The 113,684-nt window shown below is 60.4% G+C and carries 107 protein-coding genes and 4 tRNA genes (2 of these 111 running past the window's edge); 63 read left to right on the top strand and 48 right to left on the bottom strand.

Annotation, left to right across the window (positions count from 1 at the left end):
- The 4 genes from GOW72_RS13545 to fabI form a co-directional block, all read right to left on the bottom strand.
- Positions 1-376, bottom strand: the beginning of a protein-coding gene (locus tag GOW72_RS13545; protein WP_170367176.1) for a peptidyl-prolyl cis-trans isomerase. Its footprint begins 1,466 nt before the window's first position; 376 of the gene's 1,842 nt are visible here — the first part of the coding sequence; the start codon lies at positions 374-376; its stop codon lies off the left edge, out of view.
- 81 nt (positions 377-457) lie between these two features.
- Positions 458-1,633 carry an aminotransferase gene (locus GOW72_RS13540; RefSeq protein ID WP_170367175.1) on the bottom strand — a complete coding sequence of 392 codons (1,176 nt, stop codon included), beginning with the start codon at positions 1,631-1,633 and terminating at the stop codon, positions 458-460.
- Between the two features lie 40 nt (positions 1,634-1,673).
- Positions 1,674-2,183: a xanthine phosphoribosyltransferase gene (gene gpt, locus GOW72_RS13535; protein WP_149774418.1), complete on the bottom strand. Its 510-nt coding sequence runs from the start codon at positions 2,181-2,183 to the stop codon at positions 1,674-1,676.
- Between the two features lie 4 nt (positions 2,184-2,187).
- On the bottom strand, positions 2,188-2,994 hold the full coding sequence (gene fabI / locus GOW72_RS13530) for an enoyl-ACP reductase FabI (RefSeq protein ID WP_170367174.1): 807 nt from the start codon (positions 2,992-2,994) through the stop codon (positions 2,188-2,190).
- Between the two features lie 135 nt (positions 2,995-3,129).
- On the opposite strand from fabI, the gene pdxH reads away from it, so the two are divergent.
- The 4 genes from pdxH to GOW72_RS13510 all read left to right on the top strand — a co-directional run bounded on the left by pdxH (position 3,130) and on the right by GOW72_RS13510 (position 4,978).
- Positions 3,130-3,735: a pyridoxamine 5'-phosphate oxidase gene (gene pdxH, locus GOW72_RS13525; RefSeq protein ID WP_170367173.1), complete on the top strand. Its 606-nt coding sequence runs from the start codon at positions 3,130-3,132 to the stop codon at positions 3,733-3,735.
- Between the two features lie 121 nt (positions 3,736-3,856).
- Positions 3,857-4,384: a cold shock domain-containing protein gene (locus GOW72_RS13520; RefSeq protein WP_170367172.1), complete on the top strand. Its 528-nt coding sequence runs from the start codon at positions 3,857-3,859 to the stop codon at positions 4,382-4,384.
- A gap of 12 nt (positions 4,385-4,396) precedes the next feature.
- On the top strand, positions 4,397-4,858 hold the full coding sequence (locus GOW72_RS13515) for a DUF192 domain-containing protein (protein WP_170367171.1): 462 nt from the start codon (positions 4,397-4,399) through the stop codon (positions 4,856-4,858).
- A 43-nt stretch (positions 4,859-4,901) separates the two neighbouring features.
- Positions 4,902-4,978 (top strand) — tRNA-Pro (locus GOW72_RS13510).
- Between the two features lie 6 nt (positions 4,979-4,984).
- Here the strand turns inward: GOW72_RS13510 and GOW72_RS13505 are convergent.
- Entirely contained in the window at positions 4,985-5,425 is a 441-nt protein-coding gene (locus tag GOW72_RS13505) for a hypothetical protein (RefSeq protein WP_093962170.1), read from the bottom strand.
- Between the two features lie 522 nt (positions 5,426-5,947).
- Here GOW72_RS13505 and GOW72_RS13500 point away from each other — a divergent pair.
- Positions 5,948-9,577, top strand: coding sequence for a vitamin B12-dependent ribonucleotide reductase (locus GOW72_RS13500; RefSeq protein ID WP_170367169.1), 3,630 nt, complete (start codon positions 5,948-5,950; stop codon positions 9,575-9,577).
- 536 nt (positions 9,578-10,113) lie between these two features.
- Positions 10,114-10,359 carry an EF-hand domain-containing protein gene (locus GOW72_RS13495; RefSeq protein WP_093962168.1) on the top strand — a complete coding sequence of 82 codons (246 nt, stop codon included), beginning with the start codon at positions 10,114-10,116 and terminating at the stop codon, positions 10,357-10,359.
- Between the two features lie 51 nt (positions 10,360-10,410).
- Here the strand turns inward: GOW72_RS13495 and GOW72_RS13490 are convergent, their stop codons facing one another.
- Complete coding sequence (locus GOW72_RS13490; protein ID WP_170367168.1) at positions 10,411-11,955, bottom strand: trimethylamine methyltransferase family protein; 1,545 nt, start codon at positions 11,953-11,955, stop codon at positions 10,411-10,413.
- Between the two features lie 415 nt (positions 11,956-12,370).
- Between GOW72_RS13490 and GOW72_RS13485 the strand changes: the two genes are divergently transcribed.
- Positions 12,371-12,889 (top strand): outer membrane protein, encoded by a 519-nt coding sequence (locus GOW72_RS13485; protein ID WP_170367167.1) that lies wholly within the window; start codon positions 12,371-12,373, stop codon positions 12,887-12,889.
- 16 nt (positions 12,890-12,905) lie between these two features.
- Here the strand turns inward: GOW72_RS13485 and GOW72_RS13480 are convergent, their stop codons facing one another.
- Positions 12,906-14,093 carry a pyridoxal phosphate-dependent aminotransferase gene (locus GOW72_RS13480; protein ID WP_170367166.1) on the bottom strand — a complete coding sequence of 396 codons (1,188 nt, stop codon included), beginning with the start codon at positions 14,091-14,093 and terminating at the stop codon, positions 12,906-12,908.
- Between the two features lie 265 nt (positions 14,094-14,358).
- Here GOW72_RS13480 and cysS point away from each other — a divergent pair, with 265 nt between their 5' ends.
- Genes cysS through GOW72_RS13465 form a run of 3 tightly spaced genes read left to right on the top strand, consistent with a single transcriptional unit; the run spans position 14,359 to position 18,169 of the window.
- Positions 14,359-15,759, top strand: coding sequence for a cysteine--tRNA ligase (cysS, locus tag GOW72_RS13475; protein WP_170367165.1), 1,401 nt, complete (start codon positions 14,359-14,361; stop codon positions 15,757-15,759).
- Positions 15,756-17,390, top strand: coding sequence for a citramalate synthase (cimA, locus tag GOW72_RS13470; protein ID WP_170367164.1), 1,635 nt, complete (start codon positions 15,756-15,758; stop codon positions 17,388-17,390). Before cysS ends, cimA begins: the two co-directional genes overlap by 4 nt.
- 2 nt (positions 17,391-17,392) lie before the next feature.
- Positions 17,393-18,169: a squalene/phytoene synthase family protein gene (locus tag GOW72_RS13465; RefSeq protein WP_170367208.1), complete on the top strand. Its 777-nt coding sequence runs from the start codon at positions 17,393-17,395 to the stop codon at positions 18,167-18,169.
- Here GOW72_RS13465 and GOW72_RS13460 read toward each other — a convergent pair whose 3' ends face one another.
- Positions 18,170-19,396 (bottom strand): MFS transporter, encoded by a 1,227-nt coding sequence (locus tag GOW72_RS13460; RefSeq protein ID WP_170367163.1) that lies wholly within the window; start codon positions 19,394-19,396, stop codon positions 18,170-18,172. It abuts the gene before it with no gap.
- 97 nt (positions 19,397-19,493) lie between these two features.
- On the opposite strand from GOW72_RS13460, the gene GOW72_RS13455 reads away from it, so the two are divergent.
- Positions 19,494-20,126 (top strand): DNA-3-methyladenine glycosylase family protein, encoded by a 633-nt coding sequence (locus GOW72_RS13455; protein WP_170359113.1) that lies wholly within the window; start codon positions 19,494-19,496, stop codon positions 20,124-20,126.
- The gene (locus tag GOW72_RS13450; protein WP_170367162.1) at positions 20,123-20,788 is read left to right on the top strand and encodes an alpha/beta hydrolase; all 666 of its coding nucleotides are present in this window, start codon (positions 20,123-20,125) and stop codon (positions 20,786-20,788) included. Before GOW72_RS13455 ends, GOW72_RS13450 begins: the two co-directional genes overlap by 4 nt.
- 10 nt (positions 20,789-20,798) lie before the next feature.
- Here GOW72_RS13450 and GOW72_RS13445 read toward each other — a convergent pair whose 3' ends face one another.
- On the bottom strand, positions 20,799-21,224 hold the full coding sequence (locus GOW72_RS13445) for a VOC family protein (protein WP_170363403.1): 426 nt from the start codon (positions 21,222-21,224) through the stop codon (positions 20,799-20,801).
- 31 nt (positions 21,225-21,255) lie between these two features.
- Positions 21,256-21,861: a pseudouridine synthase gene (locus tag GOW72_RS13440; protein WP_170367161.1), complete on the bottom strand. Its 606-nt coding sequence runs from the start codon at positions 21,859-21,861 to the stop codon at positions 21,256-21,258.
- Positions 21,862-22,074: 213 nt separating this feature from the next.
- Between GOW72_RS13440 and GOW72_RS13435 the strand changes: the two genes are divergently transcribed.
- Positions 22,075-22,662 carry an HNH endonuclease gene (locus GOW72_RS13435; RefSeq protein WP_093962158.1) on the top strand — a complete coding sequence of 196 codons (588 nt, stop codon included), beginning with the start codon at positions 22,075-22,077 and terminating at the stop codon, positions 22,660-22,662.
- A 2-nt stretch (positions 22,663-22,664) separates the two neighbouring features.
- Here the strand turns inward: GOW72_RS13435 and GOW72_RS13430 are convergent, their stop codons facing one another.
- Positions 22,665-23,129 (bottom strand): disulfide bond formation protein B, encoded by a 465-nt coding sequence (locus GOW72_RS13430; RefSeq protein WP_170359121.1) that lies wholly within the window; start codon positions 23,127-23,129, stop codon positions 22,665-22,667.
- Complete coding sequence (locus tag GOW72_RS13425; protein WP_093962156.1) at positions 23,126-23,704, bottom strand: YqaA family protein; 579 nt, start codon at positions 23,702-23,704, stop codon at positions 23,126-23,128. Before GOW72_RS13425 ends, GOW72_RS13430 begins: the two co-directional genes overlap by 4 nt.
- A gap of 143 nt (positions 23,705-23,847) precedes the next feature.
- Here GOW72_RS13425 and GOW72_RS13420 point away from each other — a divergent pair.
- The 5 genes from GOW72_RS13420 to GOW72_RS13400 all read left to right on the top strand — a co-directional run bounded on the left by GOW72_RS13420 (position 23,848) and on the right by GOW72_RS13400 (position 28,401).
- A tRNA-Leu gene (locus GOW72_RS13420) sits at positions 23,848-23,933 on the top strand.
- 574 nt (positions 23,934-24,507) lie between these two features.
- Positions 24,508-25,926 (top strand): UbiA family prenyltransferase, encoded by a 1,419-nt coding sequence (locus GOW72_RS13415; protein WP_170367160.1) that lies wholly within the window; start codon positions 24,508-24,510, stop codon positions 25,924-25,926.
- The gene (locus GOW72_RS13410) at positions 25,923-26,345 is read left to right on the top strand and encodes a GtrA family protein (protein ID WP_170338477.1); all 423 of its coding nucleotides are present in this window, start codon (positions 25,923-25,925) and stop codon (positions 26,343-26,345) included. The genes GOW72_RS13415 and GOW72_RS13410 overlap by 4 nt, the downstream gene beginning before the upstream one ends.
- On the top strand, positions 26,342-27,667 hold the full coding sequence (locus GOW72_RS13405) for an FAD-binding oxidoreductase (RefSeq protein ID WP_170367159.1): 1,326 nt from the start codon (positions 26,342-26,344) through the stop codon (positions 27,665-27,667). The genes GOW72_RS13410 and GOW72_RS13405 overlap by 4 nt, the downstream gene beginning before the upstream one ends.
- 2 nt (positions 27,668-27,669) lie before the next feature.
- Entirely contained in the window at positions 27,670-28,401 is a 732-nt protein-coding gene (locus GOW72_RS13400; RefSeq protein WP_244952411.1) for an SDR family oxidoreductase, read from the top strand.
- A gap of 23 nt (positions 28,402-28,424) precedes the next feature.
- On the opposite strand, the gene GOW72_RS13395 is transcribed toward GOW72_RS13400, so the two are convergent.
- The gene (locus tag GOW72_RS13395) at positions 28,425-29,414 is read right to left on the bottom strand and encodes a hypothetical protein (protein ID WP_170367158.1); all 990 of its coding nucleotides are present in this window, start codon (positions 29,412-29,414) and stop codon (positions 28,425-28,427) included.
- A 473-nt stretch (positions 29,415-29,887) separates the two neighbouring features.
- Here GOW72_RS13395 and GOW72_RS13390 point away from each other — a divergent pair, with 473 nt between their 5' ends.
- The 3 genes from GOW72_RS13390 to GOW72_RS13380 all read left to right on the top strand — a co-directional run bounded on the left by GOW72_RS13390 (position 29,888) and on the right by GOW72_RS13380 (position 34,005).
- A complete protein-coding gene (locus GOW72_RS13390; RefSeq protein ID WP_170338481.1) occupies positions 29,888-30,856 on the top strand; it encodes a TAXI family TRAP transporter solute-binding subunit in 969 nt (322 codons plus the stop codon).
- 111 nt (positions 30,857-30,967) lie between these two features.
- Positions 30,968-33,577, top strand: coding sequence for a TRAP transporter permease (locus tag GOW72_RS13385; RefSeq protein WP_170367157.1), 2,610 nt, complete (start codon positions 30,968-30,970; stop codon positions 33,575-33,577).
- Entirely contained in the window at positions 33,574-34,005 is a 432-nt protein-coding gene (locus GOW72_RS13380) for a universal stress protein (protein ID WP_170367156.1), read from the top strand. The genes GOW72_RS13385 and GOW72_RS13380 overlap by 4 nt, the downstream gene beginning before the upstream one ends.
- 6 nt (positions 34,006-34,011) lie before the next feature.
- Here the strand turns inward: GOW72_RS13380 and GOW72_RS13375 are convergent, their stop codons facing one another.
- Genes GOW72_RS13375 through GOW72_RS13365 form a run of 3 tightly spaced genes read right to left on the bottom strand, consistent with a single transcriptional unit; the run spans position 34,012 to position 38,094 of the window.
- Positions 34,012-35,046 (bottom strand): lipocalin-like domain-containing protein, encoded by a 1,035-nt coding sequence (locus GOW72_RS13375; RefSeq protein WP_170367155.1) that lies wholly within the window; start codon positions 35,044-35,046, stop codon positions 34,012-34,014.
- On the bottom strand, positions 35,036-37,450 hold the full coding sequence (locus tag GOW72_RS13370; RefSeq protein ID WP_170367154.1) for an ABC transporter permease: 2,415 nt from the start codon (positions 37,448-37,450) through the stop codon (positions 35,036-35,038). The genes GOW72_RS13375 and GOW72_RS13370 overlap by 11 nt, the downstream gene beginning before the upstream one ends.
- Positions 37,447-38,094 carry an ABC transporter ATP-binding protein gene (locus tag GOW72_RS13365; RefSeq protein WP_170367153.1) on the bottom strand — a complete coding sequence of 216 codons (648 nt, stop codon included), beginning with the start codon at positions 38,092-38,094 and terminating at the stop codon, positions 37,447-37,449. The genes GOW72_RS13370 and GOW72_RS13365 overlap by 4 nt, the downstream gene beginning before the upstream one ends.
- Before the next feature lie 171 nt (positions 38,095-38,265).
- Between GOW72_RS13365 and GOW72_RS13360 the strand changes: the two genes are divergently transcribed.
- Positions 38,266-38,700 carry an ion channel gene (locus tag GOW72_RS13360; protein ID WP_170338490.1) on the top strand — a complete coding sequence of 145 codons (435 nt, stop codon included), beginning with the start codon at positions 38,266-38,268 and terminating at the stop codon, positions 38,698-38,700.
- On the opposite strand, the gene cls is transcribed toward GOW72_RS13360, so the two are convergent.
- From cls to GOW72_RS13310, 10 genes are all read right to left on the bottom strand, one after another.
- The gene (gene cls, locus GOW72_RS13355; RefSeq protein ID WP_170367152.1) at positions 38,697-40,109 is read right to left on the bottom strand and encodes a cardiolipin synthase; all 1,413 of its coding nucleotides are present in this window, start codon (positions 40,107-40,109) and stop codon (positions 38,697-38,699) included. The two genes, GOW72_RS13360 and cls, sit on opposite strands and share 4 nt — an antisense overlap.
- 23 nt (positions 40,110-40,132) lie before the next feature.
- A complete protein-coding gene (locus GOW72_RS13350; protein ID WP_170367151.1) occupies positions 40,133-41,107 on the bottom strand; it encodes an HAD family hydrolase in 975 nt (324 codons plus the stop codon).
- Positions 41,108-41,182: 75 nt separating this feature from the next.
- Entirely contained in the window at positions 41,183-42,793 is a 1,611-nt protein-coding gene (locus GOW72_RS13345; protein ID WP_170367150.1) for an arylsulfatase, read from the bottom strand.
- Positions 42,794-43,051: 258 nt separating this feature from the next.
- Positions 43,052-44,278 carry a BatD family protein gene (locus GOW72_RS13340; RefSeq protein ID WP_170367149.1) on the bottom strand — a complete coding sequence of 409 codons (1,227 nt, stop codon included), beginning with the start codon at positions 44,276-44,278 and terminating at the stop codon, positions 43,052-43,054.
- Positions 44,275-45,777: a VWA domain-containing protein gene (locus tag GOW72_RS13335; protein ID WP_170367148.1), complete on the bottom strand. Its 1,503-nt coding sequence runs from the start codon at positions 45,775-45,777 to the stop codon at positions 44,275-44,277. The genes GOW72_RS13340 and GOW72_RS13335 overlap by 4 nt, the downstream gene beginning before the upstream one ends.
- Positions 45,774-46,757: a vWA domain-containing protein gene (locus GOW72_RS13330; protein WP_170367147.1), complete on the bottom strand. Its 984-nt coding sequence runs from the start codon at positions 46,755-46,757 to the stop codon at positions 45,774-45,776. Before GOW72_RS13330 ends, GOW72_RS13335 begins: the two co-directional genes overlap by 4 nt.
- Positions 46,757-47,230, bottom strand: coding sequence for a DUF4381 domain-containing protein (locus GOW72_RS13325; protein WP_170367146.1), 474 nt, complete (start codon positions 47,228-47,230; stop codon positions 46,757-46,759). The genes GOW72_RS13330 and GOW72_RS13325 overlap by 1 nt, the downstream gene beginning before the upstream one ends.
- Entirely contained in the window at positions 47,227-48,174 is a 948-nt protein-coding gene (locus GOW72_RS13320) for a DUF58 domain-containing protein (protein ID WP_170367145.1), read from the bottom strand. The genes GOW72_RS13325 and GOW72_RS13320 overlap by 4 nt, the downstream gene beginning before the upstream one ends.
- Before the next feature lie 20 nt (positions 48,175-48,194).
- A complete protein-coding gene (locus GOW72_RS13315; protein WP_170367144.1) occupies positions 48,195-49,172 on the bottom strand; it encodes an AAA family ATPase in 978 nt (325 codons plus the stop codon).
- Between the two features lie 141 nt (positions 49,173-49,313).
- Positions 49,314-50,390, bottom strand: a complete 1,077-nt coding sequence (locus tag GOW72_RS13310) for an AI-2E family transporter (protein WP_170359158.1) — start codon at positions 50,388-50,390, stop codon at positions 49,314-49,316.
- 171 nt (positions 50,391-50,561) lie between these two features.
- On the opposite strand from GOW72_RS13310, the gene GOW72_RS13305 reads away from it, so the two are divergent.
- The 3 genes from GOW72_RS13305 (at position 50,562) to GOW72_RS13295 (ending at position 53,651) form a co-directional block, all read left to right on the top strand.
- Positions 50,562-51,428, top strand: coding sequence for a YihY/virulence factor BrkB family protein (locus GOW72_RS13305; RefSeq protein ID WP_170339051.1), 867 nt, complete (start codon positions 50,562-50,564; stop codon positions 51,426-51,428).
- On the top strand, positions 51,425-53,347 hold the full coding sequence (locus GOW72_RS13300; RefSeq protein WP_170367143.1) for a multiheme c-type cytochrome: 1,923 nt from the start codon (positions 51,425-51,427) through the stop codon (positions 53,345-53,347). Before GOW72_RS13305 ends, GOW72_RS13300 begins: the two co-directional genes overlap by 4 nt.
- Positions 53,348-53,444: 97 nt before the next feature.
- Positions 53,445-53,651, top strand: coding sequence for a hypothetical protein (locus tag GOW72_RS13295; RefSeq protein WP_170339054.1), 207 nt, complete (start codon positions 53,445-53,447; stop codon positions 53,649-53,651).
- Here the strand turns inward: GOW72_RS13295 and GOW72_RS13290 are convergent, their stop codons facing one another.
- The 3 genes from GOW72_RS13290 to GOW72_RS13280 are packed head-to-tail and all read right to left on the bottom strand — an operon-like array spanning position 53,652 to position 55,885.
- Positions 53,652-54,368: an RlmE family RNA methyltransferase gene (locus GOW72_RS13290; protein ID WP_170339056.1), complete on the bottom strand. Its 717-nt coding sequence runs from the start codon at positions 54,366-54,368 to the stop codon at positions 53,652-53,654.
- Between the two features lie 52 nt (positions 54,369-54,420).
- Positions 54,421-54,756: a hypothetical protein gene (locus tag GOW72_RS13285; protein WP_170367142.1), complete on the bottom strand. Its 336-nt coding sequence runs from the start codon at positions 54,754-54,756 to the stop codon at positions 54,421-54,423.
- Between the two features lie 16 nt (positions 54,757-54,772).
- The gene (locus tag GOW72_RS13280) at positions 54,773-55,885 is read right to left on the bottom strand and encodes a Ppx/GppA phosphatase family protein (protein WP_093962132.1); all 1,113 of its coding nucleotides are present in this window, start codon (positions 55,883-55,885) and stop codon (positions 54,773-54,775) included.
- Positions 55,886-56,122: 237 nt separating this feature from the next.
- Here GOW72_RS13280 and GOW72_RS13275 point away from each other — a divergent pair, with 237 nt between their 5' ends.
- The 13 genes from GOW72_RS13275 (at position 56,123) to GOW72_RS13215 (ending at position 67,360) form a co-directional block, all read left to right on the top strand.
- Positions 56,123-56,419, top strand: coding sequence for a virulence factor (locus GOW72_RS13275; RefSeq protein WP_093962131.1), 297 nt, complete (start codon positions 56,123-56,125; stop codon positions 56,417-56,419).
- A 26-nt stretch (positions 56,420-56,445) separates the two neighbouring features.
- Positions 56,446-57,372, top strand: a complete 927-nt coding sequence (locus GOW72_RS13270; RefSeq protein ID WP_170367141.1) for a methylenetetrahydrofolate reductase — start codon at positions 56,446-56,448, stop codon at positions 57,370-57,372.
- Between the two features lie 9 nt (positions 57,373-57,381).
- Complete coding sequence (locus GOW72_RS13265; protein WP_170367140.1) at positions 57,382-58,446, top strand: methyltetrahydrofolate cobalamin methyltransferase; 1,065 nt, start codon at positions 57,382-57,384, stop codon at positions 58,444-58,446.
- Between the two features lie 109 nt (positions 58,447-58,555).
- Positions 58,556-58,629 (top strand) — tRNA-Gly (locus tag GOW72_RS13260).
- Positions 58,630-58,866: 237 nt separating this feature from the next.
- Complete coding sequence (locus GOW72_RS13255) at positions 58,867-59,049, top strand: Flp family type IVb pilin (RefSeq protein ID WP_093962121.1); 183 nt, start codon at positions 58,867-58,869, stop codon at positions 59,047-59,049.
- A gap of 162 nt (positions 59,050-59,211) precedes the next feature.
- The gene (gene cpaB / locus GOW72_RS13250) at positions 59,212-60,036 is read left to right on the top strand and encodes a Flp pilus assembly protein CpaB (RefSeq protein ID WP_170367139.1); all 825 of its coding nucleotides are present in this window, start codon (positions 59,212-59,214) and stop codon (positions 60,034-60,036) included.
- A 19-nt stretch (positions 60,037-60,055) separates the two neighbouring features.
- Positions 60,056-61,537 carry a pilus assembly protein TadG-related protein gene (locus GOW72_RS13245; RefSeq protein WP_170367138.1) on the top strand — a complete coding sequence of 494 codons (1,482 nt, stop codon included), beginning with the start codon at positions 60,056-60,058 and terminating at the stop codon, positions 61,535-61,537.
- Complete coding sequence (locus GOW72_RS13240) at positions 61,534-62,025, top strand: TadE/TadG family type IV pilus assembly protein (RefSeq protein ID WP_170367137.1); 492 nt, start codon at positions 61,534-61,536, stop codon at positions 62,023-62,025. Before GOW72_RS13245 ends, GOW72_RS13240 begins: the two co-directional genes overlap by 4 nt.
- The gene (locus tag GOW72_RS13235; RefSeq protein ID WP_170367136.1) at positions 62,022-62,660 is read left to right on the top strand and encodes a TadE/TadG family type IV pilus assembly protein; all 639 of its coding nucleotides are present in this window, start codon (positions 62,022-62,024) and stop codon (positions 62,658-62,660) included. The genes GOW72_RS13240 and GOW72_RS13235 overlap by 4 nt, the downstream gene beginning before the upstream one ends.
- Before the next feature lie 11 nt (positions 62,661-62,671).
- Positions 62,672-63,877, top strand: a complete 1,206-nt coding sequence (locus tag GOW72_RS13230; protein WP_170339074.1) for a CpaE/TadZ family protein — start codon at positions 62,672-62,674, stop codon at positions 63,875-63,877.
- A 46-nt stretch (positions 63,878-63,923) separates the two neighbouring features.
- Positions 63,924-65,318, top strand: a complete 1,395-nt coding sequence (locus GOW72_RS13225) for a TadA family conjugal transfer-associated ATPase (RefSeq protein WP_170338532.1) — start codon at positions 63,924-63,926, stop codon at positions 65,316-65,318.
- An 11-nt stretch (positions 65,319-65,329) separates the two neighbouring features.
- Positions 65,330-66,358, top strand: a complete 1,029-nt coding sequence (locus GOW72_RS13220) for a type II secretion system F family protein (protein WP_170359187.1) — start codon at positions 65,330-65,332, stop codon at positions 66,356-66,358.
- Positions 66,359-66,373: 15 nt separating this feature from the next.
- A complete protein-coding gene (locus GOW72_RS13215) occupies positions 66,374-67,360 on the top strand; it encodes a type II secretion system F family protein (protein WP_170359189.1) in 987 nt (328 codons plus the stop codon).
- Between the two features lie 75 nt (positions 67,361-67,435).
- Here GOW72_RS13215 and GOW72_RS13210 read toward each other — a convergent pair whose 3' ends face one another.
- The 4 genes from GOW72_RS13210 to GOW72_RS13195 form a co-directional block, all read right to left on the bottom strand.
- A complete protein-coding gene (locus GOW72_RS13210; protein ID WP_170367135.1) occupies positions 67,436-67,930 on the bottom strand; it encodes an A24 family peptidase in 495 nt (164 codons plus the stop codon).
- On the bottom strand, positions 67,927-68,760 hold the full coding sequence (locus GOW72_RS13205; RefSeq protein WP_170367134.1) for a helix-turn-helix transcriptional regulator: 834 nt from the start codon (positions 68,758-68,760) through the stop codon (positions 67,927-67,929). Before GOW72_RS13205 ends, GOW72_RS13210 begins: the two co-directional genes overlap by 4 nt.
- Positions 68,761-69,033: 273 nt before the next feature.
- Positions 69,034-69,891, bottom strand: coding sequence for a class I SAM-dependent methyltransferase (locus GOW72_RS13200; protein WP_170367133.1), 858 nt, complete (start codon positions 69,889-69,891; stop codon positions 69,034-69,036).
- Between the two features lie 24 nt (positions 69,892-69,915).
- The gene (locus GOW72_RS13195; protein ID WP_170367132.1) at positions 69,916-71,958 is read right to left on the bottom strand and encodes an ASKHA domain-containing protein; all 2,043 of its coding nucleotides are present in this window, start codon (positions 71,956-71,958) and stop codon (positions 69,916-69,918) included.
- 217 nt (positions 71,959-72,175) lie between these two features.
- Between GOW72_RS13195 and guaB the strand changes: the two genes are divergently transcribed.
- From guaB to GOW72_RS13180, 3 genes are all read left to right on the top strand, one after another.
- Complete coding sequence (guaB, locus tag GOW72_RS13190; protein ID WP_170367131.1) at positions 72,176-73,624, top strand: IMP dehydrogenase; 1,449 nt, start codon at positions 72,176-72,178, stop codon at positions 73,622-73,624.
- 28 nt (positions 73,625-73,652) lie between these two features.
- Positions 73,653-74,813: an RsmB/NOP family class I SAM-dependent RNA methyltransferase gene (locus GOW72_RS13185; protein WP_170367130.1), complete on the top strand. Its 1,161-nt coding sequence runs from the start codon at positions 73,653-73,655 to the stop codon at positions 74,811-74,813.
- Between the two features lie 104 nt (positions 74,814-74,917).
- Complete coding sequence (locus tag GOW72_RS13180) at positions 74,918-77,209, top strand: ATP-binding protein (protein ID WP_170367129.1); 2,292 nt, start codon at positions 74,918-74,920, stop codon at positions 77,207-77,209.
- Here the strand turns inward: GOW72_RS13180 and GOW72_RS13175 are convergent.
- Positions 77,206-77,799, bottom strand: a complete 594-nt coding sequence (locus GOW72_RS13175) for a sulfotransferase family 2 domain-containing protein (protein ID WP_170359204.1) — start codon at positions 77,797-77,799, stop codon at positions 77,206-77,208. The two genes, GOW72_RS13180 and GOW72_RS13175, sit on opposite strands and share 4 nt — an antisense overlap.
- 306 nt (positions 77,800-78,105) lie before the next feature.
- Here GOW72_RS13175 and recA point away from each other — a divergent pair, with 306 nt between their 5' ends.
- From recA to GOW72_RS13155, 4 genes are all read left to right on the top strand, one after another.
- Positions 78,106-79,170: a recombinase RecA gene (gene recA, locus GOW72_RS13170; protein WP_170339099.1), complete on the top strand. Its 1,065-nt coding sequence runs from the start codon at positions 78,106-78,108 to the stop codon at positions 79,168-79,170.
- Between the two features lie 141 nt (positions 79,171-79,311).
- The gene (gene alaS / locus GOW72_RS13165) at positions 79,312-81,984 is read left to right on the top strand and encodes an alanine--tRNA ligase (RefSeq protein WP_170367128.1); all 2,673 of its coding nucleotides are present in this window, start codon (positions 79,312-79,314) and stop codon (positions 81,982-81,984) included.
- A 1-nt stretch (position 81,985) separates the two neighbouring features.
- The gene (locus GOW72_RS13160) at positions 81,986-82,273 is read left to right on the top strand and encodes a DUF1330 domain-containing protein (protein ID WP_093962104.1); all 288 of its coding nucleotides are present in this window, start codon (positions 81,986-81,988) and stop codon (positions 82,271-82,273) included.
- Between the two features lie 378 nt (positions 82,274-82,651).
- Entirely contained in the window at positions 82,652-83,275 is a 624-nt protein-coding gene (locus GOW72_RS13155; RefSeq protein WP_170339104.1) for a transglutaminase-like cysteine peptidase, read from the top strand.
- A gap of 119 nt (positions 83,276-83,394) precedes the next feature.
- Here GOW72_RS13155 and GOW72_RS13150 read toward each other — a convergent pair whose 3' ends face one another.
- The 5 genes from GOW72_RS13150 to GOW72_RS13130 all read right to left on the bottom strand — a co-directional run bounded on the left by GOW72_RS13150 (position 83,395) and on the right by GOW72_RS13130 (position 88,196).
- On the bottom strand, positions 83,395-84,372 hold the full coding sequence (locus GOW72_RS13150) for a hypothetical protein (RefSeq protein ID WP_170366790.1): 978 nt from the start codon (positions 84,370-84,372) through the stop codon (positions 83,395-83,397).
- Between the two features lie 332 nt (positions 84,373-84,704).
- Positions 84,705-86,522, bottom strand: coding sequence for a translational GTPase TypA (gene typA, locus GOW72_RS13145; RefSeq protein ID WP_170338557.1), 1,818 nt, complete (start codon positions 86,520-86,522; stop codon positions 84,705-84,707).
- Between the two features lie 74 nt (positions 86,523-86,596).
- On the bottom strand, positions 86,597-86,932 hold the full coding sequence (locus tag GOW72_RS13140) for a DMT family transporter (protein ID WP_170339109.1): 336 nt from the start codon (positions 86,930-86,932) through the stop codon (positions 86,597-86,599).
- A 365-nt stretch (positions 86,933-87,297) separates the two neighbouring features.
- Positions 87,298-87,543: a hypothetical protein gene (locus GOW72_RS13135; protein ID WP_093962100.1), complete on the bottom strand. Its 246-nt coding sequence runs from the start codon at positions 87,541-87,543 to the stop codon at positions 87,298-87,300.
- A complete protein-coding gene (locus GOW72_RS13130) occupies positions 87,543-88,196 on the bottom strand; it encodes an alpha/beta hydrolase (RefSeq protein WP_093962099.1) in 654 nt (217 codons plus the stop codon). The genes GOW72_RS13135 and GOW72_RS13130 overlap by 1 nt, the downstream gene beginning before the upstream one ends.
- 178 nt (positions 88,197-88,374) lie before the next feature.
- Between GOW72_RS13130 and iscR the strand changes: the two genes are divergently transcribed.
- The 11 genes from iscR to GOW72_RS13075 all read left to right on the top strand — a co-directional run bounded on the left by iscR (position 88,375) and on the right by GOW72_RS13075 (position 97,414).
- The gene (gene iscR, locus GOW72_RS13125) at positions 88,375-88,833 is read left to right on the top strand and encodes a Fe-S cluster assembly transcriptional regulator IscR (protein WP_093962098.1); all 459 of its coding nucleotides are present in this window, start codon (positions 88,375-88,377) and stop codon (positions 88,831-88,833) included.
- A 56-nt stretch (positions 88,834-88,889) separates the two neighbouring features.
- A complete protein-coding gene (locus GOW72_RS13120) occupies positions 88,890-89,933 on the top strand; it encodes a cysteine desulfurase family protein (protein ID WP_170367127.1) in 1,044 nt (347 codons plus the stop codon).
- Between the two features lie 18 nt (positions 89,934-89,951).
- Complete coding sequence (sufB, locus tag GOW72_RS13115) at positions 89,952-91,472, top strand: Fe-S cluster assembly protein SufB (RefSeq protein ID WP_170367126.1); 1,521 nt, start codon at positions 89,952-89,954, stop codon at positions 91,470-91,472.
- Positions 91,472-91,669: a hypothetical protein gene (locus GOW72_RS13110; protein WP_093962095.1), complete on the top strand. Its 198-nt coding sequence runs from the start codon at positions 91,472-91,474 to the stop codon at positions 91,667-91,669. The genes sufB and GOW72_RS13110 overlap by 1 nt, the downstream gene beginning before the upstream one ends.
- A 48-nt stretch (positions 91,670-91,717) precedes the next feature.
- A complete protein-coding gene (gene sufC, locus GOW72_RS13105; protein ID WP_170357887.1) occupies positions 91,718-92,473 on the top strand; it encodes a Fe-S cluster assembly ATPase SufC in 756 nt (251 codons plus the stop codon).
- Entirely contained in the window at positions 92,473-93,753 is a 1,281-nt protein-coding gene (sufD, locus tag GOW72_RS13100; RefSeq protein ID WP_170367125.1) for a Fe-S cluster assembly protein SufD, read from the top strand. The genes sufC and sufD overlap by 1 nt, the downstream gene beginning before the upstream one ends.
- Entirely contained in the window at positions 93,753-94,238 is a 486-nt protein-coding gene (locus GOW72_RS13095; RefSeq protein WP_170367124.1) for a YIP1 family protein, read from the top strand. The genes sufD and GOW72_RS13095 overlap by 1 nt, the downstream gene beginning before the upstream one ends.
- Positions 94,235-94,801, top strand: coding sequence for a Yip1 family protein (locus GOW72_RS13090; protein ID WP_170367123.1), 567 nt, complete (start codon positions 94,235-94,237; stop codon positions 94,799-94,801). The genes GOW72_RS13095 and GOW72_RS13090 overlap by 4 nt, the downstream gene beginning before the upstream one ends.
- Positions 94,802-94,812: 11 nt before the next feature.
- Positions 94,813-96,033, top strand: a complete 1,221-nt coding sequence (locus GOW72_RS13085; RefSeq protein WP_170367122.1) for a cysteine desulfurase — start codon at positions 94,813-94,815, stop codon at positions 96,031-96,033.
- A gap of 78 nt (positions 96,034-96,111) precedes the next feature.
- A tRNA-Arg gene (locus GOW72_RS13080) sits at positions 96,112-96,188 on the top strand.
- Between the two features lie 275 nt (positions 96,189-96,463).
- A complete protein-coding gene (locus tag GOW72_RS13075) occupies positions 96,464-97,414 on the top strand; it encodes a hypothetical protein (protein ID WP_170367121.1) in 951 nt (316 codons plus the stop codon).
- Between the two features lie 229 nt (positions 97,415-97,643).
- On the opposite strand, the gene mepK is transcribed toward GOW72_RS13075, so the two are convergent.
- A complete protein-coding gene (gene mepK, locus GOW72_RS13070; protein WP_170338571.1) occupies positions 97,644-98,213 on the bottom strand; it encodes a peptidoglycan L,D-endopeptidase MepK in 570 nt (189 codons plus the stop codon).
- A gap of 354 nt (positions 98,214-98,567) precedes the next feature.
- Between mepK and GOW72_RS13065 the strand changes: the two genes are divergently transcribed.
- Genes GOW72_RS13065 through GOW72_RS13050 form a run of 4 tightly spaced genes read left to right on the top strand, consistent with a single transcriptional unit; the run spans position 98,568 to position 102,815 of the window.
- Positions 98,568-100,178, top strand: coding sequence for a L,D-transpeptidase family protein (locus tag GOW72_RS13065; RefSeq protein ID WP_170367120.1), 1,611 nt, complete (start codon positions 98,568-98,570; stop codon positions 100,176-100,178).
- Between the two features lie 37 nt (positions 100,179-100,215).
- On the top strand, positions 100,216-101,307 hold the full coding sequence (gene lpxD, locus GOW72_RS13060) for a UDP-3-O-(3-hydroxymyristoyl)glucosamine N-acyltransferase (protein WP_170357875.1): 1,092 nt from the start codon (positions 100,216-100,218) through the stop codon (positions 101,305-101,307).
- Positions 101,308-101,339: 32 nt separating this feature from the next.
- Positions 101,340-101,597, top strand: coding sequence for an acyl carrier protein (locus tag GOW72_RS13055; RefSeq protein WP_093962086.1), 258 nt, complete (start codon positions 101,340-101,342; stop codon positions 101,595-101,597).
- Between the two features lie 9 nt (positions 101,598-101,606).
- Positions 101,607-102,815: a beta-ketoacyl-[acyl-carrier-protein] synthase family protein gene (locus tag GOW72_RS13050; RefSeq protein WP_093962085.1), complete on the top strand. Its 1,209-nt coding sequence runs from the start codon at positions 101,607-101,609 to the stop codon at positions 102,813-102,815.
- 50 nt (positions 102,816-102,865) lie between these two features.
- Here GOW72_RS13050 and GOW72_RS13045 read toward each other — a convergent pair whose 3' ends face one another.
- Positions 102,866-103,477: an invasion associated locus B family protein gene (locus tag GOW72_RS13045; protein WP_170367119.1), complete on the bottom strand. Its 612-nt coding sequence runs from the start codon at positions 103,475-103,477 to the stop codon at positions 102,866-102,868.
- Positions 103,478-103,946: 469 nt separating this feature from the next.
- Here GOW72_RS13045 and GOW72_RS13040 point away from each other — a divergent pair, with 469 nt between their 5' ends.
- Positions 103,947-105,494 carry a helicase HerA-like domain-containing protein gene (locus GOW72_RS13040; protein WP_170367118.1) on the top strand — a complete coding sequence of 516 codons (1,548 nt, stop codon included), beginning with the start codon at positions 103,947-103,949 and terminating at the stop codon, positions 105,492-105,494.
- A 42-nt stretch (positions 105,495-105,536) separates the two neighbouring features.
- On the opposite strand, the gene GOW72_RS13035 is transcribed toward GOW72_RS13040, so the two are convergent.
- The 7 genes from GOW72_RS13035 to GOW72_RS13005 all read right to left on the bottom strand — a co-directional run bounded on the left by GOW72_RS13035 (position 105,537) and on the right by GOW72_RS13005 (position 112,098).
- Positions 105,537-105,791, bottom strand: a complete 255-nt coding sequence (locus GOW72_RS13035; RefSeq protein WP_170338583.1) for a hypothetical protein — start codon at positions 105,789-105,791, stop codon at positions 105,537-105,539.
- Between the two features lie 188 nt (positions 105,792-105,979).
- Positions 105,980-107,293, bottom strand: a complete 1,314-nt coding sequence (locus GOW72_RS13030) for a branched-chain amino acid ABC transporter permease (RefSeq protein ID WP_170357869.1) — start codon at positions 107,291-107,293, stop codon at positions 105,980-105,982.
- Positions 107,290-108,300: a branched-chain amino acid ABC transporter permease gene (locus GOW72_RS13025; RefSeq protein ID WP_093962081.1), complete on the bottom strand. Its 1,011-nt coding sequence runs from the start codon at positions 108,298-108,300 to the stop codon at positions 107,290-107,292. The genes GOW72_RS13030 and GOW72_RS13025 overlap by 4 nt, the downstream gene beginning before the upstream one ends.
- Positions 108,301-108,510: 210 nt before the next feature.
- Positions 108,511-109,062 carry a hypothetical protein gene (locus GOW72_RS13020; RefSeq protein WP_170367117.1) on the bottom strand — a complete coding sequence of 184 codons (552 nt, stop codon included), beginning with the start codon at positions 109,060-109,062 and terminating at the stop codon, positions 108,511-108,513.
- A gap of 107 nt (positions 109,063-109,169) precedes the next feature.
- Positions 109,170-110,000, bottom strand: coding sequence for an ABC transporter ATP-binding protein (locus GOW72_RS13015; protein ID WP_170338588.1), 831 nt, complete (start codon positions 109,998-110,000; stop codon positions 109,170-109,172).
- The gene (locus GOW72_RS13010) at positions 109,997-110,785 is read right to left on the bottom strand and encodes an ABC transporter ATP-binding protein (RefSeq protein ID WP_093962961.1); all 789 of its coding nucleotides are present in this window, start codon (positions 110,783-110,785) and stop codon (positions 109,997-109,999) included. The genes GOW72_RS13015 and GOW72_RS13010 overlap by 4 nt, the downstream gene beginning before the upstream one ends.
- 131 nt (positions 110,786-110,916) lie before the next feature.
- Positions 110,917-112,098 carry an ABC transporter substrate-binding protein gene (locus GOW72_RS13005; RefSeq protein ID WP_170338589.1) on the bottom strand — a complete coding sequence of 394 codons (1,182 nt, stop codon included), beginning with the start codon at positions 112,096-112,098 and terminating at the stop codon, positions 110,917-110,919.
- A gap of 167 nt (positions 112,099-112,265) precedes the next feature.
- Between GOW72_RS13005 and GOW72_RS13000 the strand changes: the two genes are divergently transcribed.
- The gene (locus GOW72_RS13000; protein ID WP_170338591.1) at positions 112,266-113,363 is read left to right on the top strand and encodes a PQQ-dependent sugar dehydrogenase; all 1,098 of its coding nucleotides are present in this window, start codon (positions 112,266-112,268) and stop codon (positions 113,361-113,363) included.
- 32 nt (positions 113,364-113,395) lie between these two features.
- Positions 113,396-113,684: the 5' portion of a hypothetical protein gene (locus tag GOW72_RS12995; protein WP_170338593.1), read on the top strand. It continues 122 nt past the right edge of the window; 289 of the gene's 411 nt are visible here — the first part of the coding sequence; it begins with the start codon at positions 113,396-113,398; the stop codon falls past the right edge of the window.

Raw genomic sequence — 113,684 nt, 5'->3', positions numbered from 1 at the left:
CGTCAGGGCCCTGAAAGGCCTGAATGCCGACGATTTCCTTCTGCAGGTTGGCATCACCGATCGAAACACCCAGCTGTGCGACCTCGTTGTTCAGGGCTGCCAGCGAAACCAGACGCGCCAAGGCCCGCTGATCCAGCCCCAGCTCGCGGGCTTGTGACATCTGCATCGGTTGACCGGTCTGCGCCTCGACCGCGCGGATTTCGCGCTGCAGCTCGCGGACATAGGCATCGACCGAAACGTCCTCATCCCCGACCTGGGCGACTGTGCGTACCGTTCCGCTGAGGTTGACGGCGCCAAAACCGGCAAGACCCAGCATCAGCATGCCCATGAGAATCCAGACGAAGGTTTTGGAGAGTTTGTTAATGCCTGCGGCCATATTGCCCTCTTGGATCTTGCGGCAGGGTTCTGCCGTGACTGTTGCGGCCCTGAATACGACGCGGGATGCCGGGGGGCAAGCTCAGAAGGACAGAGCCTGCAAGCGGTCGAACAATAACCCGATTCCAGCACGGTCCAGATTGGCAAAAGCAATGCGCACCTGGCGTTTCCCGGCGGGGTCGTGATCGGGCATGAACATCGTGCCCGGCAGCAGCAGAACACCGGCCTCGGCGACCAATCTGCGCGCCAGGTCGTCCGACGGCATGTCGAACGGATGTTCGAGATAGGCGAAATAGGCCCCCAGACCCAGCAGCCGCCAACCCTTGTCGGTCAGGCAGGGCATGTTCTCGGTGATTGCGGCGCGGCGATCCAGAATTTCGGCGCGTTCGCCCGCCAGCCACTGTGACAGGTTCTGCATGCCCCACAGCGCCGCGAACTGGCCCATCTGGCCGGGGCAGATGGCGACGGTGTCGAGGAATTTCTCAACCTCGGACAGCAGCGGCGCACCTGTGGCGATCGCGCCCACGCGGTGGCCGGTCAGGCGGTAGGCCTTCGAGAAGGAATAGAGATGCACCAGCGTCCGGTCCCAGTCGGGCTGCTGGAACAGCGCGTGCGGCGGGCCGCTGCGGCTGTCAAAATCACGATAGGTTTCATCGACCAGCAGGCGCAGGCCATGCTGTTGCGCCAGGTCATAGAAGGCAAGGACCAGATCCGCCGGATATTCGACCCCACCCGGATTGTTGGGTGTGACCAACGCGATCGCGCGTGTGCGCTCGGTGATCAGCGCGCGCGCCTGTTCGGGATCGGGCAGCAGGTCTGACCCGGTCGGCAGATCAACCGTTTTGACACCGGCCATGTCCAACCACATTTTATGGTTGAAATACCAGGGCGTTGGCAGGATGACCTCATCCCCTTGATCCGTGATCGCCGAGATGACCGAGGCAAAGGCCTGATTGCAGCCCGAGGTAATGGCTGTCTGCTCCGGCCGAACCTCGGCAGCGTAGTGATCGCCGATCTCACGCGCGAGCTCCGCGCGCAGATCGGGGTTGCCCAGTACCGGGCCGTAGAGATGTGCGGCGTCCTGATTGATCGCGAAATCGGCCATCGCCTGCCGCAGCGCCAAAGGCGGCGGATCGACCGGCGCCGCCTGGCTGACATTGATCAGCGGGCGGTCATCCGAGAACGTGACCCCTTCGAGCCAACGCCGCGCCTCCATCACCGGAGGGGCGAAGGTGGCGGCGGTGCGGGTCAATGTCATCGGGTGTCCGGTCTTGCTGATTTGTGGTGGATAAGTGGGATCAGTCGGTGCCGCGATAGGGCTCGACATATTGCAGGGCCATATCCCAAGGGAAGAAGATCCAGGTGTCCTGGCTGACCTCGGTGATGAAGGTATCGACCATCGGGCGGCCCTTGGGCTTGGCATAGACCGTGGCGAAATGGGCCTTGGGGTACATCTTGCGCACCAGTTCCAGCGTCTTGCCGCTGTCGACCAGATCATCGATGATCAGCACGCCCTCACCATCCCCCATCAGATCGGCATCGGGGGCCTTGAGCACCTCTGCCTCGCCACGTTCCTGATGGTGATAGGATTTGACGCTGATCGTATCTACGGTGCGGATGTCCAGCTCTCGGCTGACGATCATCGCAGGTGCCATGCCGCCACGCGTGATCGCGACGACGGCGCGCCATGCGCCCTCATCCGGTCCCTGACCGTCCAGCCGCCAGGCCAGCGCGCGCGAGTCGCGGTGAATCTGGTCCCAGCTGATATGAAAGCCTTTTTCGTGTGGCAGGCGGTCCTTTGCGCTCATGGTCTTATCCCTTTTCCACATCCGGCGCGTCGACGGCTTTCATGCCGACGATGTGATAACCCGAGTCAACGTGTAGGTTTTCACCGGTCACGCCGCTGCTGAGGTCGGACAGAAGATAAAGGGCCGATTTGCCCACGTCATCGATGGTCACGTTGCGGCGCAAGGGAGAGTTGTACTCGTTCCACTTCATGATGTAGCGGAAGTCGCCGATGCCGCTGGCGGCCAGAGTCTTGATCGGCCCGGCGGAGATCGCGTTGATGCGGATGTTGTCCTTGCCCAAGTCCTCGGCCAGGTATTTCACCGACGCCTCGAGCGCGGCCTTGGCCACACCCATGACATTGTAATGCGGCATGACCTGCTCAGCACCATAATAGGTCAGGGTAATGGCGCTGCCGCCGTCGGTCATCAGCTTCTCGGCGCGTTGCATCACCGCGGTGAAAGAGTAGACCGACACGTCCATCGTCAGCTTGAAATTCGCGCGCGACGTGTCGACATAACGGCCGCGAAGTTCGTTCTTGTCGGAGAAACCAATGGCGTGGACGACGAAATCCAGCTTGCCCCATTTCTCTTTCAGCGCTGCGAACAGTTCATCGATCGACTCTTCGTTGCTGACGTCACAGGGCAGGACGATCTCGCTCGCCAGTTGGGCCGCCAACGGGTCGACCCGTTTTTTCAGTGCATCCCCCTGATAAGAGAAAGCCAGTTCGGCTCCGGCTTCGGACAAGGCGCGGGCGATTCCCCATGCGATTGATTTGTCATTGGCCAGTCCCATGATGAGGCCGCGCTTGCCGGCCATCAACTGATTTGACATGTTCGGTTCTCCGCCTGTCGTCGCGATGTGTTGCGTTGGTTTATGCCATTGATTGCGCTGCATCAAGGCCATGCACTCTTGCCCGGGGCGGGTTCTCGCCGTAGGGTCATGTTCAATTCGTTCCAGGGGATGGACATGAGTGAGCGAAACGGCATCTTTGCCGGTGACGATCCGTTCGTGATCGCGGCCCGTTGGTTGGCCGAGGCCGAAAAGACGGAACCGAACGATCCGAACGCGATTGCCCTGGCGACCGTGGACCCGGACGGTATGCCGAACGCACGGATGGTGCTGCTGAAGGACATCGAGGCGGACTCCTTCGTTTTCTATACCAACTATCACAGTGCCAAGGCCCAAGAGCTGGATTCGGCCGGCAAAGCCGCCTTTGTGATGCACTGGAAATCACTGCGGCGTCAGATCCGGGTTCGTGGTACAATCACCAAAGAAGACGGTCCCTTGGCCGACGAATATTATGCGTCACGCTCACTGAAGAGTCGGTTGGGAGCTTGGGCATCGCGGCAGTCGGAACCTCTGAGCAGCCGGGCTGCTCTGATGGCCGAAGTTGCAAAGGTGACGGCAAAGCTGGGATCCAACCCGCCGAGGCCCGAATTCTGGGGTGGCTACAGGCTGACGCCGGTTGAAATCGAGTTTTGGGCGGATGGTGCCTTTCGGCTGCACGACAGGTTCCGCTGGCGGCGCGACCCGTCCGAGCAAAAGTGGAACGTACAGAGGTTGAATCCATGACGTTCGCGTATCGTGAAATGCAACACCCGGAAATGTCTGAATTTTTTCAGCTTGAATTTGCCCGACGTTTCCATACACATCAGACCCCTAACGACCCTTTGAATCTCGTGATGGGAACACCGTGCCAGAAGACCTGAACAGCATGTACCGCGTTCGTGGACACGTAAAATGGTTTGACCCTGCAAAGGGGTATGGCTTTGTCGTGTCCGGCGATGGCGGTCCTGATATCCTGCTGCACGTGAACGTTCTGAGGAACTTCGGGCAAAGCTCGGTCGCGGATGGCGCGGGCATTGAGATCATGACTCACCGCACCGATCGTGGGGTTCAGGCGGTTGAGGTCGTGAGCATCGATCCGCCCGAGCGGGCCGACTCGGTGATGCTGGCGGATTTCGCCGAAATGGATCCCAATGAGATCGCACATGCGCCGCTCGAGGCCGCGCGGGTCAAGTGGTTCGACAAGAGCAAGGGTTTCGGCTTTGCCAATGTCTTTGGTCGCAGCGAGGACGTGTTTCTGCATATCGAAGTTCTGCGCCGGTCCGGGTTGGCGGATCTCCAACCGGGCGAGGCGCTGGCGATGCGGGTCATCGACGGCAAGCGGGGCCGCATGGCCGCACAAGTGCTTGCGTGGGAATCCGCGCTCAATGACTGAGCGCTGCGCGTGATGCGGATTCTGGCCGCTCTTCTTCTGAGTATTTTTCTGTCACAAGGCGCCTTTGCTGAATGCCGGTCTGACCGGGTGGACCTTCGCAATGACAAGGCACAGGTCCGGTTTCTGGTCGAATTGGCAGTTTCCCCGCAGGAGCGGGCAAAGGGTTTGATGTTCCGCGAAAGCATGCCTCAGGGCGAAGGGATGCTGTTCGTGTTCGATCCGCCCCAGCCGGTCGCATTTTGGATGAAGAACACCTTGATCCCGCTGGACATGATCTTTCTGGATCGCACAGGTTTGGTGACCCGTGTTCATTCCGATGCCGTACCGGGGGATCTGACCCCAATCGAGGGCGGCGATTCGGTCTTTGCGGTTCTTGAGGTGAATGCGGGGCTTGCCGCCCGTTACTCGATCGCACCGGGTACGGTCATGCGGCACGAAATTTTTTCGCAAGGCCCTGCAATCTGGCCCTGTTAGGGCTTTTCAAATCCGAATGACGCCGTTAGGAAGGCGCACGGTCCGGGGCGTGGCGCAGTCTGGTAGCGCACCTGTTTTGGGTACAGGGGGTCGTGAGTTCGAATCTCGCCGCCCCGACCACTTTCCTTACAACGGAGTTCCACCGAAATACCGGTAGAGCCGTGTCAATTCATCATCCAGAACCGAGCTTTCGACGGGAACCTTGATCGTCGCTCCGTCCTTCTGGGGGACCAGGAAAAACAACTCGGCATCGACCCGGTAACCGGCCTGATTGCGGGTCGAAGACATGCGGCGCACCCCTTTGGGCAAGTCCTGCGGGTAACCGTCATAGTTGAGGATCAAGAACGCGGTGGTTTCCGGAGGCAGAGAGGAACGGCACTCGAAACTGCTGCGCTCGGGCCGTGTGAACCGTTCCTCCGGACCTTCGCAGCTGATCTCGAACGTGCTGAATAACTGATCGGGGTATTCGGCGAACTGAGCGCTGCGTGAAGACTGTTCCGGCTCGGGCGTCGCACAAGCGGCCAGCAAGGTAAGGACCGGAAACAAACGGATAATCGAGGTTTTCACGGCGCACTCCGTCATTTGTGTGTCGTGATGCGTCGCGTTGCGCTGCCACGAAGATTGGTGATTCTCCTCACAGTATGGGGCACGGGCGGGCAGGTGACCATTTTCTCGTAACCGGGCCGGGAAAAAAGAAAATCCGATTTGACCGATCTGCACGGTTTTGTGGACAGCGTTGTGGAGGAATCGGCGCGTTGTGCCTTGGCCCATCCTGCGGTTTTGCGGTCAACAGAAAAGTTTTGGTTAGAAGCCAAAAAATGCCGTTGACCAACTATGGGTAGATACGCCAGATTGTATGGGCCGAGTGAGTTGCCACTAAATCTGGTAGGAATAGCCAGAGTTGGCATAGGGCGAGGGTCGGAAAGCACTCCAAACTGACGTGCAACCGTGCAAACGGGTTCGCGCTGCCAAAGGCAGCGCCCGGTCCTTTGCGTCCCTGATCGGCGGTCAAGGCGGGCGGCACCCCGCCAGAAAACGGAATTGGTGCCGGACAACCGAATTTGGGCTGATTGATCTAGGGCGGCGGACATGAAGATTGAAAGAACATTTACCAAGGCAGGGCAGGACGCATACGCAGAATTGGACTTCGTGTCCGTCACGTCCGAGATCCGCAATCCGGATGGAACGATCGTGTTTCGCCTTGATAACATCGAGGTCCCCTCTCGGTGGAGCCAGGTCGCCAGCGACGTGATTGCTCAGAAGTATTTCCGCAAGGCCGGCGTTCCCAGCAAACTGAAAAAAGTCCGTGAGAAGGACGTGCCCGAGTTTCTGTGGCGCTCGGTTCCGGCCGACGATGCCGAATTTGGTGGCGAAACGTCTTCGAAGCAAGTGTTTGACCGCCTCGCGGGTGCCTGGGCCTATTGGGGCTGGAAGGGCGGTTACTTCTCGACCGAGGAGGACGCGCGCGCCTATTTCGACGAGATGCGTTACATGCTGGCGACACAGCGTGCCGCGCCGAACAGCCCGCAATGGTTCAACACCGGTCTGCACTGGGCCTATGGGATCGACGGCCCGGCCCAAGGTCACCACTATGTGGACTACAAGACCGGCAAACTGACCAAGTCGAAATCGGCCTATGAACATCCCCAGCCGCACGCATGCTTCATCCAGTCAGTCGACGACGACCTGGTGAACGAAGGCGGCATCATGGATCTATGGGTGCGCGAGGCGCGCCTGTTCAAATACGGCTCGGGTACCGGGACCAACTTTAGCCATCTGCGCGCAGAAGGCGAAGCGCTGTCGGGTGGCGGCAAGTCCTCGGGCCTCATGGGCTTTCTCAAGATCGGCGACCGCGCCGCTGGCGCGATCAAATCAGGCGGGACAACCCGTCGGGCAGCAAAGATGGTGATCGTCGATGCAGATCACCCTGACATCGAGCAATTCATCGAATGGAAGGTGATCGAAGAGCAGAAGGTGGCCTCGATCGTTGCCGGATCGAAGATGCACGAGAAGATGCTGAACGGCATTTTCGAGGCCATCCGCGCCTGGGACGGCGCGCAAGCGGATGCCTATGATCCCAAGAAGAATGACGCGCTGAAAACGGCGATCCGCGAGGCGAAAAAGGTCGCGATACCCGAGACTTACATCAAGCGCGTGCTGGATTACGCCAAGCAGGGCCACGACAGCATCGAGTTCCCGACCTATGATACCGATTGGGACTCTGAGGCCTACAGCTCGGTCTCGGGGCAGAACTCGAACAACTCGATCCGTGTGACCAATGCCTTCCTGAAGGCGGTCGAGAAAGATGCCGATTGGGAGCTGATCAATCGTACCGACGGCAAGGTTGCCCGCACGGTCAAAGCACGCGATCTGTGGGAAAAAGTCGGCCACGCGGCCTGGGCTTGCGCCGATCCGGGCATTCAATTCCACGACACGGTCAACGAATGGCACACTTGCCCCGAAGACGGCGAGATTCGCGGCTCGAACCCGTGCTCGGAATACATGTTCCTGGATGACACGGCCTGCAACCTGGCGTCGATGAACCTGCTGACCTTCCTGAAGGATGGCGAGTTCCAGGCGGCCGACTACATGCACGCGGCCCGTCTTTGGACGCTGACGCTGGAAATCTCGGTGACGATGGCGCAGTTCCCGTCGAAAGAGATCGCGCAGTTGTCTTATGACTTCCGTACGCTGGGTCTGGGATATGCCAACATCGGCGGGCTGCTGATGAACATGGGTTATGGCTACGACTCGGACGAGGGTCGGGCGATCTGTGGCGCACTGACCGCAATCATGACCGGCGTTGCCTACGCCACCTCGGCCGAGATCGCCGGAGAGCTGGGGCCGTTCGCCGGCTACAAGCGCAATGCCGAGCATATGCTGCGGGTTATCCGCAACCACCGTCGCGCTGCCCAGGGTGTGACCGAGGGCTATGAGAAGCTGTCGGTCAAGCCGGTGCCGCTGGATCACGCCAACTGTCCGGACAATCGCCTGATCGATCTGGCCATGAGCGCCTGGGATGAAGCGTTGAGCCTGGGCGAGAAGAACGGCTACCGCAACGCGCAGGCCACGGTGATCGCGCCGACCGGCACGATCGGACTGGTGATGGACTGCGACACCACCGGCATCGAGCCCGACTTTGCGCTGGTCAAGTTCAAGAAACTGGCCGGGGGCGGCTACTTCAAGATCATCAACCGCTCGGTGCCGTCGGCGCTGGAAAAGCTTGGCTATTCCTCGGCCCAGATCGAGGAGATCGTGTCCTACGCAGTCGGGCATGGCACCATCGGCAACGCGCCGGGGATCAACCACACCTCGCTGACCGGTCACGGGTTCGGCCCGAACGAGCTGGCCAAGATCGACGCAGCGCTGGAAAGCGCGTTCGACATCCGGTTTGTCTTCAACCAGTGGACGCTGGGCGAGGATTTCTGCACCGGCGTCCTGGGCATCCCGGCCAGCAAGCTGAACGATCCGACCTTTGACATGCTGCGCCATCTGGGTTTCAGCAAGTCGGATATCGACGCGGCCAACGACCATGTCTGCGGCACCATGACCCTGGAAGGGGCCCCGCATCTGAAGCCCGAGCACTATGCAATCTTCGACTGCGCCAACCCGTGTGGAAAGAAGGGCAAGCGGTTCCTGGGTGTTGACAGCCACATCACCATGATGGCTGCGGCGCAAAGCTTCATCTCGGGCGCGATCAGCAAGACGATCAACATGCCCAATGACGCCACGATCGAAGATTGCCAGAAGGCCTACGAGCTGTCCTGGAGCCTGGGCGTCAAGGCCAACGCGCTGTATCGCGACGGGTCCAAGCTCAGCCAGCCGCTGGCAGCGGCGCTGGTCGAGGATGACGACGAAGCGGCTGAAATCCTCGAAAGCGGCTCGATCCAGGAAAAGGCCGTGACCCTGGCCGAGAAGGTCGTCGAAAAGGTGGTGGTCAAAGAGATCATCCGCAGTCACCGCGAAAAACTGCCGCATCGTCGCAAGGGGTATACCCAAAAGGCGATCGTGGGCGGGCACAAAGTCTATCTGCGCACCGGCGAATTCGAAGATGGGCAGCTGGGCGAGATCTTCATCGACATGCACAAGGAAGGCGCTGGCTTCCGTGCGATGATGAACAACTTCGCCATCGCCGTCTCGGTCGGTCTGCAATATGGCGTGCCGCTGGAAGAGTTTGTCGACGCCTTCACCTTCACCAAGTTCGAACCGGCCGGGATGGTTCAGGGCAACGACTCGATCAAGAACGCGACGTCGATCCTCGACTACATCTTCCGCGAACTGGCCGTGTCGTACCTCGATCGCACCGACCTGGCGCATGTGAAACCCGAGGGCGCAACATTCGACGACTTGGGTCGTGGCGAAGAAGAGGGTGTATCGAACGTCTCGGAGATCAGCGACAGCGCGGCTTCGAAATCCTTGGAGGTTCTGAAACAGATCAGCTCGACCGGTTATTTGCGCAAGCGTTTGCCGCAGGACCTGATGATGTTCAACGGCGCCGCCGGCGAAGCGACCGGACTGTCCGAAGCGGCCGTGACCTTTGAAACCAAGAGCGAAACCACCGTCGTCACCGAAACGGCTACCGGGATGGATGCCCGGACCAAAGCCAAAATGCAGGGATACGAGGGTGATCCTTGTGGCGAATGCGGAAACTACACGCTGGTGCGCAACGGCACCTGCATGAAATGCAACACCTGCGGGGCAACCAGCGGGTGTAGCTAAGGCAAACGCCCCGCCAGGCGGGGTGTAGGGACCTGGATTTCCCCCCGGACTTCCGGTCCCGACGAATACGGATCAGGGCGTTGAGACTTACCCTAGGTCGCCCTGGTCCACTCGGCCGGCATGCCCGTGCTGGCCGGGAACAGGGTGGGGCGGAATATCGGTCCTTCCCACTCTCTCACGGGGCGGGTGCGCTCGTCCCATGTGCAGTCCAGGCCGCAGGCAAAAAAACACCGGGCGGTCAACGAATTGAGCCTGGACAGCAAAACTGACAGGGGGCTTCGGCCCCCTTTCTTTTTTCGACTCGGTCGGGCTGAGCGGCAGATTGCCGGGAACGGGGGTACGGATGAGGGAAGTTGTGCCGATGCGCCAGCGGGCGGCTTGGCACAGCGAAAGCTTGCGACTCCAAATGGCCCAAACGGGCAGGGATTGGCGCGAATTGCTGGAAAATCTTTGCGGCCGATGACAGTGCGGCTGAGCAGGTGTTTTGTGTGCCTGTCCGGACAGACTACCACAAACCCCCTATCAGGAGACTGACAATGAACTCTCAGAAACTGGCCGTTCTGGCCGCAGTTGCCCTCGGGTTCCCTGCGCTTGCATTCGCGCAGAGCTCGGCTGACGCAAATGGCGACGGCGTTCTGACCATCGAAGAGGTTCAGGCCGTTGTGCCCGACATGGATGCCGATGCGTTCTCGCTTTTGGACGCGAATGGTGACGGCGCTCTGGATGAGGCCGAAATCGCAGCCGCGCAAGAAGCCGGTCTGCTGCCGCCCAGCAACGGTTAACAGCTTGAAGTACGAGGCAGCCCAGAGCGATCTGGGCTGCTTTTCAATTGGTTATGCAAGCAAGTGAATGTTGAACCTGCTTCTGAGTTCCGCATCCAGCGCCGGATCGAAACGCGCCGGAGACGGAGCGCCAAGGATCTCTTCTTTGCGCGCGGTGGCCTTTTCGACCAGGTCCGGCTTGCCCAGCTCGGCCCATTCCTTGGGCGAGGTCCGGTCGCCTAGCGCTGGATAGACATAGTCGGCCTGCATCCGGCTGAGTGTTGCGTCGGTTCCCAGGTAGTGACCCGGGCCACCGAGACAGACCGACGCGATCTGGTCCAGCGCCAGCGTGTCCTCCGTGACCTCGATCCCACGAACGCATCGCAGGGCCTGACCGATCAGATCGTCACCAAGGATCAGGCTTTCAAAGCAGAAACCCAGCAGCGAAGCGTGCATGCCTGCTGCTTCGTAGACCATGTTCAGGCCGGACAGCCCGGCCATGACGTTGGAACACATCTGCTCCCATCCGGCTTGCATGTCGGGCAGTTTGGAGTCCGAAGCACCGGCTGCAGCGCCGCCGGGCAGGTCATAGAATTTGTGCATCTGGGCGCAGCCTGCCGTCAACAGGGCCTGTTCGCCAGACCCGACGCTCATCGCACCGGTCCTGAGATCAAGGCCAAAAGGCCAAGTGCCAAAAACCGCCGGGGCGCCTGGGCTTACGGCGTTTACATAAACCAGACCGGCGAGGCATTCCGCCGTAGCCTGGACAATCGCACCGGCCACCGTTGACGGGGCCGTGGCGCCCGCCATCCCGGCGGATAGCAACAGGACCGGCATCCCCGCCTTGATGCATTCTTCCATCACCTGGCAGCTCTCGGTCGCGAATTTCATCGGAGGCACGACAAAGCAGTTCGAGTTCGAGACGAAGGGCCGCTCACGCCATTTATCCTCGCCGCCAGCGATCATATGCAGCATTTCCATGGCCGGAGCTACATAGCTGGGGTCTGTGAAGGATGTTCCGACATGCTTGTAAGTCCCAGAACAACAAGCATAAATCGTGTTCAGGTCCATCTCGCGGTTGTCGGTGATGTCACGGCAGACCATGGGGCGCTGCACGAAATGGATATTGTCCAGTTGTTCGCAAATCCGCGCGGCATCGTGCAAGTCCTGCACGGTTGAGTCGCGGTAGTTGCGGCCTTGGGCGTCGACCATGCTGACGGCTGCACCGGCGGTTCCATAATGAACGCGTCCGCCGGACAGTTCGAGATCGGTTTTGCTGTCGCGGCTGTACAGCGTTACCGACCGGTTGGCGCGGGCGATCGTGCCCTCGACCAGCGCCCGGGGAAAACGGATGCGTCCGTCATCGCCCAGCGTACAGCCGGCATTGACCAGGTAATCGATCCCGCTGGGTGGCGCGTCGGCCAGACCGATGGTTTCGAGCGCATCGAGAGCGGCGGAGTGAATACGCTCCATGTCCTGTTGGCTGAGCGGTTCGTAGGTGCCGCCCTCAAGCCCCGGGCGGACGGGGCGCAGATGTTCGGGCAGGGCCGCGGCACGGGCGGCCCGTCGGGCGGCGCGGCCGCCACTGCGGGACGTTGAGCGGGAGTGGTCGTTCATGGTGAGGATTCCAAATTGAAAGTCAGGTCAAAAGGGGGAAGCTTCAACCCGTCACGGCCGTCCTCGTGCCGCACGCCCCCGATCGGCACCGATGGTGCGGCTGATCAGGCAGATCTTCCAGATATCGTTTGGCATGTGGTCCTCAACTCCTGTGACGAATGGTGTCAGGGTCCGCGCAAGCAATCTGTCCTGTTTGCGACCGATGTCGCTTTTGGCCCCGAAAATTTGGAACTTCGATGAACGCCGCAGGAAATCCTCATGCAAAGGGCGAAATATGTTATGCTTCCATTACTTATTGTTAAGATTTGCGTGACTTGAATTGATCTGACGGCACCAAAGCACATGTTTAATTGAAGTGCACATCACCGCATCTGTTGCAATCGCAAAGGGTGCTGAACGAAAACCGGAGGTCTGCATGAAACTGATCCGCGCCTTGCTGTCGGTCCTGCTGATTCCAGCGGCGCAGGTGGCGTTGGCCGAGGATTGGACCGGGCCTTATGCCGGGTTCACCTTCGGATATACCGACGCGGACGGCCCCGGCGGCAGTGGGGGCAACTCGGGCAGCATCGGCGCGAATATCGGATACGATCTGGATCTGGGCAGCTTCGTCGTCGGGGGTGAGTTGGAATATGACCGGCTGAACCTCGACCTGGGCGCTTCGGAGGGCAGTTTGGACAGCGTATCCCGCGTGAAACTGCGCGGCGGGTATGAGTTCGGGCGCGCTTTGGGCTACGTCGTGGTGGGTGCCGCGCGGGCGAATACTTCGGGCGACAGCGACACGGCGGCCGTCTACGGGATCGGCGTAGCCTACCCTCTGGGCGACCGCCTGATCATCAGTGGCGAAGCCTTGCGGCAGAATTTCAACGATGTCACGCGGTCGCGCGGCGATCTGGATACCAACACCTTCAATCTGCGCACGACCTTCCGGTTCTGAACAAAACCCGTCTCGGTCACTCGGCCGCCGTCTGGCTCGCCAACCGGGCGGCGAAGTCGCATAGGGTCTGAAGGGCAGCGGCGAACCGGTCATCGTCAATGGTCATGGCCACGCGCACATGTCCAGCGGCGGCTTGGCCGAAGCTTTCTCCGGGCATGACCGCGATGGCGTGGGTGTCCAGCAGCGCATTGGCGAAGTCTTCGCCGCTTTGCCCCGTCGCGCGGATGTCCAGCATCAGATACATCGCGCCTTGAGCCGGGATCAGGCCCACCGTGTTCTGTCGGGCCAGAACCTGCATCGCCAGGGCGCGGCGGCGGCGGAAGGGGGCCGCGACCTCTTCCTCCAGTTCGTCCCCGGCGGTCAGCGCAAAGCTGGCAGCGTCCTGAATGAATCCCGGAACCCCGTAGGTGGTGTGCGTGGCAAGGTTGATCAGATGTTCGATGGCCTCTTCGGGGCCAACGATCCAGCCACAGCGCGACCCGGTCATGGCGTGGGATTTCGACATCGAGCCCACGACCAGGGTGCGGTCGGCCATACCGGGCAGGGCGCGGGGCGACAGGTGTGCGCCGTCCCAGATCTGCGTGCCATAGACCTCGTCCGAAATCAGCCAGATGTCGCGTTCGCGGCACAGATCGGCGATCTCGGTCAGGGTCTCGCGGGAATAGACGACCCCGGTCGGGTTGTTTGGCGTGTTGATCAGCAGCGAAGCGGCACCCTCGGCCTGTTCCGTGATCAAGGCTGCGTCGGGCTGAAAGGCATCCTCGGCCCGGGTCTGAACCGCGCGCGCGATCGCGCCGGCTCCGCGGATCGTGCCGGGATAGGTCGCGTAGAATGGATCGAGATAGAGACCCACATCGCCTGGGTCGCACGCTGCCATATGTGCGGCGAACAGTGCGGCTTGTCCGCCCGGGGTGATCAGCACGTTGTGGCGCGTGGTGGGAACGCCCGTGCGGGTCTGCACCCGCGCGGCTACGGTATCGCGCAGAAGATCCGTGCCCGGCACCATGGCGTATCCGGTATGGCCCGCGCGCGCCGACCGGTCCATTTCGGCCAGGATCGAGGGGTGGGTGCGGATGTCATGCTCGCCGATGGTCAGCTCGGTCACGGCTTGGCCTTCGGCGATCATGCGGCGCGCACGATAGAACACGTCCCACCCGTCCGAACCGCCTCCGTTTAGGTGCGTGATGCGGTGCGAAAGTTTCATGGCGCGCCTCCGTTACAGCAAGTCCGCCGAATGGGTCAGAGCCGCGGTGATTTGTCAATCAGCTTCCCCCGCCGGCAATAGAAGTCTTGGCGCGCGGGACCGGGCGTGTTATGCGATGGGCCATGAACCGGAAGACCTGCATCATTATCTGCTGCATTCCCTGCTGAACTTTCACGCGGGCCGGTTTCTTTCGTTTTCTTCCCTGAGACAAGTTGCTAAGCCCGCGTCAACGCGCACGCTATTGCTGTATCCAGGAGCCAGACGCATGACGACGATCAAACTGCACAACACGCGGACCCGGACGAAGGAAGATTTCGTTCCGATCGATCCCGACAACGTGCGGATGTATGTCTGTGGTCCCACCGTGTATGACCGGGCGCATCTGGGCAATGCACGGCCCGTGGTGGTGTTTGACGTGCTGTACCGTCTGCTGCGTCACGTCTACGGGCCCGCGCATGTGACCTATGTGCGCAACTTCACAGACGTCGATGACAAGATCAACGCGACGGCCCTGGCGCGCAAGCGGGCCGGGGCCGAAGGAACGCTCGAGCAGTTGGTGCAGGAGCGGTCGGACGAGACGATCGGCTGGTACCTGCATGACATGGGCGCGCTGGGGGCGCTGGAGCCCGACCAGATGCCGCGGGCCACGCGGTATATCGACCAGATGATCGCCATGATCGAGGACCTGATCGCCAAGGGGCACGCCTATGAGGCCGAGGGGCATGTTCTGTTCGCGGTGGACAGCTGGCGCGACGAGTATGGCAAGCTGTCAGGCCGTTCGGTCGACGACATGATCGCAGGCGCGCGGGTCGAGGTGGCGCCCTATAAGAAGAACCCGATGGATTTCGTGCTGTGGAAGCCTTCGGACGATGAACTGCCCGGTTGGGAGTCGCCCTGGGGCCGGGGGCGTCCGGGCTGGCACATCGAATGCTCGGCCATGAGCTATGAGTTGCTGGGCGAGAGTTTCGACATCCATGGCGGCGGCAATGACCTGATGTTCCCGCACCACGAAAACGAGATTGCCCAGAGCAAATGCGCCCATCCGCACGGCGAATTTGCGCGCTATTGGCTGCATAACGAGATGCTGCAGGTCGAAGGCAAGAAGATGTCCAAATCACTGGGCAATTTCTTCACCGTGCATGACCTGCTGGATCAGGGCGTGCCGGGCGAGGTGATCCGGTTCGTCTTTCTGCAGACCCACTATCGCAAGCCGATGGACTGGACCGAGAAGAAGGCGCGCGAGGCCGAGGCCACGTTGCGCAAGTGGCGGGCGCTGACTGCGGGCATCGAGCCCGCACCCAGCGCGGCGCCCGAGGTGATCGAGGCGCTTGCCGATGACCTCAACACGGCGGGCGCCCTGGCCGAGCTGCATCGTCTGGCCTCGGACGGCGACGCCGCGACCTTGCTGGCCAGTGCGCGGGTCCTGGGCCTGTTGGAGCCTGACATGGGGGCCTGGGCCGAAACCGACGACGTGGATCTGTCGGCCCATGCCGACCGGCTGGCCCGTGTTCGGGCCGAGGCGATGCAGACCAAGGATTTCTCGGAAGTGGATCGGTTGAAGGCCGCTTATCTGGCGGCTGGTCTGGAAGTGCGGATGAGCAAGGACGGGGTCGAACTAGTGCCCGGCGCTGGCTTTGATGCCAGCAGGCTGGAGGGCGTGGAATGACCAAAGAGCGCCTGTACCTCTATGACACCACGCTGCGCGACGGGCAGCAGACGCAGGGCGTTCAGTTCTCGACCGCCGAAAAGGTCCAGATCGCGCAGGCGCTGGATGCTTTGGGGGTGGACTATATCGAAGGCGGCTGGCCCGGTGCGAACCCCACCGACAGCGCGTTTTTTGACGCCGCGCTCAAGACGCGCGCCTGCCTGACCGCCTTTGGCATGACCAAGCGGGCCGGGCGCTCGGCCGAGAATGACGACGTGCTGGCCGCCGTCATGAACGCCGGCACGCGGGCGGTCTGTCTGGTCGGAAAGTCGCATGACTATCACGTGACCGACGCGCTGGGGATCTCGCTGGAGGAAAATGTCGAGAACGTCCGCGCCTCAGTCGCGCATATCGTGGCGCAGGGGCGCGAGGCGTTGTTCGACGCCGAGCATTTCTTTGACGGCTACAAGGACAACCCCGCCTATGCCATGCGGGTCTGCCAGGCTGCGCTGGAGGCCGGTGCCCGTTGGGTGGTGTTGTGCGACACCAATGGCGGCGCGCTGCCGGCCGAAGTGGGGCGGATCGTGTCCGAGCTGATCGCGGCGGGTTTTCCCGGCGACCGGCTGGGCATCCACACCCACAACGACACCGAAAATGCCGTGGCCTGTTCTCTGGCGGCCGTGGATGCCGGCGCCCGCCAGATCCAGGGCACATTGAACGGCCTGGGTGAGCGGTGCGGCAACGCCAACCTGACCGCGCTGATCCCGACGCTGCTGTTGAAGGAGCCTTATGCCTCGACCTTCGAGATCGGGGTCAGCCGCGATGCGCTTACCGGTCTGACCCGCATCAGCCGCATGCTGGACGACATCCTGAACCGGGTGCCCAGCAAACAGGCGGCCTATGTCGGCGCCTCGGCCTTTGCGCACAAGGCCGGGCTGCATGCCAGCGCGATCCTCAAGGACCCCTCGACCTATGAACATGTCGATCCGGCCACCGTGGGCAATGCGCGGATCATTCCGATGTCGAACCAGGCGGGCCAGTCGAACCTGCGCAAACGCCTGACCGAGGCCGGGTTGCAGGTCGAGCCTGGCGACCCGGCGCTGGGGCGCATCCTGGAACGGATCAAGGTGCGCGAGGCCGATGGGTATTCCTATGACACCGCGCAGGCCAGTTTCGAACTGCTGGCCCGCGATGAACTGGACCAGCTGCCGCAATTCTTTGAGGTCAAGCGCTACAAGGTCACGGTCGAGCGGCGCAAGAACAAGTACAACCAGATGGTCAGCCTGTCCGAGGCGGTCGTCGTGGTGAAGGTGGACGGTGAGAAGAAGTTGTCGGTCAGTGAGTCGATGGACGAGAGCGGCAGCGACCGTGGCCCGGTGAACGCGCTGGCCAAGGCGCTGGCCAAGGATCTGGGGCAGTACTCGCCCATCCTGGACGATATGCACCTGGTGGACTTCAAGGTGCGCATCACCCAAGGCGGGACCGAGGCGGTGACCCGCGTCATCATTGACAGCGAAGACGGGCAGGGGCGGCGTTGGTCCACGGTTGGGGTCAGCGCGAACATCGTCGATGCCTCGTTCGAGGCGCTGCTGGAAGCGATCCAGTGGAAGCTGGTGCGCGATTGCAGCCCGCAATCGGTGGTGGCCGAGTGAGCGTGCCCTTCGACGACGACGTCAAGGCCTGCGCGGCGCTGGTCCACCGGGCCGACCCTGATCGGTTCATGGCCGCGATGGCGGCGCCGGTTCAGGCGCGGGCTGTGCTATTTCCCATCTATGCGATGAATATCGAGGTCGCCCGCGCGCCGTGGGTCACCCAAGAGCCGATGATCGCGGAAATGCGCCTGCAATGGTGGCGCGACGCGCTGCAGGAGATCGCTGAAGGACCCACGGTGCGGCGGCACGAGGTGGTCACGCCCCTGTCGCGCGTCCTGTCCCCGCATCTGGCGGCGATTCTGGATGAATATGTGGCCGTAAGGCGTTGGGATATCTACCGGGATCCGTTCGAGGATAAGGAACACTTCGAGGCATACCTGACCCACAGCGCGGGCTCGCTGATGGTCGCCTCGGCGCAAGCCCTGGGTGCCGCCGACGAAACGGTCCTGCGCGACTTTGGCTATGCGGTCGGTGTGGCGAACTGGTTTCGCGCCATCCCCGAGCTTGAAGCCCGCGGGCGCGTCCCCCTGTTGGATGGGACACCGGACGGGGTGCGCCAATTGGCCGAGCGCGCGCTGGACCGGATGGCCGCGGCCCGGGCGCGTCGCGCCGATGTTTCGGATCAGGCGCGCCCTGCGCTTTATGGCGGCTGGCAGGCAGACCGCGTCCTGCGTCATGTGCTGGCTGAGCCCGGTCGGGTCGCTGCTGGTGCGCTGAACGTGGGCGAGATCCGACGGCGCGTGTCACTGATCTGGACCGCGACCACCGGTCGGTGGTGATCAGGAGAGTTTGGCCTCGCGGGGTCTGAGCACCAGCCACAGCAGCGCGCCGCCCGCCAAAGTCAGCAACGGCACCATCGCCAGGTTGACGGCGGTCCATCCCTCGACCGGGGACCCGCCAGAACAGTTCATCAATCCGCCCGAGGCCAGCGACGCAATCGTCACGCCTCCGAACACCAGCAGGTCGTTCAGGCCCTGCACGCGGCCGCGTTCATGCACATCGTGCTCGGCCGCCAGCATGCTGGTGGCACCGATGAAGCCGAAGTTCCAGCCGATGCCAAGCAGCACGAGGGCCAGAAAGAAGTTCCCGATCTCAACGCCCTGCAGCGCGACGACACCCGCGCCGCCCAAAATCGCCAACCCGATGGCAACCATCTTCTCGGCCCCGAACCGGGCGATCAGATGGCCGGTGAAGAAACTGGGAACGTACATCGCCAAAACGTGGCTGGTGACCACATCCGCCGCATCACCTTCGGAGAAGCCACAGCCGACAACGGCCAGCGGCGTCGAAGTCATCACAAGGTTCATCAGCGCGTATGAGACCATGGCACAGATGATGGCCACGGCGATGCGCGGGGTTTTAAGCAGTTCGAGCCGCGACCGGCCTTTGGGTGCATCCTGCGATGGGCGGTCGGGTGTCGGTATGTCCAGAAACAGGAACAGGACCGAACCGATGACGTTCACCGCGATCACCGCGAAATAGGTGCCCAGAAACGGAATGACATAGGCCTGCGAGGTCAGTTTGACGATCTGCGGCCCGATGATGGCCGCAGCCAGACCGCCAGCCATGACGTAAGAGATCGCCTTGGGCCGGAATGCGTCCGACGCGGTATCGGCGGCGGCAAAGCGATAGAAGCCATGTGCGCTCATGTAGATGCCGGTCAGCAGGCTGCCGACAAGAAAGACGGGGAACGACCCTAGGTACAGGCCATAGGCTCCTACGGCGCCGCCCACCGCTCCGGCGGTTGCGCCGACGAGGAACCCGGCGCGGCGGCCCCAGCGCTGCATGATGGCCGAGACCGGCGTGGCCGCCAGCATCGACCCCAGAACGATCAGCGAAATCGGCAGCGTGGCGAGGCAGGCGTTGCTGGCCAGCGACTGGCCCGCCAATCCGCCGACGATGAAGATCATCGGCATCTGTGCGCCCAGAATCGCCTGCGCCGCCACCAGAACGGCAACGTTGCGCGTGGCGCGGGTATCGTCGGGGGCGGTGCTGGTCATCGTCATGCGCAAATGGGTATCGGCGAACCGGCGGACATACAAGCGGGTTGCATATGCGACAAAGCAGCCTAACCTGCGCCCCGAACCGCCACCCGGAGCAGCCATGACCGTTGGTCGAATTATCGAGACACCAGAATGCGTTGCGGAAGGGGCCGAGTGGCTGTCTGACGCCTGTCCGCGCATGGCGCACGCGATCGAACTGACCCGCCCGCTGCCCCTGCGCCGCCGGCCCGACGGCTTCGCGCAACTGCTCAGCGCCATCGTCAGCCAGCAGGTCAGCGTGGCCTCGGCCAACGCGATCTGGGGGCGGATGCAGCAGGCCGGCCTGACCGGGCCGCGCAAGATCAAATGGGCCACCGATGATGAGCTGCGCGCTGTGGGGCTGAGCCGCCAGAAGATCCGCTATGCCCGTGCGCTGGCCGATGCGCGGATCGACTACAAGGCCCTGCGCCAGGCACCCGATGACGTGGTCATTGCGACCCTGACGCAAGTGCCGGGCATCGGGGTCTGGACGGCCGAGATCTATGCCATGTTCTCGCTGGGGCGGGCGGATGTGATCGCGCCCGGCGATCTGGCCCTGCAGGAGGCCGCACGGATGCTGTACGGCCTGCCGGATCGGCCGACCGACAAGGCGCTGCGGCAAATGGCCGAGGCGTGGTCGCCGTGGCGGTCGGTTGCAGCCCGGGTTCTGTGGGCCTATTACCGCGTGGCCAAGGATAGGGAAGGGATCAGATGACACGGGTTTTGAACGCGCTCCGCAAAGAGCCGGTTTCGGGCGACACGCGCTCGGTCGTGGTGTTCGTGCACGGCTATGGCGCCAACGGGGCCGATCTGCTGGGGCTTGCGGATGTTCTGGGCGAACACCTGCCCGACACGCTGTTCGTGGCCCCCGACGCGCCCGAGCAGATCCCCGGCATGCCCAACGGGTATCAGTGGTTTCCGATCCCGTGGATCGACGGCTCGTCCGAGGAAGAGGCTCGGCGCGGCATGGAAATGGCGGTCGAGGATTTCAACGCCTTTCTCGATGCCCAGATGGTGGACGAGGACGTGCTGCCCGAGCAGGTGGTGCTGTTCGGCTTTTCCCAAGGCAGCATGATGAGCCTGCACGTGGCCCCGCGCCGCGAAGACCCGGTGGCCGGCGTGATCGCGTTTTCGGGCCGCCTGCTGGAGCCGGACCTGCTGGCCGACGAGGTGGTCAGCCGGATGCCTGTACTGCTGGTTCATGGAGATGCCGATGACGTGGTGCCGCCGCAATCGCTGCCCGAGGCCGCCGAGGCCCTGCAGCGCGCAGGCTTCAAGGAGGTCTTTGCTCATGTCATGAAGGGCACCGGCCACGGTATCGCGCCCGACGGGCTGGGCGTCGCCTTGGCCTTCATGCGCGACAAGCTGAGCCTGTGACGCGGCAGGGTCACCCCCACAGGTGACCCTCGGCAAACTCCACCGAATTTCCGGCCGGGTCTCGCACATAGAGCGATCGTGCCCCGTTGGGCCAGTCAAACTCGGCTTCGACCGGGACGTTCCAGTCCAGCAGATGCTTGCGCATCAACGCGATCTGGTCGCGCGTCAGGATCAGGCACACATGGCCCGGACCGCGTGCGCCATGTGGCGGCACCGGCAGGCCGGGGTTGGTCGGGGGCTGTTCTGTCTGGTCGGGGTTGAACAACAGCAACACCGAGGCGCCGACCCGGAAGAACACGTGCCGGCCCTTGACGCGCTGAATGCGTTCCAGGCCCAGAACCTCGCCATAGAACCGTTCGGCGGCGTCCAGATCATCGACATACAGCGCGGCCTCGAGAATGCCCGAAGGCGACGGGATTCCGGCTGCTACTTTCATGGCAACATGATAGCGGACAGCGCCGAAAAAGTCACCGCCGCGGACGCCGGTCCCGCTTGCGTTGGGGTGCGGTTTCCAGAACGGGCATCGGCAGGCTGTCCCAGCTGCCGGGGGCGAGATCGTCCAGAGTCCAGTCTCCGATCCGGGCGCGGATCAGGCGCAGGGTGGGGTGGCCGACGGCGGCCGTCATGCGGCGCACCTGCCGGTTGCGCCCCTCGCGCAGGGTCAGTTCCAGCCAGCAATCCGACACCGTCTTGCGTTCGCGGATTGGGGGCGTGCGTGGCCACAGACCCTCGGGTTCGTCGATCAGCCGCGCCTTGGCTGGGCGGGTCATGCCGTCATTCAACTCGACCCCGTCGCGCAGGGCCCGAATGGCAGCCGCATCCGGGATGCCCTCGATCTGGGCCCAATAGGTTTTGGGCATTTTGTGCTTGGGATCCGAGATCTGGGATTGCAGCCGCCCATTGTCGGTCAACAGCATCAGCCCCTCGCTGTCACGGTCCAGCCGCCCGGCCGGATAGACCCCCGGCAGGTCGATGAAATCCGACAGGGTGCTGCGGGGCGAGTCGGCATTTTGCCGGTCGGTGAACTGCGGCAGCACGTCAAAGGGTTTGTTGAAGCGGATGAACCATGACATGAGCTCCGCCATACTCTCAGTTCCGGACCTGCGCAAGCTGTGGATAACTGTCACGTGATTGTTACGGATTCAGAATAGTCCGTTACCGAGATGTTGTGGAAAAACAGGACTTGTCAGAGTTTTAACACGATATATAGTTAAGTTAAGACCGGGGCGGGTGCTCCCCGCTCTGGTGTCCCATACAGGCAGCCGAGAGCGAGGAGCGATTCAGCCATGGACGGAGATTTCAGGACCGAATTTGTCAGGGAGCCAGGTGCCCTCAAGCACCATCCGGCATTGGTTTTGAACGCCGATTATCGCCCGCTTTCCTACTATCCGCTGTCGCTGTGGCCCTGGCAGGAGGCGATAAAGGCCGCCTGGCTGGACCGGGTCGATATCGTCGCCGAGTATGACGAAGTGGTCCGCAGCCCGAGTACGGTGATCCGAATACCGTCGGTTGTTGTCCTGAAAGACTATGTGAAACCCAGAAAGCGCGTGGCCTTCACGCGCTTTAATTTATTTCTTAGGGATGAATTCCGCTGCCAGTACTGCGGCAGCCGGGGCGAACTGACTTTCGACCACGTCGTGCCGCGTGCAGCAGGGGGCGTCACCAGTTGGCAGAACGTGGTGGCCGCCTGCAGCCCATGCAATCTGCGCAAGGGGTCGAAATCGCTGCGTCAGGCGGGGATGAGCCTGCGCAAGCCGCCTCGGCAGCCTGACGCCAGTATGCTGCAGAATATCGGACGGAAATTTCCGCCGAACCACCTGCACGAAAGCTGGATCGACTTTCTGTATTGGGATGCGGAACTGGACGCACAGTAGGGTCAGCGCGCGCGCCAGGCGGCCAGCCACACCAGAACCAGACCTGCGGACAGCAGTGCGTTCCACCCAGCCATGGACAGCCCAAACATTTCCCACGGGATATCATCGCACCGCACCAATGGGGCGGCCATGATCTGCTCCATCAACTCCTCGGCGGACAGGCCGCTGATACTGCCCGATGTGCAACTGGACGGACCTTCCCACAGGCCGCGCTCGACCCCGGCGTGATAGACGCCGATGCCGGACGTGGCGGCGGCGGCGGCGGCGCCGAGGAGGGGCAGCAGGCGAACGCCCGGAAATGCAAAAGCCAGCACGCCGAGCAGCACAGCCGCACCATGCGGGTAGCGTTGCCAGATGCACAATTTACACGGGGCCATGCCGCCCAGATATTGGAACCCCCAAGCCGCAAGAAGCAATGCTGCAGACCCACCCGCGGCCAGCAAAATGAGTGTCCGTTTCCGCGTCATATGTATTTCACCACCAGAAATCCGCCGATCAGAAGAATGATGAACAAGGTGAACATCAGCCCAAGCCGCTTTTCGATGAAGTCCCGGATAGGCTCGCCAAAGCCCCAAAGCAACCCGGCGACGATGTAGAACCGCAAAGCGCGGGCGAGAATCGAAGTGGCGATGAAAGTTCCCAGCGGCATTCCCGTCCAACCGGACATGATCGTGATGACCTTGTACGGGAAAGGCGTAACACCGGCGGTCAGAACGGCCCAGAACCCGAAATCGTTGAACCGCTGGTTGAATTCCTGCATCGCGTGACCCTTGCCCATCGCTTCGAGGATGGGTTGTCCGATGCTGTCGTAGAAAAACGCGCCGATTGCGTATCCCAAAAGCCCGCCCAGGACCGAGAACACCAGCGCGACGGTGGCAATCAGCCATGCCCGCGATGGGCGGGCCAGAATCATAGGGATCATCAGCACGTCGGGTGGAATCGGAAAGACCGAGCTTTCGATGAATGCCACAAATGCCAACACCCACAGGGCGTGCGGGTGGTCGGCCAGTCGGATCGTCCGATCATAAAGCGATTGCAGCATCAGCGCGTGTTCCCAAGCTTTGTCATGACGAGGCAAACCACGCGTCCGACGGGGCGTCAACCGATCTGTCCCGGGCTGATCGTCGATTGACCGATTTTTGCCTCTGGACCTTCGGCGAGATGGGCGGTAATTCAATGCGCGTGGCCCAAGTGGCGGAATGGTAGACGCAGGGGATTCAAAATCCCCCGCCTTCACGGGCGTGAGAGTTCGAGTCTCTCCTTGGGCACCACCACCGCAACCGTTTTGCTATAGTGTTCAGGGCATTTGCTCTGTCAATTGTCGCGTGTGCGGCTGACTGCGGCACGGGCATCCGGCCTCGAATTGGTGCAACGAAACTGTACACGGAACAGTGGGATCCGGACCGTCTTCGATGCAATATCGGGCGCGGCGGTAGAGTTTCCAGATCGTCAACTATAGCTACAACAAGGGTCGTCTGTGTCTCCGCTGCACGGTGTCTCTGGCAGCGTATCCGCGCGTGTCTGGGCGCTGAAGTGGGCGCATTCCAGAGTGACGTGATCCTTTAAGCTCGCGCAATATGAATACGGCCGCTTTGGGTGCAGAGCCGTCAAACACTTGAAAGAACGCGATTATGGTACAGCGTCACCGGGACAGGCCGTGACGCCATCATTTGGCCATAGAAATTGGTGAAACAAAGAGCCGTGACAGGCACTGACGTGATATCGAAGCAGGCTATGACGAGAAGGGTTGGCTGGCACGGCTGTGCAGTTGCCATGCCTTTTGAGCTTTGCAATAACGGACCTCATAGTTCCCCGTCCCGGGTAATGATTATAGTTGGTTGATTTATGTGCAAAATCCTTGTGGTAGATCTGGATGGCACTCTTTTGAAGAGTGACATGCTGTACGAAAGCTTTTGGTCGGCTTTCGGACGGAACTGGCGCAGCCCGTTTCACTCCGCCGCGGCTCTGTTGGGTGGACGCGCTTCTTTGAAACGTTACCTGGCCGAAGAGGCCGAAATTGACGTCACCTCGTTGCCTTATGATCCCAAGGTGGTGGAGTACGTCGAGAAATGGCGCGCTGATGGCGGCAAGACCGCCCTTGTGACGGCCTCGGATGAAGGCATTGCCCAAAGCATCGGAGCCCATCTGGGTATTTTTGACGAGGTTTATGGCTCCGACGGGTCGCTGAACCTGAAAGGTGAAAACAAGGCCGAGTTTCTGGACGAACGCTTTGGACCGGGCGGATACGCCTATATGGGCGATTCCCACGCCGATCTGGCGGTGTGGCGAAGGGCCAATCTGGCGGTTTCCGTGAACGCGGGGCTGGGACTGGCGAAACAAGCGGAAGCGGTCGCACCCAAGGTCGAGCATCTGCACACACACGAAGTGACCGCCCGGTCCTATCTCAAGGCGCTGCGTCCGCATCAATGGATGAAGAACCTGCTGGTCTTTTTGCCGATGCTGGCGGCCCATCAACTGACGGGGCAGGTGTTTTGGTTGTCGTTGCTGGCTTTCATATCGTTCAGCCTGATCGCATCCAGTGTCTATGTTCTGAATGACTTGCTGGACCTTGCAGCAGATCGGGCGCATCCGCGCAAACGCGCGCGGCCGTTTGCTTCGGGCAGCATTCCGATTTCGTCCGGAACGTGGATGGCTGCCGGTTTGCTGATTTCAGGCTCGGTCATTGCAGCCACGGTCGGGCTGGAGTTTTTCCTGGTGATGGTGGCGTATTATGCACTGACGACCGGGTACTCATTGTATCTTAAGCGCCAGTTGGTCATCGACATCTGTGTCTTGGCCGGCCTTTACACGACCCGGATCGTGGCGGGTGGAGCGGCCACAGGGTTGGAGCTTTCAGTCTGGCTCCTGGCATTTTCGATGTTTCTGTTCCTGTCGCTTGCGGCGGTCAAAAGGCAGGCCGAGTTGGTGGACTATGCGGCACGCGGTAAACTGTCGGCAACCGGGCGCGGCTATCACGTGGATGACCTTCCGATTATCTCCATGATCGCCGTCAGCGCGGGTTATGTCGCCGTTCTGGTGATGGCACTCTACGTCAGCTCGCCGGCGGTGGTGCAGCTCTACTCCTACCCGCAGGCCCTGTGGGGCGTGTGTGCTGTTCTGCTGTTCTGGATCACCCGGACCGTCATGATTACGCATCGTGGCAACATGCACGATGATCCCGTGATCTACGCGGCCAAGGACCCGGTCAGCCTGCTTTGCTTTGCCATAATTTTGCTGTTCGTCGTCGCGGGGTCAATGCCGTGACGGTTCAGGGATTGATTCTGCGCTATTCCGCCTTTGCCATCGTGGCGATGGCCTTGAACCTGGCCGCGCAGCGCGCAGTCCTGTCGCTTGGCGAGGGTGGCTGGTACTTCGCGGCTGCAGTGTTTGCGGGTACTCTGGTCGGCCTTGTGGTCAAGTACACCCTCGACAAGCACTGGATTTTCTATGACCGGCAGACGGGACTGAAGGCCCATGGTCAGAAATTTTCGCTGTATACGGCGATGGGTGTGGTCACCACCGCAATTTTTTGGGGTACCGAGACGGCCTTTTGGGTGGTTTGGAAAACCGATCTCATGAGGGAGGTTGGCGCGGTTATCGGGCTGACAGTGGGTTACGTGATAAAGTACCATCTCGATAAGCGCTTCGTATTCAACACCGGCTCGGCGGAGGCGCGGGCATGAGGCTTTCCGGCTGGGGCAGGTACCCCGTTCTTGAGACCAGCGTGATCGCGCCGCGCAGCGTCGAAAGCCTTCGATCGGTCGTGCGGGAGGGACCCGATGTGATCGCGCGCGGCAATGGACGCGCCTACGGGGACAGCGCAATTGGGCGCACGACAACCGTACACACCCGGCATCTGAACAGGATGGTGTCCTTCGACAACCAGACCGGAGTGCTGGTTGCCGAGGCGGGGGTTCTGCTGGGCGACGTGATCGCAGCGTTTCTGCCCCGGGGTTGGTTTCCGATCGTTACACCGGGCACCAAATTCGTCACGATCGGCGGCGCCATCGCCGCAGATGTTCATGGCAAAAACCACCACCGTGTCGGTAGTTTCCGCCACTGTGTCGAATGGGTTGAGGTGATGGGCGATGATGGGGAAATCACCCGATGCAGCCGCGCCTCGAACAGCGCATTGTTCGACCACACCTTGGGCGGCATGGGCCTTACCGGGATCATCGTACGGGCCGCGGTTCGGTTGCAGCCGGTCGAGACAGGTTGGATCAAGCAAAAGACCATAGCCGCACCCAGCCTTCAGGATGCGATGAATGCATTCGAGGCCGCACAGGATGCAACATACTCGGTCGCGTGGATCGACTGCTTGTCCACAGGCCGAAACCTGGGGCGGTCTCTGGTGATGCTGGGAGAACACGCTGCGGTCTCGGACCTGCCGGGGCGGTATGCCAGGCAACCCCTGATCTGCCCGACCAAGCGCAAAAAATCCGTGCCGATGGATCTGCCGTCGTTTGCCTTGAACCGCCATACGGTTCGGGCATTCAACGCCGGTTACTATTGGATGGGGGTTCGAAACGGCGACACCAAGCTGGTGAACTGGGATACGTTCTTTTATCCGCTGGACGCCATATTGGGATGGAACCGTATCTACGGTCGTAGCGGCTTTGCCCAGTTTCAATGCGCGTTGCCTATCCACCGTTCACGCGCCGGTCTGACCGAGCTTTTGCAAGCTATCGCTGGCAAGGGCATGGGTTCGTTTCTGTCCGTGCTGAAACGGTTCGGCCCGCAGGACAGTCCGTTTTCCTTCCCCATGGAGGGATACACGCTGGCGCTTGATTTCCCGATTTCCGACAAAACGCTCATTCTCATGGACAAGCTGGATCGGATCACCCTGGAACATGGTGGACGGTTCTACCTGGCCAAAGACAGCAGAATGTCGGCCAATACTTTGAACAGATCAGACGATCGCGTGACCCGATTCCGCGAGGCGCGCAACGTCAATGGGTGGCGGGACCGGTTCCGCTCGGCCCAGTCAGAAAGGCTTGAAATATGACAATGGAACACGTTCTCGTTCTTGGTGCCCGGTCGGATATCGGCAAGGCCATCGCTCATGAGTTTGCCGAGCGGGGGCACCCGGTCCAGCTGGCCGCCCGGAATGCTGAGACGCTCGAGGCCGACAAGGCCGATATCGAACTGCGCTATGGTGTCGGGGCAACGTTGCACGAGTTCGACGTTCTGGAAACCGGCAGCTTCGATGGGTTCATCGATGCGTTGCCTGATTTGCCGGGGATCGTCGTGTGCGTTGTCGGGTACATGGGCGAGCAGACCGAGAATGAAGGGGACGCTGCCGCGGCTTCTCTGGTGATGCGCAGCAACTTCGAAGGGCCGGCTCAGATCCTCGGAGCGTTTGCCAACCGGTTTGAAGAGCGCGGATCGGGTACGATTGTGGGTGTCAGTTCCGTGGCCGGTGATCGGGGCCGGGCGACCAACTATGTTTACGGATCGGCCAAGGCCGGCCTGACTGCTTTTCTGTCCGGCTTGCGCAACCGGCTCGCCAAGAAAGGCGTGCATGTCGTGACGGTTCTTCCGGGATTCGTCGACACACAAATGACCGAAGGAATGGACTTGCCCGAGCGTCTGACGGCGCAGCCGTCCGAAGTTGCCGCCGCAACGGCCCGGGCGGTCGAGCGCGGTCGGAACGTGATCTACGTTAAGCCGATTTGGCAATTGATCATGGCGATCATCCGAAACATCCCCGAGCCGGTGTTCAAGAAGCTCAGCATCTGACCTCGCGTTGCCGGGTGGCCTCGTCACTCATTGCCGTCTTTAGACGAAGTCGCGCGCGAGTTGTCGCTGGCTGCGAGGGCCTGAATGCAGCCCACGACAAAAAACGGCATGAAGTACATGACCAGCCGACCGATATTGAACTGTACGTTCAACATGGCGATGAGCGAGAAAAACGCCAGCAGCGCCAAAACGTCCGTCCGGCGCAGGACCCGATTTGCAGCTTGACCAGTCACGGCAATCCACCAGCAGGCGGTCAGAACCAACAACGGCCAGACGTTCAGATACAGTCCTTTGACACTTGTGCTGCCTTTTAAAGTGGACAGCGCGCTGGAGATGAATTGCCCAATATCTCTCTGATTGTCGTTCACGCCCGGAAACGGAAATGCGGTAATGACAACCAGAAATCCAACGAACAGGCAAAACAGGGCGGCCGTGACCTTGGCCTCGTCGCTGCGCGAGGACATTATTGCCAATGCGCGCAGACCAAAGATCAGCAGCGTCACGATGATGATCTTTTCATTGATGAACGCGCCAAGAAACACGGTAAGAACAAACCACTTCCATTTCTTCTCGGCAGCCAACAAAAGGGCCACCGTCAATGGAAAGACCGATATGCCGTCATTGCCTTCCAGCGCCAGAAACTGCCCCAGAAACAGAACTGACGCGGCGCCGATGAATGCCCATTGCGCAGTGGTTCCAACACGCCGCAGCAAATAGGCGTAAACCAGAAGCGCCGTCAGGACCAGGTAGAAGACGTTGGCGGCACACATCGCGGCCAGAGCCTTGGCGTCGGCAACGCTGTCAGGAAGAAAGACTTCTCCTGACCCGGTAGACAGTGACACGAACGGCAGATTGTAGAACGGCAGCGCAAGTATGACCGAGCCTATGCGGTAAACATGCGGCGAAGGGGGAACGCGGCCACGCTCTTCATCCAGAAGATACAGCAGGTAGTGGGAATAGTCGTCGAAAGAGACCGCGCCGAAGTAAACGACGCGATATGTGTCGAAAAACATCTCTCCGGCGGCGACCGTAAAGACCAGCGCCAGAAACAAATGCCAGCGGAACTCGCTGATTGATGACGATTTGCTTTGCAAAGAAGAATAACCAATCACGCTGTGAACTCACACGAACAGGAAAAAACAAATAACCGATTGTCAGAAAACAAAAAATCTTCGAACTCAGCGACCTGATAGATCATACTTGACGCGCCGCGGACCGGTCAACACGGTGCGACACCCATAGTTGCGGGGTCAAGCCGGGGAAATTTTCGGGTTCTACGTCATATGTGCGTCCCGGCGCCGGGGTCGGGCGCATAACGCTTGACAACAGCGGTACGGGCAACAAACCATCGTGACTGTTGGGAGAATTCGGGAAAATTTGAGCTCATCCGTTGCCTGCTCATGCGGATTGTCATAATGGCTCGTCCCCCGGACAAGGGGCCTTTGGCCTGTCTTCCGTCCACAATAAGAATCTTGGGAGTTCCTAAATGATCAAGAAAAGCAAGCTCAGCCTCGGCGCGGTCGTGACCGCTGCCCTCATGGCTCCGGCGGCTTATGCCGAAGAATTCATCACCATCGGCACCGGCGGTGTGACCGGCGTGTACTATCCCACCGGTGGCGCGATCTGCCGTCTGGTGAACAAGGGCCGCAAAGAACATGGCGTGCGTTGCTCGGTCGAATCGACGGGTGGATCGGTCTACAACATCAACACCATTCGCGAAGGCGAGCTGGAATTCGGTGTGGCCCAGTCCGACTGGCAGTACCATGCTTACAACGGCACGTCGAAATTCGAGGAAAACGGCCCGTTCGAAGAGCTGCGCGCCGTATTCTCTGTCCACCCCGAGCCGTTTACGGTGGTGGCCCGTGCCGATTCCGGCATCAAGAACTTCGAAGACCTGAAGGGCAAGCGCGTCAACATCGGCAACCCCGGTTCGGGTCAGCGCGGCACCATGGAAGTTCTGATGGAAGCCCTGGGCTGGACCACGGATGACTTCGAACTGGCAACTGAGCTGAAGGCCGCCGAACAGTCGGCCGCGCTGTGTGACAACCAAATCGATGCGATGGTCTACACCGTCGGCCACCCGTCCGGTTCGATCCAGGAAGCCACCACTGCGTGCGACTCGGTTCTGGTGAACGTCAGCGGCGAAGCCGTTGACAAGCTGGTTGCCGACAACTCGTTCTACCGTACGGCCACCATCCCCGGCGGCATGTATCGCGGTTCGGACGCTGACACCCAGACCTTCGGTGTGGGCGCGACCTTCGTGACTTCGGCAAACGTGTCTGACGATGCGGTGTACGCGGTTGTCAGCTCGGTCTTCGAGAACTTCGACGACTTCAAAAAGCTGCACCCGGCCTTCGCCAACCTCAAGCCTGAGGAAATGATCAAGGACGGTCTGTCGGCTCCGCTGCATCCGGGCGCCGAGAAGTACTACAAAGAAAAAGGCTGGATCCAGTAATCCACCTTCAAGTCCAGAAACGAGGCGCTGTTCGCGCCTCGTTTTCACCGGTGAGAGGCCGGTAATACCAAAACTGCGCCGGAAACCGGCCGTTGGACGGGGAGACATTTGATGAGCGCTGATCAACAGGGCAATCGTCCGTTATCCGAAGAAGAACTACAGGAACTGGTCGCATCCTCGGATGCGGGGGCGCGGGACCCGGCTGGCAATGTCGGCTTGTTCCTGGCGATCGTGGCCGCGATCTGGTCGATCTTTCAAGTCGTTCTGGCGTCACCGATTGCCAACTATGTGCTGCCCGGCAGCGTTGTGAACAACGCGCGTCAGTTTCATTTGGCCTTCGCGATGTTCCTGGCCTTCGCGGCTTATCCAGCGCTTAAATCCAGTCCGCGAAACTATATTCCGATCCAGGATTGGATCATGGGTGTACTGGGGGCCGGTGTTGCCCTTTACGGCTATTTCTTCTATGACAAGATCGTCAATGCGGGCGGTCTGGCGGATGATGTCGACAAGTGGATCGCCCTCGGTGGCTTGATCCTGCTGTTCGAAGCCGCGCGGCGCGCGCTTGGCCCCGCCATGGCGATCATTGCGACGATCTTCCTGGCCTATGTGTTCTTCGGCTCGTCCGAGTGGGTGCCCGAGGTGATCCGCTGGAAAGGCGCTAGCCTGAAAAAGGCGATGAGCCACATGTGGATCACGTCCGAGGGTGTGTTCGGCATCGCCTTGGGTGTTTCGACGAAATTCGTGTTCCTCTTCGTTCTGTTCGGCGCTTTGCTGGATAAGGCCGGGGCAGGGAATTACTTCATCAAGATGGCCTTCGGCGCGCTGGGTCACCTGCGCGGCGGTCCGGCCAAAGCCGCCGTTGTCGGTTCGGCCGCAACCGGCCTGATTTCGGGCTCGTCCATCGCCAACGTCGTCACCACCGGCACCTTCACCATCCCGCTGATGAAGCGCGTAGGCTTTACCAGCGAGCAGGCCGGCTCGGTCGAGGTTGCAAGTTCGGTCAACGGCCAGATCATGCCGCCCGTGATGGGCGCCGCCGCCTTCCTGATGGTGGAGTACGTGGGCATCTCGTATGTCGAGGTCATCACCCACGCCTTCCTTCCGGCGGCGATTTCCTACATTGCGCTGGTCTACATCGTCCATCTCGAGGCCGTGAAGCGGAACATGCCCACTCTGGGCGACCGCGACGTGCATCTGGCGCGGACGGTCGTGGGGATGCTGATGTTCTTCCTGGTGTTTGCGGGGCTCTGCTATGGTTCGCAGTTCCCGGTGGATGCTGTCACAAGCTGGGCGCCGTCCAGCGCTGGTCTGATCCTGAGCCTGGCGGTGTGCGCCGTCTATGTTGCTCTGCTGTACCTGGCGGCTCAGGTTCCCGACCTTGAGCCCGATGACCCGAACGCGACCGAAGTGAAGCTGCCGGTGATCTCCGAGATCTACAAGGCCGGCCTGCATTACCTGCTGCCGATCATCGTTCTGGTCTACTTCCTTATGATCGAACAGAAGTCGCCGGGTCTGTCGGCCTTCTGGGCGACCGCGCTGCTGTTCGTGATCCTGCTGACGCAGAAACCGCTCAAGGCGATCTTCCGGGGGCAGAGCAATCTGGCAAACTCCTTTGTCGATGGGGTTGCCGATCTGTGGCAGGGCCTGATCGACGGCGCGCGCAATATGATCGGCATTGCGCTGGCCACGGCCACGGCAGGCGTGATCGTCGGCACCGTGACCCTGACCGGTGTGGGGCAGGTGATGGCCGATCTGGTCGAGTTCCTGTCCGGCGGCAATCTGATCCTGATGCTGGTGATGGTCGGGCTGCTCAGCCTGATCCTGGGCATGGGTCTGCCGACCACGGCAAACTATATCGTCGTCAGCTCGCTGATGGCGGGCGTTGTGGTCGAACTGGGCGCGCAAAGCGGCCTGATCGTGCCGCTGATCGCGGTGCACCTGTTCGTGTTCTACTTCGGCATCATGGCCGACGTGACGCCTCCTGTGGGTCTGGCCAGCTTTGCTGCGGCCGCCGTATCGGGCGGTGACGCGATCAAGACCGGCTTCACTGCGTTCTTCTACAGCCTGCGTACCGTGGCGCTGCCTTTCGTGTTCATTTTCAACACCGACCTGCTGCTGATCGATGTCACTTGGGTTGAGGGGATCATAGTGGCCATATTCGCCACGATTGCGATCCTCGTGTTCACGGCCGGAACGATGGGCTACTTCCTGACCCACAGCCGCATCTACGAAAGCGTTGCGCTGATTGCGATCGCCTTCGCGCTGTTCCGGCCGGACTATTTCATGGATCGCATCTCGCCCTCGCACCTCGAGGTCGAGCCGGCCGGATTCGTGCAGGCCATTGGTGAGGCTGAACCCGGCACCGACGTGCGGGTGGTGGTCAGTGGTCCGGATTTCGACACCGGCAACATGACCGAGACGACGGTCGTCGTCACGGTGGGGGCCGAACCCGATGGTGCGGCGCGTGTTGATGCCATGGGCTTTTTGCTGATCGAGGAAGATGGCCTGGTGAAGATGGACGAACCTATGTTCGGCTCGCCCATCGCCGATGACCTAGCCAATTTCGACTATTACGCGGACGAGCCGGTGCGTATCGCATCCGCCGATCTTCCGGTCAGCCAGCCGCCAAAACAGTTGATCTATATCCCGGCCATGCTGCTGCTGGGGTTGATCGCCTTCCTGCAACGCGGCCGTGCCGCCAGACAAGAGGTGCCCGCATGACAAAGTCCGTCCTGTGCGCCGTTGATATCAGCAACGGCAATATCGATGCTCCTGTCCTGAAAATTGCCGCGAAACTGGCCGATCTCGACGGGGCGCAGCTGGACGTGGTGACCGTTCTGCCGGATTTCGGTGAAAGCTGGGTGTCCGGCTTTTTCCGGCCCGACTTCCACGACAAGGCGCAGCACGAAGCGCATGACAAGCTGGTTGAGCTGTGTGTCGATGCGATCGGGTCGGAGCGCAACGCCACGATCCGCCATGTCGTTGCAACCGGCACGGCCTATCAGGAGATCCTGAAGACCGCCGAAAGCGCCGGCAGCGATTTGATCGTGATTGGTGCGCACAAGCCGGATTTCAAGGACTACCTGCTGGGGCCGAACGCGGCGCGAGTGGTGCGCCACTCGAACGTCTCGGTCTACGTGGTCCGCTAAGTCCCGCTAATACCCGGTCATCTCAAGGTAGCCGCGCCCGTTGTGGCTGCCTGACACGGTGACCGGTCCCTCCCAGTATTGAAAGCGCGTTCCCATCCAGGCTTGGGAGTTCTGAGCTCGGACGCGAATGTCCAGATCCTCGCCCGGGATGGACACGCGCCAATCTGTCGGAACATCGCGGTCCGCCACCCGGCTGGTTTCCAGTGGCGTGAAGATAACCGATCCGTCCGGCAGACTGCGGCTGGAACCGTCCGCGTTGATCCAGGTGGCCGAGGTATAGTCCCCACGTCCGCCGCGCAGGCGAAACGCCATCAACTTGTCGCCGTCCTCGAAACTGAGTGAGAACCAGTCCCACCCGGATTGATCGGCGGCCAAAGGCTGCGAAGACCACTCGCGGTCCAGCCATCCGCTCCCAGTGACCGCCACATCGCCGTCGGGCAGATGTAGCGTGCCTTGGACGGCGTAGCCCGGCTGGGAATAATAGTAGCTGGCCTGCCCATCAGCGGATTTCACGGAAAACCCATTCTCACCATGAAAAACCAGCGGCCCCGAAGCAGACAGGTTCAGGTCGTACCCGAAATCGGCTCCGTTTGCAGTCAGGGTCAGGGTCTGGAGCGTTGGTCCTGCCATGCGCCATTCGTCGATCCATGCTTCGAACGGGTCGGCTGTGACACCGGCCTGACCAATTCCACCACGAGACAGGCGCTCGGCAAAAAAGTGGCGTTCCGGAGTTGTCAGCGCGGCATGGCCCATCCAGATCTGTGGGCTTTGCCAGCTGGCGGTTTCAAATGGCTTCAAGGCAGAGCGAAACAGAGTCCACTGTATGCCGTAGTCCCGACCGTCCTCCCCGGTCAGGTTGGCCGTCAGGTACCACCATTCGATCCGATAGGACGGATGCGGGCCGTGGTCGGCGGGGAATTCGAACTGGTACTCTGGTTGTGGTACGTCAAACCCGTCGGCTGAACCGCCCAAACCGGCAAACCCCTGCGCCATTGCCGCAAGGGGCCAGAACAGCGCACACACGAGTAGTTTAGCGTTCATTGGCAAAGACCCTCAGCAGATCGGCCGGCGGTACCCGCCGAAGCCGCCAGGCAGGCAGCGCCGCGGCAAGGGCGGCGGCCACAAGTGTCCACAGCATGAGCTGCACCCATGACGACGGGAAAAGGTGCATGGGTAGCCGCCATCCAAACGCCTCGACATTGATGACGGCCAGCAGAATCCAAGCCAGTGCCAGACCCAGCGGCAAGGCGAGGCAGGCGGTAAGGAAAGCCAGAACCATGCTCCGCGCCAGTTCCAGTTTCGACAGATGCGACAGCGTCAGCCCCATTGCCCAGACCGGAGCGACCTGAGGCAGCCGCTGGGTCCAGAGCGTAAGCAAGCTGGTTAGAATGGCGAAGCCGGCCACGCCAAGCGTCAGGATGTTCAGCGCGGATGTCACGACAAATGTCTTTTCGAAGATCGCCATGGACTGCGCCTTCACCGCGGCCTGCCGGATGATCGCGCCGGGGTCCAGATCAAACCTGTTCTGCAGATCCGCCGCCAGCTCATCTACGCGCTCCGGAGCGATGCGAATACCAAACCGTCGGTTTTCGGCATTTGGCGCGATCCTGCCGAACAGGTCCATTGAGACGATCCCTTGCCCGGTCGGATTGCCGTAGTCGGAATAGACGCCAGCGATTGCCAGAGTGTGATCGGCGTTGAGCGCAATCGAATCCCCGGGCCACAGATCAGCACGGCGGGCCAGTTGTTCGTTGATCAGGATGGCGCCGTCGGCCAGAACCTTGGTCCATACGTCCGGGACAGCGGCGACAAGGGGCCAGTTGTCCCGGTAGGTCGCGTGATCGACCACTCCGTACAGAAACAGCGGGCCTGTTGGATGATCCAGCTCCACATTCCGTATCGGTAGGACTGCGTCAACGCGCGGGGTCAGCCATGTCTCGATCTCGAGACCTTGATCCGAGTCCTTTGCCGTGATGTACAGCTCGGCCATCAGGCGCTGGTCCAGCCAACCGACGAAGGTAAGCCGGAAGCTGGACACCATGGTTCCGACACCGATATTGGCGGCCAGGGCCAGCAGCAGAGCCATCAGCGCAAGCGACAGGCCCGGCAGCTGGGCCTGCATGTCGGCCAGCACCCACTGCCGAACCGGGTCACGGGCGCGCCCCGCGCACAGGTGCAATATGCTGGACAGAACCAGAGGCAGCAAAAGGGCGCTGCCGGTCAGAATGCCTGCCATCAGAGCGAAACCAGCGACCAATCCGTCAAAGAGCAGAAAGATCACGACCCCGCCAAGAGCGAGCCCAACACCCGCCAGTCCGGTCACGACGGCTCGTGTGCTGCGGCCACGCCATGCCTGCAAGCCTGGGCCGGACAATACCGGCATTCGGCCCAGACGCCACAGGGCGTATCCGCTGGCCGCTAGGGTTCCTGCGATGGACATACCCAGTCCGGTCAGCACCCAACCGCTCCTCAGTTGCAACTGACCATCCACCGGAGCCCCATAGAGCCCGCGCAGGGTTGCGGCGACATCGGGCAACAACGCTCCGGCCAAGAAGAAACCCAGTAGAAGGCCCATGGATCCACCGATCAAAGCCAGACCTACAAGTTCGGCCAGAATGATGCGGGAAAGCGTCCCCATCGGGACTCCCATCGCCCGCAGACTGCTGACCATTCCACGACGCTGCGCAAAGGCCAGTCCAACCGTTCCATGCACGATGAACAGCCCTACGGCGAAGGACAGCAGGCCGAACGCGGAAAGGTTAAGGTGGAAGCTGTCGGTCAGGCGTGTAGTGTCGACGCTGTTGGAAGGGGGCTGACGGTTCAGCTCCGGCGCAACCTGGGACAGGGGCGCAATGCCGCGAGGCTGATCGGGCAGGATGGCAAGTCGCGAAATCTCACCCGGTTTGTTCAACAGTGTCTCAGCCACGCCGATATCGGTCAGAACCACATTGGGGGGAAGCGCAGTGCTGGCGATCGCCGGTGGAAGATCGGGCTGATCCTGCAGCATTGGCACCAAGTCTGGTGGCGCCAGCAGTCGGCCGGGCGCGGTCAGCATGGTCGCCGGGTCGGGTGGGGCTTCTTCCTGTTCCAGTCGCGTTACCGCCGGAAGCGGCGGGTAGGAGACAAGGTCTACTCCGGTCAAAAGAACCGATCGGTCCCCAACCCTGTACCGACCTTCCAGAACGGCCGCGACCTGCCATCCGGCGCGACGCAGATTTACGTATGTGTCCAAAGAAATGTGGCCGGATGGATGCCGCAGCATCGCCATCTGCCCAAGCGCCAATTGTTGGTTGGCACGCGCATAGCTGGCACGGGCTTCGGCGTTGATAGCCTGGACCGCCGACCAAAGGCCTGTCGCAAGCGCGATTCCGATCAGCAGCGTGGCCAGTTGGATACGGTGCCAACGCCAATGCGACCAGAGGGCCTGGATCACGGTGCGAGTCATGCGATCCGCCCGTTTGCAAGATGTGCCGTTCGATCAAGCTGGGCCGCAATCACGGGCGAATGCGTGACCAACAGCAGGGCTGCCCCGGTATCCGCAACCAAGGACAGCATCAGGTCCAGAACCGCCGCGCTTGCAGTCTCGTCCAGGTTTCCCGTCGGCTCGTCCGCCAGCAGCAGCTTGGGCCTGACGGCAAGGGCCCGGCCAATCGCGACCCGCTGTTGCTGGCCGCCCGACAGATGTTCGGGATAGCGTTGGGTCAAATCGGCGAGACCGAGCGTCGCGGTCAGATGCGCGAGCCACTCGGGGTCAACGCGATTTGCCAGCCGGGCATGAAATGACAGGTTCTGCGCAACCGTCAGCGACGGGATCAGATTGAATTGCTGGAACACCAGGGACACGTCTTCGCGCCGTAGCAATGCGCGGCCGCGATCGTCCAGTCGCGACAACGCCGTGCCATCCAAAACGATCTCACCGCTGTCAAAACTGTCGAGCGCGCCGGCAAGGTTCAGCAACGTGCTTTTGCCGCTGCCACTTTCGCCGGTGATGGCAAGCGTCTGACCGCGTTCCAGCGACAACGATACGTCGTTCAGGACAGGCCGCCCGCGCGGGTAGGTTTTGTGGATATTCTGTATTTCCAACAACATGATCAGTCTCACCTGGTGCGCTCTACAATGTGCGGCGCGCCGATCCGCTGTCCAGCCTTCAAAAAGTTTCGGTTCTTTTCGTCGCATGACCGCCCGCTGTCCGGCCTTGTGCCTTGAGAGCAGAGCCGCCATTGTGCAGTTTCAGTTTCCGGGCCGATGCAGGGTATCACCATGACATTGTCGCAGCAGATCCTTTGGGGCAGCTTCTATCTGGGGCTGTGTTTCCTGATCGAGATCGGGCTGCTCACATGGTGCACCATCATGGTGCGCAAGGTGATCGACAGATGGGAAGGGCAGGGAACCTTTCTGCCCACGGCAGGCCCGATCGCCTTGGCGCTGGCCGTCATCGTGGCGACGCATACGATTCAGGTGTGGATCTGGGCGATCGTCTGGGTGATGGGAGATGTCCTGCCGGACTGGAACTCGGCCCTTTATTTTTCGCTCGTGACCTTCACGACGCTGGGCTATGGCGACATTGTATTGGGCGAGGGCTTGCGGATTTTCGGGGCCTTTGCCTCGGTCACCGGATTGTTGGCCTTTGGTCTTTCCACAGCATTCATGGTCGCGCTGATGACGCGCGTGTTCCAGGAACGGTTCCTGACCTAGAGGATCGGCGAGAACAGCCGCGCCAAAGGCGCGCCATAGCGGATATGCGGCGGTTGCTGGGCGAGGCTTCTGGACATTTCGTAGCTGGCTTCGAAATCGGTCTTCAGCATGTCCTCGGCGGCAGCGGCTGCCCGGTTGTCGAAGAACAGCGCCATCGCTTCGAAATTCAGACGGAACGAGCGGTTGTCCAGGTTGGTGGTGCCAACTGCGGCCAACGTGTCGTCCACCAGAATTACCTTTTGGTGCATGAACCCGTCGGTATAGCGGAATACGCGCACGCCGGAATCCCGGATTTCATCGAAATAGGCAAAGGCGGCCAACCAGGGCAGGCGGTGGTCGATCATGTCCGGCACCAGAATGCGGACGTCGACGCCGCGCAGTGCGGCATGTTCCAGTGCCGTCATCACGTCGATATCCGGCACGAAATAGGGTGATGCGATCCACAACCGCTCCTGTGCCGCAGCGATCGTGGAAAAGAACATCAATGACCCCGTTTCAGTCGCGTCGCCCGGTCCGGTGGCGACCAGCAGCGCGTTCATGTCCTGATCGGATTCCGATCCGGCCCAGTCCAGCACGTCAATCAGGTCTTCTCCGCGGGCCCAGTGCCAGTCCTCGGTGAAAATCAGCTGCAACTGACGAACGATATGGCCGGTCATCTTGATGTGGGTGTCCCGCCAGCGGCCGAAATAGGGGTCCTGTCCCAGGTATTCGACGCCCACATTGTGCCCGCCGATGAACCCGGTTTCGCCGTCGATGATCACGGTCTTGCGGTGGTTGCGGTAGTTCAACTGAAACCGGAACTTCGGCCCGCGCTGGTCGCGTGGATCAGCGACATCCACACCGGCCGCGCGCAGCTCCTCCAGGTATGAGGACGGCAGGCCATAGCTGCCTACTGCGTCAGTCATGAACCGGACGCTGACCCCGCGTTTGGCCGCATCGATCAGCCTGTCTTGCAGTTCCAGCCCCAGCGCGTCATCGCGCACGATGTAGAACTGAATGAGGACGTAGTTTTTGGCCGCATCGATCGCGCGGAAGATGGATTGGAACGTCGCCTCTCCGTCGATCAACAGTTCGGCCCCGTTGCCGCGGGACAGGGGCAGGTGAGCCAGCGCTTCAAACGGGCGCGGATTGACGGTCAGCGTCGCTGGATCGGGTTTCGAGTGATCGGCAAAGCTGCGGATCCCTTCGACCACGCGCTCGCTTTCCTTGCGGGCGATCCGATACCCTTTGAACCGGTGATGTCCCAGAAACAGGTATAGCGGCACCGCCAGAAACGGTGCCGAAAGCAGAAACACCACCCATCCCACGGCACCCTGCGGGGTGCGCGCCGTCTGGGCGGCCCGTACTGCGAAAAACACCGCTACACAGTAGATGGCAAAGACGGACAGCGAGGCGATGAATGTCCACATGTGTGTGCCGACCTTTCCGCGCTTTAGTTCGAGCCGGTGAAAACCCGGGACCAGTCTTTGGCCATATCCACGATAACCCAGCCCATTTCTGGGCCTTTGTCCAGCCCGTCGACAAGCCGCCCGATGTGGCTGCCGCGATCATAGGCCCATTCCCGTTCGGCATCTGTGTGGTGGATCAGAACGCCCATCCGCGGCCCGTCGCCGGCGGTGGTCCATTCCAGCATGGCAAAATCACCGTCCGAGTTCCCGACCGCCAGGATCGGGCGTTTCCCGATCGTACGCTCGATGTTGATTGGCTTGCCCTCCTTGTCGTCGATGAACGCCAGCGCGGGCGCCTTCATGATCGTGGGCGTGCCGTCGACAAGTTCGTAGGTGCTGTCCGCATAGGTACCCAAAATCTGGTTGGGCGGTATCCCATAGGCGTCCTCGGCGAACACGCGCATGAAATGCAGGCCTCCGCCCGAAACTATGTAGGTCGTGAACCCCTCGTCGCGCAGATACCGGAGCAGTTCGACCATGGGCTGATACGTCATCTGGTCATAGGCCAGCCCCGTATCGGGATGGCGTTCCGTCTGGAGCCATTCGGCGACGGAAGCCTGGAAGGCATCGACGCTGAGCCCCGAATGCGTGGCGCTGACGACTTCGATCAAGGCATCTTCACCGCCCTTCAGCACGGTTTCAGCGTCGCCCTTGGCCGCGGCCTCCAAGGTCGGCGTGGTCAGGATCGAGGGGTCGTCCTGCGCCATCTCGGCCAACTCATCCATGGCGTAGATGAACTGGAAATATACCGGCTGCTCGGCCCAGAGCGTCCCGTCATTGTCAAACACCGCCACCCTGTCTGCAGGGGTGACATAGCCGTCCGAGTTCGGCGTCGTCACCGTATCGACAAAGGCGATGATCCGTTCCTTGGCCGGACTGTCGGTCCAACTGGGCAGAGGGTCCGCCGCAAGGCCCGCAGGCAACGCGAAAACGGCGGCTGAGAAGATCAGGCGGAACATGAAATATCCTTTCGCATCAAAGAAATGAGGGTCGCCGATCAAGCCGGCGACCCTCGAGAGTAGAACCGACCTTTATCAGTTGTTGGTCGGCGTCAGCATCTTTTCCATCACCTGATCCAGGCTGAAGCTCGCCGCCTTCTGGCGCGGCGGGAACTCCTGGAAGGTTGCGAGGAAATTCGCCACGTATTGCTGCGCGGGCACCAGGAAATACACGCGGTCGATCATCCAGTCGTAGTAGGTGTTGGACGTGCGATATCCGCGTTCATAGGGATCGCGGCGCAGATTCACGATGATCGGAACGCGCAGTTCGGTCCACGGCTCCATCCAGGCGCGCAGGGTGGCCCAGGCCTTCTGCTCCAGGAAGATCAGCTTCCAGTCTCCGAAGCGCAGCGCCGTCATGTCGCCGTCATCCGAGAAATAGAAGATCTCCTTGCGCGGGCTTTCTGTGGTTTCACCCGTCAAGAGCGGCAGGATGTTGTAGCCGTCCAGATGCACCTTGTAGTCGCGACCCATCCCCGAGGACGAATAGCCTGCCTTCAGCTTGTCCTTGATCTCGGGGTCTCCGGCCGCCGCCAGATAGGTCGGAAGCCAGTCCATGTGATGCACGATCTCGTTGGTGACCGAACCGGGTTCGATCTTGCCGGGCCAACGCACCATCGAGGGCACGCGCCAGCCGCCTTCCCAGTTGGTGTTCTTTTCGCCCCAGAACGGCGTGGAAGCAGCATCGGGCCACGTATTGTAGTGCGGTCCGTTGTCTGTCGAGTAATGAACGATCGTGTTGTCGGCGATGCCCAACTCGTCCAGCAGATCGAGCAACTGGCCCACATGCATGTCATGTTCGATCATGCCGGCCGAGTATTCGTCCATCACACGTCCGGTCAAGTCATTGGCCTGCTGGCGCATCTCGTCTTTGACATGAGTGCGGAAGTGCATGCGCGTTCCGTTCCACCAGACATAGAAGGGCTGGCCTTGCTCGTGGGCCCGCTTGATGAAGTCGATCGCCGCAGCCACCGTTTCCTCATCCACGGTCTCCATCCGCTTCTTGGTCAGCGGTCCGGTATCTTCGATGGTTCCGTCGGCCTTGGACTTGATGACGCCACGGGGACCAAAGGCTTCGCGGAAAGTCCGGCCATCGGGCAAAACGGTGTCACCCGGATAGTCTTCGTTCTCGGGCTCCTCTTCCGCGTTCAGGTGGTAGAGATTTCCGAAAAACTCGTCAAATCCGTGGTTTGTCGGAAGATGTTCATCTTTGTCGCCCAGGTGGTTCTTGCCGAATTGACCGGTGGCATAGCCGTGGTCCTTCAACAACCCAGCAATGGTCGGATCTTCGACCTGCATACCAAGATCGGCACCTGGCAGGCCAACCTTCGACAGCCCTGTGCGGAACACTGACTGACCCATGATGTAAGACGACCGCCCTGCGGTACAGGACTGCTCACCATAATAGTCGGTGAAGATCATACCTTCATTCGCGACCCGGTCGATATTGGGCGTACGGTATCCCATCATGCCTTTGGTATAGGCCGAGATGTTCGACTGACCGATGTCGTCGCCCCAGATGACCAGAATGTTGGGTTTCTGATCTTGCGCCCAGGCCGGCGCGGCCAGCGCGACAGAAACCGTAGCAACTGCCAATCGTCGCAGTCCTCTGCGCCATAGATGCGTTAAATTTCCCTGTGATGACATCTTTTTCTCCTTATGTGGTCAGGCAAAAACGGCCTTGCAGGAAAGTCAAAAAGGGGAAAATGCGTCCCCCGATCCGTCAATCATTCAACACGCCCTTCGCAGGTCAGGCGGTTCGGCAAAAAGGGGGAATCAAGACAAGCCCCTCTAGGCAATTGATAACTATCACAAAGACCAATCTAAAAATACTTATGTTTGAAGATAGCGCCCTGGGATTTGGCTCAGATTGGGTTGACGTAAGGTAAGTAATTGGCAGCCGCGTCAGGGATTGAGCTGAGGCAAAGCGGATTGAGAGTGGCCTAGGGGGCGGGCGATACGGTCAAGGCAATCTCGGACCTTGCTCCAGTTTTCCGCTTGCTGATCGCCGCCGCCATATCTGGACGCGCCGATTTCGGCCAGAGAAGCCTCGAATTCAGCAGTGTCTGGCGGGTCGGCCAGTCGCCGTTTCCAGACTTCCAACTTTTGATAAACACGGGCCAAGTCTTGTCGGCGCACAGCCTGCTTGAGTTCCGAAAAGGCATGCGCTGCCGAGGCCAGCCTGCGTTGCCTGGCCGCTGCCCAGCGTGCCAAAAGAACCGGATGTAGTTTGCGAAAAACAAACCATAATATCACGACCCCAATGAAGAAATAGCCGACCAGCTGCAGAACGGTTTCCCGGTCCGGAGGCTGCCAAGGCGGCGGCGCAAGAACGAGGTCGACGGAATCGGCGCGCGCAGTTTCAACCTTGTTGGTCTTGAGGTTGAACCAATCGATCTCGACAGCCGGCAATTGGGTCTGTCCGCCGTCCTGAGCCACATAGGTCACGCGGTCGGTTCGTTGGCCGGACAAAACACCCCGGTCTTCGGTTTCCGTCAATCGGGGCTCATTGGGATAGGCTCGCAACAATGGGTCCTCGATCTCGGGCAACAAAGGCGGGATCATGATCGGGGTCGTTCCGGTGATCTTTGCCGTCAGGGTGCGGGTCAGTGCGTCTCCGGTTTGAAGGCTGGTATCGCCCTCAATCTCCTGCGACAGTTCGAACCCGTCAGCGATTATCAGGGGATCCAATCCTCGGGCTGCGTCAGGAATCCCGACTGTCAGGCGAACGGCAGGCAGGGGAACCGAGACCTGAACGGGATCGTTGGTTTCGGGATCGGCAAATGTCACCTGCACCTCGGCCGCCGCAAATTCATACGTACCGGGGGCCAACGGATACAGCCGATAGCTGCGCTGAACCCCGGACCATGTTTGGCCTTCGACGCTCTCGCTGACCGGCCCCGAAGCGCGATCGGGCAGGCGTACCAGAAGGTTTTCCTGTTCAAGCGATGGAAAGACCGGCGGATTTGGCATGTAGGTCGGCACCAGCACCTTCAGGCGAACGATAGCGTGCTGGCCGACGATTGTCGGATCCGGTGGCACTTCGATCGTGACGCGGGGCTGGATGTCTGGTGCTTGCGCCGAAGCCTGGGCGGGCCACAGAAGCAGCATCAAGAGCGCGAAGTACCTCATTGGGAACGCTCCTGATTTTCAAGAACAAACCGGCTGCGCAGGAAGTCCTGCATGTCGGTGTCGATGGCGCTGATCCACTGGTCGGCCGACAAGGGCGCGGCGTCCCCGGTCTCGGCCTGTTGCGTGGTGTCCGCGCCCAAACCGGCTTCGTTGTCGAACACCACGTCATCCGCCCCGATGCCCGCCTCCTCGCCGGTATCGGATTGCTCGCGGGTGGATTCGACCTCGGCCAGAATGGCCTGGGCGACGGCCAGGTTGTACGCGGCCTCCGGCCAATCCGGGCGGCGCTCCAGCGCGGTTTCAAAGGCTGCGATGGCCGGGCGATACTCTCGATTTCGGATGCGGGCCATGCCTTCGGCAAACGCTGCTTCGGGCGTGGAAAGCTGGGCAAAGGTCTCGGAGGCTTCGGCATATTGCCCGGCTTTCAACTGGGCGTAGCCTCGGTGATACGGATCGTTAAACAGCGTGCTGGCGGCGGCGTAGTCCTTGCGGTTCATGGCGATCTGGCCCTGCTGGTCCGGGGTCAGGAACCAGTCCCGCCAACCGTCTGCGCGCGCGCCGGTCGGTGGCAGTAACAGCAATGTCACAAACCCCCAGCGGATGACCCAGCCGCGTCGGAACCACAGCAGCGCGATCAAGGCGACGGGCCAGGCCAGGATCCAGGCGCGGTCCTGCCAGTCGACGCGGTCATCCTCGCCCAATGCCGCGGAAAAACTGCGGGTGATCGCGCGGTTCAGCCGGGAGACGTCACGGTCGTCGCCCGAGAAGGGAACGATCGTGGCGCTGCGCAGGCCGTCCAGTTGCGGAATCTGGCGGCCATTCGGAAGCATTGTCAGAAAAAACAAAGGGGTATCAGATTGTCCCAACGCGGAAACCTGTTGCGGATCGATATCGTCGAGTACGAAGAGAACCGCGCCTGTGCCTGTCTGATCGCCCAGAATGTCCTGCGCCAGCGTCAGCGCGTCACCGGCGGCATCGCCCGCGACCGGCATGACCGCCGGGGTCAACCCTTCGAGCAAGGGGCGCAGGATGTTGGCGTCTTCGGTCAGCGGCGCGACCCGGTGCGCCGTTCCGGCATAGGCGATCAGGGCGGTGGGCGCACCTGCGCGGGTGTTGATCAGATCGGTGATCTTCAACTTTGCACGGTCCAGCCGTGACGGCGCCAGGTCGGCCTCCTCCATGCTGTCGGTGACCTTGAGCGCGATCACCAGCGGCGCGGTGTCCGCGATCAGAGGGTTCGGCGCCCGTGACCATGTCGGCCCCGCCACGGCAAGGGTCAGAAGGCCGGCGGCGAGCGCGGCGAGGTCCGGCGGACCGACTCGCCGTTGATCTTGGGCCCCCAGACGCAGTGCCTGCGCCAGGTGGGGCGCGATGCCCGCAGGCAGGTCCGAGCTGCCCGATCTGCGCGGCCGGGTCAGCCGCCAGACAGCGGCAATAGGCAGCAACAGCAGCAACCAGTAGGGGCGCAGGAAATGAAACTGGGCCAGAGCGTCGATCATGCCGCGCGCCTCCGGCCCTGTGAAAGGCGAAAGCCCAGGGTGCTGGCGAGGATGAGGAGCAGCGCCGCCGCCAGTGGATAATGCGCAAGGCTGACCCTCGGGCGGTAGCTTTGGGTTTCCACCACGCGGGGGTTCTGGGCGTCGATCTGTTGGTAGACCTCGGCCAGGGCGGTCTCATCATCGGCAAAGAAATATTGGCCTTGGGTTTTGTTGGCGATGTCCTTCAGCGCGTCCAGGTCGACCCGGTCTTCGCCCGTGGCATTCGGGTCGCCGACGCCAATCGTGTAGATCACGACCCCCTTGTCCGCCGCAATCGACGCGGCATTGACCGGCGTCATGCGGCTTGAGGTGTCGGCACCGTCCGACAGGACGATCATCAGGCGTTGGTCCACCTCGCTCGACTCGAAGGTGCGGATGCCCAGCCCGATCGCATCGCCCAGCGCCGTGTTCGGACCCGCCATGCCGACGGCGGTCTGATCCAGAAAGCCGTTGAGGCTTTGCAAATCCTCGGTGAACGGGGCCTGAACGAAAGCGCGGGTGCCGAAGATGATCAGCGCCATCCGGTCGCCTTCGCGCGCGGCGATGAAGGCGCGCAGAACGTCCTTGACGGCCTCCAGCCGCTGCTTGGGCGAGCCATCTGCGGCCTTGAAGTCGCGCTGGTCCATCGAACCCGAGATGTCCACGGCCAGCACCACGTCGCGGGCGGATTTCTCGATGACGATCGGGTCGCCCAACCGTTCGGGCCGGGCCATTGCCAGAACCAGCAGCACCCAGATCAGGATCGCCAGACCGGCTTGCATCCGCGTCCGTCTCAGGGTTACCGAGCCGGATTGCGGCTCGGCCCCGGCCGCTTGGGCGACGTGGCGAAAGAACGGGATGCGAATGGCATCGACCCGTTGCCGGTGTGGCGGAGCAAAGAAATAGACCAGTGCCGGCAGTGGCAGCAGAAGAAACACCCAAGGCGCGGCGAAACTGAACATCAGACCGCCCCCTTGGCCCGATGCGACTTGATCCAGTGCCGCGCCAATTCGGCGGCATCCGGGTCGGTGACCCCCTTGCGGTATGGGGCGGCCGCCAGATTGCCGAGGGCCGAGGCGGAAAACCCGGACAGGTCAGCGGTTTGGCCAAGAAAATTCGTCCAGTCGGCACCGGTTAAACCGGCCACCTGAGACCGGGGAAAGGCGACAAGCGCCGCGCGGCGCACGATCTCGGCGGTTTTGGCCGGGTCATTCTGGCACCGGTCCAATTCCTTCAGTGCAAACCGCCGATAGGCATTTGCCTGCCGGTGCCGCCAGATCGTTACGAGGACCATACCAAGCACCAGCAACAGCGCCACCGCCAGAACAACCCAGCCCCAGGTCTGCGGCACCATGGAAATCGGTGCCGGCTCGGGCGCCGGTTTCAGCATGTCCAGCAGTTCGACCAGCGATTTGGCTTCGGTGTCCGGGGTCATGACCGCCCCCGTTGGTGGCCGAACAGCCTCAGGATCTGGGCCAAAGCGGGCTCGGCCGTTGTCAGCGGGACGACGGGAAACCCGTATCGGCGCGACCAGGATTGCAGCTGCGCCAGCCGCTGCTCCATCGCCTGGGTCACGCGGTCCGACATTTGGCGGTCTGACGCGTCCAGTTCGATCTGCTGGTCGCCGTCCGAGACCGTCAGCCGAAGCTCGGGCGGCATGTGGCGCGAGATCGGGTCGGAGATGTCGAACAGGATCAGGTCATTGGAATGGGCCAGGCGGCGCAGCAGCCGTTCGGACCCGTCGGTCAGGCCGTCAAAATCCGAGAACACGCAGACCAAGGCATTGGTATGTGCGATGCGCGCAGCCTGTTGCAGCACCTGGTTCAGCGAGACCGTGGCTTGTGGGCGCAACCCGGCATGCAGGCTGCAATTGAGTGCGCCGAGCGAGGACAGAAACCGCCGCAAAGCCGCCGGGCGGCGCTGTGGCCGATGTTCGGCCAGGTCGGTATCGCCGAACACGATCCCGCCGACGCGGTCGCCTTGCGCCAGAACCCGATGGGCGGCGATGGCCGCAGCCTCGGCCGCCACCACCGATTTCATGTAGACTTTTGTGCCGAAGAACATCGAGACCCGCTGATCCACCAGCAGCAGCGCCGGGCGGTCACGCTCTTCGGTATAGACGCGCACATGCGGCTCGCCGGTTCGGGCCGTCACTTTCCAGTCGATTGTGCGGATGTCGTCGCCGGGCAGATAGCTGCGCAGTTCCTCGAAATTCAGGCCGCGCCCGCGCAGGCGCGAGGTATGGCGGCCGTTCAGCACCGAATGGGCTGGCTGTCGGGGCAGAAGGCTGAGCGCGCCGGTGCGCCCGCCGAGGCTCAGCAGGTGGCGGGCATCAACATGGATGCGTGGGTCGCGGGATGTCGCTGCGGTCGGGGACACGCGGCTCTCCTTTGTTGCGATCAGGGCAGGGCGACGAGCTTTAGGATCTCGTCGATCACGTCATCGGCGGTCTTGGCGTCCCCCTGCGCTTCGAAACTCAGCGTGATGCGGTGGCGGAACACGTCATGGGCAATGGCACGGATGTCCGCCGGGTCCACATAGTCGCGCCCGTTCATCCAGGCATGGGCCCGGCCGCACTTGTCCAGCGCCAGCGACGCCCGCGGGCTGGCGCCGATCTCGATCCACGCAGCGAGGTCATCGCTGAGCGCGGACGGCGTCCGGGTGGCTTGAACCAGATCGGCCATGTACCGATCCATCGCATCCGAGACATGGATCTTCCCGATCTCCTGCCGGGCGGCAAAAACGGCGTCCTGCGGGATCGGTGAGGGTTTCCCAGCGGTGGTCCCGGAATTGGCGGCGGTGTCTTCGCCGCGGACCAGACGGATCACCAGCACCTCGTCCTCGACGGGGGGGTAGGTGATCTGAACATGCATCAGAAACCGGTCCATCTGCGCCTCGGGCAGCGGATAGGTCCCTTCCTGCTCGATCGGGTTCTGGGTGGCCATAACGATGAACAGCGGCTCCATCTTGTGGGTGGTGCCTGAAACGGTGACCTGCCGTTCCTCCATCGCCTCAAGTAGCGCAGCCTGAACCTTGGCCGGCGCGCGGTTGATCTCGTCCGCCAGGACGATGTTGGCGAAGATCGGGCCGGGCTCGAACCGAAAGGTGCCGCCCGCTTCGGTCTGGGTATAGACCTCGGTCCCTGTGACGTCGGACGGCAGCAGGTCGGGCGTGAACTGGATGCGGCTGAACTCGGCATCAAGATTGCGCGCCATCGCCTTGACGGCACGGGTTTTGGCCAGGCCCGGCAAACCTTCGATCAGCAGGTTCCCGTTGGCCAGCAGCCCGATCAGAAGGCGGTCGATGACCTGAGTCTGTCCAATGATCGATTGGGCCATCCGGGCTTTGAGATCGTTGATTTGGTCAAGCGGTGTCATGGCGGTCCAATCATCAGAAACGGTCAATCATGCGTTTGCGCCGGACCCGCTGGATCTTTTCGGTCAATCCATTGCAATATTTGAAAGTTAGCAGCGCACTCGTGACCGATCCACCCCCGATTTCAGGGTGTTCAACCCTGATCAGGGCCGTGCCGACTTGACGTCGTCGGCCAAACGTCCATCCAGCGACATCAGGACGGCGATCGGGCGCAGGGCCGGAATGTGACTGAAGATGATCAGAATGCACACGGTCAACGGAACGCTGAGAAACGCGCCGATCAGGCCCCAGACCGTGGTCCAGAAGGTCAGTGCGAGGATGACCAGAAATGTCGACATGTTCAGCGAACGGCCCAGCAGGGCCGGGTCAAGGAAGTTGCCGATCAGGAACTGGATCGTGCCGCACCCGAAGACGATGATCAGGAACGGGCCGATCGTCTCGAACTGAACAAGGGCGATCATCGCGGGAAAGATCACCGCGATGATCGAGCCGATTGATGGGATGAAGTTCAGGGCAAACGTCAGAACGGCCCAGGTTTCCGCGTATTCCAGACCCAACACGCGAAAAACCGAATAGCTGATTCCAGCGGTAACGAGGCTGATGAAGGTTTTGACCCCGACGTAGCGCTGCAAGCTGAAGGTAATCGCATCCAGAACCGAAGAAAGCTCGGCTCCGGTGACGGGGTTGCCCGCTGCAATCCGCAGCTTTTTGCGGAAGGCCAGCCGCTCGGCCATCAGGAAGGCCACATAAAGGCTGATCAGGAAGAACTGGTTTAGCATCGAGGTGGCGCTGCCCAGCAAAATCCGCGCGACCGAGGTCATGTCGATGCTGATCAGGTTGTCCCGGACAAAAGCGGTGACATCATTCCCGACCAGACCGGTGACGCGGTTGATCACGCCGTCGAACTGGCTTTCATAGGTGCCCGCGGTTCGCGCGAACTGCGTGGCCTGACTGCCGAGGATGTAGGTGATCATGAACAGGCCTGCCAGAACCACTGTGACTGCGGCCAGGTTGGCAAGCCAGACCGGAGCGCGGGTCAGTGCGATCACCCGATCGCTGAGTGCGATGATCAGCACGTTGATCAGCAAGGCCATGGTCAGCGGAACCAGAAAGCTGGCGCCTGCGTAAAGCCCCAGAACCACAAGCGTCAGCACGATGGTGACGTCGCGAACGACACTCAACCTCAGCGGTGTGCGGGTGGGGGGCTCTGATGGCGTCATGCGGGGCCTCGGCTATACCGGTGCAAGCCGGCAGCGATTGGAGTTTTGTGGGGCAATCCTGCACAGGCAGCGGGCTTTATGCAATCGGGCCAGACAGTTATTCGGGAGATTCTCGTGCAATTGGCACATTGGCCGGTTCTTCCAACGCGGATTGCAGGCTAGAGTTTCCCAATGACACGTCTTTCGATTCCCGTTTTTGGCCGGTTTGGCCGGGCGCTGTGGCTGGCGGTCCAACGCTTTGGCGACAAAAACGGTTTCGTCATGAGCAGCCATGTGGCGATGTCGCTGATGCTGGCGCTGTTTCCGTTTGTTCTTTTCACCGTCGCTTTGGCCGGGTCGTTGTCGCAGGGATATGTGACGGACGAACTGATCGAGTTGATATTCGGTGCGTGGCCACAAGACGTGGCCCAACCCATCGTGGCCGAACTGCGCGCGGTTCTGGACGGGTCGGGTTCGGGTGTGATCACGCTGGGCGGTCTGCTGGCCGTCTACTTTGCCTCGAACGGAGTGGCGGCCGTACGTGCCGCCATGAATCAGGCCTATCATGACAATGACAGCTGGCCATTCTGGAAGACGCGCCTGCTTTGCCTCGGGTTAGTCATTTTGGGCGGAGCCGCGATCCTGCTGATCGCGGCGGTTGAGCTGGTGCTGCCTGTCTACACACGTCTGGTGTCCGAGAATACGGCTGTGGACGTGGGCGAGTGGCTGTCGGTTGACCGTTTGCGCTGGACCTTCACGGTGGCGGTGCCGGCGGGAACGGTCCTGCTGGCCCATCTTATCCTGCCGACCAAGCGTCACCGCATCATGCAAATCCTGCCCGGAGTGGCGCTGACCCTTCTGTTGTGGGCGGCCGGAGGGTGGGGGTTCTCGGTCTATATCGCGCAATTCGCGACCTACAGCGCCACCTATGCTGGCCTGGCGGGGGCCATGGCGGCGTTGATTTTCATGTATCTGTGCGCCGCCATTCTTATTTTCGGCGCAGAGTTCAACGGCGCGCTGATGGACATCGATAACCAGGGCGAGGTCGGAGCTTCATGAGAAATTGGCACCGCATCGCCTGGATCATTGCGTTTTCCGGATGCGCCCTCTTGCAAAACAGCGGTTGGGCGTGGGCGCAGGACTATGTCGGCTCGGACGCTTGTCGTGATTGTCATGACGAACAGGTGCAAGCCTGGGCGGGATCCCACCACGCCTTGGCCTGGACAGAGCCCACGTCAGACACCGTTGTGGCCGATTTTGATGGAACGACCTTTTCTCATGACGGCATGACCGTCACGTTTCGACGGGAGGGGTCGGACTATCTTGCCGACGTGACCGAGAAGGACGGCCAAAGCCGGCAATACAGGGTTCATTCCGTCGCGGGGATTGAGCCGTTGCAGCAATATCTGTTTGAAACCGAGCCCGGCCGATTGCAGAGCTTTGATGTGGTTTGGGACACGCAGGCCAAGCGCTGGTATCACCTGTATCCAGATCAGGACTTGCCGCCAGACGATGGGTTGCACTGGACCGGCCCCTACAAGAATTGGAACGGCCGCTGCGCGGAGTGCCACGCGACAGGGTTCGAAAAGAACTTTCAGCCGCAGACCCAGTCCTTTGCTTCCGAGCAGGTTGAGATCGGCGTGGGTTGTGAGGCCTGCCATGGCCCCGGCTCGGCTCATCTGGATTGGACAAAAGGTCAGCCCGCGCCTGCCGGGCTGAACGAGTTTGGATTTCCGATCATCTGGGGTACGGGCGACACCGAGGTCGAGATTCAGCAATGCGCCGGCTGTCATTCCCGCCGCGAAGCGCTGGAGGACGGAAACCCGCTACCGGGCACGCCATTTCACGATGCCTACAATCTGGCGCTTCTGCGTCCGGGTCTGTACCAGCCTGACGGCCAAATACTGGACGAGGTCTATGTCTATGGATCGTTTCTGCAGTCCAAAATGTATGCGCAAGGCGTCGGCTGCCTGAATTGCCATGAGGCGCACAGCGCAACTTTAAAGGCCGAGGGCAATGCGGTCTGTACGCAGTGCCATTCTCCGGCCGGCAATCCCGATTTTCCATCACTGCGAAAGGCGCAATACGACGATCCCTCACACCACCACCACCCGGAGGGAGGCGAGGGGGCGCAGTGCAAAAGCTGCCACATGATCGAACGTCTCTATATGGGCGTCGATGGCCGGCGCGATCACAGTTTCCGTGTGCCGCGCCCCGATCTGGGCTTGGGAGAGGATGCCTGCACTGATTGCCACGCGGATCAGGATCAGCCATGGGCCGCCGCCGCCATAAATGACTGGTTCCCGAACTCCAATCATCGTACGCCCCATTTCGGGACTGCTTTCGCCCCCGCATTTGCCGGAGAGGTCGACGACCCGGCCGCGTTACTGGCTGTTGCTCAGGACGGCGCGCAGCCCGGCATCGTGCGGGCGACGGCCGCCTATCTGCTGCAACCCTTCGCGACGCCCGAAATGGCCGAGCAAACAGCAGCGATGCTGACCGATGAAGACCCGTTGGTTCGCGCCAACGCGGCGGTGTTGCAGCGGGCGGCAGGGCTGGACGACAGGGTGGCCCGGTTGTCGCCGCTGTTGTCCGACCCAGTGCGAAGTGTGCGCCTTGCCGCTGCCAAGGAGTTCCTGCCCATTCCCGCCGCGGCTTTGACGCCTCTGCAGCGCAACAACGCGCGTGAGAACATGGCGGATTGGCAGCGCTCGTTGTCCAACCGTCTGGATTTCCCGGAAACCCACCTGGTCCTTGGGGGGATGGCGCTGACGCTGAGAAACCCTGTCGCCGCCGAACAGGCCTTTCGTCAGGTGATATCCTTGGATCCCCAGCGCGAGGATGCTTGGCCAATGCTGATCCAGCTGGCCCAAATCAACCGCGGCACGGATGCAGCCCGACAAGTATTGGATGAGGGTCTTCGGACTCTGCCCGACAGCCCAGCGCTTCAGGATCTTGCGCGGGAACTGGGCCGGTAAACCGGCATCGAAGCGACGCAGTTGCGCCATTTTGCAGTCCCATTTACGGGTCAACATCCAAGGTCAAGGCATTGACCAGTTCAGGATGTGGTAATCCATGTTGTATTTGAAACGCCCGTCGACAAAGCTCGACCAACCTGTGGCCACGCGCCGGGTCTCGCTGGATCAGCGGATCGACGAGTTGCGCAACAAGCCGGCCAGGTATCTTAACCATGGCGAGGCGTTGCTGCTGCAGGGGATCGCGGCGGCGTCGTTGCGGCCGCAGCGGATTGTAGCCGACAAAATCGCGCTGGACGACGACTGATCAGCCCCGAAAACCGGTTGCCACCACGAATTTTTCCGAACTGTCCGACCGTGAAGCTGGCGGTTTGACGTTTGCCACTTTCTCGAACTTCTGCTTCAGAAGTTTTTGCAGATCGCCTTCGGCGCCACCAGCCAGAACTTTTGCGACAAAGGTTCCTCCGACCTCCAGCACGTCAAAGGCGAAATAGGCGGCGGTTTCGCACAGCGCCATGATCCGCAGGTGGTCGGTCTGCTTGTGCCCGGAGGACGCGGCGGCCATGTCCGACATGACAACGTCGGCCTTGCCGCCAAGCCACTGTTTTACCTTCTCGTCGGCATCGTCTTCCATGAAGTCCAGAACGTGGGTTTCGGCACCCGCCACGGGCTCGACCTCTTGCAGGTCGACACCCAGAACCGTCCCGATCCGCTTGCCCGATTTCTCGCCCAGCGCATTCACACGTTTGACCGCGACCTGGCACCAGCCACCGGGCGCGCAGCCAAGGTCGACCACGCGTGCGCCAGGAACCAGAAAGCGGAACTTGTCGTCCAACTCCAGAATCTTGTAGGCCGCGCGACCCCGATACCCCTCGGCCTGCGCACGCTTCACATACGGGTCATTCAGCTGCCGCTCGAGCCAGCGGGTCGAGCTGAGCTTGCGTCCGCGCGCGGTTTTGACCTTGACCTTCAGGTCACGCTGCCCGCGTCCCGAAGTGTTTTTGCCGCTGGGTTTCTTGGCCATTGAAAAGGTCTCCTGAAGACTGCGAGGCCTTTACCCGCTTGTTCATGTGGCATCAAGCCGATGATATCAACCGCTCCCTCAATAGCAGATCGGGCCAGGGCGTAGAAACACCAAATGCCGCCCATCCCAGACCGTTCAAGACCTTCCCGCCGAGGGTGCCGGATGTCGGCGGTGACGCCGAAAAACTGTGCAGCAGTTCTAGTGCCTCTGCCGAGTCGACCGCTGGCACGGCGATCCCAATGCCGCCAATCGCCAAAGCATAATGCGGAACGGTGTTGGCGACATGAAAACCCGGGCTGAATACCTTGAACCCGGCAGCCTCAAGCGCACAGATCGTGGTTGCGGCCGTCGAAACCCGGTAGGCGATCGCTATGGTCGCAAGCGGCATTCAGCGCAGAGCTTTCTCAAAACGGCCCGTCTTCCAGGACGCCATCGGCGCTCATCTGTGCATAAAGCAAACCCTCGCGCAGCCCGCGGTCCGCCACCGAGAGGCGGTCGGTCGGCCAGCAGCGCAACAGCGCCTGCAAGATGGCAGATCCGGACATGATCAGGGCCTGCCGGTCCTCGCCGATGCGCGGATCGCGACGGCGGCCTTGAGGGCCAAGCTCCAGATAACCGCGAATGACTTTGTCGATCTGATCGCTGGTCATGCGCAGGCCGTCCACCTTGGTCCGGTCATAGCGTTTCAGGCCCAGATGAGAGGCAGCGACCGTTGTGACGGTGCCGCTGGTGCCAACGATCTGAAACCCCTCGCGGGCCTGTTCGTCCTTATAGGGCGCAAAATCGGCGAGGTTTTCTTCAAAAAACCAACTCATCAGGGCAAAGCGGGCAGCATCGTCTTCGACATCGTGGAACTGATCGCGCAGTGTGGCGACGCCTAGTGGAACGCTGATCCAGTCCACCACCTTGGCGGCGGGAAAAGGACTGTCGACCGTGTGAAACCCGTTGTGCAGCCGCATGATCGCCGTTGAACGGTCGCGTCGCGGAACCGAGGACAGGTCGATCCAGACCAGCTCGGTCGAGCCGCCGCCGATATCCACGACCAGCAACTGCTCGGTCTTGGTGCTGACCAGCGGAGCACAGGAAATGACCGCCAGACGGGCTTCTTCCTCGGGTTGGATGATTTCAAGGGTCAGGCCGGTCTCACGCTTTACCTGACGTATGAAGTCGCGTGAGTTTCGGGCGCGGCGGCAGGCTTCGGTCGCCACCAGCCGCATGCGCTTGACCTTGTTGCGCTTCAGCTTCTGCTGGCAAATGCGCAAGGCTTGAATTGTGCGCGCCATGGAGGACCGCGACAGCCGTCCGGTCCTTTCAAGCCCCGAGCCCAGTTGCACGGACTTCGAGAAGCTGTCCACCACATGGAACCCGCTGCCCTTGGGCTGGGCGATCAACATGCGGCAGCTATTTGTTCCCAGATCCAGCGCAGCATACAGGGCGTCTGGATCGGGTCTTGCCGGCGCGGGGCTTTCGACCACCTTCGGGAACGCGCCCGCACCTTTGGGACGCTTGGGCGCCATCGTCACGCCCTCCGATTTTCGAGTTACCCCGACCTTAGGTCGCGGGCGCGCGTCGTGCAAGACGCTCATTAAAGTCATGAGGATTTTGATGGACCCCGAGACTGGAGAAACCGGTGCAGGGCCTGTATCCCGAATTGCAAAACGTCGCTGGAAAAGCCCCGGGTGTCGAAATCCGACCGACCCGCCCCCACATAGCCGTTTAGAACCGGACCATCTGGTTAGGAGGAATCAAGATCAATGCCTGACGTCACCATCGTTTACTGGCGCGACATCCCCGCTCAGGTCATCGTGGGCAAGGGCCGCCGTGGCGCAAAGCGACAGTTGGATGTGCGGTTCGAGCAAGCCATCGACCGCGCCGCCATGAAGGTGAACGCTAAGGACAGTGATGCCTATCTGGCCGAGTGGCGCAAAGCCGAGCCGTTCGAGGTTGAGGGTGACCCGACCGAGATCGCCGAGGCTGAAGCGCTACGCCTGGAAACGGAATACGATCAGGACCGCATCAAGGCCCTGATCGCAAATGACGGTTGGGCATGAGCCCCAGATCTTTATGGGAGGCCGCAATGGCTTTGCTGAACTTCAAGAAACGTGATGCGGCCGATAAGGCCCCGGTGAACCCGACCGTCGAAGCCTTTTTGCAGGGTTATTCGATCGAAGTCATGCCGCGCACAGCCGAGAAGGTCGAGGATTTCCGCGACCTGCTGCCCGAAGGCACGCGCGTGTACATCGCCCATATCGAGGGCACACCCATCGAGGACATGGTCAAGACCGCCAAGCGGATTGCGGCCGAGGGCTATCCTGTCATGCCGCATTTCCCGGCCCGCATCATAAAGGACGCGGCGACGTTGGAGAACTGGATCGCCATGTATCAGGGCGAGGCGGGTGTCGAGCAGGCGTTGCTGCTGGCAGGCGGCGTGGACAAGCAGCATGGCGACTTCGACAGCTCGATGCAGTTGCTGGAAACGGGGCTGTTCGACAAGGCGGGCTTCAAGCGCCTGCACGTCGCAGGCCACCCCGAGGGCAACAAGGACATCGACCCGGACGGTTCGACCAAAAACGTGGACGAGGCGTTGCGCTGGAAGCAGAAATTCAGCGAAACCACCGACGCCGAAATGGCGCTGGCCACCCAGTTTGCCTTTGACGCCAAGCCGATCATCGCATGGGCCGACGGCCTGAAGGCGGCCGGGATCGACCTGCCGATCCATATCGGCATCGCCGGTCCGGCCAAGCTGCAGACCCTGATCAAATTCGCGATCGCCTGCGGTGTGGGCCCGTCGCTGAAGGTGCTGCAGAAGCGCGCCATGGACGTGTCCAAGCTGCTGCTGCCCTACGAGCCGACCGACGTGATTACCGAATTGGCCCAGCACAAGGCGGCCAACCCCGACTTCAACATCACCAACGTGCACTTCTTCCCGCTTGGCGGCATCAAAACCAATGCCAATTGGGCCATCGAAAACGGCGGCGCCTCGGCGAAGCCTGCAAACTCCTAAGGACCGGACATGACCCGTACAGTCGTAGAATCAAAGACCAAAACCGCGATCATCGGCTTCGATCAGCCGTTCTGCGTGATCGGCGAGCGGATCAATCCGACCGGCCGCAAGAAGCTGGCCGCCGAGCTGGAAGCGGGCGATTTCTCGACCGTCGAGCAGGACGCGCTGGCACAGGTCGCGGCCGGGGCGACCGTGCTCGATATCAACGCGGGTGTGGTCTACAACTCGAACCCCAACCCGAACGAGACCGAACCGCCGCTGATGCGACAGATCGTCGAGCTGGTGCAGGGTCTGGTCGACGTGCCGCTTTGCATCGACAGCTCGGTTCCGGGTGCGTTGGAGGCCGGGCTGGAGGCTGCCGAAGGCCGCCCGCTGCTGAACTCGGTCACCGGTGAGGAGGACCGCCTGGAACTGGTGCTGCCGCTGGTCAAGAAATACAACGTGCCGGTCGTGGCGATCTCGAACGACGACACGGGCATTTCCGAAGACCCGGACGTGCGCTTTGAGGTGGCCAAGAAGATCGTTCAGCGCGCCGCCGACTATGGCATTCCGGCCCACGACATCGTTGTGGACCCGCTGGTGATGCCGATTGGCGCGATGGCTACCGCCGGCCAGCAGGTCTTTGCCCTGGTACGCCGCCTGCGCGAGGAGCTGGGCGTGAACACCACCTGCGGTGCGTCGAACATCTCGTTCGGTCTGCCGAACCGTCACGGCATCAACAACGCCTTCCTGCCGATGGCGATGGGCGCGGGCATGACCTCGGCCATCATGAACCCGGTGGCGTTGCCGGTGACGCAGAAGAAGATCGCCGAGAAAAAGGCCGAGGTTGCGGCGGCGGGCATCATCCTGCCCGAGGGAATGGACGACGAAACCTTCGTTCAGATGTTCGGGCTGGGCTCGACCAAGCCGCGCGCCGGCAAAGAGATGGAGGCCATTCGGGCCGCCAACCTGCTGACCAACAACGACCCGCATGGCGGCGAGTGGATCAAGTACAACAAACCTGCCGATGCTGCAGGCACCGAAGGCGAGAGTGCACGCGGCCGCCGGGGCGGTGCTCGACGTCGCCGGGCCTGAGCAGGCTGCTTTGTCAACGGGCCGGGCAATCTGCCCGGCCTTTTTGTTTGCCGCGCTGGTCGAAGCATCTTGAATTCGGCGAAGGACGGGTGATATTCAGCACCGAGCGGCGGGTATGATGTAATGGTAGCCTGTCAGCTTCCCAAGCTGAACGCGCGGGTTCGATTCCCGCTACCCGCTCCAAAACACTTTGATATTGGCCCGCTTGAAGCTCAAAAGCTGAGGTGGACTGGGGCCATTTCGCGCCAAAATCCCGCCACAAAAAAGCCAAAATGAACGAATTCTCGCGTTAAACGGGAAATCCTTTTCGTTTGTGGGGAGGTTTGCCAGATGCGGGCTCGATACGATTTGAACTGACGGGGGAACCCTCGTTCCTGTGCAAAATTCGCACATTAATGAGTACAAACTGGAGTTCAAATCATGTCGAAGGCAATTCGTAGTCTTTTCATTCGTCTGCGCCGTGACGAGCGTGGCGCCACTCTTGTCGAATACGGTATCGCACTGTTCATTGCGATCGCTGTTGGCGGGACCCTGCTGACCGGTCTGGGCGGCACAACCAACACCAACTTCAATGACGCCAACACGGCTGCGACACGGCCGTAATCCTGCTGTTTTAGCCTGAAAAGCAACTGGTTTTCCGCCGCGAGGACGGCGGGAAGCCAGAAACAACCCAGTCTCGGCATTCGGCGTCCCGCGTGACTCAGTTTCGGCCGAGGCTTGGCCCCACGTTTTCAAAATGACCGCCCCGGCTATTTGGAGGGTTCTATGCGATTGAAATCCTTGATGATGACTATTCTTGGCGTGGGTCTGGCGGGTGGCGCCGTGATGATCGCGCAGGAGCAGCTGAGACGGAGCCAGGCCGCCGCTGATCCGACGATCGTTCGCGTGGTCGCAGCAGCAGAAGAGATCCCGTTCGGATCTCCGATTGAAGGTCACAAGCTGACCGCCATCGACTGGCCGGCGGATTCCGTGCCGGCAGGTGTATTTACAAGTTTCGAAGATGTTCTGCCCACAGCAGGTGTCGACCCGCGACGCGCCAAGCGCGCGTTGGCGCAGGGTGAAATCCTGTTGGCGTCAAAGGTTTCTGACTTCGGTGAGAAGGTCACCATCGTTCAGACCTTGGGCGAGAACAATCGTGCAATGGCCATCAATGTGGATGCGCAGACCGGTGTTGGCGGGTTCGTCACACCAGGTGACTTTGTTGATATCGTGCTGACGCAGGGCAAGAACGAGTCGCTGCGGGCGGTGACGATCCTGCAAAACATCCGTGTCATTGGGGTTGATCAGACGGCTGATGAAGATGTCGACCAGCCCGGGATTGCCCGAACGGTGACTGTCGAAGTCACGCCGGACCAGGGACAGCGGTTGGCATTGGCTCAGAAGGCCGGGCAACTCAGCCTGTCACTGCGGTCCCTGCAAATCCAGGAAGACAAGCCGTTGGAGGCTATCCGCCTCAGCGACATTCTGCTTGAAAAGTCGCCGGTTGCAGAGGGCGCGCCCAAGCCGATCGTGAAGGTGCGTCGGGGTACCACGGACGTCCAGGAAGTTCCTGTTGCCGGCAACCCCTCGAATGCAACCGTGTCCAACTGATCGCTCGCGAGGTCTGTTCATGCCCACGTTGCGCAACATAAAGGACGACGAACAGGGGACCATTCTGGTTTTCGTCGGAATTTGCATGACCGTGATCGTTGGCATGGCGGCGTTGACCTTTGATCTTGGGCGACTGGCTTCTACGCAGACCGACCTGCAGGCTTATACCGATCACGTGGCTCTGGCCGCCGCCGGAGAACTGGATGGCGGTAGTGATGCGATCACACGCGCCACGGCTGCTGCAGCCGGAATGATCGAAGACTCCCAGTTCTTTGCCGAGGGCAGCCAAGATCTGGGGACGGCCGCAGATTATTCGCTGCGGTTTCTGTCGGGACTGCCCGATCCTGCCGCTGATCCGGATGACAATGACCCAGTGGATGGGTTTGTGACGACCGATCCCGCTCTGGCCGTTCTGGTTGAGGTGACCGCGACCCCTAGAACCGTTTTTCTTCCGTTCGGTCGGGCGCTCGCTGACTTGTTGGGCGTCACGCGTCCGGATGAGGATGTCGAGGCTGTCGCGATTGCGGGTTACACCCAATATGCCTGTGATGTGACGCCGTTGATGTTCTGCATCCCTCCCGGTTGGACCGCGAATGCAAACAAAGGGTCAACCATCAAGTTGCGCACTGGAGGTAACGGTGCCGCTTGGGGGCCGGGGAATTTTGGTTTCCTCGACCCGACGGACATCGGCATAAACCCCAACGGTCCTTGCGCGGGGCAGACCGGATCAAAACTCTATATCTGCCTGATCGCGGCGCATGGGAACCTGACGCAATGCGTGTCTCAGCGCGGTGTAGATACCGAGCCCGGTCAGCGCAATGGCATTGGCAGCGCAATCTACAATTCACGGTTCGATATTTTCCACTCGACGATGAGCAAACTCAAGAATGATGAAGATTATGCGCCCGGACCGCAGGTCATCGCGGGCTGGGAAAACTCTGGCGGAAGCTGTCTGAAGAACAATCCCGAGGTTTCGACCGACTCGATGCCGTTTCCGCCCGACGATTGCTTCGCCGCCGGCACCTGCGCGCATGGCGGCCGTTTTGGAAACGGTGTCTGGACCTCCGGCAAAGCGGCTTATTTGGACATGAACTATGGCGACGGTCCGGCCAATGATCTGACGCCGCACCCGCTGGGTAACCCGACGGGTAACACGCGATACGAAATGTATCTCGACGAGATCACCAGGGCTGGTACGGGTGATGTGCTGTTTGGGCGCAGCGAGTCCGGCCGCCCGCAATGCGCGAGCACAACGCTGGACGACCCTGACCGCCGCACATTTATCGCAGCCGCCATAAACTGCGGTGCCAATCCGGTCGCGGGACGCGCGGAGAACGTTCCGGTGCAGGAGTTTGTAAAGGTTTTCCTGATCCAGCCGCTCGAAGAATCCTCGGGGACTGATTTTGACATCTTTGTCGAGGTGGTCGAGCAGGTCGGCGGTGGAGTCGGTGGCAGCAGCGATGACGGCATTTTTCGCGATGTCGTGAGGTTGTATCGATGACTCGGCTTGTTCGGCATATCCGACGGTTGCGGTCGTGCGAGGCCGGCGCCCCGATGGTCGAGTTCGGGATCGTACTTCCGTTGATCCTGCTGTTCTTTGCCGTGATCATCGAAGGTGGGCGTATCACCTGGATTCATCAGGCAACGTCGGCCGGGGTGCGCGATGCCTCGCGTATGATCGCGCGGATCGCGCCGTTGGACTTGTGCGCAGCGGGCGGGGTCGGCAGCTATGACGCGCTGGCCACGGACATCGTCCAGAACCAGTTGGGCGGTTCGTCGATCATGCCGCATGGCACAACCGTCATCGACGTCACACCGCGCTGTATCTCGCGGGCTGGCGTGTACCGGATCAATCCGACTTCGGTGGTCGAGGTCACGGCTCAGATCCGGATCGAGTACCTTTTTGGAAACGTTTTCAGCCTTTTCGGGGCAGTGCTGGGGCCTCTCGACACCGAAATCTCGGATCAGAGCCGGGTGTTTGGGGTATGACCGGTAACCTGCATATGGCGCGCGCTTTCTGGCGACGTGAAAACGGGTCGGCACTGGTCGAGCTGGGCATGGTCGTTCCGTTGTTCCTGGTGCTCGTGTTTGGAATTCTCGAGTACGGACGGCTCTACTGGTCCACGACGATGGCGCAGAAAGCGATGCAAAAAGCCTCTCGGCTTGCCACGGTCGGGCCGCCACTGTGTGGCGCGATGCCAGCCACGCACACGCTGGCCGGTGGCGCCCCCGCAACAACCAAGTTCGGCGCGCTGTGCCGCAGCGGCAGCATCTGCGCCACTCCGAACCTGCCGGCGCCGTGTCAGCTTGACGCATCAACCGCCTATGGCAGCCGGATCTGGGACGAGATCGAAATGCTGCTGCCGCCCGGAGCCACCGCGGCAAATGTGCAAATCACCTATTCGCACGATCCTCGTCTTGGTTTTCTTGGTGGACCCTATACGCCGGTGGTTACAGCCGAACTGGTAAACCTGGACTACGATTTCGCGCTGCCAATTGGGCCGCTGGTCGCCCTTGCTGCTGGCAACCCTGCCATATCCGCCAGCAGCCCCAACACCATTTCAATCCCAACGATGAGCACATCCGTCCCGGCCGAGGATCTTGCCATCGGTGCCGTTGAGTAAGGAGAAGAGTCATGAGTGCCAAGCAGATTTCAGTGCTGTTGATTTCACCGGACGAAGAGATTTTCGCGGCAATCGAAACGTCGTTGGAGGGGCTGAGCAATTGCCGCTTTACGGGCCGCAAGGACACTGTCGCGCGGGTCAACGGGTCGGCCGTTGCCTTGTCAGCGCGTCATGACGTGGTTCTGTTCGATGTGGATGACAGTTCGCCAGAGCTGCTGCAGACCGCGCAGCAGATTTGTGATGCGCGCATGCCCAATGCGATCATTATCGCCCTGGCGTCTGAAGATCTGCCGCTTGAGAAGGCCCGACAGCTCAAAAAGCTTGGAGTTGATGACGTGCTGCCGCGCAATGCAATCCATGAGGAGATCATTCCGCAGGTGGATGCGATCCGTGCCCGGCGGCAGGCGCAGCTTCCCGCCGTTTGGGGTGGACAAGCCACACTTGGCAAGTTGATCGCGGTTGGCAAATCTCGCGGTGGCGTCGGATCGTCCTTGGTTGCCGCCAATATGGCGAACGAGCTTCAATCCAAGGCCGGCTTCCTGAAAAAGACGGCGTCGAACTCGGTTGCACTGGTGGATCTGGACTTTCAGTTCGGCTCGATTGCTGCCTTGATGGATGTCGCCGAAAGCGACGCGATGTGGCGCATGGCCATGGAAGGCAGCATTCCCGACAGTGCCTTTTTGGAACAGGCGATGGTCAAGTCGCCCTGCGGGGTCGATATCCTGGCGGCTCCGTCGCGCTATGGTCCGTTGACTGCAATCAAGGAAGAGCAGATTTCGGCCATTCTGGATTCCCTCAAACGTACCCATGACTACGTCGTGGTAGATTTGCCGCGGGCGCTGGTGGAATGGATTACGCCCGTCCTGACGCAAGCGGACCGTCTATATTTGGTGACGGACGTTGCCGTTCCGTCCGTTCGCTCGGCCCGCAAGCTGATGGATTTCTACCAAGCGGAAAATCCAGCACTGGAAATTCAACTGGTCGCCAACCTTGAAAAGAAACCCATCATTCCGGCGGCGCACCACAGAGCGGCGGCAAAACTCCTTGAAAAGGACTTTGCATTTTGGGTGCCTCGCGACGAGCGCACAGTACGCGAGTCGGTCGATCGGGGCGTGCCGTTGGAAGATGTTTCATCCCGCGCACCGATGACACGCGCAATCCGAAAGCTGGCACACGAGACATGCCTGTCTTTGCCGCCTCGGGTCGGCCAGCACTGAGGCAGAGTGTTTCGGAATAGTTAAATATTTGCAGAAGGTTAAGTAGATGTTTCGAGAATTCGACCGACCAGGCCAGGAAAAACCGGACGCTTCGAAAGTTGTGCCGTTGGACACCAAGCAGTTTGCTCAGATCGGCAAGCCGGTTCATGGCTCCGGCGATGACCTCGTATTGATGCATGACATCCAGAACGATCGGATAGATCTCAAGGCACGACTGCATAACTCGTTGCTGGACAAGCTGAACCTCGCCGTTATCGAAAAGGTCGAGGAAGAAACACTGCGGGGCGAAATTGGGCGACATGTCACCGAACTGCTGCGCGCCGAAGGCCGTGCGATGCGCAGCGAGGAGGTCAAGCAGCTTGTCGAAGAGCTGATGCACGAGGTGCTTGGCTTGGGCCCGCTGGAACCGTTGTTGGCCGACCCCACGATCAACGATATCCTCGTGAACGGCCACACGCAGATTTTTGTCGAGCGCTCGGGCATTCTCGAAAAGACATCGGCACGTTTCCGTGACGAACGTCATCTGCTGCGGATCATCGACAAGATCGTCAGCCGGATCGGTCGCCGTATTGATGAACGGCAACCGTGGGTGGATGCGCGGTTGGAAGATGGCAGCCGCGTCAACGCGATCATTCGGCCCTGCGCACTGGACGGGCCGGCGCTTTCCATTCGAAAATTCTCGCGGGTTCCGCTGACGATGGAACGCCTGATCAAAAACGAGGCCTTGAACGAAAGCGCGGCCAAACTGCTGCGGGGATTGGTTGAAGCCAAGATGAACGTGCTGATCTCGGGCGGAACCGGATCGGGCAAGACCACGATGCTGAATGCATTGTCGTCGTATATCAGCCCTCGGGAGCGGATCGTCACGATTGAAGACGCGGCCGAACTTCAGCTTCAGCAGGAACATGTCTTGCGCATGGAAACGCGGCCTGCTGGCCTCGACGGTACTGGCGCCGTTGCCCAACGAGACCTTGTGCGAAACGCGCTGCGGATGCGTCCGGATCGGATCATCATCGGCGAGGTGCGCGGCTCCGAAGCATTCGATATGTTGCAGGCGATGAATACCGGCCATGACGGGTCGATGACGACGGTACACGCCAACAGCCCACGCGATGCACTTTCCCGGGTCGAGCAGATGGTGCAAATGGGCGGGCTGGAGCTGCCGCATGCAGCAATCCGCGCGACTATCGCTTCGGCAATTCACTTTGTTCTGCAATTGAACCGCCTGTCTGATGGTACCCGCCGTGTCACCTCGATTGCCGAGATCACCGGCATGGAGGGCGATATCGTGACCATGCAGGACATCTTCGTCTTCAAACGTGAAGGCAAGGACGAAGCCGGCAACATCCTCGGGCGCTTCATGCCGACCGGTATCCGACCGAAATCCAGCGATGCGCTGGCGGCGGCGGGTGTCGACCTTTCATCGATCAAGTTCAACTGAGGGACCCGGCCATGTTGGAAGATCTCAGATCCTTCTTTTCGACGCACAGCATAGACTCGTTGATCGGACCAGAGATGGAAGTGGGCGGTTACGATGTCCGCTTTGTTCTGTCACTCTTGATATTTCTCGGCGCCCTGATTGCCTTCGAAGGGGTCCGTCAGCTTTTGAAGCGCGGAGAAAACCGGGAAGAGGCGATAAACCGGCGCATCCAGATGCTGAACCAGGGAAAGACTGGCGAGGACGTTCTGGAATTGCTCAAACCGCGGGAGAGCAAACCTCTCATGAAGTCGTTTCCGCTGGTCGGCGACTTGCCGGGTGCCCTTGCGGCATCGGGCCTGCACATGGTGCCGGAAATGTTCCTGTTGGGATGTGGGGGTGCTTTTCTGGTTTCGGCGATCGGAGGCTCACTGGTGGCCAACCCACTGACGGTCATACCTGTAAGCGCTGTGTGCTTCCTGTTGGCCCCGTTGGTCTACCTTGGCGCCAACCTCAGACGGCGCAAGGCCGCGCTGATCAAGCAATTGCCGGATGCGTTGGACCTGATGTCGCGTGGGTTGAAGGTCGGACATCCGTTGAACACGACCTTGCAGAGCGTGGCAAACGAAATGCCCGATCCGATCGGAACTGAATTCGGTCTGGTCGTCGACCAAGTCGCTTATGGGGAGGAGTTGACGACCGCCATTCGCAACATGGCAGACCGGGTAGATGAAGAGGATATCCAGTACCTCTCGGTCGCGCTGACGATGCAGCATGGCACTGGTGGCGATCTGGCCGGCATTCTGCGGACATTGGCGCGCGTCATCCGTGCCCGCATGTCTCTGCGGCGCAAGATCAAGGCCATTTCTGCCGAGGGTCGGATGACCGCCTATATCCTGTCGTTCATTCCTGTCGGGATTGCCCTCGTGATGACGGTCATGACGCCGGACTATTATGGAAGCGTGGTGCAATACCCGATTTTCTGGCCCGTCATGAGCGTCATATCAGCGGCCATCGTTCTGAACGCCATCGTTTTGTTCAAGCTTGTCAATTTCCGGATCTGAGGGAGGGTTGTCGAAATGGAAATCGTGAACTCGCTACTCGACACTGGTCTTTTTTCCCAACTCATGATCCTGGGCGTTGTTGCCGCCGGCGCGATCGTTGCATTCTTTGGGATATCATCGTCGCTCGGTGATCGGTCTACAGCAGCCGAACGGATGCTGCCCAAACGAACAAGGGGCCAGAGCCTTGCACGTCTTGTGCCGGAAAAGGTGGAGGGCGATACACCGACCGGGCTGAGCGCCGCACTTATCCCCAGCGATGCAAGTGTCAGGTTCGAAGTTGGCCAAGTGCTTGCGCGCTCAGGGTTTCGCGGCCGGAATGCAATCGCCAATTTCTATCTGATCCGTTTGGGCTTGGCGACGTTTCTGCCGCTTGTCTTTCTTGTCCTCATGTCTTGGCAGCCTGCGTCCAGTATCGGCGCCACGATCAACGATTATGTGTCTGGTCTGAATTCATTTCAGATCTTGCGGAACCTTGGCATCCTCTGCGGCATCGGGTTCTTCATCCCCCAGCTTTGGATGAGCGCTCGGATCAAGGAGCGTAAACGTCGGATGGAGAATGCGTTCCCGAACATGCTGGACTTGCTCCAGATTGGGATCGAGGCGGGAATGGGCTTTGACCAGGCGCTTCTCAAAGTTGCAGTGGAAATGCAGACTGTATCGCCCGAAATGTCCGAGGAAATTCTGATTGCCCTGAGCGAGATTCAGGCCGGGCGCGACCGTGAAGTTGCGTTGATGAGAATGGCGCGCCGGACGGGGATCGACGAAATGAGTTCGTTCGTGAGCGTCGTCCTCCAGTCGTCCCGGTTCGGCGTCCCGTTGTCGGCCGCCTTGACTACGTATTCCGAAGAAATGCGCGAACTGAGAGAGCTTCGCGCGCAGGAGAAAGCCAACAAGTTGCCGGTGCAGATGTCCGCGGTCATGGCGAGCCTGATGTTGCCCTCGATCGCGGGGCTGATCCTTGCACCGATCATCATTCGATACGTCGAAACCTTCGTGAAATGACGTTGTTTTTGTGGGTGCGGCGCTCTCGGGTCCACACGAGGTCAACTGTGCGTCCCCGACTTGGGTCGGGTTCTTTCAGGCGCTGTAAAGCAGCATCGACCAGCCGGCCAGGATCAGGCCCGAAAGGCCTATGGCAATCCCAAGAGGAAACTCGCGTCCGCTGAGCGTTGCTGCAAGCTTTCCTGTCGGTTGTCGGACGAACAGGCGCAGCAGGGTCAAGCTGGTCAGTCCAAACGCCATCGCGGCAGAAAGCAGCAGCATATATGTCGAAAGGGCTTGGGTCGGTATCGCCAGAAAAACCACCGGTAGCATCTTGGCGTCTCCGCCCCCCAGCCAACCGGCGGCGAAAAGGGCAAAACAGATCCCAAAGCAAAGCCCGGCGGCGATCAATCGCAATCCAACTTCATGCAAACCGAGGGCAGGGGACCCTACCAGAAACAGGGCAACCCCTATCAGGCAGTACAGGTTCGGTATCCGGTATTCGGTTAGGTCCGTCCACGCCACCGCCACAAACAGCGGCACCATCAACCACAGAGGTACCCAACTATGCCAAGGCAGATCAATCATCATGCGCGTGCCTGATTGTGTCTGCCGTGCAAGGCTTCGCGTTCTTCGATCGAAACCAGCCGTCTGGCCAACATGTGGAAGTTCTCCATTCCTGTCTTGCCGTAGATATGCTTGAGATGCGTTCTCACAGTCGCGGGACCAATCTCGAGCTCGGATCCAATGGACTGTTGCGACAGTCCCCGGGAAATCAGAACGCAGACCCGCCATTCGGCCCGTGTCAGGCCCGCTGGGTTTTCGAGGCTCATCAGCGGCGCGTCATTCACCGCCCTTTGGATGGTCGTTACGGATTGGCGGGAAATTGCTTCGGTAATCAGACCGGCGCGTCTGTTGCGGTAGATTTCGGAAATTTCGGGTGCGACTGTCTCTATCGCTTCGCGCCAGCCGGGTTCGAGACCTTTGGCGAAATGCAGCTCCAGAAAATCGATTTCGCAGCCTTGGTTGTCGAGACAGACGAACAGGATATCGTGCAGCTTGCGGTGCGAGATCCAGTCCAGAACAACGGCAGAAAACTCGTTTACGGGTTTCCCGTGATCCTTGAGGCTGAAGACGACGCCTTTCTTTGGCTTGCTTGCAAACGGACCAATCACGTCATTCGTGAAGGAAAGAAAAAGCGGCCGACTTATTGTCGTGTCACGGGTATCTGCGCGCGCAGCTACTCGGCTGCCAACTTTATTGAGCCAGACACGGCTGAGGGTACCGCAATCGGCTCCAAACGCGTTGACAACTTCGGTCAACGCAGCGTCCAGAACCACTCCGCCCTGGCTCCATTGAATGAAATTGATCAATGCGCGTGTGTGTTGCGTGTTCGGTAGCCACGCACCTGCACGGCCCATCCCCCTGTCCATGTAGCACCAACTGGTAAACGTCTTACTCACTAAAGCGAGCCGGTTCAGCGGCTTCTGTAGATTTGAATTACTCTGCCCAATACATTCATATTTTACGATTTTTACGCAAAAATCACCAAGAATCTTATTAAGTTTCCGGATGGGGAGAAAAACACACGAAAAAAAGCAGACAATTAGGCTCAAAAGGCTGAAAAGAGTTGACGATCAGAAACAATAACAGTCAGCGGGTGTGATTGGCCAAGGGCGACACGCTCTGGTATTTCAGGAGGGCTTACGGGCCTGAAAGACGTTGATGACTGCCGGGATGCCAAACCCATCTGCCGTTTGAAAACTCGAAAACTCCTGGGCCACGGCGCTCTGGATTTTTCGTTCGTCGGCCTCATCGCCTTCAAAATGCGCTATCACGCGCGCGGCCGGCCCGACCCGGGTGCAAAGCTCGGCGGTGGCCTCCACCGATCCAAGCCCCGGCAGTCGGAGGCTTACGGGGTTGGCGAAGATGTCATCCAAACCCGCCGTTGCCATCATGCCGGTCACATGGTCGATGTCATGAAAGGCCAGTGGTCCCGGTGCGTACCGACCATATTTTGGTGGGTGGCCCAGATGCGATGTGGCGGCCATGTGGGGAATCCTGAACCAGGGATTGTCAGCCAGAGGTCCCCATGCGGCAAAAGTCATTTGTCCGCTGGGGGCCAGAGCCTTGGCGATGTTGGCGAACGCCGCAACCGAATCCTGAAAGAACATGACACCGAACCGCGATATCGCAGCGTCGAACGCGCCCTCGGGGAACCGGGCGACCTGAGCGTCGACGCATTGGAAATCGACGTTTTCAACACCCGCGGAAAAGGCCCTTTCCTGCGCTCGGCTTAGGAACGGCTCAGAAATGTCGCCGCCAAGAACATGGCCCTGCGGTCCGACACGCTGGGCGGCCGCGATGGTGCTGGCGCCGGTCCCGCAGCCGATGTCCAGCACGCGCATTCCGGGTTCCAGTTCGGCCTGATCCAGAACGAGGTCCAGAACCGGGGCCAGCATGTGGTCCAGTTTGTCCTCAAAAGTCAGCCACTTGGTGCCGGATTCGGAGTTGCCCCAGTATTCAGCCTGATCTTCGTTTGCTGTTTGCATGGGGGTCCTCCGCAGTTTTTCGGACTATGCCTTTCTGCGGCGACGGCGGCCAGTTTTTTCCGCATCGCCTCCGGTGTTGAAGGACGGAGCGGGCAGGGTGACGATCTTAACCAGTTCCGGGAACGGGTCGGTCTTGTGCGGAATCGCGTTCGCGGCGACGAAATGCTCCTGGAATTTCGGCTCGATCGCGGTTTCGACCTTGGTGATCTCGCGCACCACGCGTTCGATCTCGGCCCGGGCGGCGATGTTGCACAGCGCGATGCGTGCGCCGGTGCCGGCGGCGTTGCCCGCGCTTTGGACCTTGTCCAGCGGCGCGTCGGGGATCATGCCCAGAACCATCGCGTGTTTGGTCGAGATATGGGCGCCGAACGCCCCGGCCAGCACTACGCGATCCACACGGTCCACGCCCATCTCGTCCATCAGCAGCCGCGCCCCGGCATAGAGCGCGGATTTCGCCAGCTGGATCGCCCGGATGTCGCCCTGTGTCACGGTGATGCGCGGGCCGCCCTCGGCGCTGGCGTCATGGATCAGATAGGAATGGGTTCGGCCCTCGGGGATGCAGCGGCTGGTGCCGGTCTGCTCGGCCGAGCCGATCAGGCCGCTCTCGTCCAGCAGGCCGGCCATGCGCAGTTCGGCCACCGCCTCGATGATGCCCGACCCGCAGATGCCGGTGATGCCGGTGGTGGCGATGTCGGCCTCGAAACCCTCTTCGTCCGACCACTTGTCCGAGCCGATCACCCGGAACCGAGGTTCTTTGGTCACCGGGTCGATCTGAATGCGCTCGATCGCGCCGGGCGCGGCACGCTGGCCCGAGCTGATCTGCGCACCTTCGAAGGCCGGTCCGGTGGGCGAGGAACAGGCCAGCACGCGGGTCGTGTTGCCCAGCAGGATCTCGGCGTTGGTGCCGACGTCCACGATCAAAACCAGATCCTGCGACTTGCCCGGCTCTTCGCTCAGCGCCACGGCGGCGCAGTCGGCCCCCACATGGCCCGCGATGCAGGGCAGGATGTAGACCTGCGCGCGCGGGTTCATCGTGGTCAGATCCATCTCACGCGCGGGCAGCGAGACGCTTTCCGACGTGGCCAGCGCAAACGGCGCTTGACCCAGTTCAACCGGGTCCAGACCCAACAGCAGGTGGTGCATGACCGGGTTGCACACAAACACAGTTTCCACGATCAGGGCCGGGTCGATCCCGGCCTCGTCGGCGATCGAGGTGACCAGATCGTTGATCGCCTCACGCACGGCCCGGGTCATTTCCTGATCACCGCCGGGATTCATCATCGCGTAAGAGACGCGGCTCATGAGGTCCTCGCCGAACCGGATCTGCGGGTTCATCAGGCCCGACGAGGCCTTCACCTCGCCGGTATCCAGATCGGTCAGATGCGCGGCGATGGTGGTCGAGCCCAAATCGATGGCCAGCCCGTACAGCCCGTTTTCGTGCAGGCCGGGCCAGATTTCGACGATGCGCGCCACGCTGTCCTTGTGGCCCTTGTGCAGGGCGACCGTGACCTCCCACTTGCCCTTGCGCAGGGTCGGCTGCAGTTTGGACAGAAGCGACAGGTCGGCGGTGACGGCGTCGATCTGCCACTGCTCGCGCAGCGCACGCTCCAGCCGTTCAAGATCGCCGGTGGGCGAGTGCATGTCGGGTTCTTCGACCACCACGAAATACAGGCGCGTGGCCGGGTCCATGGTGATGGCCCGCGCGGCGGCGGCCTTGCGCACCACCTGGCGGTGAACCTGGCTTTCGGGCGGAACGTCGATCACCACGTCGCCTTGAACGGTGGCCTGACAGCCCAGACGCCGGCCCGGTTTCAGACCGCGTTTGTCGTCATAGCGCTGCTCAACCGCGTTCCATTCGCTCAGCGCGTCTTCGCGGACCGTGACGCCGTGTTTGGGAAACTCGCCATAGCTGGGCGTGATCTGGCATTTCGAACAGATCCCGCGCCCACCGCAGACCGAATCTAGGTCGACCCCCAACTGCCGGGCCGCCGTCAGGATCGGAGTCCCAACGGGGAAATGTCCGCGTTTGCCCGAAGGGGTAAAGACGACAAGTGGATCGGTGGTCATGGATGGCCTGCCTTTTTGGTGTTCGCGCGTATGGCGGCAAGATATGGGTTTCGCAGCAAACGGAAAGGCCAATCCGCGGCAGGTTTTGCGCGGCTTGCGTCGTTTTCCGCGCCATCGCGGCGGTTTGTGGGCGAACAAGTTGGGGCAGGGGCTTTTCCTTTGGTCGAAACCATGCAATAGGGTCACCGCCAAACGGGGTTTTGCATGGGGTTAGCAGATGCAGATTCGTGAGGCACTCACCTTTGATGATGTTCTTTTGGTTCCGGCGGCCTCGTCGGTGCTGCCGGCAACGGCGGACACGTCCACGCGCGTGACGCGCGCGATCACAATGAACATACCGCTGCTCAGCTCGGCCATGGACACGGTGACCGAGGCGCGGATGGCCATCGCAATGGCCCAGGCCGGGGGCATTGGGGTGATCCACAAGAACCTGACCGTCGAGGAGCAATCGCGTGAGGTGCGCCGGGTCAAACGCTTCGAATCCGGCATCGTCTACAACCCAGTCACCCTGCGCGCCGATCAAACGCTGGCCGATGCCAAGGCCTTGGTCGAGCGCTACAACTTCACCGGCTTCCCGGTGGTGGATGACGACGGCCGCGTCGTGGGTATCGTGACCAACCGCGACATGCGTTTTGCCACGTCGGACGACCAGCCGATCCGCGCGATGATGACCACTGATAATCTGGCGATGCTGCAGGAGCCGGCCGACCTGGAAGAGGCAAAGAGCCTGATGAAGGCTCGCCGGATTGAAAAGCTGCTGGTCGTCGACGGATCGGGCAAACTGACCGGTCTGCTGACCTTGAAGGATACGGAACAAGCGGTGCTGAACCCCACGGCCTGCAAAGACCATCTGGGTCGGCTGCGGGTTGCGGCGGCCACGTCGGTTGGCGATGCCGGCTTTGAACGATCCGAGCAATTGGTCGACTCTGGCGTCGACATCATCGTGGTCGACACGGCGCACGGCCATTCCCAAGGGGTGCTGGACGCGGTGAAGCGGATCAAGGCCCTGTCGAACGAAGTGCAGATCATCGCGGGCAACGTCGCAACGGGCGACGCAACCAAGGCCCTGATCGACGCTGGCGCCGATGCGGTCAAGGTCGGGATCGGGCCGGGCTCGATCTGCACCACGCGCATGGTGGCCGGTGTCGGCGTGCCCCAGTTGACGGCAATCATGGATTGCTCGGTTGCGGCTGGCGACGTGCCGGTCATTGCTGATGGTGGCATCAAGTTTTCGGGCGATTTCGCCAAGGCCATCGCGGCGGGGGCGTCCTGCGCCATGGTCGGCTCGATGATCGCCGGCACCGATGAAAGCCCGGGCGAGGTCATTCTGTACCAGGGCCGCTCTTTCAAATCCTACCGCGGCATGGGCAGCCTGGGCGCGATGGCGCGCGGCTCGGCCGACCGCTATTTCCAGAAGGACGCCGCCAATGACAAGCTGGTGCCCGAAGGGATCGAGGGGCAGGTGCCCTACAAGGGCTCAGCCAGCGCCGTTGTTCATCAACTGGTCGGCGGTCTGCGTGCGGCCATGGGCTATACCGGCTGCGCGACCGTTGATGAAATGCGCCGCAATTGTCAGTTCGTGAAGATTACCGGAGCGGGTCTGAAGGAAAGCCACGTGCATGACGTGCAGATCACACGCGAAAGCCCCAACTATCGCGTGATGTGACGGTCTCCGTCGGACTCAGGACCTCGACATGACCCCAGGCGCGCGCGTTCAGGCCGCTATCGAAATCCTAGACGATTTTCTGGGCGGAACTCCCGCCGAGAAAGCGTTGACGGGCTGGGCGCGGCGCAGCCGTTTCGCCGGATCGAAGGACAGGGCAGCGATCCGCGACCATGTCTTTGACGCGCTTCGGCATCTTCGGTCTTACGCTGCGATCGGCGGTGCAAGGACGGGGCGAGGCCTGATGCTGGGCGCTCTGCGGTCGCAGGGTCAGGACCCGGGCGATCTGTTCACTGGAGATCGTCATGCCCCAGACTCCGTCACGGCGGACGAAGTCGGTCGCCCATTCGAAACGGAAGCCGAGCAGTTTGACATTCCCGAGTGGCTTTGGCCGGTTTTCGAGCGGTCGCTTGGTGAAAATGCCAGAGAGGCCGCCGCCGCGCTGCAATCACGCGCTCCGGTTCACCTGCGGGTCAATCTGGCCCGCACGAGCATGCAAGAGGCGGTGGATGCACTGGCGCGGGAAGGGATTTCCACTGCGCCGCACCCGGCCTGCGAGACGGCGCTTGAAGTCGTCGATGGTGCCCGGAAGGTTTCGCAATCCCAAAGCTATCGTGACGGCTTGGTCGAGTTGCAGGATGCGGCGAGCCAGGCTGTCGTTGCTGCATTGAACCTAAGACCCGGCATGAGGGTTCTGGACTATTGTGCCGGGGGTGGCGGCAAGGCGTTGGCCATGGCCGCCTCTGGCGGTGTCGAAGTCTTCGCCCATGACGCCAACCCCGGGCGCATGCGTGACCTTCCTGACCGAGCACGACGGGCGGGAGCGCGCATTTCCATCCTGTCTACGGATGACTTGGAAGAACACGGCCCGTTTGACCTGGTGCTGACTGACGCCCCCTGTTCAGGGAGCGGCTCGTGGCGGCGCGCACCTGGGGGCAAATGGGCATTGACGCCCGAGCAATTGGCCCAGTTGCCTAAGACGCAATTGTCCATTCTGGACGCGGCCGCACCCCTCGTCGGTGATGACGGTGTATTGGCCTACGCCACCTGTTCGATGCTGGATGTCGAAAACAGAGGCGTCATAGACACGTTCCTGTCGTCGCATCCGGAATGGCAATGCACGTTCAGCCGATTGTGGCAGGTTGTACACGGCACCGACGGCTTCTATTCCGCCCACTTGACGCGACGCTGATACGCTGAAAACAACTTAAAGGAGAATATCCGCTGGATTTCTTAAGCGGATATTAACTCTTTGTGCCACGAAATGCCCTGGATTGATTTTGAATCGAGTTGTTGATGACCGAAGTCGCTCAATTTTCGCCAAGCTTGACTGGGCGACACTTTCCCAGCTGGTCGCGAGCCGTTTCTCTGGTCGGTGTCGCGCTTTTGTTGGTCATTCTCGCACAGCTCTTTCCGATCTCACCCCAGTTGGTTTCTGGCCTGCTGGCGGTCGGAGGGTCTTTTCTGGCCGTTGGCGCGTTTGTTCTGTTGCGCGGATGGTTCTCGTACCGCGTTGACAAACAGGCGCAAACCATTCTCGCGTCGTTTCTGGAAAAAGAGCCCGCTCCGGGTTTCATCACGGATGCCAACGGGTGGGTGCTGATCGTGAACTCCGCAGCGCGGGACAGGTTCAACGCCTCGACAGGCGCAAGGCTGGACATGTGTTTGCGGTCCGTTTTCGCCAATCCTGCGGCAATACTGGTTCGGATGCAGTCATTGGCGCAAGTCCAAGGGCGCGCAGCAGAAGACATCGTGACAAAGGGCACGACAATTCCAGTTCTGGCGATCGACCTTGGCGATGATCTGTACCTGTGGCGGATCAAGGCCTCGGGTCGGCAACCTTGGGCGTATGCTTCGCTTCCAATCGTGACGCTCGGGCGAAATGACGTGGTCCTGAACATGAATGCCGCCGCCGAGGCGATGCTCCGAGGCAGCGAGGTTGGCGCGGCCGAGGCTCTGACGCCGGAGGTCATATCCGGTGAAACGGTTCTGCGCCTGCCTGCTCAAGAAGGTTCGCGGCGGGTATTCTTGTGCGAGGTTCAAAAAACCAGCGCGGGCCGGGATATAGCGCTGGTTTTGCTTGACGACGCGCCTGCAGATCAGTGGACCACGACCTTCGCCGACGTCCCGGTGCCCATGATGCACCTCGCTCCGGGCGGTGAGATTCTGGATGCCAATCGATTGGCGCGCAAGCTGATCGGTGATGTTGAACTTGGTCAGACCAATATCGACACGATTCTGAGCGGATTGGGGCATCCCTTGCGGGACTGGCTGCTTCAGGTCGCCGCGTGCGATGGGCCACCACGTTCCGAATTCCTGCGGCTGGGTGGAAAGGACCGAGAGGTCTTCGTGCAACTGACCTTGACCCGCATCGTCAAGAACGGTGAGGTGCGCCTTGTTGCCGTGCTGAACGACGCGACCGAACTTAAGACGCTGGAGGCTCAGTTCGTCCAGGGGCAAAAGATGCAGGCGGTCGGGCAGCTGGCGGGCGGCGTGGCGCATGATTTCAACAACCTGCTGACAGCCATTTCCGGACATTGCGACCTGCTGCTGCTGCGCCATGATCAAAATGATCCGAACTACGGCGATCTCGTCCAGATAAACCAGAATGCCAACCGGGCCGCTGCGTTGGTCAGCCAGTTGCTGGCCTTTTCCCGAAAACAGACTCTGCGACCCGAAGTACTGGATCTGCGCGATACCATTTCCGACCTGATCCACTTGTTGAACCGCCTCGTGGGCGAGAAGGTCAAGCTGATCCTCAGTCATGATCCGGTTCTCAAGCCCGTTCGCGCAGACAAGAGGCAGCTGGAACAGGTCGTCATGAACCTTGTGGTGAACGCGCGCGATGCCATGCCCGACGGCGGAGAAATCCGTATCGAAACCGAGGTGTTTTCTTTGACTGATCCGCTGATGCGCGACAGGGCGACGGTTCCGGTGGGTGAATATGTTTCGGTCAAGGTCATCGACAGTGGCGTGGGTATTCCGTCAGACAAGCTGCAGAAGATCTTCGAACCATTCTACACAACTAAACGGACAGGCGAGGGGACCGGGCTGGGTTTGTCGACGGTCTATGGCATCGTCAAGCAAACCGGCGGCTTCATCTTTGTGGACAGCACCGAAGGGCGTGGGACCGAGTTCAACGTCATACTGCCGGTCTGCTTGGCACGGGACACCGAGGTTGCGATCGAACCGCCGGCACAACCGGAACCGAACGCGCATCAAGGCGAAGGTGTCGTTTTGCTGGTCGAGGATGAGGCGCCGGTACGCGCCTTTGCCACCCGTGCCTTGCGCCTCAAGGGCTATACCGTCTTTGAGGCGGGCTCGGCCGAGGACGCGTTGCGCATTCTCGAGGATCAGAACCTGCACGTCGACGTTTTCGTCACGGACGTGGTCATGCCCGGAATGGATGGTCCAACCTGGGTTGCCAAGGCGCTGGAAAGCCGGCCCGATGTGCGGGTGGTCTTCATGTCCGGCTATACCGAAGGCGCGTTTGGGGATGCTGGGCCTGAGATCAGACATTCGACCTTCCTGCCCAAGCCATTTTCACTGACACAATTGACCGAGGCGGTGTTTCAACACCTCAACTAACGCGCCTGCTGATGCAGACGAAACTCGGCGGCATGAGCCTTGCGGAATGTATCCAAGGTCTGGTCAGACAGTATCAGTTCCCGCTTGGGCGATACATTTTCGCGGGTCAGATCGATCCGGGCGTTCAGTCGATCTTGAAGGAAGTCCAGAATCTCGTCCTGGTGTTCGTAGCGAAAGATATGCGAAGCACCGGCGCCGTTGCTGCGGGTCCGGAAGAATTCAGTTTGGCTGCCGACATCGGCAAACGCGGGACGGGGCGACTGCATATAAGCTTGGACAAACTTGTCGAAAGACATGCCGTCGGTCGAATGCGGGTGGCCCGTCAATTCGGTGCGCGTCCTGTACCGATACCAGCTGCCCAGCCAATCGACGGGTTCGCGCACGACGGCCATGATTTCCATTTCCGTGTCGTACATCTTGCGGAAAATGTTCTGGAAGAAACGGTCGTAGCGACGCACCGGCGCATGTTTCAGATCCGGTGGACCCGACACCACGATATCCGCCCGGTCCCGCAATGCGACCTGATAGGCGGTGCTTCCGGTTTTAGGCAGGGACAGAAGCGCAAGGCGTTCCTTGAAGAAGATCAGCATTTCATGTCTTTCCTGCGCCGAAGGCTGTCGTGCCACATGATTGTCCGCCCCGGCGGCCGAGGTCAATTGCTTCCGCACAAAATCGCCAGCCTGTGCAAGCAAAGTTTCATTGCAAAGACAGAGCCTTGGGCATGATTGAGAAGTTTCGAGGTCTGAGTAAACGACTCTTTAACCTCTTCATCGAAAAGTAAGGAATGAAAGTTTTTGTTGAAATGTTCTCTTTTTGATCTCATAAGGAACAAGAGGCGAACAAAGCAGCGATTGCCGCCCGGTGATGGGTGTGACAAAAGGGAAGGCGACAGGACAATGGCGGATCTTCTGACAATGAACGACAAGAAAAACCCCGACAAGCAAAAGGCGCTGGACAGCGCGTTGGCGCAGATCGAGCGGCAGTTCGGCAAGGGCTCGATCATGAAACTGGGCGATGGTGCCCGGCAGGAGATCGAAGCCAGTTCGACCGGGTCACTTGGGCTGGATATCGCCCTTGGTATCGGCGGACTTCCGATGGGTCGGATTGTCGAAATTTACGGCCCGGAAAGCTCGGGCAAGACGACCCTGACCCTGCATTGTATCGCAGAGCAGCAGAAACGCGGCGGCGTCTGTGCATTCGTCGATGCGGAACATGCGCTGGACCCGCAATACGCCCGCAAGCTGGGGGTGGATCTGGACGAACTGCTGATCTCGCAGCCCGATACGGGTGAACAGGCGCTGGAAATCACCGATACGCTGGTGCGTTCCGGGGCGGTCAACATGGTCGTGGTGGACTCGGTGGCGGCGCTGACGCCGAAATCCGAGCTGGAAGGCGACATGGGCGACAGCAATGTGGGTGTGCAGGCCCGGCTGATGAGCCAGGCGATGCGCAAACTGACCGGCTCGATCGCCCGCAGCAACTGCATGGTGATTTTCATCAACCAGATCCGCATGAAGATCGGCGTGATGTTCGGCAGCCCGGAAACCACGACCGGGGGCAACGCCCTGAAATTCTACAGCTCGGTCCGCCTGGACATCCGCCGCATCGGCGCGATCAAAGACCGCGATGAGGTGGTCGGTAACCAGACCCGCGTGAAGGTGGTCAAGAACAAGGTGGCCCCGCCGTTCAAGCAGGTGGAATTTGACATCATGTATGGCGAGGGCATCAGCAAGATGGGCGAACTGCTGGATCTTGGCGTCAAAGCCGGAGTGGTCGAAAAGTCCGGCTCGTGGTTCAGCTATGGGGATGAGCGGATCGGGCAGGGGCGTGAAAACGCCAAGCAATACCTGCGGGACAACAGTCGGGTTGCGCTGGAAATCGAGGATAAGATCCGTGCCGCGCATGGGCTGGATTTCGACATGCCGCCTGCGGCGGACGAGGATGATATCCTCGAAGCCTGATCGGAAAATCCGAGAGAACACTGGCAAGGTGAGCCCTCGGGTTCACCTTGTTTCGTTTGCACTGCAGCAATCCTGTGGACTATCGGCGGGCAGGGGGCTAAACCGTCGCGATAGATCATGAATGCGCGCTGAGAGAGCCCAATGCCCACGCTGAACGATATCCGCTCAACCTTTCTGAACTACTTTGCCAAACAAGGGCACGAAGTGGTCGCGTCGAGCCCGCTTGTGCCTCGCAACGACCCGACGTTGATGTTCGTTAACTCGGGCATGGTGCAGTTCAAGAACCTGTTCACCGGCCTTGAGACCCGCGACTACACACGTGCCACCACGGCGCAGAAATGCGTGCGCGCCGGCGGCAAGCACAACGACCTGGACAATGTCGGTTACACGGCCCGCCACCACACGTTCTTCGAAATGCTGGGCAACTTCTCGTTCGGCGATTATTTCAAATCGGAAGCGATTCCGTTCGCTTGGGAGTTGATCACCAAGGAGTTCGGGATCGACAAGAACCGTCTGCTGACGACGGTCTATCATACCGATGACGAGGCGTTTGAAATCTGGAAGAAAGTCGGCGTCCCCGAAGACCGGATCATCCGCATCGCCACCAGCGACAATTTCTGGCAAATGGGCCCGACCGGTCCCTGCGGCCCCTGTACCGAGATCTTCTATGATCACGGCGACCACATCTGGGGCGGACCTCCGGGATCGGCCGAGGAAGACGGTGACCGGTTCATCGAGATCTGGAACATCGTTTTCATGCAGAACGAGCAGTTCGAAGACGGCTCGATGCGTGAACTGGACATGCAGTCGATCGATACCGGCATGGGTCTGGAACGGATCGGCGCGTTGCTGCAGGGCAGCCATGACAACTATGACACCGACCTTTTCAAGACACTGATCGAGGCCTCGGCCGAAGTCACGCATGTGGACCCCTATGGCAATCAGAATGTGCACCATCGGGTGATTGCCGACCACTTGCGGTCGACCTCGTTCCTGATTGCAGACGGGGTCATGCCCTCGAATGATGGTCGCGGATATGTCCTGCGCCGGATCATGCGCCGGGCCATGCGCCATGCGCATCTTCTGGGCGCCAAGGATCCGGTCATGCACAAGCTTGTTCCGACACTGGTTCAATTGATGGGCGCGCAGTATTCCGAGCTGGGTCGTGCTCAGGCTCTGATCGAAGAGACGTTGTTGTTGGAGGAAACCCGGTTCAAGCAGACGCTGGACCGCGGCCTCAAACTGCTGGATGACGAAGTGGCGGGCCTGCCGGACGGGGCGCCACTGCCCGGGGATGCCGCCTTCAAGCTGTATGACACCTATGGGTTCCCGCTTGACCTGACCCAGGATGCCCTGCGCGAAAAAGGTCGGACGGTTGATACCGACGGATTCGACACCGCCATGGCCGAGCAGAAGGCGAAGGCGCGCGCCGCCTGGGCTGGTTCGGGTGAGGCTGCAGATCAGGCAGTCTGGTTCGACATACTGGACGCAAGCGGTGCGACCGATTTCCTGGGCTACGAAACAGAAGTGGCTGAAGGCCAGGTTGTGGCCCTGGTGGTCGACGGTGACCTTGTAGACCGTATCGAGCAGGGCGGATCCGGCTGGGTGGTCGTAAACCAGACACCCTTCTACGGCGAGGCTGGTGGCCAAGTTGGCGATTCCGGCAGCATCCGCCGTCTTGAAGATCGCACCCAGAGCGCGACGGTCGAAGACACCCGGAAGTTCGCGGATGGCAAGGTCTATGCACACAAGATCGTCGTGGACAGCGGTGCGATCGCCAAAGGTGATGCCGTCGAGCTCGAAGTTGATCACGCCCGGCGTTCGGCCATCCGAGGGAACCACTCGGCGACGCACCTCCTGCACGAAGCGCTGCGAGAAACGCTTGGCGATCATGTTGCACAGCGCGGATCGTTGAACGCTGCCGACCGTCTGCGGTTTGATTTCAGCCACGCCAAAGCGCTGACACCGGCCGAGTTGCAGACCGTTGAACGCGAGGTGAATGAGTTCATTCGTCAGAACTCGACGGTCGAAACCCGTATCATGACCCCGGACGATGCCCGCGCCTTGGGGGCACAGGCGTTGTTCGGTGAGAAATACGGCGACGAAGTCCGGGTTGTCTCGATGGGCAAGGCCCAGACCGGCAAGGGCCATGACGGCCAAACCTGGTCGATCGAACTGTGTGGCGGTACGCATGTGCGCCAGACAGGAGATATCGGGACCTTTGTCATTCTGGGTGACAGTGCAAGCAGCGCGGGCGTGCGTCGGATTGAAGCTCTGACCGGGGACGCTGCATTGCGGTACTTGACCGAGCAGGATCGGCGCCTCGGTCAGATTGCTGCCGAGTTGAAGGCGCAGCCGGATGATGTCGTGGATCGCATCAAAGCTCTGCTGGACGAGCGCAAGTCGTTGCAGAACGAAGTGGCGCAGCTGCGCCGCGATCTGGCGATGGCCGGTGGAGCCGGTCAAGGCGGCGGCGCGGAGGCCAAAGAGATCAACGGCGTCAAGTTCCTGGCACAGGCTCTGAATGGTGTGTCGGGCAAGGATCTGCCGGCCCTCATTGATGAGCACAAAGCGCGGCTTGGATCGGGCGCCGTTCTTCTGATCGCGGACACAGGCGGCAAGGCTGCAGTCGCCGCCGGTGTCACAAGCGACCTGACGCAGTCGATATCGGCCGTCGATCTGGTCAAGGCCGCCGTGCAGGAACTGGGCGGCAAGGGCGGCGGCGGGCGTCCCGACATGGCGCAGGGCGGTGGTCGCGATGCCGCCAACGCCGCGGCGGCCATAAAGGCCGCGGAAGAGGTTTTGGGAGGATAAGATGCCAGCACTCTGGATAGCACATGTCACGGTTACTGATGCCGAAGCTTATGGCAAATACGCCGAGCTTGCCGGCCCGGCCATTTCCAAACACGGGGGCACGTTCATTGCCCGTGCGGGGCGCTACGTCCAACTGGAAGGCAAAGAGCGGCCCCGCAATGTCGTAGCGAAGTTCCCGTCGGTTGAAGCCGCCGTCGCCTGTTACAACTCGGCTGAATACCAAGAAGCCCTGAGCCACGCCCGGGGCGCAAGCGAGCGCGAATTGCTGGTCGTCGAAACGACCGAGTGAGAATCAACCGGAGCCGGTCTTGGATTGGCTCCGGAACCCGCTTTGGGTGACGCAACGTCAGCCAAAGTTGCGACGCCGATCCTGTAATTGGGCCGATAGTGTTCCGGTGATCACGTCCCGCAACAAAATTTCCATCATGCTTTCAATGGGTTGAGCTTTTTTGTGGCGGCGAAACTATGACGTTCTACCTCTAATTGTGTCAGGCTTCGCCATTTTCTTGCGCGGAAAAGGTCATATTGAGTTACGAATTTCCGCCGTTTTTTGCCGACAACCTGACCGAGGATTGCCAGAGCCAGTCTGTTAACGGATAGTTTCCAAAAGCAGAATATGGTCCTCAGAAGCGGCAGTCAGTCGAACGTATGGGATCGAGGGACAGGCATGAAACGGGTTTTGGACAGGCTCAACACAGTGGCAAGTCGCGCGGCCAGCAAGGCCACATTGGCTCTGGGTGTGTTGGGAGTGATCGGCGGTGCCGTTCTTGCGACAGGACAAGCCAGCGCTTCAGAGACAGCTTTCATTTCGGGGTTTTCGGCTTCGCCACCGCCGTCGGGCGCACGGACCTTGTGCCGCCAGTATGCTTGGGCTTGTGCGAACAAGAAGTCGGTTTCGCTGCCCAGCCATCAAGAACTGCGACTGGTCAAGCAAATCAATGCCCAGGTCAATGCGACAACGCGTGAGGTCACGGACCAAGTGCAGTACAAGACGCGGGAGCGTTGGGCCCTGCCAACATCGCGCGGCGGTGATTGCGAGGATTTTGCGCTGCTGAAAAAGCGTGACCTGATCAAGGCTGGAATTGATCCCAACAAGCTTTTGCTGGCGACCGTTTTGGACACCCGCCGCGGCCCTCACGCGGTTCTGGTTTACCGCTCCAATCAAGGTGATCTCGTGCTGGACAACCTGACCAATCGGATCAAACCCTGGTCGGCCACACGCTATTTGTTCCTGCGGATGCAGGATCCGAAACAGCCCCAGCGTTGGGTTGGGATTTACGGGCGAAGCTAAGAAGCCACAGCGATTTGAGTTTCTTGAAGGCTCCAGCAAAAAAAGGGCGATGAATTCATCGCCCTTTTTCATTTGTATGCCAGATTGCCACTGAAACGTGGCATCACGACCAAAGGCGGTTAGTCCTCGTCATTGTTGGCGTTGTTGCCCTGACCAGGGCTTGCGCCTTCCGGTCCATTTCCACCGCCATTATTACCGTTGACGCCGCCGCCGTTACCGTTGCCGCCGCCGTTACCGTTGCCACCGCCGTTACCGTTGCCGCCGCTTGAGCTGCCACCGTCGCCGCCGCCCGAGCCGCCATCACCCGAGCCGCCGCCGTCACCGCCGTCGCCACCGCCCGAGCCGCCATCACCCGAGCCGCCGCCGTCACCGCCGTCGCCACCGCCCGAGCCGCCATCACCGGACCCACCGCTGGAGCTACCGCCGCTTGAGCTGCCGCCATCACCGGACCCACCGCTGGAGCTACCGCCGCTTGAGCTGCCGCCATCACCGGACCCACCGCTGGAGCTACCGCCGCTTGAGCTGCCACCACCATCGCCGGACCCGCCACTGGAGCTACCGCCGCTGGAACTGCCACCATCGCCGGACCCACCGCTGGAGCTGCCACCGCTGGAGCTGCCACCACTGGAGCTGCCACCACTGGAGCTGCCACCGCTGGAGCTACCGCCGCTGGAGCTACCGCCTGAGCCTCCCGGAGGTGCCGGCGGTGGAGGATTGCCACCGCTGGAACCGCCTCCACTGGAACTGCCACCGCTGGAGCTACCGCCACCGGTTGGAGTAACTCCGCCGCCGCCAGAGGAACTGCCGCCGCTCGAGCTGCCGCCTGAAGAACTACCACCCGGGTCCGAAGGGCCGTCGCCGGATCTTTGTTCTACCGTACCAATCGACGCGGTCGGGAAATCCGTCAGTACGGCCGCGAAGGCCGGGCAGGTCTGCAAAGTGCGGGCAAGAATGTCTTCAAAATCGGCACGACGCTGGATGTAACGCAGCATCCGTGCATCCACGACCGTACAGGCACACAGGGTTTCTGTGGAAACCGACTGCCGGGCTGTCTGGATCGTACATTTGTCCGCGGCGACAACAGGCCCGCCGGACATCAGCGGCAATGAAGCTGAAGCAAATACTATTGTCAGTAGACGGGATTTGATGCGCATATCGCGCCTCCTTAAACTCGTTAAACTCATCACCGAACAACCTGGCGATGACATACTTTGAACACAATTACACCCCTATCACGTCGCATTTTCAAGGGCAACACCGCGATAGCAATACGAAATTAACTCATCTTATGGATGAAATTACAGGCAAAACAAAAGGGAAGCCATGATCCATTCATGGCTTCCCTGAGAAAACACTGTTTCAGATGGACGCAAAAATGTCACATTCGCGCCATTGTTTCCGACCCGTCCAAAATCGAACGGACCGGGGGTCAGGCTGACTTGGCCATACGCTTGCGTTCGTGCGGGTCAAGGAACCGCTTTCGCAGTCGGATCGCGTTCGGAGTTACTTCGACCAGCTCATCGTCGTCGATGTAAGCAATGGCCTCCTCCAGCGAGAACTGGACATGCGGTGTCAGGCGAACGGCATCGTCAGAACCGCTGGCCCGCACGTTGGTCAGTTTCTTGCCTTTCAGCGGGTTCACCTCAAGGTCATTGTCCCGCGAATGTTCGCCGATGATCATGCCCTGATACACATCGGTCTGGGGGCCGACGAACATCCGCCCACGCTCTTCCAGGTTCCACAGCGCGTATGCGACGGCCTGGCCGTTCTCCATCGAGATCAGAACGCCGGCGCGCCGCCCGGGGATCGGGCCCTTGTGCGGTGCCCAGCCGTGGAACACGCGGTTCAGAACGCCGGTGCCGCGGGTGTCGGTCAGGAATTCACCGTGATAGCCGATCAGGCCACGCGACGGGACATGCGCAATGATGCGGGTTTTGCCAACTCCTGCGGGGCGCATCTCAACCAGCTCGCCCTTGCGCGCGCCTGTCACCTTTTCGATGACTGCGCCCGAGAATTCGTCATCCACGTCGATGGTGACTTCCTCGATGGGCTCCAGGCGTTGGCCGTCTTCCTCGCGGAACAGAACCTGCGGGCGCGAGATGCTGAGCTCGAACCCTTCGCGACGCATGTTCTCGATCAGAACGCCCATCTGCAACTCACCGCGGCCCGCAACCTCGAAGGCTTCGCCGCCGGGGGTGTCGGTGATCTGGATCGCCACGTTCGATTCGGCCTCTTTCATCAGGCGGTCGCGGATGACGCGCGACTGGACCTTCTTGCCGTCACGCCCCGCCAGCGGCGAGTCGTTGATGCCGAAGGTGACGGTGATGGTCGGCGGGTCGATCGGCTGGGCGGGCAGGGCCTCGTCCACCTGGGGCGCCACCAGCGAATCCGCAACGGTGGCCTTGCTCATGCCTGCGATGGTTACGATGTCGCCCGCTTCGGCGACGTCGATCGGTTGCTGGCTGAGGCCGCGGAAGGCCAGGATCTTGGTAGCCCGGAAATTCTCGATCAGCTTGCCATCACGGCTGAGCGCTTTGAGGCTGTCACCCGCTTTGAGCGTACCGCTTTCCACACGGCCGGTCAGAATGCGACCGATGAACGGGTCGCTGCCCAGAGTGGTCGCCAACATGCGGAAGGGTTCATCCTTGCGCTCAGCTTGTTTGGGGGCGGGAACGTGGTCGACTACTAGATCGAACAGGGCGGACAGGTCCTTGCGTGGGCCGTCCAGTTCCATATCGGCCCAGCCGGACCGCCCCGAGGCGTACATGGCAGGGAAATCCAGCTGGTCGTCGTCGGCGCCGAGGTTGGCGAACAGGTCAAAGCATTCGTCCAGCGCGCGGTCGGGCTCGGCATCGGGCTTGTCGACCTTGTTCAGCACCACGATTGGACGCAGACCCAGTGCCAGCGCCTTCGATGTCACGAATTTCGTCTGGGGCATCGGGCCTTCGGCGGCATCGACCAGAAGCACAACACCGTCGACCATGCTGAGGATGCGCTCGACCTCGCCGCCGAAATCGGCGTGGCCGGGGGTGTCAACGATGTTGATGCGCGTGCCTTTCCACTCGACACTGGTGGCCTTGGCCAGAATGGTGATGCCGCGTTCACGTTCGAGATCGTTGCTGTCCATGGCGCGCTCGGCCACGGCCTGGTTCTCCCGGAATGCACCGGATTGTTTCAGAAGCTCGTCAACCAGGGTCGTTTTACCGTGGTCCACGTGAGCGATGATTGCGATGTTGCGCAGGTCCATGAGGTCAGCCTTTGAACGGGAAGTTGCCGCGCGCATAACGCGGCGCGGCACAAGTTACCAGCCCTAACGCGCGATCAGTGGCCCGCAGTCTGCGAAAAGAGGTGGATGACCAGAATGCCGCCCAGAATCATCGCAAGGCCCAGAACCGCCGGCCAGTCCAGCCGTTGGCCGAAAACCACAAAGCCGATCAGCGCAATCAGAGCGATGCCAAGCCCGGACCAGATCGCGTAAACGATGCCGACGGGCATTACCTTCAGCGTCAGTGCCATCAGGTAAAAGGCAAAGCCATAGCCCACCACCACCAGAACCGAGGGCCAGAAGCGGGTGAATTGCTGGCTGGCCTGCAGTGCGGTCGTTCCGATTGTCTCGGCGATAACGGCGAGAAGGAGGATCAGGTAGGCGTGGGGCATGGTTCTTGAACCCTTGATGCAGCTGCTGGGACGTTGAGCACAGAATTCAGAAACGGCGCAAGGAAATTCAGGCAGCCGCCCCTTTCGTTGGTTCACCTGGGGTCAGGTAAACCCGACTATGGCAAGGCCGGAAAGTGTGTAAACTACTGCACGTTTTCGATTACTTTTTTAACGAGTGTGTTTCATGACGACATTTGCAAAAACGGTCGTGTTTGCTTCGGCAATTATCGTGGCGATTGGGTGGCTTGCTGACGGGGGGTCCGTCGATACTGACGCAGCCAAATTGGTTGATAGGTCAAGCGCAACAACAGTTTGAACGCCACGAATGAAACGAAAAAGGAGCCCGCGGGCTCCTTTTTTTGCGCCTATTGCTTTTCGATCGCCTTCACCTTGGACCGGTGATCCGACAGCCTCTTGATCAGGAATTGCCGCGCCTTGCGCTCGGCCAACCGGACGCGGATTTCGGTAAGGAAAGCCTCCTCAAGCGATTGGGAGGCTGCGCCCAGCACGTCACCGACTTCGACGTAGAACCGATCCTGGCCGGTTTCGTCCATGACCTTCATCGTATCCTCGGCCAGTTTCGCCGCGAGAATGGTGATGGTGTCGGACATCAGCGTGTGTTCTCGGTCAGGCGGCGTTTGACGTAGTCGGTCACGTTGGTCATCAGCGTATCCATGTGCTCACCCTGGAAGAAGTGGTCGGCTCCTTCAACCTCGGTATGGGTGATGGTGATACCCTTCTGCTCGTGCAGCTTTCCGACCAGTGCGGTGGTGTCCGCCGGCGGTGCCACCCGGTCAGCCGTTCCGTTGATGATCAGCCCGGACGAGGGGCAGGGGGCAAGGAACGAAAAATCATACATGTTCGCGGGCGGCGACACGCTGATGAAGCCGGTGATCTCGGGGCGACGCATCAGCAACTGCATGCCGATCCAGGCTCCGAACGAAAAGCCTGCAACCCAGCAATGTTTCGAGTTGTTGTTCATCGACTGCAGATAGTCCAACGCCGATGCCGCGTCGCTGAGTTCTCCGACTCCCTGGTCATACTCGCCCTGGCTGCGGCCGACGCCCCGGAAATTGAAGCGCAGGACCGTAAAACCCATGTTGTAGAACGCGTAGTGCAGGTTGTAGACGACCTTGTTGTTCATGGTCCCGCCGAACTGGGGGTGCGGGTGCAGCACGATGGCGATCGGTGCGTCTTTTTCCTTTTGGGGGTGGTAACGGCCTTCCAGTCGGCCTTCAGGTCCGGGAAAAATCACCTCGGGCATGTGTGCGGTTGTCCTGTCTTTTTCTCGCGGGCGCCGGGATATACTTGACGGTTATCGTCAGGCACCTTAGAACGGTTCTAATTGAGTATCGCAGCGTGAACACGCTGTCAGTCGGAGATACGCACTGACCGCGGCGACGTCAATGTTTTCACGCGGTTCAAGCCACGAGGATCGAAGAATGAAGCTGTCAACCAAGGGCCGTTACGCGATGGTGGCGTTGGCGGACATCGCGCTTCAACCCGCCGACACGCTGGTGACCCTGGGAGAGATTTCCGAGCGTCAGGACATTTCGCTGCCCTATCTGGAGCAGCTGTTCGTCAAGCTGCGCCGTGCCGATCTGGTTGCATCCGTGCGCGGGCCGGGCGGCGGCTATCGTTTGGCGCGGCCGGCGTCGGAGATCCGCGTGGTCGAGATTCTGTCAGCCGTGGATGAAACAGTTGATGCCATGCACAAGGGGGCCGGGGCGTCGGGGGGATCCTCGGGCAGCCGGGCGCAGTCGCTGACCAACCGCCTGTGGGAAAGTCTCAGCGCGCATGTCTACGTATTCCTGCACCAGACACGCTTGTCCGATGTGATCCAGAACGACCTTGCGCCGTGTCCGGCGGTGCCGGGGCTGTTCTCGGTCGTGGATGATTGACCGGTGAGTGGATTGGGAATCTCGAGGGGCGTGGCCGTGGATGAAAAGGTGAGTCCATGAGACGTGTTTACCTGGATCACAACGCCACGACCCGGCTGCGCCCCGAGGCGCGCGACGCGATGATCGCGGCGATGGAGGTCTGCGGCAACCCCTCCTCGGTCCATGCTGAGGGGCGAGCGGCCAAGGCTGTCATCGAAAAGGCGCGTGCGCAGGTGGCCGCGGCCTTTGGGGCGGATGGGGCCGATATCGTGTTCACATCCGGGTCGACCGAAGGCGCGGCGCTGGCCTTGGAAGAGCGCAACCTGCATGGCGCGGCGATCGAACATGATGCCGTAAGGGCCTGGACTGTCGAGGATTTGCCGGTTTCGCACCAAGGCGTTGTCGCCGTAGCCGACCCGGCGCGGTCCACGGTGCAACTTGCCAATTCTGAAACCGGACTCATTCAGGCCTTGCCCAAGGGTCTGGCCGTCACCGATGCAACGCAGGCGTTCGGGAAACTGCCGATCGCGTTCAACTGGCTGGATGTGCAGATCGCGTTGGTCTCGGCGCACAAGCTGGGCGGGCCAAAGGGTGTGGGTGCCGTGGTGATGAAACGCGGCACCGATCTGGAGGCCCGGATCAAGGGCGGCGGGCAGGAAATGGGTCGCCGGTCGGGGACGGAAAATATCATTGGAATCGCGGGGTTCGGCGCTGCGGCTGAAGCGGCGGCGCGAGATCTGGCAAACGGGGTTTGGGAAAAGGTTGCAGAACTTAGAAATATTCTAGAAAAGGCCCTTGAGGCTGGTTCTAAATCTACTATTTTTGTCGGGAAAGATCAGGATCGATTGCCCAACACCCTGTGCTTTGCGACGCCCGGCTGGAAGGGCGAAACGCAGGTGATGCAGATGGATCTGTCGGGCTTTGCGATCAGCGCCGGTTCGGCCTGCTCCAGCGGCAAGGTGAGGGCAAGCGCGGTACTGACCGCGATGGGATATGACGAGGCCACGGCGGCCAGCGCGGTACGCGTTTCGCTGGGCCCCGAGACGAGTGAAGAAGACGTGCTGCGTTTCGCCGAGACGTGGCTGGAAAAAGAGAAAAAGCATCGCGCGCGGGCCGCGTGATCTGACGGAGGGTGGAACATGGCCGCTTTGGACCAGACCCAGGTAAAAGAAGGTGTCGATCAGGAAACCGTTGACGCGGTGCGCGAGGTCGGAACCTACAAATACGGGTGGGATACCGATATCGAGATGGAGTACGCGCCCAAGGGCGTGAACCCCGATATCGTCAAGCTGATATCGGAAAAGAACGAAGAGCCCGAGTGGATGACCGAATGGCGCCTGAAGGCCTTCGAGCGTTGGACCCAGATGGAAGAGCCAAAATGGGCCATGGTCCACTATCCTGAAATCGATTTTCAGGACCAGTATTACTATGCCCGGCCCAAGTCGATGGAGACCAAGCCCAAGTCGCTGGACGAGGTCGATCCGAAACTGCTGGCCACTTACGAGAAGCTCGGTATCCCGCTGAAAGAACAGATGATTCTGGCCGGCGTGGAAGGTGCCGAGGATGGCCCGGCCGAGGGCCGCAAGGTCGCGGTGGATGCGGTGTTCGACTCGGTTTCGGTTGGCACGACCTTCCAAGCCGAGCTGAAGAAGGCCGGCGTCATCTTCTGCTCGATCTCCGAGGCGATCAAGGAACACCCTGAACTGGTCAAGAAATACCTGGGCTCGGTGGTGCCGGTGTCGGACAATTTCTACGCCACGCTGAACTCGGCCGTATTCTCGGACGGCTCGTTCGTCTATGTGCCGCCCGGCGTACGCTGCCCAATGGAGCTGAGCACCTATTTCCGCATCAACGCTGAAAACACCGGCCAGTTCGAACGCACTCTGATCATCGCCGACAAGGGCTCGTACGTGTCCTATCTGGAAGGCTGCACCGCGCCCCAGCGTGATACCGCGCAGCTGCACGCCGCGGTGGTTGAGATCATCGTCGAAGAAGACGCCGAGGTGAAATACTCGACCGTCCAGAACTGGTTCCCGGGCGACGAGAACGGCAAGGGCGGCATCTACAACTTCGTGACCAAGCGTGCCGATTGTCGGGGCGACCGGTCCAAGGTGATGTGGACGCAGGTCGAGACCGGCAGTGCCGTGACCTGGAAATACCCGTCCTGCATCCTGCGGGGCGATGACAGCCAAGGCGAGTTCTACTCGATCGCCATCACCAACAACATGCAGCAGGCCGATACCGGCACCAAGATGATCCATTTGGGCAAGAACACCAAGTCGCGCATCGTGTCCAAGGGCATCAGCGCGGGCAAGGCCCAGAACACCTATCGCGGGCTGGTGTCGATGCACCCCAAGGCCAAGAACAGCCGCAACTATACCCAGTGCGACAGCCTGCTGATCGGCGACAAATGCGGGGCGCACACCGTTCCGTATATCGAGGTCAAGAATAACAGCAGCCGGGTCGAGCACGAGGCCACCACCTCGAAAGTCGATGACGATCAGCTGTTCTATTGCCGCCAGCGCGGCATGGACGAGGAAGAGGCCGTGGCGCTGGTGGTCAACGGGTTCTGCAAGGACGTGCTGCAGGCGCTGCCGATGGAGTTTGCCATGGAAGCCCAGCAACTGGTCGCGATCTCGCTGGAAGGCTCGGTCGGCTGATGGCTCGCTCGCCGCGCAACCGCAGGGATGATGCGTTGACCGCAGCGTCTTATGCACTGCCGGTTCTGGGCGGCTTGCTGGGCGTGGCCTATGTCAACGTCAACTACACCGATTTCATCAACCCGGTCTGGGCAATCGGCGGCGGGGCGGTCCTGGGATGGATCGCGGCGCGGCTGCTGCGCAGAGTGCTGGGATAAGGACAAACCGGGGCCGGCGCGTCCCGACGATACGCAAAAGGAAAAAACATGCTGGAAATCAAGAACCTGCACGTCAAACTTGAGGAAGAGGAAAAGCAGATCCTCAAGGGCGTGGACCTGACGGTCGAGGCCGGCAAGGTACACGCGATCATGGGGCCGAACGGCTCGGGCAAATCGACGCTCAGCTATGTGCTTTCGGGCCGTGACGGGTATGAGGTAACCGAGGGTTCGGCGACTCTGGATGGCGCCGACCTGTTGGAGATGGAGCCGGAAGAGCGTGCCGCCGCCGGCGTGTTCCTCGCGTTCCAATACCCGGTCGAGATCCCGGGCGTGGGCAACATGACGTTCCTGCGCACTGCCGTGAACGCCCAGCGCAAGGCGCGCGGCGAGGAAGAACTCTCGGCTGCGGATTTCCTTAAACTGGTGCGCGAAAAGGCCAAGTCGCTAAAGATTGACGCCGACATGCTGAAACGCCCCGTGAACGTTGGTTTCTCGGGCGGTGAGAAGAAGCGCAACGAAATCCTGCAGATGGCCATGCTCGAGCCCAAGATGTGCATCCTGGACGAGACCGACTCGGGCCTGGACGTGGATGCGATGAAGCTGGTGGCCGAGGGCGTGAACGCGCTGCGCGACGAAGGCCGCGGGTTTCTGGTGATCACCCACTATCAGCGCCTGCTGGACCACATCAAACCCGACGTGGTGCACATCATGGCCGATGGCCGGATCGTCAAGACCGGCGGGCCTGAGCTTGCGCTGGAGGTCGAAAACAACGGTTACGCCGACATTCTTGCCGAGGTGAACTGATGGCCTTGCCCGACGTGAAACAATCCGCGACCGAGGCGCGGCTGGCCACGCTGCGCATGCCCGAAGCTGGCTGCACCCGCGATGCGCGCGAGGCGGCTCTGGCCCGGCTGCGCGCCATGGGTCTGCCCGGGCGGCGCGACGAGTATTGGAAATACACGCGTCCCGATACGCTGATTTCGCCCGAGGCCCCGGCGGCCGAGGTGTTCCACACCGACGAGCCGATGGTCTTTGACGGGTTCGACCGCCTTAAAATCGTCTTCGTCGATGGCGTGTTCAGCCCCGAGGACAGCGATGACCTGACGCTGGAAGGCGTGAGCATCGACCGGCTTGAGGATATCTGCTGCAAGGACATCCACTGGGCCAAGCAGCTGTATGGCGTGCTCGAGGAGCGCGGTCAGACCCCGGTTCAACGCCCGTTGGCGGCCCTGAACACCGCCTTTGCGCAAGACGGCGTGGCGATCCACGTGACCGGCAAGCCGTCCAAGCCGATCAGCCTGATCTATCGCCACGAATCCGAAAGCTCGGACGCGATCCTTCACCACGTGATCCGCGTGGAAAGCGGCGCCGAGGTGACGATTCTCGAGAATGGTCCGGCGGCCTCGCGGTTCAACAAGTGCATCGAGATCGACATCGCCGATGGCGGCACGCTGCATCATGTCCGGGCGCAGGGCAGGGACCACCAGCGCCGTGCTGCGACGCATATGTTCACCAGGCTGGGCAAAGAATCCGTATACAAATCCTTCACTCTGACCGTGAATGGCGTGCTGACGCGCAATGAACAGGTGGTCGAGCTGACCGGTGACGACGCGGTGGCGCATGTGGCCGGTGCCTGTGTGGGAGATGGTGACTTTCACCATGACGACACGGTGTTTATTACCCATGACGCGGTGAACTGCGAAAGCCGTCAGGTGTTCAAGAAGGTTCTGCGTAACGGCGCGACCGGCGTGTTCCAGGGCAAGATTCTGGTCAAGGAAGGCGCCCAGAAGACCGATGGCTACCAGATCAGCCAGTCTTTGCTGCTGGATGACGACAGTCAATTCCTGGCCAAGCCCGAGCTTGAGATCTATGCCGACGACGTGGCCTGTTCGCATGGGTCGACCTCGGGTGCGATCGACGAGACCGCGATGTTCTACCTGCGCTCGCGCGGGGTTCCGGCCAAGGAAGCGACCAACATGCTGACGCTGGCCTTTCTGGCCGAAGCCGTGGAAGAGATCGAAGACGAGGCGCTGGCCGAGGACATCGTCTCGCGGCTGGAAGGCTGGTTGGCGCGGCACAGCTGATGCCGGTGACCACCGATATCGTCGCCTCGTATCGCGGGCCCGGTCGGGTGGTGCGTCGGCTGCTGGACATGGGCCCGCGCGAAGACCGCGCGCTGGCCTTTGTCATGGCGTTCTGTGTGATTGGCTTTATTGCGCAGTTGCCTGGCCTTGCGCGCCGCGCCCATCTTGAGGGGCTGGACCTGAACATGCTGATGGGGGGGGCCCTGCTGGGGTCGGTCTTCATTCTACCGTTGCTGCTCTACGTCCTTGCCTGGGGGACTTATCTGATTTCTCGCATGTTCGGCGGTGCAACTACGTCCTATCAGGCGCGGCTTGCGCTGTTCTGGGCTCTGCTCGCCTCATCACCGCTGGTGTTGTTGAACGGGCTGGTGGCTGGTTTCATCGGTCCGGGCCCTGTCCAGACGCTGACCGGGGCTCTGTGGGTTGCGATATTCGTCTGGTTCTGGTTTTCCGGATTTTCTCAAACACGAAGGGCGCCAGCATGAACGCCGCATTTCTGGGACATCTGGCCGTTCTGACACTGGCAAATCCGGCCGAGGCAGCAAGGCGTCTGTTGGCCGGAGTACCCGGTCGGGATGTGCTTTGGACAGCGCTGGCACTGGTCGTTGTCCTGAACGCTTTGTCTCAATCACTGTCGACCCTTGTGTTTCCGGCGCTTGATCCATCTCTGGATATGGCGTTTGAACCGGTCGTGCAGTCGTTGGCGACTTCGGCCGGGGCCGTTCTCTTGGGCATCTTCGCGTTTCATTTTGTCGGCAGGATGCTTGGCGGCACCGGCAGCCTGGACGGCATGATGCTGCTAATGGTCTGGCTGCAATTCCTGCAGATTCTGGGCCAATTGATCATCTTCGTCATGGTGATGGTCGCGCCGACGATGTTCCTGATCCTCGTATTGGGGATGAGCCTGTACAGCCTCTACATCAGCCTGCATTTCATCAATCAGGCGCATCACTTCGACTCGCTGGGCAAATCCTTCGTGGTCATCCTCATCTCGGGATTGCTAGCGATACCCTTCGTCCTGTTGATGACCCCAAGCGGGCCTGTTTAGGGAATTCGTTCATGTATGACGTCCAGAAAATCCGCGCCGATTTCCCGATCCTCTCGCGTGAGGTGAACGGGAAGCCGTTGACGTATCTCGACAATGGGGCCTCGGCGCAGAAACCTCAGGTGGTGATAGATGCAGTCACCAATGCCTATGCGCACGAGTATTCGAACGTGCATCGCGGATTGCACTACCTGTCGAACCTGGCGACCGAAAAGTACGAATCCGTGCGCGGAACCGTCGCCCGGTTTTTGAATGTCGCGAATGAGGATGAGATCGTCCTGAATTCCGGGACGACCGAGGGGATCAACCTAGTCGCCTATGGGTGGGCCATGCCGCGGATGCAGGCCGGCGACGAAATTGTTCTGAGCGTCATGGAGCATCATGCCAACATCGTACCCTGGCATTTTCTGCGCGAACGACAGGGCGTCGTTTTGAAATGGGTGGACGTGGATGCAAGTGGTGCGCTGGATCCGCAGGCCGTGATCGACGCCATCGGGCCCAAGACCAAACTGGTGGCGGTGACCCAGTGTTCCAACGTTCTGGGTACCGTGGTTGACGTGAAGGCGATCACCGAAGGCGCCCATGCCAAAGGCGTGCCTGTGCTGGTCGACGGAAGCCAGGGCGCGGTTCACATGCCGGTGGATCTGCAGGATATCGGGTGTGATTTCTATGCTATTACCGGACACAAGCTGTACGGCCCCTCGGGATCTGGCGCGATCTTCATCAAATCGGAACGTATGGCCGAGATGCGCCCCTTCATCGGAGGAGGCGATATGATCAAGGAGGTGTCGAAAGACACGGTGATCTACAACGATCCGCCGATGAAATTCGAAGCCGGCACTCCAGGTATCGTCCAGACGATCGGCATGGGCGTTGCGCTGGACTACATGATGAGTTTGGGGATGGACAACATCGCGGCCCATGAGGCGGGCTTGCGCGACTATGCAATGCAGCGCCTGACCGGGCTGAACTGGCTGCAGGTTCAGGGGACGACGCCCGACAAGGCCGCTATCTTCAGCTTTACGCTGGATGGTGCGGGCCACGCGCACGATGTATCCACCATTCTCGACAAGAAGGGCGTCGCCGTTCGGGCGGGGCACCATTGCGCCGGACCGTTGATGGATCATCTCGGGGTTACGGCCACTTGCCGCGCCAGTTTTGGTCTGTACAACACAACCGATGAGGTCGACACGCTGATCGATGCGCTGGAACTGGCGCACGAATTGTTTGCCTGATTGTTCGTCGCTAAACCGAGTTCCGACATGCAAAATCCAGTTGCACCCGGATCGGAACAAGGTTAGCTAACGGCCAACGCACCTGTAGCTCAGCTGGATAGAGCGCTGCCCTCCGAAGGCAGAGGCCAGAGGTTCGAATCCTCTCAGGTGCGCCACTTTTTCGCTTAAGTTATTGATATTATTCATTAAAATAAGGGATCGCGTTGAATCCACCAAAGGGATTCAAACCAATCCCGCAACAAATCCCGCAACACAATTCACAAAATCTGGTGCGCACTCCGGTACTCTCTACTTTACCTCGTCGGCTCATTCTGATTGTTTGCAAAGCAATTCACGGAAAGGGATTTTAATGCGCATTGAAATCAACTCAGAAGAGCGCGCTTAGGAAGTTTTGGCAAACCTAATTGATGGTAAGCTTGAAATTGAGTCTTTGGATGATTTGATCTTAGGTGACTGTGTGAAAGCTACTGTGCTGATCCCCGGTCAACGCTATGATTCAGCGTTAAACACCTACATGATGCAAGGCTGGCAAGATGCTCAAAGGGCCGTGTATCGGTCTTACGCTTTGGTAGCGAAAGGCACAGCAGATGGCCGAGTTCTGTCTGATCTAGAAAAAGACAACCTAGAACTTGTTATTAAGGTAAAGAGCGGAAGCTCTGACCAAGAAGCAGACTTAGTAGGTATTTTGAAAGAAGCCGCAGTAGGAGCAGTAGAAAAGATGGAGCCGACGCAAATCGCCATTGTTCTCATTGTTCTCATCCTGACGTGGGGTGGCCAATCAGTGTTTCGGACTTGGCTGAACAACCGTAAAGAGGAGAAGCTGGCGGAATTGAGTGAGGGAACGAACAAGCAGGCGTTCCAAACTTTGGAAAAAGCTCTTGAAACAATTCAATCGGTTGCGACAGACCAGCAAAAAAGCGCGATGCTGGATAAGGCGCAAGCTCAAGTTCCAGTTGTTGAAGGTTTGCGAAATGAGGCGGAGAAAGCTAGAGCATCAATTGTAAAACACGCATCTCAATCGGATGCTGCGATAAACGGCATTAGCATTCCGGCCGAAGCGGGGCAGAACATCAGCCGGGAAAGTAGATCGTCGGCGAAAGAAGAGCGAAAAGATGGGGTTTACCGCGTTCAAAAAGTAGACACACAAGTTGCAGATGGATTCCGTGTTTACATCGAGAATGTCGACAACGGTGAAGAGTTCTCAGCGAGCGTTCAGGAAGTAATCTCATCACTTAGCCATCGTGAAGTTATTAAGGAGGCTGAATGGAGCAAGGTACCGGTTCAACTTCAAATCAATGCCAAGGTGAACAAGGGCAAAGTGATTGAGGCGGTTATTCTAAGGGCAGACAAGTACGAAGTTGCTGAAAGTGAGGACACATGATCCCGCAACAAATCCCGCAACATTTTCTGAGCTTTATCTATCTAAGTGGTTGAAAAATAACAATATAGTTTAGCACCAGAATCTTCTCAGGTGCGCCACTTTCTTCCAGAGTTTCAAAGCGTAGCGCTTCTGCGCCTGTGTCCGTCATTGCCAGATGGGCGCTGCGCAGCAAAAAGCCCCGGGCAGTGATGCGCCGGGGCTTTTTGCGGGGTTGGTGAGTGGTAGTGTATTAGCCGCGCCAGGAGCGAACGTCGCCGCAATCCATGTGCACGAAATTTGATCCATAGTATTGGCCGACACCGCCGGCACGGCACGAAATGGCTGCCTTGGCCATCTGTGAGACCGAGCGGGAGGCAAGCCGCAGGTCCGCAGCCTGACCTTTGACGTGGAGAGAGTTCTTGGCGACACCGCGCGACCGACGGCGCAGCATGGCGTTGGTCTGCGGAGAGCGGTAGCCCGACAACAGCATGTAGGGCTCGTTCACATCCAGCAGGTTGTGGGCCGCGGCCATGATGTCGATCGTGCGCAGATCCATGTCCTTTGACTGATCGGTGCGCCAGTCACGCATGAAGTGGTTGATTTCCTTGACCGCGTCTTTGACGTATTTACCATCGACCCAGTAGATCATGTCCAAGCGCTCGCCGGTGCGACCCGAATACATACGGATCCTGCGGATGTCTCCACCCCCGCGAAGGAAGCCTGCTGCGTTTGAGTAGGTTGGTGCTGCAACAACTGCCGTTGCCGCGAATGCGCCCAATAGGGCACGCCGGGTCATCCCCGAGGTACTGCTCTTGGTCATAGCGTGTTTCGTCCCGTACAGTTCCTGCCTGCACACGATGTTACGTGCGCTTTCTTAATTCTTTCCCATCCCAGATGCGGATTTTATGCCACAGAGGGATTCTTGCGCCAAGTGATCTTTTGGTCTTGTGCTTTCTTACGGGGAATTTTCGGCGAAAATCTGCGCAAGTGACAAAAAATGTGGCGAACAGACCTGAATCCCTTTCGTTTTTTTCCAGACGATGCAATCGCGCATCAGGGGGCCAGCGCTGTGATGTGCTGTTGGAAATGTGAGTGGACAATCCCCCGAGGCGTGAAACATAATTGTCGGGCGCAAAAACTAGTGTTCCAAGTTATTGAAAACCAAGGCTATCCCATGAATTCTGTCCGTCGGACCTGTACGATTTTTCTGTTTGCCGCAAGCATCGCCGTGTCGGCCACATCCGTTCAGGCGGCTCCGACCCAGGCTGAGAGTTTCGCGTTTCGGATGGCTGTGGCGGAAAGCGCAGAGACAACCCCGGAAATCGCGTCCTTTTATCGAGAACAGGAATTCGCGCCGATTTGGGTCGGTCCTACCTCTGATCACGCGGCGCGTCGGTCGGCACTTATCAAAGCATTGTCCCATGCTCAGATGCATGGGCTTCCGGCCGAACGATATGACGTTGATGGCCTGATGGCGAAGATGGAAAGCGCTCGGTCAAACCGCGATCTCGGAGCGCTTGAGGCAGCGCTGAGCGAGGCGTTTGTCCGCTATGCGCAGGATATTCAGTCCGGGCTGCTGCGCCCGGCTCAGATCGATGCCGGCCTCGTGCGTGCGGTCGAACAGAAGCCAGCCTCGGAACATCTTGCGGCGATGATGAGATCCACTGACGGCTCTTATCTCGCGCAGCTTCCACCGCAGTCCAGCCAGTACCGGGCGCTGCTCAAGCAGAAGATGGCGCTGCAGTCACTGAACGAACATGGTGAATGGGGGCCGACCGTTCCAACCGGAAAATACGAACGCGGCGATACGGGGCCGAGCGTCATAAAACTGCGTAATCGTTTGGTTACGATGGGGTTCCTCAAGCCCACGGCCAGCCCGGAATATGACGACTCCATGGTGGCAGCGGTGCAAGCCTTCCAACGCGCCCATGGACTTGAACCAGATGGTGTCGCCGGCCAGGGAACGATTGCCGAAATCAACCGGTCACCTTCTGACCGACTCAAGGCGGTGATGGTTGCGATGGAACGTGAACGCTGGCTCCCTCGCGAGAGGGGCGCACGGCATGTTCTGGTCAATCAGGCCGACTTTTCCGCGAAAATCGTCGACGATGGTCGGGTGACATTTGAAACACGTGCGGTGATCGGCAAAAACACCAGCGATCGTCAAAGCCCCGAGTTTTCGGATGTGATGGAGCACATGGTGATCAATCCCAGCTGGCATGTGCCGCGCTCGATCATCACCAAAGAATACCTGCCGAAGTTGCGGGCCAACCCCAATGCCGTCCGGCATCTTGAGATCACCGATCGGCGCGGGCGCCAGGTGAACCGCAATGCGGTGGACTTCAACCAGTTCACGGCTCGCAGCTTTCCGTTTGCGATGCGCCAGCCTCCGGGGCAGAGCAACGCTCTGGGGCTGGTCAAGTTCATGTTCCCCAACAAGTACAACATCTATCTGCACGACACCCCGCAGAAGAGCCTGTTCGCACGCGAAGTGCGCGCCTTCTCTCACGGGTGCATTCGTTTGGCGCAACCTTTTGATTTCGCCTATGCTTTGCTGGCAAAACAGGAAGAGGATCCCGAGGCCTTTTTCCACAGGGTGCTGGGTACCGGACGTGAAACCAAGGTTGACCTCAAACAGCCGGTTCCGGTTCATCTGATTTACCGCACCGCATTCGTCGGGCCGAAGGGCGACGTGCAGTATCGGCGCGATGTCTATGGTCGGGACCAGAAGATTTGGGATGCCCTGCAAAAAGCAGGGGTGGCCCTGCCGAACGTTCAGGGGTAAGCACAGGGCGCTAAATCCTGCGACAAGGAAGCCCGCGATGCAGTTCACCTTACAGCAAATCGCCGATGCTCTGGGGGCGCCGGCCGAGGGAAACACCAGCCTGACGATTCTGAGGGCGGCCGAGCCCAAGGATGCTGGTCCGACCGATCTGGCTATGGCGATGGCTCCGAAATACGCCGAGGCCCTGGCTGAGGGTCAGGCGCGCTGCGCCGTTCTGTGGGAGGGTGCCGACTGGCGCGCACTGGGTCTGGAGGGCGCCGTGTTCGTCGGCCGCCCCCGTATGGCAATGGCCGGAATTACCACGATGCTGGACCGGGGGCAGGGCGTCGCACTTGGGATCCATCCTTCGGCGGTCGTGGACCCGACGGCCGAGATCGCCGGAGATGTGTCCATCGGGCCTCTGGCCGTTGTCGGCCCCCGGGCCCGCATCGGGTCCGGAACGGTGATCGGCGCCCAGTGCCACGTTGGTATGGATGCCGTGTTGGGCCAGAACTGCCTGTTGCGCGAGATGGTCAGCATCGGCGCGCGTGCCATCATCGGCGATCGCTTTATTGCGCAACCCGGAGCCAGGATCGGCGGGGATGGGTTCAGCTTTGTCACGCCCGAGGTGTCTGGTGTGGAAAACGTGCGCAAGACCATGGGCGACGCCGGAGACGCCAAGGCGCAGAGCTGGTTGCGCATCCATTCGCTCGGTGCGGTCCAGATCGGCAATGATGTCGAGGTTGGCGCGAACTGCACCATCGACAACGGCACAATCCGCAACACCGTCATCGGAGACGGCTCCAAGTTGGACAATCTTGTTCATGTCGGGCACAACACCCAGGTCGGCAGGGACTGTTTGCTGTGCGGTCAAACCGGCGTGTCCGGTTCGGTCGAGATCGGCAACAACGTGGTTTTGGGTGGCCAGACCGGAGTCGTCGACAATATCTTCATTGGTGACGGCGTGATCGCGGGCGGCGGAACCAAGATACTTTCGAATGTCCCGGCAGGTCGTGTGATCATGGGCTATCCGGGCGTGAAAATGGAAACGCACACCGAAATCTACAAGGCGCAGCGTCGGCTTCCTCGCATGGCCCGTGACGTAGAGGCGCTTAAAAAGACGGTTTTCAAACCCTCGTCGAGCGATTAAATCAACCGCAACGCGACAATCAGGGGAACGACATGAGCATCAGCGACCGCGTCATCGCAATCATTGCAGAGCAGGCCGTGCTGGAGCCGTCCGACGTGACGCCCGAAAGCTCTCTGGAAGATCTCGGAATCGATAGCATGGGCCTGGTTGAAAGCATCTTTGCTATCGAGGAAGAATTCGACATCTCGATCCCCTTCAACGCCAACGAACCGACGGCAAGTGATTTCGACATCTCGAATGTTGCAGCGATCATTGCCGGGATCGAAAAACTGGTCGCGGAAAAGGTCTGATCCGCGGTCATGAAACGGGTTGTCATTACCGGCGCTGGCACGATCAATTCGCTGGGCCATTCCGTGCCCGACACCCTGGAAGCGATGCGCGAAGGCCGTTGCGGCATTTCCGAGCTTGAATTTCGTGACGTCGACCGACTGAGCATCAAAATCGGCGGCCAGGTCCGTGGGTTCGAGGCCGAGGGCCGGTTCAATCGTCAGCAGATGGCGCTGTATGACCGTTTCACGCAATTCACTCTGACTGCGGCCAAAGAGGCGATCGACCAGTCGGGGCTGGAGTTTCACGGCGAATTGGCCGTTCGGTCGGGGGTCGTTCTGGGAACGGCCGGCGGTGGTGTTTCGACCTGGGATGACAACTACCGCTCGGTCTACGAAGACGGGAAGAACCGGGTCCATCCATTCGTCGTTCCGAAGCTGATGAACAACGCGGCCGCAAGCCACATTTCGATGGAGCACAACCTCAAAGGCCCCAGTTTTACCGTTTCGACGGCCTGTGCATCGTCGAACCACGCGATGGCGCTGGCGTTCCAGATGGTGCGCAGTGGCGCCGCCCCGGCGATGATTACCGGTGGGTCGGAGTCCATGTTGTGTTTTGGCGGGGTCAAGGCTTGGGAAGGCCTTCGGGTTATGTCGAAGGACGCCTGCCGGCCGTTCAGCGCAAATCGCAATGGCATGGTTCAGGGCGAGGGCGCCGGTGTGTTCGTATTCGAGGAATACGAACATGCGCGTGCTCGCGGCGCTGAAATCCTGTGTGAGGTTGCGGGCTATGCGATGTCTTCGGACGCGACGGATATCGTGATGCCCAGCAAACAGGGCGCGGCCCGCGCCATGGCCGGGGCCTTGAAGGACGCGGGGCTGAACGCAAGTGACGTGGGCTATATCAACGCCCACGGCACCGGAACCGCCGCCAATGACAAGACCGAATGCGCAGCGGTCGCGGATGTATTTGGACGCCATGCCGACGATCTGATGATCTCGTCGACCAAATCCATGCACGGCCACCTTATCGGCGGAACCGGCGCGGTTGAACTGTTGGCCTGTATCATGGCCGTCCGTGACGGCGTGATTGCTCCGACCATCGGGTATGAAGAACCCGACCCGGAATGCGCTTTGGACGTCGTACCAAACGAGGCGCGCGAGGCCGAAGTAAATGTCGCACTGAGCAACGCCTTTGCGTTTGGCGGTCTGAACGCGGTCTTGGCCCTCAAGAAGGTATGAAAAAAGCCGCCATCGGATGATGGCGGCTTTGGTCATTCATTTTGGCGTGATCAGTTGGTGTTGACCTGCAGGCCGTCAAAGGCAGCGGTAAATCCGCTCAGCGACAGATCCATGTTGATAACCTGATCGGGCGCGCGTGCGGGCACCAGTGAAATGGTAGCCTTCGTTCCTGCTTTCATCGCGTCAATGTCGCCTTGGGTCAGACCCAGCTGGGCAACGCAACCGACCGGAACACAATGGTGATAGTTGTACAGCTTGCGCGGTGCGCCATCGATCGAGATGGCCAGTTGTGCCTGCAGCAGGGTTTCCAGCGGAACAATGACGTTTGCCCAGGCTGCGGCGGCACCACCGGCGGGCAGCTTGCCAACGGTAATCTCGGCCAGAGGTTCATTCTGCGCACCGTTGAGAATCTGAACCATCGCGCAGGGGTCATCGCCGGATTGCGCCTTGATGCAGGAGATCTCCCAGTCGCCCGACTTCTCGCGGACATATTGCTCGCCGGCACGCGGGCCGCTTTGACCCAGATCCAGGTCGGAGCCGGTATCCGTGGTCTGACCGGCTTGGGTCTGTTCTTGAGTTTCAGTCGTGGCTTCCTGGGCGAACGCGCCTGAGCCCAGCAATGCAGCCGTTACCAGGGTGGCTGGAACAAGTTTGGTGATCATCAGTGCCTCATTGTGCTGATACAGCTTTTTCAAACGTCTCTAGCATTCCTGCTCGGCCATGTCAGTTGCAAAGCGCGCGCCACACGCGGGATTGGACGGATTTTCGCCGACCCATCATAGGCCACCTGAAGTGACGCCGGGAAGCCTTTGAGTACAAACGACAAAGGGAGCCGTACGTGCGGCTCCCTTCAATCAATATATCTCCCCGTCGGACTGGCCGACTTAGTTATGCCCGAACGTTACGAGAGGCGAACCCAGTGGTCAACTGCTAACAGCGAAATTTAATGTTTCCACAAGCAGAAACTTGGCAATTTCAAAAAAAGGGGCTGTGCCCGAAAGCACAGCCAGTCGACAGGGAGGAAGTTTGCCCACCACACGAGGGAATTGCGAGGCGGGCAAAATCACTATCGCAGTCAAAGGTTAAGTTTGTATGGTGGTGCCGGGACGCTAAGTTTTGGGGCATATCAATATGACGGAAAACGTTTTTGTCGGCGGTGGCGGTGTTGATTACAAGCAGCCGCAGGGTTTGACGCTGAAATATTCAAACAGGCACGGCTTGATTGCCGGTGCAACGGGGACGGGCAAGACCGTGACCCTGCAAATCCTGGCCGAAGGGTTCTCGCAGCAGGGCGTTCCTGTTTTCCTGTCTGACGTCAAAGGTGACCTGTCCGGACTGACGCGTCCCGGCAGCCCCGATCACAAGTTGCATCAGGCCTTCATGGACCGTGCCCAGCGTATCGGGTTTGCCGATTACTCCTATGCCGCGTGCCCGGTCACGTTCTGGGATCTGTTTGGTGAGCAGGGCCACCCTGTCCGGACAACGGTTACCGAGATGGGGCCGCTGCTGTTTTCCCGGCTTCTGGACCTGAGCGAAGCGCAGGAAGGTGTGCTGAACATCGCCTTCCGGGTTGCGGATGAAGAGGGAATGCCGCTGCTGGATCTCAAGGACTTGCAGGCTCTTCTGGTCTGGATTGGTGAAAACCGGTCGCAGCTGTCCCTGCGCTACGGAAATGTCTCGACCGCTTCGATCGGTGCCATACAGCGACGATTGCTGGTGTTAGAAAACCAAGGCGGCGCACGGCTATTCGGTGAGCCCGCGCTCGAACTGTCGGATTTGATGCGCCTGGATGAAAACGGCCACGGGATGGTCAACATCCTTGCTTCTGACAAGCTGATGGGCGCGCCCGGGCTGTATGCCACGTTTCTTTTGTGGCTGCTGAGCGAACTGTTCGAGGAACTTCCCGAAGTCGGCGATCCCGACAAGCCCAAGCTGGTCTTTTTCTTCGACGAAGCCCATCTGCTGTTCGACGATGCGCCCAAGGTTCTGGTGGACAAGGTCGAGCAGGTCGCGCGATTGATCCGATCCAAGGGCGTTGGGGTTTACTTCATTACTCAGAACCCGGCCGATATTCCCGAAGATATCCTCGGACAGTTGGGCAACCGCGTCCAACATGCTTTGCGCGCCTTCACCGCGCGCGATCGCAAGAATTTGCGGCTGGCCGCGGAAACCTATCGGGAAAACCCGGCCTTCGACACGGAAACCGCGATCCGGGAAGTCGGAGTGGGCGAGGCGTTGACCTCGATGCTTGAACGGAAGGGCGCGCCGGGTATGGTCGAGCGGACATTGATACGTCCGCCGGGTTCACAACTGGGCCCGATTACCGACGCCGAGCGCAAGGCTGTGATTGAGGCGTCTCCGATGGCCGGAAAATACGAAACGCTTCTGGATCGCAAATCGGCATTCGAAATCCTGCAGGCCCGCGCGGCCAAGGCCGCGGCCGAGGCCGAGGAGGCCGAACCAGAGGAGCAAGACGACACCCGGTCGGTGTCCGAGCGGGAGTATTCGGCGGCGCGCAGATACAGCGGCAGCAGAGTAGGGCGATCGTCTGCACGATCGGTCCGAAAGCAGGACAGCTTTGCCTCTGCCATGAGCGAGGCAGTCATCAAAGAGCTGAAAGGAACCACAGGACGCCGCATCGTTCGCGGCATTCTGGGCGGGCTGTTTCGCAACCGTTGAATTTCATCGCCCTGCCAGCCGGAACTGGCGGGGCGTGCCGCGTCAGCGCTTGAGGCGCCGCTGTCCTTCCTGCTGGCAATAGGCGTCAGCTTCGGGAACCGACATCTTGGTGGCCGGGAAATCAATCGCGCGATCCCAGACAACCCGATCCTGGCGATACAGTTGGCAGGTCACGACGCCCTTGGGCGTCTGTACCTGGACGGGTGTGGTTTCCAGTTCACGGGGGCTCGGGATACATCCGGCCACAACAGCTAGGACCGGAACCATAAGGGCAATTTTCTTTGTGGAAGTCTTCATGGTGCAAGAACTTTTCTTCTGGGTCAGAGTTTACTCGTTAAGATCGGCGCATCAGGTGAGTGGTCTTTCGAACAATATGCGCCGATATGGTTCATAGAGTGTGAAGCCGTCTATTGATTTTTCAAGCCGCAATCAAGAAACCGCGCCATTCGCATGGCGCGGCCTGACGGTTTCGTGATGAAAGATGTCTACTTCTCGGGGATCAGGCCCCTTGGGCTGAATCTGAGAACAATCAGCAGGATAAGCCCCATCGTGAACAGGCGCATATGTGCCGTGCTTTCGATCAGGTGGGCCTTAAGCGCGCTGCCATCTGGCATGCTGGAAGTGATCAGGTTCATAAGCCACAGACCGATGGGCTCGACCTCGACCCACAGGAACCAGATCAGAAAGGCCCCCAGGACCGAGCCGAAATTGTTGCCGGAACCGCCGACGATCACCATCACCCAGACAAGGAAGGTGAACCGGAGCGGTTGGTAGGCGCTGGGTGTCAGCTGGCCGTCCAGCGTCGTCATCATCGCCCCGGCAATGCCACAGATGGCCGAGCCCAGAACGAAGATCTGCAGATGACGGCGGGTGACGTCCTTACCCATGGCTTCGGCGGCGACCTCGTTGTCGCGGATCGCGCGCATCATGCGGCCCCACGGGCTTTTGAGCGCCATCTGAGCCATCCAGAGCAGGATGAGAAGCACGATCAGGAACAGGAATGCATAACCCAGTTTCACCCACAGGGTCGAAGCGGTCACCGGGTCCAGCCCGAATGAGGCTGCACGTTCGACGAAGGACGGGTCGCTCTGCAGGTCAATCTCATAGCCCACGATAGGTGAGGGGCGGGGGATGCCGTAGACGTTCTTGACCCCTCGGGCCAGCCAGTCCTCGTTTTTCATGATCGCAATGATGATCTCGGCGATGCCCAGCGTGGCAATCGCAAGGTAGTCCGAGCGCAGACCCAACGCCGTCTTGCCAATCAGCCAGGCAGCGCCCGCGGCCAACAGCCCACCCGCCGGCCACGCAAGCAGCACTGGAAGATTCAGCCCGCCGATATTTCCGGCAATGGCTGGGTCGATGGCTTCGACGGCAGCGATGCTCGGGTCGAACACCGCGCGATAGACGAAGAACCCGACGACGAGGATTGCGATGATCGCCAGCGTTCGTGCCCGGCCCTTGGGCATTTTTTGCGCGGCCATCACGGCTGCGACAACGGTCGCCGCCCCCAGCAGAAGCGCCAGCACGATCCCGTACCCGCCCGCGGACCAGGCTCCGGGTGTCGGAGGGGTAGAGACCAGCACAACCGCAAGTCCGCCCAGCGCAACAAAACCCATGACGCCGACATTGAACAGTCCGGCGAAGCCCCATTGCAGGTTCACACCGATCGCCATGATCGCGGAAATCAGACCCATGTTCAGAATCAAGATCGCCGTGTTCCAGCTTTGAACGAAACCGGTCAGCAGGATCAGCCCGCCGACAATCACGAAAAGCAGGGTGTTTTTGACTGCTTCGTTCATACCGCTTTCCCCTTGAACAGACCTGTTGGCTTGAACAGAAGCACGATCAGCAGAATGACGAAGCTGACGGCGAATTTGTAATCGGTGGACAGGAACTGCACCAGGCCCGAAGGTTCCAGGCTTTCCGGGGCAAGGTAAGTCAGCACCTTCTTCCAGGCATAAGTGATCGTGACTTCGGAAAAGGCGATAATGAATCCGCCTGCGATAGCCCCAATCGGGTTACCCAATCCGCCCACGATGGCCGAGGCAAAGATCGGCAGAAGCAGCTGGAAATAGACGAATGGCTTGAAGCTCTTGTCCAGCCCATAGAGAACCCCGGCCGTCGTGGCCAGTGCCGCAACGATGATCCAGGTGATCATCACCACACGTTCCGGGTTGATGCCGGACAACAAGGCCAGATCCTCGTTGTCGGAATAAGCGCGCATCGACTTACCGGTGCGGGTCTTGTTGAGGAACCAGAACAGCAAGGCGACGGCAACGACGGCGACGATCACGGTGATACCCTGCGAGGTCTTGATCGCAAGCCCCTCATCCAGCCCGGTCATCTTTTTGAAATCCCGCGCAGAAATCAGGAACCGTGCCCCATCCGAGAACCTTTGGTCATCGGGGCCGATGATGAAGCGCACCAGCCCATTCATGATGAACATCACGCCCATGGACACGATCACCAGGATCACAGGTTTGGCCTTTTGCTCGCGGTAGAACCGATAGACCAGTCTGTCGGTGATCAGCACCAGAAGGATGCACCCCAGGATCGCAAACGGAAGCGCCAGAAGCGCCGTCGGCAGGGGCCCGAACCCGATCCCAGCGGCCTGAAGACCCCAGGTGACCAGTACGGCGATCATTGCGCCGAAGGCCATCGTATCCCCGTGGGCAAAGTTGGAAAACCGCAGGATGCCGTAGATCAGGGTGACCCCCAGCGCCCCAAGTGCCAACTGGCTGCCATAGGCAACCGCAGGCACGATCACAAAGTTCGCAAGCGCAACAAGCGCATTCAGTAGGTCCATTATGTTCTTCTCACTGTCCGGGTGCGGCTTTATGGCATGACGCCGACGAAAGACACAACAATTTGGAGCATGATTTTTGCGGCTTTGTGCATGTTTTTATGCGGTTTGGCGGACATTGATCACACGCGTTCCAACCGTCTGCTAATCCCCGAAAGAAAAAGACCGCGCCACCATGTGGGACGCGGCCTGAAATCGCAGATGATTGGGGGACTAGGCTCCGGTTTCCGTGCATTGGCCACGGTCATTCTGAAGGACCGGACGGCGAATGGACAGGTTGTAGGACAGATCAGGGCTTTTGACGAAGAAGGTCATGACATGCTGTTCGGTCGCCAGGATGAACGTCATGTTGTTCAGGCCAGGAAACACCTGAGCATCCCCGGTCGTGTCACCGAATTTGACCGATCCCTTTTGCTTGCCTTCAAGCCGTGTCAGCCGGTACTCGGTTCCATCAATATCCGATATGCACACAAACTCGCGTTGCTGAGCCACAGCGCCAGTTGCCAAGTGTGCGACCAGTGCGGCGATCATCCATTTCTTCATTTTGACTTCCAATTTTTGTGCCCCCCAATTGGGGCGCGTTTCGGGGATTGGTGTAGTGGTTCGGGCGCAGCGATATTTTTGAAATTTGACCTGATTAAAGCAGCAGATTGGCATTCCGAGAAATTCCACAGGCTTTTTGAACCGGTGCGCTGCCAGGAAATAATTTATATTTTTCAGATGCCTAATAAGGGTTTTAAGGAAGAAGGGTGTGGCCGGAAACACCTATTGCCATCTTCTGGCCTTCAATTTTGCGCAAAGCGATCAAGCAAAAGGGCCAGTCGAGAATCCCGACCGGCCCCATGAAAAAACCGAATTCTGAAAACCGTCGGTTAGCCGCCCAAAAACGACTTGCGCACTTCCTCGTCCGCCAGCAGTTCCTTACCGGTTCCCGTGTATGCATTGCGGCCTTGGACCAGCACATAGCCCTTGTCGGCGATCTCAAGTGCCTGGCGGGCATTCTGCTCGACCATCAGGATCGGAAGGCCAGTGCGCGACACTTCGATGATGCGGTCGAACAGTTCGTCCATCACGATCGGCGAAACGCCCGCAGTCGGTTCGTCCAGCATCAGCACTTTGGGCTTGGTCATAAGCGCGCGGCCGACGGCCACTTGTTGGCGCTGTCCGCCCGAGAGCTCACCCGCCGCCTGGTTGCGTTTGTCTCGCAGGATCGGGAACAGCTCGAACACCTGTTCCATCGTGTCCGAGAAATCATCCGTGCGGATGAACGCGCCCATTTCCAGATTTTCCTGAACCGTCATCGAGGTGAAAATGTTCTGCGTTTGGGGCACAAAGCCCATGCCTTTGATCACCCGGTCCTGCGGGCTGAGGTTGGTGATGTCCTCTCCATCCAACCGCACCGATCCGGCGCGCACGTCCAGCATGCCGAAAACGGCCTTCATCGCGGTGGATTTGCCAGCGCCGTTGGGGCCGACGATCACGGCGATTTCGCCCTTGTCCACGGCGATCGTGCAATCGTGCAGAATGTCGGGGCCTTTGCCGTACCCGCCGGTCATGGTGTCACCGATCAGGAATGGACCGCCCTCTACACGGTGGGTCTTGCCGCTGACCCGATGGGCCGGCGTCATCGTGCCGATGCCATGCGTGTTGGTGATCGAGGCGTCCTTGTTGCCCTTGTCATCCTGATAGGGATTGTCGCTCATGCCCCGGCCTCCAACTGGTCTTTGTTCTTGAGCCCAGTACCCAGATAGGCCTCGATGACATGCTCGTTGGCCTTGATCTCGTCCAGCGTGCCCTGTGCCAGAACCTTGCCCTCGGCCATGCAGATCACCGGATCGCAGATCTTGCCGATGAAATCCATGTCGTGTTCGATCACGACGAAGGTATAGCCGCGTTCCTTGTTCAGACGCAGGATCGTATCGGCGATGGTCATCAGCAGGGTGCGGTTCACGCCTGCGCCGACCTCGTCCAGGAACACGATCTTGGCGTCCACCATCATCGTGCGGCCCAGTTCCAGCAGCTTTTTCTGGCCGCCCGAGACCTGACCCGCCTTGTGGTCGGCCAAGTGTTCGATGGTCAGGAACTCCAGCACCTCGTCGGCCTTGGCGCGCAGGGCGCGTTCCTCATCGGCAATCCGCTTGCGGCCGAACCATGTGTTCCACAGCGATTCACCGGATTGGCCACCGGGGACCATCATCAGGTTTTCGCGGCATGTCATCGACGAGAACTCGTGCGCGATCTGGAACGTGCGCAACAGCCCCTTGTGAAACAGATCATGGGGCGGCAGGCCGGTGATGTCTTCGCCATCCATCCAGACCTTGCCGCTGGTCGGAGGCAGAACACCCGCGATCACATTGAAAAGAGTGGTTTTTCCGGCCCCGTTTGGACCGATCAGGCCGGTAATCGAGCCCTTTTCGATCTCCAGCGATGCCCCGTCCACCGCATGGAAACCGCCGAAATGCTTGTGCACGTCCTCGACGACGATCATGTGTTCCCCTGTCCGCGGCTTTCGCGGTTCTTCGTGTTGCCCCATCCCCAAGATAAGGTGGCGCCTTTTGTCATTGAAACAGCCCGGGCACAAGGCCCGGGCTGCTTGGTATCATGCGGTCAGCTAACGGATCAACGGAACTTGACGGTCTCGTTCTTGCCGTCTTTCACTTCGATCTCGCGGTAGGACCCAGCGCTTTCGCCCGGACCGATCAGTTCGACACCCGAAGCGCCGACATAGTCGATGTCCTGACCAGCGGCCAGCAGTTCCAGACCCTTGGCCAGTTCACCCGGATAGATCTTCTCGCCGGGGGCGTTGGCCACATCCAGGATCTTGCCACCGTACTGGGCCGGATCGGCCGACCCTGCTGCCTGCATGGCCAGCATGAACAACGCGGCTGCGTCATAGCTTTCAGGCGAGTAGGGCGACGAGCCGTCAAAGCCCGCGGCTTCGGCCATGGCAAAATACTTCTCGGCGCCTTCGCCGCCGGAACCGGCGATCTGACCAAACGAGCCGTCCAGATCGGGGCCGACATTCGCAGGCAGCGAGTCACCGATCATGCCGCCCGGCAGACCGAACGTGTCGAACGCGCCGCTGTCCAGAGCGGACTGGATGATGCCCAGACCACCCTGATCCAGGTAACCGGCAACCACGAGGATGTCCCCACCCGCCGAGGCCAGTGCGCCGACTTCGGCCGAATAGTCCGCTTTGCCGTCTTCATGTGCTGCAACGATGGTCACTTCACCGCCCACGGCCTCGAACGACGACTGGATCGCGTCGGCCAGACCTTTGCCGTAGTCGTTGTTGGTATAGGTCAGAGCGATCGAATTGATGCCGCGGTCTTTCAGAATGTCAGCCATAACCTGACCTTCGCGCGCATCCGACGGGGCGGTGCGGAAGAACAGCCCGTTGTCTTCCATCGTCGACAGACCGGGTGAGGTCGCTGACGGCGAGATCATGACCATGCCATTCGGAATAGCGACGTTCTGCAGGATTGCGCCAGTTACACCCGAGCAGTCGCCGCCGATGATGCCGGCGACGCCATCGGCGATCATGCGTTCGCCGTTCGAGGTGGCCAGGCCGTTGTCGATGCAGCCGGTATCGGCGCGCGACGGGGTGACGGTGGCGCCGCCCAGCAGCTTGCCGGATTCGGTCACTTCGGCCATCGCCAGTTCAGCGCCCGAACCCATTGCCGGGGCCAGTGATTCAATCGGCCCGGTAAATCCGAACAGAACGCCCAGTTTGACGTCTTCGGCCATTGCGGCACCGGCCAGCAATGCGGTTGCTGCAGTCGCAGTAAGCAGCTTTTTCATTAGGTTACTCCCTTGTTGGAACGTATTCGTTCTGAGCAAGACCCTAGGCAAGCTGTTCAGAAAAGAAAAGTCCAAACAGGAATGTGTCTTTTGGCTGAACAACTCTATTTGTTTTCTAGGGTTTGGTTCCCGGGCGGCTCATTCTGACCGGGATTGGAGCGATAGATATGATCAGGGTTTTCACGATTCTCATTCTGATGATTTGCGGCAGCGTCGCGTCGGGCGAGTCATTGAAGACATCCGCAGGCGAGGTCTCGGTGACGACCATGCTTGCCGGCCTCGATACGCCCTGGGCGATCGGCCTGCTGCCTGATGGCAGTTTTTTGGTTACCGAGCGCGACGGCCAGTTGCTTTTGGCGCGTGACGGCAAGGCCACCAAGGTCCGGGGCGTTCCGAAAGTCGCGGCGCAAGGGCAGGGCGGTCTGCTGGACGTAACCATCGCCCGCGATTTTGACCGCACCAGAGAGGTGTTTCTCACATTCTCGAAGCCACAGAGCGGCGGGGCCGGTACGGCGGTTGCCGTGGCGCGCCTGTCCGAGAACGGCAAGCGGCTGACCAACCTGAAGGTGATATTCGAAGCGGTTCCCGGCGGCTCGGGTGGCCGGCATTTCGGATCGCGCGTGGTCGAGGCGCAGGACGGGACGCTGTTCATCACTTTGGGGGATCGTGGCGACAGGCCGACCGCACAGGACCGCTCGAACCACATGGGGACGGTTATTCGGATCAACCGCGATGGCTCGATCCCGGCGGATAATCCGTTTGTCGCGCAAGAAGGCATCCGCCCCGAGATCTGGTCCTTTGGTCATCGCAATCCGCAAGGCGCTGATATTGATACGAGTGGCCGGTTGTGGGTCTCGGAACATGGCGCCAAGGGCGGGGACGAAGTGAACCTTGTGAAACCCGGCGCCAACTACGGTTGGCCGGTCATTTCCTACGGGACGCATTATTCCGGAGAGAAGATCGGCGAAGGCACCAGCAAGGCCGGAATGGAACAGCCGCGCTTGTATTGGGATCCGTCCATCGCGCCGTCGGGCTTGATGGTCTATTCCGGCGGGATGTTTCCCGAATGGCAGGGTGACATCTTCGTGGGTTCGCTGAAATTCGACTATATCGCACGGCTGTCCGGCAACCCGTTGCGCGAGGTCGAGCAGATCAAAGGCCCCGAGACCGAACGGGTCCGTGACATCGTGCAGGCCCCGGATGGGGCGATCTGGTTCATCTCGGTCGGGCAGGGTGCGGTTTACAGGATTTCCCGTTCGTCCTAGGAGTGCAGCGATACACTTCTAAGAGGATTGAGATGTTCCGCATTCTCGCAGCAATATTTTTGTCCCTTTCGACACTTCCCGCCGCGGCCGACGAGGTCTTTGCGACCTATGCCGATTACGAAGCCTTCGTCGACACCAAGATCAAGAACCGCGAGTTCTCGAACGTCATCAACCGGTTGGGCGGCGCCGACGAATACACGCCGCAGCAGATGCAAGTCCTGCAAGGGCAGCTACGTGACCTTGTTCCGTACTACCTGACCAATGCCGACGTTGCCAAACGGGTCGAGCTTGAGAACGGGTTCGCGCAGGAAATGCGGATCT

Origin of the sequence: Ruegeria arenilitoris (genome assembly GCF_013032855.1) — a bacterium.
Classification (GTDB): Bacteria; Pseudomonadota; Alphaproteobacteria; order Rhodobacterales; family Rhodobacteraceae; genus Ruegeria; species Ruegeria arenilitoris.
The sequence above is the reverse complement of the archived record's forward strand: the minus strand, read 5'-3'. Positions and strand labels throughout refer to the sequence as shown.

Excerpts from the sequence above, each read along its gene's own strand:
- GOW72_RS13540 (WP_170367175.1), bottom strand. The coding sequence starts at position 1,633 with ATGACATTGACCCGCACCGCCGCCACCTTCGCCCCTCCGGTGATGGAG.
- gpt (WP_149774418.1), bottom strand. The coding sequence starts at position 2,183 with ATGAGCGCAAAGGACCGCCTGCCACACGAAAAAGGCTTTCATATCAGC.
- fabI (WP_170367174.1), bottom strand. The coding sequence starts at position 2,994 with ATGTCAAATCAGTTGATGGCCGGCAAGCGCGGCCTCATCATGGGACTG.
- pdxH (WP_170367173.1), top strand. The coding sequence starts at position 3,130 with ATGAGTGAGCGAAACGGCATCTTTGCCGGTGACGATCCGTTCGTGATC.
- GOW72_RS13515 (WP_170367171.1), top strand. The coding sequence starts at position 4,397 with ATGCGGATTCTGGCCGCTCTTCTTCTGAGTATTTTTCTGTCACAAGGC.
- GOW72_RS13500 (WP_170367169.1), top strand. The coding sequence starts at position 5,948 with ATGAAGATTGAAAGAACATTTACCAAGGCAGGGCAGGACGCATACGCA.
- GOW72_RS13495 (WP_093962168.1), top strand. The coding sequence starts at position 10,114 with ATGAACTCTCAGAAACTGGCCGTTCTGGCCGCAGTTGCCCTCGGGTTC.
- GOW72_RS13490 (WP_170367168.1), bottom strand. The coding sequence starts at position 11,955 with ATGAACGACCACTCCCGCTCAACGTCCCGCAGTGGCGGCCGCGCCGCC.
- GOW72_RS13485 (WP_170367167.1), top strand. The coding sequence starts at position 12,371 with ATGAAACTGATCCGCGCCTTGCTGTCGGTCCTGCTGATTCCAGCGGCG.
- GOW72_RS13480 (WP_170367166.1), bottom strand. The coding sequence starts at position 14,093 with ATGAAACTTTCGCACCGCATCACGCACCTAAACGGAGGCGGTTCGGAC.
- cysS (WP_170367165.1), top strand. The coding sequence starts at position 14,359 with ATGACGACGATCAAACTGCACAACACGCGGACCCGGACGAAGGAAGAT.
- cimA (WP_170367164.1), top strand. The coding sequence starts at position 15,756 with ATGACCAAAGAGCGCCTGTACCTCTATGACACCACGCTGCGCGACGGG.
- GOW72_RS13460 (WP_170367163.1), bottom strand. The coding sequence starts at position 19,396 with ATGACGATGACCAGCACCGCCCCCGACGATACCCGCGCCACGCGCAAC.
- GOW72_RS13455 (WP_170359113.1), top strand. The coding sequence starts at position 19,494 with ATGACCGTTGGTCGAATTATCGAGACACCAGAATGCGTTGCGGAAGGG.
- GOW72_RS13450 (WP_170367162.1), top strand. The coding sequence starts at position 20,123 with ATGACACGGGTTTTGAACGCGCTCCGCAAAGAGCCGGTTTCGGGCGAC.
- GOW72_RS13445 (WP_170363403.1), bottom strand. The coding sequence starts at position 21,224 with ATGAAAGTAGCAGCCGGAATCCCGTCGCCTTCGGGCATTCTCGAGGCC.
- GOW72_RS13440 (WP_170367161.1), bottom strand. The coding sequence starts at position 21,861 with ATGTCATGGTTCATCCGCTTCAACAAACCCTTTGACGTGCTGCCGCAG.
- GOW72_RS13435 (WP_093962158.1), top strand. The coding sequence starts at position 22,075 with ATGGACGGAGATTTCAGGACCGAATTTGTCAGGGAGCCAGGTGCCCTC.
- GOW72_RS13430 (WP_170359121.1), bottom strand. The coding sequence starts at position 23,129 with ATGACGCGGAAACGGACACTCATTTTGCTGGCCGCGGGTGGGTCTGCA.
- GOW72_RS13425 (WP_093962156.1), bottom strand. The coding sequence starts at position 23,704 with ATGCTGCAATCGCTTTATGATCGGACGATCCGACTGGCCGACCACCCG.
- GOW72_RS13415 (WP_170367160.1), top strand. The coding sequence starts at position 24,508 with ATGTGCAAAATCCTTGTGGTAGATCTGGATGGCACTCTTTTGAAGAGT.
- GOW72_RS13405 (WP_170367159.1), top strand. The coding sequence starts at position 26,342 with ATGAGGCTTTCCGGCTGGGGCAGGTACCCCGTTCTTGAGACCAGCGTG.
- GOW72_RS13400 (WP_244952411.1), top strand. The coding sequence starts at position 27,670 with ATGGAACACGTTCTCGTTCTTGGTGCCCGGTCGGATATCGGCAAGGCC.
- GOW72_RS13395 (WP_170367158.1), bottom strand. The coding sequence starts at position 29,414 with ATGTTTTTCGACACATATCGCGTCGTTTACTTCGGCGCGGTCTCTTTC.
- GOW72_RS13390 (WP_170338481.1), top strand. The coding sequence starts at position 29,888 with ATGATCAAGAAAAGCAAGCTCAGCCTCGGCGCGGTCGTGACCGCTGCC.
- GOW72_RS13385 (WP_170367157.1), top strand. The coding sequence starts at position 30,968 with ATGAGCGCTGATCAACAGGGCAATCGTCCGTTATCCGAAGAAGAACTA.
- GOW72_RS13380 (WP_170367156.1), top strand. The coding sequence starts at position 33,574 with ATGACAAAGTCCGTCCTGTGCGCCGTTGATATCAGCAACGGCAATATC.
- GOW72_RS13375 (WP_170367155.1), bottom strand. The coding sequence starts at position 35,046 with ATGAACGCTAAACTACTCGTGTGTGCGCTGTTCTGGCCCCTTGCGGCA.
- GOW72_RS13370 (WP_170367154.1), bottom strand. The coding sequence starts at position 37,450 with ATGACTCGCACCGTGATCCAGGCCCTCTGGTCGCATTGGCGTTGGCAC.
- GOW72_RS13365 (WP_170367153.1), bottom strand. The coding sequence starts at position 38,094 with ATGTTGTTGGAAATACAGAATATCCACAAAACCTACCCGCGCGGGCGG.
- GOW72_RS13360 (WP_170338490.1), top strand. The coding sequence starts at position 38,266 with ATGACATTGTCGCAGCAGATCCTTTGGGGCAGCTTCTATCTGGGGCTG.
- cls (WP_170367152.1), bottom strand. The coding sequence starts at position 40,109 with ATGTGGACATTCATCGCCTCGCTGTCCGTCTTTGCCATCTACTGTGTA.
- GOW72_RS13350 (WP_170367151.1), bottom strand. The coding sequence starts at position 41,107 with ATGTTCCGCCTGATCTTCTCAGCCGCCGTTTTCGCGTTGCCTGCGGGC.
- GOW72_RS13345 (WP_170367150.1), bottom strand. The coding sequence starts at position 42,793 with ATGTCATCACAGGGAAATTTAACGCATCTATGGCGCAGAGGACTGCGA.
- GOW72_RS13340 (WP_170367149.1), bottom strand. The coding sequence starts at position 44,278 with ATGAGGTACTTCGCGCTCTTGATGCTGCTTCTGTGGCCCGCCCAGGCT.
- GOW72_RS13335 (WP_170367148.1), bottom strand. The coding sequence starts at position 45,777 with ATGATCGACGCTCTGGCCCAGTTTCATTTCCTGCGCCCCTACTGGTTG.
- GOW72_RS13330 (WP_170367147.1), bottom strand. The coding sequence starts at position 46,757 with ATGTTCAGTTTCGCCGCGCCTTGGGTGTTTCTTCTGCTGCCACTGCCG.
- GOW72_RS13325 (WP_170367146.1), bottom strand. The coding sequence starts at position 47,230 with ATGACCCCGGACACCGAAGCCAAATCGCTGGTCGAACTGCTGGACATG.
- GOW72_RS13315 (WP_170367144.1), bottom strand. The coding sequence starts at position 49,172 with ATGACACCGCTTGACCAAATCAACGATCTCAAAGCCCGGATGGCCCAA.
- GOW72_RS13310 (WP_170359158.1), bottom strand. The coding sequence starts at position 50,390 with ATGACGCCATCAGAGCCCCCCACCCGCACACCGCTGAGGTTGAGTGTC.
- GOW72_RS13305 (WP_170339051.1), top strand. The coding sequence starts at position 50,562 with ATGACACGTCTTTCGATTCCCGTTTTTGGCCGGTTTGGCCGGGCGCTG.
- GOW72_RS13300 (WP_170367143.1), top strand. The coding sequence starts at position 51,425 with ATGAGAAATTGGCACCGCATCGCCTGGATCATTGCGTTTTCCGGATGC.
- GOW72_RS13295 (WP_170339054.1), top strand. The coding sequence starts at position 53,445 with ATGTTGTATTTGAAACGCCCGTCGACAAAGCTCGACCAACCTGTGGCC.
- GOW72_RS13290 (WP_170339056.1), bottom strand. The coding sequence starts at position 54,368 with ATGGCCAAGAAACCCAGCGGCAAAAACACTTCGGGACGCGGGCAGCGT.
- GOW72_RS13285 (WP_170367142.1), bottom strand. The coding sequence starts at position 54,756 with ATGCCGCTTGCGACCATAGCGATCGCCTACCGGGTTTCGACGGCCGCA.
- GOW72_RS13280 (WP_093962132.1), bottom strand. The coding sequence starts at position 55,885 with ATGGCGCCCAAGCGTCCCAAAGGTGCGGGCGCGTTCCCGAAGGTGGTC.
- GOW72_RS13275 (WP_093962131.1), top strand. The coding sequence starts at position 56,123 with ATGCCTGACGTCACCATCGTTTACTGGCGCGACATCCCCGCTCAGGTC.
- GOW72_RS13270 (WP_170367141.1), top strand. The coding sequence starts at position 56,446 with ATGGCTTTGCTGAACTTCAAGAAACGTGATGCGGCCGATAAGGCCCCG.
- GOW72_RS13265 (WP_170367140.1), top strand. The coding sequence starts at position 57,382 with ATGACCCGTACAGTCGTAGAATCAAAGACCAAAACCGCGATCATCGGC.
- GOW72_RS13255 (WP_093962121.1), top strand. The coding sequence starts at position 58,867 with ATGTCGAAGGCAATTCGTAGTCTTTTCATTCGTCTGCGCCGTGACGAG.
- cpaB (WP_170367139.1), top strand. The coding sequence starts at position 59,212 with ATGCGATTGAAATCCTTGATGATGACTATTCTTGGCGTGGGTCTGGCG.
- GOW72_RS13245 (WP_170367138.1), top strand. The coding sequence starts at position 60,056 with ATGCCCACGTTGCGCAACATAAAGGACGACGAACAGGGGACCATTCTG.
- GOW72_RS13240 (WP_170367137.1), top strand. The coding sequence starts at position 61,534 with ATGACTCGGCTTGTTCGGCATATCCGACGGTTGCGGTCGTGCGAGGCC.
- GOW72_RS13235 (WP_170367136.1), top strand. The coding sequence starts at position 62,022 with ATGACCGGTAACCTGCATATGGCGCGCGCTTTCTGGCGACGTGAAAAC.
- GOW72_RS13230 (WP_170339074.1), top strand. The coding sequence starts at position 62,672 with ATGAGTGCCAAGCAGATTTCAGTGCTGTTGATTTCACCGGACGAAGAG.
- GOW72_RS13225 (WP_170338532.1), top strand. The coding sequence starts at position 63,924 with ATGTTTCGAGAATTCGACCGACCAGGCCAGGAAAAACCGGACGCTTCG.
- GOW72_RS13220 (WP_170359187.1), top strand. The coding sequence starts at position 65,330 with ATGTTGGAAGATCTCAGATCCTTCTTTTCGACGCACAGCATAGACTCG.
- GOW72_RS13215 (WP_170359189.1), top strand. The coding sequence starts at position 66,374 with ATGGAAATCGTGAACTCGCTACTCGACACTGGTCTTTTTTCCCAACTC.
- GOW72_RS13210 (WP_170367135.1), bottom strand. The coding sequence starts at position 67,930 with ATGATGATTGATCTGCCTTGGCATAGTTGGGTACCTCTGTGGTTGATG.
- GOW72_RS13205 (WP_170367134.1), bottom strand. The coding sequence starts at position 68,760 with ATGGGCCGTGCAGGTGCGTGGCTACCGAACACGCAACACACACGCGCA.
- GOW72_RS13200 (WP_170367133.1), bottom strand. The coding sequence starts at position 69,891 with ATGCAAACAGCAAACGAAGATCAGGCTGAATACTGGGGCAACTCCGAA.
- GOW72_RS13195 (WP_170367132.1), bottom strand. The coding sequence starts at position 71,958 with ATGACCACCGATCCACTTGTCGTCTTTACCCCTTCGGGCAAACGCGGA.
- guaB (WP_170367131.1), top strand. The coding sequence starts at position 72,176 with ATGCAGATTCGTGAGGCACTCACCTTTGATGATGTTCTTTTGGTTCCG.
- GOW72_RS13185 (WP_170367130.1), top strand. The coding sequence starts at position 73,653 with ATGACCCCAGGCGCGCGCGTTCAGGCCGCTATCGAAATCCTAGACGAT.
- GOW72_RS13180 (WP_170367129.1), top strand. The coding sequence starts at position 74,918 with ATGACCGAAGTCGCTCAATTTTCGCCAAGCTTGACTGGGCGACACTTT.
- GOW72_RS13175 (WP_170359204.1), bottom strand. The coding sequence starts at position 77,799 with ATGCTGATCTTCTTCAAGGAACGCCTTGCGCTTCTGTCCCTGCCTAAA.
- recA (WP_170339099.1), top strand. The coding sequence starts at position 78,106 with ATGGCGGATCTTCTGACAATGAACGACAAGAAAAACCCCGACAAGCAA.
- alaS (WP_170367128.1), top strand. The coding sequence starts at position 79,312 with ATGCCCACGCTGAACGATATCCGCTCAACCTTTCTGAACTACTTTGCC.
- GOW72_RS13160 (WP_093962104.1), top strand. The coding sequence starts at position 81,986 with ATGCCAGCACTCTGGATAGCACATGTCACGGTTACTGATGCCGAAGCT.
- GOW72_RS13155 (WP_170339104.1), top strand. The coding sequence starts at position 82,652 with ATGAAACGGGTTTTGGACAGGCTCAACACAGTGGCAAGTCGCGCGGCC.
- GOW72_RS13150 (WP_170366790.1), bottom strand. The coding sequence starts at position 84,372 with ATGTCCGGCGGGCCTGTTGTCGCCGCGGACAAATGTACGATCCAGACA.
- typA (WP_170338557.1), bottom strand. The coding sequence starts at position 86,522 with ATGGACCTGCGCAACATCGCAATCATCGCTCACGTGGACCACGGTAAA.
- GOW72_RS13140 (WP_170339109.1), bottom strand. The coding sequence starts at position 86,932 with ATGCCCCACGCCTACCTGATCCTCCTTCTCGCCGTTATCGCCGAGACA.
- GOW72_RS13135 (WP_093962100.1), bottom strand. The coding sequence starts at position 87,543 with ATGTCCGACACCATCACCATTCTCGCGGCGAAACTGGCCGAGGATACG.
- GOW72_RS13130 (WP_093962099.1), bottom strand. The coding sequence starts at position 88,196 with ATGCCCGAGGTGATTTTTCCCGGACCTGAAGGCCGACTGGAAGGCCGT.
- iscR (WP_093962098.1), top strand. The coding sequence starts at position 88,375 with ATGAAGCTGTCAACCAAGGGCCGTTACGCGATGGTGGCGTTGGCGGAC.
- GOW72_RS13120 (WP_170367127.1), top strand. The coding sequence starts at position 88,890 with ATGAGACGTGTTTACCTGGATCACAACGCCACGACCCGGCTGCGCCCC.
- sufB (WP_170367126.1), top strand. The coding sequence starts at position 89,952 with ATGGCCGCTTTGGACCAGACCCAGGTAAAAGAAGGTGTCGATCAGGAA.
- GOW72_RS13110 (WP_093962095.1), top strand. The coding sequence starts at position 91,472 with ATGGCTCGCTCGCCGCGCAACCGCAGGGATGATGCGTTGACCGCAGCG.
- sufC (WP_170357887.1), top strand. The coding sequence starts at position 91,718 with ATGCTGGAAATCAAGAACCTGCACGTCAAACTTGAGGAAGAGGAAAAG.
- sufD (WP_170367125.1), top strand. The coding sequence starts at position 92,473 with ATGGCCTTGCCCGACGTGAAACAATCCGCGACCGAGGCGCGGCTGGCC.
- GOW72_RS13095 (WP_170367124.1), top strand. The coding sequence starts at position 93,753 with ATGCCGGTGACCACCGATATCGTCGCCTCGTATCGCGGGCCCGGTCGG.
- GOW72_RS13090 (WP_170367123.1), top strand. The coding sequence starts at position 94,235 with ATGAACGCCGCATTTCTGGGACATCTGGCCGTTCTGACACTGGCAAAT.
- GOW72_RS13085 (WP_170367122.1), top strand. The coding sequence starts at position 94,813 with ATGTATGACGTCCAGAAAATCCGCGCCGATTTCCCGATCCTCTCGCGT.
- mepK (WP_170338571.1), bottom strand. The coding sequence starts at position 98,213 with ATGACCAAGAGCAGTACCTCGGGGATGACCCGGCGTGCCCTATTGGGC.
- GOW72_RS13065 (WP_170367120.1), top strand. The coding sequence starts at position 98,568 with ATGAATTCTGTCCGTCGGACCTGTACGATTTTTCTGTTTGCCGCAAGC.
- lpxD (WP_170357875.1), top strand. The coding sequence starts at position 100,216 with ATGCAGTTCACCTTACAGCAAATCGCCGATGCTCTGGGGGCGCCGGCC.
- GOW72_RS13055 (WP_093962086.1), top strand. The coding sequence starts at position 101,340 with ATGAGCATCAGCGACCGCGTCATCGCAATCATTGCAGAGCAGGCCGTG.
- GOW72_RS13050 (WP_093962085.1), top strand. The coding sequence starts at position 101,607 with ATGAAACGGGTTGTCATTACCGGCGCTGGCACGATCAATTCGCTGGGC.
- GOW72_RS13045 (WP_170367119.1), bottom strand. The coding sequence starts at position 103,477 with ATGATCACCAAACTTGTTCCAGCCACCCTGGTAACGGCTGCATTGCTG.
- GOW72_RS13040 (WP_170367118.1), top strand. The coding sequence starts at position 103,947 with ATGACGGAAAACGTTTTTGTCGGCGGTGGCGGTGTTGATTACAAGCAG.
- GOW72_RS13035 (WP_170338583.1), bottom strand. The coding sequence starts at position 105,791 with ATGAAGACTTCCACAAAGAAAATTGCCCTTATGGTTCCGGTCCTAGCT.
- GOW72_RS13030 (WP_170357869.1), bottom strand. The coding sequence starts at position 107,293 with ATGAACGAAGCAGTCAAAAACACCCTGCTTTTCGTGATTGTCGGCGGG.
- GOW72_RS13025 (WP_093962081.1), bottom strand. The coding sequence starts at position 108,300 with ATGGACCTACTGAATGCGCTTGTTGCGCTTGCGAACTTTGTGATCGTG.
- GOW72_RS13015 (WP_170338588.1), bottom strand. The coding sequence starts at position 110,000 with ATGAGCGACAATCCCTATCAGGATGACAAGGGCAACAAGGACGCCTCG.
- GOW72_RS13010 (WP_093962961.1), bottom strand. The coding sequence starts at position 110,785 with ATGATCGTCGTCGAGGACGTGCACAAGCATTTCGGCGGTTTCCATGCG.
- GOW72_RS13005 (WP_170338589.1), bottom strand. The coding sequence starts at position 112,098 with ATGAAAAAGCTGCTTACTGCGACTGCAGCAACCGCATTGCTGGCCGGT.
- GOW72_RS13000 (WP_170338591.1), top strand. The coding sequence starts at position 112,266 with ATGATCAGGGTTTTCACGATTCTCATTCTGATGATTTGCGGCAGCGTC.